General features: G+C 61.9%; 83 protein-coding genes, 1 tRNA gene and 1 pseudogene. 53 read left to right on the top strand and 32 right to left on the bottom strand.

What is annotated here, in order from left to right:
- A partial coding sequence (locus VJX68_RS11465) for an SDR family NAD(P)-dependent oxidoreductase (protein WP_324095828.1) occupies positions 1-326 on the bottom strand: 326 nt, incomplete at its 3' end.
- A 388-nt stretch (positions 327-714) separates the two neighbouring features.
- Between VJX68_RS11465 and VJX68_RS11460 the strand changes: the two genes are divergently transcribed.
- The gene (locus tag VJX68_RS11460; protein WP_324095827.1) at positions 715-1,521 is read left to right on the top strand and encodes an SPL family radical SAM protein; all 807 of its coding nucleotides are present in this window, start codon (positions 715-717) and stop codon (positions 1,519-1,521) included.
- A gap of 82 nt (positions 1,522-1,603) precedes the next feature.
- On the opposite strand, the gene VJX68_RS11455 is transcribed toward VJX68_RS11460, so the two are convergent.
- The 4 genes from VJX68_RS11455 to VJX68_RS11440 form a co-directional block, all read right to left on the bottom strand.
- Positions 1,604-1,689, bottom strand: a tRNA-Leu gene (locus VJX68_RS11455).
- A gap of 72 nt (positions 1,690-1,761) precedes the next feature.
- Positions 1,762-2,145: a preprotein translocase subunit SecG gene (secG, locus tag VJX68_RS11450; protein WP_324095826.1), complete on the bottom strand. Its 384-nt coding sequence runs from the start codon at positions 2,143-2,145 to the stop codon at positions 1,762-1,764.
- Positions 2,146-2,155: 10 nt separating this feature from the next.
- Entirely contained in the window at positions 2,156-2,929 is a 774-nt protein-coding gene (gene tpiA, locus VJX68_RS11445) for a triose-phosphate isomerase (RefSeq protein ID WP_324095825.1), read from the bottom strand.
- 1 nt (position 2,930) lies between these two features.
- Positions 2,931-4,106: a phosphoglycerate kinase gene (locus tag VJX68_RS11440; protein WP_324095824.1), complete on the bottom strand. Its 1,176-nt coding sequence runs from the start codon at positions 4,104-4,106 to the stop codon at positions 2,931-2,933.
- 251 nt (positions 4,107-4,357) lie between these two features.
- On the opposite strand from VJX68_RS11440, the gene VJX68_RS11435 reads away from it, so the two are divergent.
- A complete protein-coding gene (locus VJX68_RS11435; protein WP_324095823.1) occupies positions 4,358-7,720 on the top strand; it encodes an adenylate/guanylate cyclase domain-containing protein in 3,363 nt (1,120 codons plus the stop codon).
- 3 nt (positions 7,721-7,723) lie between these two features.
- Here VJX68_RS11435 and gap read toward each other — a convergent pair whose 3' ends face one another.
- The gene (gene gap / locus VJX68_RS11430; RefSeq protein WP_324095822.1) at positions 7,724-8,728 is read right to left on the bottom strand and encodes a type I glyceraldehyde-3-phosphate dehydrogenase; all 1,005 of its coding nucleotides are present in this window, start codon (positions 8,726-8,728) and stop codon (positions 7,724-7,726) included.
- Between the two features lie 291 nt (positions 8,729-9,019).
- Here gap and VJX68_RS11425 point away from each other — a divergent pair, with 291 nt between their 5' ends.
- From VJX68_RS11425 to VJX68_RS11395, 7 genes are all read left to right on the top strand, one after another.
- On the top strand, positions 9,020-9,721 hold the full coding sequence (locus VJX68_RS11425) for a MotA/TolQ/ExbB proton channel family protein (RefSeq protein ID WP_324095821.1): 702 nt from the start codon (positions 9,020-9,022) through the stop codon (positions 9,719-9,721).
- Between the two features lie 9 nt (positions 9,722-9,730).
- Positions 9,731-10,165: a protein TolR gene (tolR, locus tag VJX68_RS11420; RefSeq protein WP_414643480.1), complete on the top strand. Its 435-nt coding sequence runs from the start codon at positions 9,731-9,733 to the stop codon at positions 10,163-10,165.
- A gap of 9 nt (positions 10,166-10,174) precedes the next feature.
- A complete protein-coding gene (locus tag VJX68_RS11415) occupies positions 10,175-11,266 on the top strand; it encodes a TonB family protein (protein ID WP_324095819.1) in 1,092 nt (363 codons plus the stop codon).
- A 118-nt stretch (positions 11,267-11,384) separates the two neighbouring features.
- Entirely contained in the window at positions 11,385-12,668 is a 1,284-nt protein-coding gene (tolB, locus tag VJX68_RS11410; RefSeq protein ID WP_324095818.1) for a Tol-Pal system beta propeller repeat protein TolB, read from the top strand.
- Positions 12,669-12,690: 22 nt separating this feature from the next.
- On the top strand, positions 12,691-13,203 hold the full coding sequence (gene pal, locus VJX68_RS11405) for a peptidoglycan-associated lipoprotein Pal (protein ID WP_324095817.1): 513 nt from the start codon (positions 12,691-12,693) through the stop codon (positions 13,201-13,203).
- Between the two features lie 4 nt (positions 13,204-13,207).
- Complete coding sequence (locus VJX68_RS11400) at positions 13,208-14,065, top strand: tetratricopeptide repeat protein (RefSeq protein WP_324095816.1); 858 nt, start codon at positions 13,208-13,210, stop codon at positions 14,063-14,065.
- Positions 14,066-14,089: 24 nt separating this feature from the next.
- Positions 14,090-15,013: a bifunctional riboflavin kinase/FAD synthetase gene (locus VJX68_RS11395; RefSeq protein WP_324095815.1), complete on the top strand. Its 924-nt coding sequence runs from the start codon at positions 14,090-14,092 to the stop codon at positions 15,011-15,013.
- On the opposite strand, the gene VJX68_RS11390 is transcribed toward VJX68_RS11395, so the two are convergent.
- From VJX68_RS11390 to VJX68_RS11375, 4 genes are all read right to left on the bottom strand, one after another.
- Positions 14,955-15,902, bottom strand: a complete 948-nt coding sequence (locus tag VJX68_RS11390) for an LLM class F420-dependent oxidoreductase (protein ID WP_324095814.1) — start codon at positions 15,900-15,902, stop codon at positions 14,955-14,957. The two genes, VJX68_RS11395 and VJX68_RS11390, sit on opposite strands and share 59 nt — an antisense overlap.
- Entirely contained in the window at positions 15,899-16,759 is an 861-nt protein-coding gene (locus tag VJX68_RS11385) for a class I SAM-dependent methyltransferase (protein WP_324095813.1), read from the bottom strand. The genes VJX68_RS11390 and VJX68_RS11385 overlap by 4 nt, the downstream gene beginning before the upstream one ends.
- A gap of 155 nt (positions 16,760-16,914) precedes the next feature.
- Complete coding sequence (locus tag VJX68_RS11380; protein ID WP_324095812.1) at positions 16,915-18,570, bottom strand: tetratricopeptide repeat protein; 1,656 nt, start codon at positions 18,568-18,570, stop codon at positions 16,915-16,917.
- 62 nt (positions 18,571-18,632) lie between these two features.
- The gene (locus tag VJX68_RS11375) at positions 18,633-19,256 is read right to left on the bottom strand and encodes a methyltransferase family protein (protein ID WP_324095811.1); all 624 of its coding nucleotides are present in this window, start codon (positions 19,254-19,256) and stop codon (positions 18,633-18,635) included.
- 156 nt (positions 19,257-19,412) lie between these two features.
- On the opposite strand from VJX68_RS11375, the gene hemE reads away from it, so the two are divergent.
- The 4 genes from hemE to dinB are packed head-to-tail and all read left to right on the top strand — an operon-like array spanning position 19,413 to position 25,032.
- Entirely contained in the window at positions 19,413-21,380 is a 1,968-nt protein-coding gene (gene hemE, locus VJX68_RS11370; protein WP_324095810.1) for a uroporphyrinogen decarboxylase, read from the top strand.
- Between the two features lie 4 nt (positions 21,381-21,384).
- Positions 21,385-22,308, top strand: coding sequence for a ferrochelatase (gene hemH, locus VJX68_RS11365; RefSeq protein WP_324095809.1), 924 nt, complete (start codon positions 21,385-21,387; stop codon positions 22,306-22,308).
- Positions 22,309-22,336: 28 nt separating this feature from the next.
- The gene (gene hemG, locus VJX68_RS11360; RefSeq protein WP_324095808.1) at positions 22,337-23,788 is read left to right on the top strand and encodes a protoporphyrinogen oxidase; all 1,452 of its coding nucleotides are present in this window, start codon (positions 22,337-22,339) and stop codon (positions 23,786-23,788) included.
- Positions 23,785-25,032: a DNA polymerase IV gene (gene dinB, locus VJX68_RS11355; RefSeq protein ID WP_324095807.1), complete on the top strand. Its 1,248-nt coding sequence runs from the start codon at positions 23,785-23,787 to the stop codon at positions 25,030-25,032. The genes hemG and dinB overlap by 4 nt, the downstream gene beginning before the upstream one ends.
- An 18-nt stretch (positions 25,033-25,050) precedes the next feature.
- On the opposite strand, the gene VJX68_RS11350 is transcribed toward dinB, so the two are convergent.
- Positions 25,051-25,602, bottom strand: a complete 552-nt coding sequence (locus VJX68_RS11350) for a pyridoxamine 5'-phosphate oxidase family protein (RefSeq protein WP_324095806.1) — start codon at positions 25,600-25,602, stop codon at positions 25,051-25,053.
- A 110-nt stretch (positions 25,603-25,712) separates the two neighbouring features.
- Between VJX68_RS11350 and VJX68_RS11345 the strand changes: the two genes are divergently transcribed.
- From VJX68_RS11345 to VJX68_RS11225, 25 genes are all read left to right on the top strand, one after another.
- The gene (locus tag VJX68_RS11345) at positions 25,713-26,141 is read left to right on the top strand and encodes a MarR family winged helix-turn-helix transcriptional regulator (RefSeq protein ID WP_324095805.1); all 429 of its coding nucleotides are present in this window, start codon (positions 25,713-25,715) and stop codon (positions 26,139-26,141) included.
- A 66-nt stretch (positions 26,142-26,207) separates the two neighbouring features.
- Positions 26,208-27,614: a 3-isopropylmalate dehydratase large subunit gene (leuC, locus tag VJX68_RS11340; protein WP_324095804.1), complete on the top strand. Its 1,407-nt coding sequence runs from the start codon at positions 26,208-26,210 to the stop codon at positions 27,612-27,614.
- Positions 27,615-27,747: 133 nt separating this feature from the next.
- Complete coding sequence (gene leuD, locus VJX68_RS11335) at positions 27,748-28,353, top strand: 3-isopropylmalate dehydratase small subunit (protein WP_324095803.1); 606 nt, start codon at positions 27,748-27,750, stop codon at positions 28,351-28,353.
- Between the two features lie 272 nt (positions 28,354-28,625).
- Entirely contained in the window at positions 28,626-29,633 is a 1,008-nt protein-coding gene (locus VJX68_RS11330; protein ID WP_324095802.1) for an RluA family pseudouridine synthase, read from the top strand.
- Entirely contained in the window at positions 29,615-29,956 is a 342-nt protein-coding gene (locus VJX68_RS11325; RefSeq protein WP_324095801.1) for a hypothetical protein, read from the top strand. Before VJX68_RS11330 ends, VJX68_RS11325 begins: the two co-directional genes overlap by 19 nt.
- Positions 29,957-30,344: 388 nt before the next feature.
- The gene (gene rho, locus VJX68_RS11320) at positions 30,345-31,736 is read left to right on the top strand and encodes a transcription termination factor Rho (protein WP_324095800.1); all 1,392 of its coding nucleotides are present in this window, start codon (positions 30,345-30,347) and stop codon (positions 31,734-31,736) included.
- 52 nt (positions 31,737-31,788) lie between these two features.
- Positions 31,789-32,121, top strand: coding sequence for a hypothetical protein (locus VJX68_RS11315; protein ID WP_324095799.1), 333 nt, complete (start codon positions 31,789-31,791; stop codon positions 32,119-32,121).
- A gap of 88 nt (positions 32,122-32,209) precedes the next feature.
- On the top strand, positions 32,210-32,992 hold the full coding sequence (rpsB, locus tag VJX68_RS11310; RefSeq protein WP_324095798.1) for a 30S ribosomal protein S2: 783 nt from the start codon (positions 32,210-32,212) through the stop codon (positions 32,990-32,992).
- Between the two features lie 104 nt (positions 32,993-33,096).
- Positions 33,097-33,717 (top strand): translation elongation factor Ts, encoded by a 621-nt coding sequence (gene tsf, locus VJX68_RS11305; RefSeq protein WP_324095797.1) that lies wholly within the window; start codon positions 33,097-33,099, stop codon positions 33,715-33,717.
- Between the two features lie 62 nt (positions 33,718-33,779).
- Positions 33,780-34,529: a UMP kinase gene (gene pyrH / locus VJX68_RS11300; RefSeq protein WP_324095796.1), complete on the top strand. Its 750-nt coding sequence runs from the start codon at positions 33,780-33,782 to the stop codon at positions 34,527-34,529.
- Between the two features lie 2 nt (positions 34,530-34,531).
- Positions 34,532-35,089 carry a ribosome recycling factor gene (gene frr / locus VJX68_RS11295; protein ID WP_324095795.1) on the top strand — a complete coding sequence of 186 codons (558 nt, stop codon included), beginning with the start codon at positions 34,532-34,534 and terminating at the stop codon, positions 35,087-35,089.
- A 45-nt stretch (positions 35,090-35,134) separates the two neighbouring features.
- Entirely contained in the window at positions 35,135-35,920 is a 786-nt protein-coding gene (locus tag VJX68_RS11290) for an isoprenyl transferase (RefSeq protein ID WP_324095794.1), read from the top strand.
- A complete protein-coding gene (locus VJX68_RS11285; RefSeq protein WP_324095793.1) occupies positions 35,907-36,701 on the top strand; it encodes a phosphatidate cytidylyltransferase in 795 nt (264 codons plus the stop codon). Before VJX68_RS11290 ends, VJX68_RS11285 begins: the two co-directional genes overlap by 14 nt.
- Before the next feature lie 64 nt (positions 36,702-36,765).
- Complete coding sequence (rseP, locus tag VJX68_RS11280) at positions 36,766-38,109, top strand: RIP metalloprotease RseP (RefSeq protein ID WP_324095792.1); 1,344 nt, start codon at positions 36,766-36,768, stop codon at positions 38,107-38,109.
- Positions 38,081-38,902 (top strand): tRNA (adenosine(37)-N6)-threonylcarbamoyltransferase complex dimerization subunit type 1 TsaB, encoded by an 822-nt coding sequence (tsaB, locus tag VJX68_RS11275; protein WP_324095791.1) that lies wholly within the window; start codon positions 38,081-38,083, stop codon positions 38,900-38,902. The genes rseP and tsaB overlap by 29 nt, the downstream gene beginning before the upstream one ends.
- Positions 38,863-39,093, top strand: a complete 231-nt coding sequence (locus VJX68_RS11270; protein WP_324095790.1) for a hypothetical protein — start codon at positions 38,863-38,865, stop codon at positions 39,091-39,093. Before tsaB ends, VJX68_RS11270 begins: the two co-directional genes overlap by 40 nt.
- Before the next feature lie 39 nt (positions 39,094-39,132).
- A complete protein-coding gene (gene ilvN / locus VJX68_RS11265; protein ID WP_324095789.1) occupies positions 39,133-39,663 on the top strand; it encodes an acetolactate synthase small subunit in 531 nt (176 codons plus the stop codon).
- A gap of 33 nt (positions 39,664-39,696) precedes the next feature.
- Positions 39,697-40,713, top strand: a complete 1,017-nt coding sequence (gene ilvC / locus VJX68_RS11260; protein ID WP_324095788.1) for a ketol-acid reductoisomerase — start codon at positions 39,697-39,699, stop codon at positions 40,711-40,713.
- A 6-nt stretch (positions 40,714-40,719) separates the two neighbouring features.
- Positions 40,720-41,418 carry a phosphatidylserine decarboxylase gene (locus VJX68_RS11255; RefSeq protein ID WP_324095787.1) on the top strand — a complete coding sequence of 233 codons (699 nt, stop codon included), beginning with the start codon at positions 40,720-40,722 and terminating at the stop codon, positions 41,416-41,418.
- Positions 41,415-42,332 (top strand): CDP-diacylglycerol--serine O-phosphatidyltransferase, encoded by a 918-nt coding sequence (pssA, locus tag VJX68_RS11250; RefSeq protein ID WP_324095786.1) that lies wholly within the window; start codon positions 41,415-41,417, stop codon positions 42,330-42,332. Before VJX68_RS11255 ends, pssA begins: the two co-directional genes overlap by 4 nt.
- Before the next feature lie 577 nt (positions 42,333-42,909).
- Entirely contained in the window at positions 42,910-44,481 is a 1,572-nt protein-coding gene (locus VJX68_RS11245) for a 2-isopropylmalate synthase (RefSeq protein WP_324095785.1), read from the top strand.
- A gap of 226 nt (positions 44,482-44,707) precedes the next feature.
- On the top strand, positions 44,708-45,823 hold the full coding sequence (gene leuB, locus VJX68_RS11240; RefSeq protein ID WP_324095784.1) for a 3-isopropylmalate dehydrogenase: 1,116 nt from the start codon (positions 44,708-44,710) through the stop codon (positions 45,821-45,823).
- Positions 45,820-46,806, top strand: coding sequence for a hypothetical protein (locus VJX68_RS11235; protein WP_324095783.1), 987 nt, complete (start codon positions 45,820-45,822; stop codon positions 46,804-46,806). Before leuB ends, VJX68_RS11235 begins: the two co-directional genes overlap by 4 nt.
- 12 nt (positions 46,807-46,818) lie before the next feature.
- Positions 46,819-47,550: a tRNA pseudouridine(38-40) synthase TruA gene (truA, locus tag VJX68_RS11230; RefSeq protein WP_324095782.1), complete on the top strand. Its 732-nt coding sequence runs from the start codon at positions 46,819-46,821 to the stop codon at positions 47,548-47,550.
- Positions 47,507-48,028, top strand: a complete 522-nt coding sequence (locus tag VJX68_RS11225) for an HU family DNA-binding protein (RefSeq protein WP_324095781.1) — start codon at positions 47,507-47,509, stop codon at positions 48,026-48,028. The genes truA and VJX68_RS11225 overlap by 44 nt, the downstream gene beginning before the upstream one ends.
- A 66-nt stretch (positions 48,029-48,094) precedes the next feature.
- Here VJX68_RS11225 and VJX68_RS11220 read toward each other — a convergent pair whose 3' ends face one another.
- On the bottom strand, positions 48,095-49,459 hold the full coding sequence (locus tag VJX68_RS11220; RefSeq protein WP_324095780.1) for a replication-associated recombination protein A: 1,365 nt from the start codon (positions 49,457-49,459) through the stop codon (positions 48,095-48,097).
- A 256-nt stretch (positions 49,460-49,715) separates the two neighbouring features.
- Here VJX68_RS11220 and VJX68_RS11215 point away from each other — a divergent pair, with 256 nt between their 5' ends.
- The 4 genes from VJX68_RS11215 (at position 49,716) to VJX68_RS11200 (ending at position 54,365) form a co-directional block, all read left to right on the top strand.
- A complete protein-coding gene (locus VJX68_RS11215) occupies positions 49,716-50,531 on the top strand; it encodes a BadF/BadG/BcrA/BcrD ATPase family protein (RefSeq protein WP_324095779.1) in 816 nt (271 codons plus the stop codon).
- Between the two features lie 71 nt (positions 50,532-50,602).
- Entirely contained in the window at positions 50,603-51,862 is a 1,260-nt protein-coding gene (locus tag VJX68_RS11210) for a CaiB/BaiF CoA transferase family protein (protein ID WP_324095778.1), read from the top strand.
- 15 nt (positions 51,863-51,877) lie between these two features.
- Positions 51,878-53,095: a CaiB/BaiF CoA transferase family protein gene (locus VJX68_RS11205; protein WP_324095777.1), complete on the top strand. Its 1,218-nt coding sequence runs from the start codon at positions 51,878-51,880 to the stop codon at positions 53,093-53,095.
- Between the two features lie 19 nt (positions 53,096-53,114).
- Complete coding sequence (locus tag VJX68_RS11200; protein WP_324095776.1) at positions 53,115-54,365, top strand: ABC transporter permease; 1,251 nt, start codon at positions 53,115-53,117, stop codon at positions 54,363-54,365.
- A 47-nt stretch (positions 54,366-54,412) separates the two neighbouring features.
- Here the strand turns inward: VJX68_RS11200 and VJX68_RS11195 are convergent, their stop codons facing one another.
- From VJX68_RS11195 to VJX68_RS11170, 6 genes are all read right to left on the bottom strand, one after another.
- Positions 54,413-54,700 carry a hypothetical protein gene (locus VJX68_RS11195; protein ID WP_324095775.1) on the bottom strand — a complete coding sequence of 96 codons (288 nt, stop codon included), beginning with the start codon at positions 54,698-54,700 and terminating at the stop codon, positions 54,413-54,415.
- 300 nt (positions 54,701-55,000) lie between these two features.
- On the bottom strand, positions 55,001-55,333 hold the full coding sequence (locus VJX68_RS11190) for an SCP2 sterol-binding domain-containing protein (protein WP_324095774.1): 333 nt from the start codon (positions 55,331-55,333) through the stop codon (positions 55,001-55,003).
- Between the two features lie 123 nt (positions 55,334-55,456).
- Entirely contained in the window at positions 55,457-56,953 is a 1,497-nt protein-coding gene (locus tag VJX68_RS11185; RefSeq protein WP_324095773.1) for a TonB family protein, read from the bottom strand.
- 61 nt (positions 56,954-57,014) lie between these two features.
- Positions 57,015-57,866 (bottom strand): LLM class F420-dependent oxidoreductase, encoded by an 852-nt coding sequence (locus VJX68_RS11180; protein ID WP_324095772.1) that lies wholly within the window; start codon positions 57,864-57,866, stop codon positions 57,015-57,017.
- Between the two features lie 39 nt (positions 57,867-57,905).
- Positions 57,906-59,330: an L-seryl-tRNA(Sec) selenium transferase gene (gene selA, locus VJX68_RS11175; RefSeq protein ID WP_324095771.1), complete on the bottom strand. Its 1,425-nt coding sequence runs from the start codon at positions 59,328-59,330 to the stop codon at positions 57,906-57,908.
- Positions 59,331-59,531: 201 nt separating this feature from the next.
- Positions 59,532-60,836: an MFS transporter gene (locus tag VJX68_RS11170; RefSeq protein WP_324095770.1), complete on the bottom strand. Its 1,305-nt coding sequence runs from the start codon at positions 60,834-60,836 to the stop codon at positions 59,532-59,534.
- Between the two features lie 111 nt (positions 60,837-60,947).
- Between VJX68_RS11170 and VJX68_RS11165 the strand changes: the two genes are divergently transcribed.
- Positions 60,948-62,834 (top strand): glycoside hydrolase family 36 protein, encoded by a 1,887-nt coding sequence (locus tag VJX68_RS11165; protein WP_324095769.1) that lies wholly within the window; start codon positions 60,948-60,950, stop codon positions 62,832-62,834.
- A gap of 16 nt (positions 62,835-62,850) precedes the next feature.
- Here VJX68_RS11165 and galK read toward each other — a convergent pair whose 3' ends face one another.
- Entirely contained in the window at positions 62,851-64,248 is a 1,398-nt protein-coding gene (gene galK / locus VJX68_RS11160) for a galactokinase (protein WP_324095768.1), read from the bottom strand.
- A complete protein-coding gene (locus VJX68_RS11155; protein ID WP_324095767.1) occupies positions 64,245-65,003 on the bottom strand; it encodes a nucleotidyltransferase family protein in 759 nt (252 codons plus the stop codon). Before VJX68_RS11155 ends, galK begins: the two co-directional genes overlap by 4 nt.
- Positions 65,004-65,093: 90 nt before the next feature.
- Between VJX68_RS11155 and ribB the strand changes: the two genes are divergently transcribed.
- From ribB to gyrA, 6 genes are all read left to right on the top strand, one after another.
- A complete protein-coding gene (ribB, locus tag VJX68_RS11150) occupies positions 65,094-66,266 on the top strand; it encodes a 3,4-dihydroxy-2-butanone-4-phosphate synthase (protein WP_324095766.1) in 1,173 nt (390 codons plus the stop codon).
- Positions 66,267-66,347: 81 nt separating this feature from the next.
- Entirely contained in the window at positions 66,348-68,117 is a 1,770-nt protein-coding gene (locus VJX68_RS11145; protein ID WP_324095765.1) for a protein-disulfide reductase DsbD family protein, read from the top strand.
- A 335-nt stretch (positions 68,118-68,452) separates the two neighbouring features.
- Positions 68,453-69,142 carry an iron-containing redox enzyme family protein gene (locus VJX68_RS11140; RefSeq protein WP_324095764.1) on the top strand — a complete coding sequence of 230 codons (690 nt, stop codon included), beginning with the start codon at positions 68,453-68,455 and terminating at the stop codon, positions 69,140-69,142.
- A gap of 295 nt (positions 69,143-69,437) precedes the next feature.
- The gene (gene gyrB, locus VJX68_RS11135) at positions 69,438-71,852 is read left to right on the top strand and encodes a DNA topoisomerase (ATP-hydrolyzing) subunit B (protein ID WP_324095763.1); all 2,415 of its coding nucleotides are present in this window, start codon (positions 69,438-69,440) and stop codon (positions 71,850-71,852) included.
- 76 nt (positions 71,853-71,928) lie between these two features.
- Positions 71,929-72,129 carry a hypothetical protein gene (locus VJX68_RS11130; RefSeq protein WP_324095762.1) on the top strand — a complete coding sequence of 67 codons (201 nt, stop codon included), beginning with the start codon at positions 71,929-71,931 and terminating at the stop codon, positions 72,127-72,129.
- 50 nt (positions 72,130-72,179) lie between these two features.
- The gene (gyrA, locus tag VJX68_RS11125) at positions 72,180-74,723 is read left to right on the top strand and encodes a DNA gyrase subunit A (protein ID WP_324095761.1); all 2,544 of its coding nucleotides are present in this window, start codon (positions 72,180-72,182) and stop codon (positions 74,721-74,723) included.
- Between the two features lie 48 nt (positions 74,724-74,771).
- Here the strand turns inward: gyrA and VJX68_RS11120 are convergent, their stop codons facing one another.
- Entirely contained in the window at positions 74,772-75,380 is a 609-nt protein-coding gene (locus VJX68_RS11120; protein WP_324095760.1) for a glutathione S-transferase family protein, read from the bottom strand.
- Positions 75,377-76,597, bottom strand: coding sequence for a pyridoxal-phosphate-dependent aminotransferase family protein (locus tag VJX68_RS11115; RefSeq protein ID WP_324095759.1), 1,221 nt, complete (start codon positions 76,595-76,597; stop codon positions 75,377-75,379). The genes VJX68_RS11120 and VJX68_RS11115 overlap by 4 nt, the downstream gene beginning before the upstream one ends.
- 133 nt (positions 76,598-76,730) lie before the next feature.
- Here VJX68_RS11115 and VJX68_RS11110 point away from each other — a divergent pair, with 133 nt between their 5' ends.
- The 4 genes from VJX68_RS11110 to VJX68_RS11095 are packed head-to-tail and all read left to right on the top strand — an operon-like array spanning position 76,731 to position 81,317.
- Positions 76,731-78,164: an FAD-linked oxidase C-terminal domain-containing protein gene (locus tag VJX68_RS11110; protein WP_324095758.1), complete on the top strand. Its 1,434-nt coding sequence runs from the start codon at positions 76,731-76,733 to the stop codon at positions 78,162-78,164.
- Positions 78,122-79,438, top strand: coding sequence for an FAD-binding oxidoreductase (locus VJX68_RS11105; RefSeq protein WP_324095757.1), 1,317 nt, complete (start codon positions 78,122-78,124; stop codon positions 79,436-79,438). Before VJX68_RS11110 ends, VJX68_RS11105 begins: the two co-directional genes overlap by 43 nt.
- Positions 79,438-80,715 (top strand): (Fe-S)-binding protein, encoded by a 1,278-nt coding sequence (locus VJX68_RS11100; protein WP_324095756.1) that lies wholly within the window; start codon positions 79,438-79,440, stop codon positions 80,713-80,715. The genes VJX68_RS11105 and VJX68_RS11100 overlap by 1 nt, the downstream gene beginning before the upstream one ends.
- On the top strand, positions 80,712-81,317 hold the full coding sequence (locus VJX68_RS11095) for a 2-hydroxychromene-2-carboxylate isomerase (RefSeq protein WP_324095755.1): 606 nt from the start codon (positions 80,712-80,714) through the stop codon (positions 81,315-81,317). Before VJX68_RS11100 ends, VJX68_RS11095 begins: the two co-directional genes overlap by 4 nt.
- Positions 81,318-81,320: 3 nt before the next feature.
- On the opposite strand, the gene VJX68_RS11090 is transcribed toward VJX68_RS11095, so the two are convergent.
- The 10 genes and pseudogenes from VJX68_RS11090 to VJX68_RS11045 all read right to left on the bottom strand — a co-directional run.
- Positions 81,321-81,929, bottom strand: a complete 609-nt coding sequence (locus tag VJX68_RS11090; protein ID WP_324095754.1) for a glutathione S-transferase family protein — start codon at positions 81,927-81,929, stop codon at positions 81,321-81,323.
- A 29-nt stretch (positions 81,930-81,958) separates the two neighbouring features.
- The gene (locus tag VJX68_RS11085; protein ID WP_324095753.1) at positions 81,959-83,404 is read right to left on the bottom strand and encodes a glutamate synthase subunit beta; all 1,446 of its coding nucleotides are present in this window, start codon (positions 83,402-83,404) and stop codon (positions 81,959-81,961) included.
- A gap of 59 nt (positions 83,405-83,463) precedes the next feature.
- Positions 83,464-88,023, bottom strand: a complete 4,560-nt coding sequence (gene gltB, locus VJX68_RS11080) for a glutamate synthase large subunit (RefSeq protein ID WP_324095752.1) — start codon at positions 88,021-88,023, stop codon at positions 83,464-83,466.
- Positions 88,020-88,583, bottom strand: a complete 564-nt coding sequence (locus VJX68_RS11075) for an Lrp/AsnC family transcriptional regulator (protein ID WP_324095751.1) — start codon at positions 88,581-88,583, stop codon at positions 88,020-88,022. The genes gltB and VJX68_RS11075 overlap by 4 nt, the downstream gene beginning before the upstream one ends.
- Positions 88,584-88,813: 230 nt before the next feature.
- Positions 88,814-89,620 carry an enoyl-CoA hydratase/isomerase family protein gene (locus tag VJX68_RS11070; protein ID WP_324095750.1) on the bottom strand — a complete coding sequence of 269 codons (807 nt, stop codon included), beginning with the start codon at positions 89,618-89,620 and terminating at the stop codon, positions 88,814-88,816.
- A 33-nt stretch (positions 89,621-89,653) separates the two neighbouring features.
- The gene (locus VJX68_RS11065) at positions 89,654-91,087 is read right to left on the bottom strand and encodes an ammonium transporter (protein WP_324095749.1); all 1,434 of its coding nucleotides are present in this window, start codon (positions 91,085-91,087) and stop codon (positions 89,654-89,656) included.
- Positions 91,084-92,097 (bottom strand): serine/threonine protein kinase, encoded by a 1,014-nt coding sequence (locus VJX68_RS11060; protein ID WP_324095748.1) that lies wholly within the window; start codon positions 92,095-92,097, stop codon positions 91,084-91,086. Before VJX68_RS11060 ends, VJX68_RS11065 begins: the two co-directional genes overlap by 4 nt.
- A gap of 86 nt (positions 92,098-92,183) precedes the next feature.
- A complete protein-coding gene (locus VJX68_RS11055; RefSeq protein ID WP_324095747.1) occupies positions 92,184-93,011 on the bottom strand; it encodes a PP2C family protein-serine/threonine phosphatase in 828 nt (275 codons plus the stop codon).
- 122 nt (positions 93,012-93,133) lie between these two features.
- On the bottom strand, positions 93,134-94,804 hold the full coding sequence (locus tag VJX68_RS11050) for an APC family permease (protein ID WP_324095746.1): 1,671 nt from the start codon (positions 94,802-94,804) through the stop codon (positions 93,134-93,136).
- A gap of 273 nt (positions 94,805-95,077) precedes the next feature.
- Positions 95,078-95,301 (bottom strand): annotated as a pseudogene (locus VJX68_RS11045) (SagB family peptide dehydrogenase); the annotation flags it as partial.

Below are 95,301 nucleotides of genomic sequence, written 5' to 3'. Positions count from 1 at the left end.
GCCAGCTTGTCGAAACGGCCCGCGTAGCCGAAGCCCGCGTTGTTGACGAGAAACGCGATCGGCAAATCCGCGACTGCGTCGGCCAGCCGATCCGCGCCGTCGGGCGCCGCTAGATCGGCCGCGACCACGCGCGTGTCCACGTGATGCTTCTCTTTGATTTCCGCGGCCAGCGCATTCAATCGATCTTCGCGCCGCGCCGTCAGCACTATCGACAAGCCCTCGCGCGCGAGCGTACGCGCAAACTCAAGTCCGATTCCCGCCGACGCGCCCGTCACGAGAGCCCACTCGCCGTATTTCTCACGATATTTGCGCCCGTTGTCCGCCATCGCGATTTCCTCCAGCTGCGGCGCGGACCGTCATGTACCTCGCGCCGCGCTCTGCGCCTAGAATCTAGCAGCTTGCGAGGCCTCAATCGCGCCCAGTGAAAAGCGAAAAACCGGAGCACAAGGAAAACAGAAGGCAGAATCCTGGATTCATCGCGATTTCGGGCGGTTATGCGACTTGACTGGATAGCGAAGAAAAAGCGAAAATAGACGCGTCAGATGAATGCCGTCGCCACATTGCCACTTTACTCGACTCCGCCGGAAGACCTCGACGCCACGCGCGGCGTTGAGTTTATCGAGATGCCGGTGCGGCGGATTCTCAATCGATGCGACAGCCCGCGCGTGCCGTTTCGATGGACTATCAACCCGTACCGCGGCTGCGAGTTCGGATGTGTGTACTGCTACGCGCGCTACACACACGACTTCCTCGAGCTGCGCGACCCGATGGATTTCGAGCGCAAGATTTTCGTCAAGCGGATGGCAGCCGAGGTCCTGTCGCGCACGCTTTCGCGCACGTTCGATCGGCACCGACGCTATCGCGATCGGCACCGCGACCGACCCCTACCAGCCGGCCGAGCGCAAGTACGGGCTGACGCGCTCGATGCTCGAAGTTTTCGCGCAGCTCTCGGGGCTGGACCTGTCGATCACGACCAAGTCGAGCCTGATCGTTCGCGACCTCGAGCTTCTGCGAAAGATCAACCGGCGCTCGAAGCTATCGGCAAACTTCTCGCTGATAACCCTCGACCGCAAACTGCAACGAATCCTCGAACCGCGCGCGCCGCGCCCAGGCCTGCGGTTGCGCGCGCTATTCGAGCTGGCGCGCGCGGGAATCCGATGCAACCTGCTGATGATGCCGATGATTCCCGGCCTGACCGACGATCCCGCGGCAATCGAGAACGTGATTCGCGCGGCGCGTCGCGCCAACGCGTCGGGCGTGTGGTGGCGTTCGCTGTTCTTGAAGCCCGCGGCGGCGCGCCGCTTCATTCCATTCGTCAAGGAGCGTTTCCCACACCTGGCCGAGCGCATCGACATGTTCTACGGCCGCGCCGAGTACGTGCCGCAAGCCTACGACGATCGGATGCGCCGGATTTTCGATCGCATCCGCGCCCGCCACGGCTTCCCCGTAGACTACGAACGCCACACAGTGCAGCCTCCGGCCGCACCGCAGCCACCCCGACAGAGCTCACTGTTTTCTTAACACCGGGTGCAGGGGTCACCCCTGCCGAAGGAAGCGTGAAACCCACCGCGGGTTTCACATTCAATAGACTGGATTTATTTTATGGTGCGCGGGGCGGGACTTGAACCCGCACGGTATTGCTACCACCAGCCCCTCAAACTGGCGTGTCTGCCATTCCACCACCCGCGCATATCGTGCGTGCCGGCCGGAGCTTAGGTTGAGGGTCTGAGCGCTCCGGAGCGGCTGCGAACAGTACCGCGATTACTTGGTCGACGACGGCGTCACTGCGCCGGCGGGATTATGACCCGCCGGGGCGGGCGCCGCGGGATTCGCGTTCTTGGGCGCCTGCTTCGAGGCCGGCGGCATCACGCTCGACGCGGGGGCCGAAAACGGCCGATCGAAGATGCTGCCGGTGACGCGCCGCGCCGACGCCAGCGCCAGGAAGATCGAGCTCGCGAAGAAGATTATCGCGAACGCCCATGTCGCCTTGGTCAGCGCGTTCCCTGCGCCGCTCGCGCCGAACACGGTCTGGCTCGAACCGCCGAAAACAGCGCCGACCTCCGCGCCCTTGCCCTGCTGCAGCAGGATGATGATGCACATGGCGACGCAGACGATTACATGTATCGAAACGACTATTGAAACCATTTTGTCTTCTTCAGCGGGTCCGCGCCCTAACGATGCGCGCGAACGAGTCAGCCTTTAAGCTTGCCCCGCCGACCAGAGCCCCGTCAATATCGGGCCTGGACACGAGCGAGTCAACACTCTCGTCGTTGACGCTGCCGCCATAGATAATCCGCACCGCATCCGCGCGTTCGCGCCCGCAGCGTTCGAGGATCGCGCCGCGAATTGCGCCGTGGATAACTTCGGCCTGCTCGGGCGTCGCCGTGCGCCCGGTGCCGATCGCCCACACCGGCTCGTACGCAATCGCCACCGTGGTCACGTGATCGTCGCCGACGCCTTTGAGTCCGCGCTGCAGCTGGCCCAACACGATATCCAGCGCGCGCCCGCCGTCGTGTTCGTCCTGGGTTTCGCCGACGCACAAAATCGGCGTCATTCGATGGTGCAGCGCGGCGAGCACCTTCCGGTTAATCAGTTCGTCGGTCTCATGAAAGATGTGGCGGCGTTCCGAATGTCCAACGATTACGTGCGTCACGCCGTAGGCCTGCAGCATCGGCGCCGACAATTCGCCGGTGAACGCGCCCTTGTCCTCGTAGTGCATGTTTTGCGCGCCCAGCAGGATCGACGAACCCGCAAGCGCCTGCGCCACAGCCGGGATAAGGATGCCGGGCGGCGCTACCAACACGTCGCGATCTTTCGCCAGCGTCGCGGCGTCGCGATCGATCTCGTGCCGGATTCCCTCGACGAGGGCGCGGGCCTCGACCGGGACAAGATGCATCTTCCAGTTTCCGGCGATTAGCTTCTTGCGCATCTCAGCCTTCCAGCGCCTTGACGCCTGGCAGCTCGCGGCCTTCCAGAAATTCCAGCGTGGCGCCACCTCCCGTCGAGATGTGCGTGAACTTGTTGGCCCACGGCGCATGCGCGAGGGCCGCCGCCGTGTCGCCGCCGCCGATTATCGAAATGACCCCGGCCTGGTTGGCCAGCGCCTCGCCTACGAGCATGGTGCCTGCCGCGAACGCCGGGATTTCGAAGAATCCGAGCGGGCCGTTCCAGATGACGGTTTTGGCGCGCGCGATTTCCGCGATAAACGCGGCGGCGGTTTGCGGCCCGATGTCCAGGCCCATCATCTCGGACGGAATTTCAGTGACTATATGAGGCGTCGCGCCGGCTTCAGGAGCGGCTGCGACGATGTGATCGGTTGGCAGGATGATTTTCACTCCCTTGCGCGCGGCCTCGGCGAGCAATTCCTTCGCCAGCTCGAGCTTGTCGTCTTCGACCCGCGAGCGTCCGATCGCGATGCCTTGCGCCTTGAGGAACGTGTACGCCATCGCGCCGCCTATCAGGATGGAATCGACTTTGTTGAGCAGATTTCTGATGAGCCCGATTTTGTCGGAGACTTTCGCGCCGCCCATGATTGCGACCGACGGCCGCTGCGGATTCTCGGTGACCGCGCGCAGCGCGTCGAGCTCACGCATCATCAGGAAGCCCGCGGCGCGCTCCGCGAGAAATCGCGTGACTCCAACCGTCGAGGCGTGCGCGCGATGGGCGGTGCCGAAGCCGTCGTTCACGTAGACCTGCTTGTGGCGCGCGAGCTCATGCGAGAAGTCGCGATCGTTGGCTTCCTCTTCCTTGTGGAAGCGCAGATTTTCGAGCAGCAGCGCTTCGCCGGGCTTGAGCGCGTCGATCATTTTGCCGGTGTGATCGCCGACGCAGTCGGGCGCGAGCTTTACTTTCTGCCCGAGCACGTTGGTCAGATACTCGGCGACGGGCTTGAGGCTGAGTTCAGGGGTGCGCTCCTTGGGACGCCCGAGATGCGAGCAGAGCACGGCCGAGCCGCCGTGCTCGAGGATGTAGCGAATAGTGTCGAGGCTCGCGTCGATTCGCGCCGGGTCCTGGATTTTCCCCTCGGCGATCGGCACGTTGAAATCGCATCGCACGAGCACCTTCTTGTCTTTGAACTCGAGGCGCGTGATCGGTACTACGGACATCGCGGGAGCACTCATTCAGTCTCGCGCTGGTACAAGGGCATTTTGAATTTGCCGCACATCCGGGCGATTAATCTAACAGGATGCGGAAAAACATGCGAAGCGCGCTTGATTGAATGTGAAGCCCACTGCGGGTTTCACACTTCCTTGGGCAGGGGTGACCCCTGCACCTTAGTCCTTTGGCGGCCGTGTAGTGCTCGGCGAGCGCCAAGTGATAGAAGAGGGGCCTGCCCTTGCCTCAGCAGGTCGAAGCGATGCGCTGCTCGAATTGCAAAACTGAAAATCCAGCTGGCAAGAAGTTCTGCGGTGATTGTGGCGCGGCGCTCGCGAATCTTTGTGCGAAATGCGGTGCCGATAATCCAGCGGGCAAACGCTTTTGTGGAGAGTGTGGCGCGGCGTTGGGAACGCCCGCGGTGGCTGCCTCGGCAAAGAAATCGAATGATTCGCCGATTCGAGTAGCTGAGACGCCCGCCCCTGAGAATCTCGAAGGCGAGCGCAAGACGGTCACCGCGCTGTTTGCCGACATCAAGGGCTCCACGGAGCTCGAGCAGGATCTCGACCCCGAAGAAGCCCGCGCAATCGTCGATCCCGCGCTTCGGCTGATGATCGACGCGGTGCGCCGCTACGACGGCTACATCGTGCAATCGACCGGCGACGGCATCTTCGCGCTTTTCGGCGCGCCGGTCGCGCACGAGGACCATCCGCAACGCGCGCTGTATGCCGCGCTGCGCATGCAGGAGGAGCTGAAACGCTACTCCGCGAGATTGCGCGAGGCCGGCAACCTGCCGATCGAAGCGCGCGTCGGTGTTAACACTGGCGAGGTTGTCGTTCGTTCGATCACGACCGGCGAAGGACATACTGAGTACACGCCGATCGGGCATACGGCCAATCTAGCCTCGCGGATGCAGGTGCTTGCGCCGACCGGCTCGATTGCCATCAGCGAGCAGACGCGCGCGCTGGTCGAGGGATACTTCGCGCTCAAACCGCTCGGCCCGACCAAGGTCAAAGGCGTGAGCGAGCCCGTCAACGTTTATGAGATCACGGGCTTGGGGCCTCTGCGCACCCGTTTACAGCGTTCAGCCGGGCGCGGGTTCACCAAATTCGTCGGGCGTGAGCGCGAGATGGCGTCGATGGAAGCCGCGGCCGAGCGCGCCAAATGGGGACACGGACAGATCGTTGCCGCGATGGCGGAGGCGGGCACGGGCAAGTCGCGCCTGTTCTTTGAGTTCAAGGCCAAGAACCAGTCGGGCTGGATGGTGCTCGAAGCGTTTTCGGTCTCGCACGGCAAAGCTTCGGCCTACCTGCCGGTGATCGATCTGCTGCAGAGCTATTTCAGGATCACTGGCGAAGATGACCAGCGCGTACGGCGCGAAAAGGTCGCCGGCAGGCTTTCGATCCTCGACCCTTCGCTTGAGGATGCACGCCCCTACCTGTTCGCGCTGCTTGGAATCGTCGAGGGCGAAGACCCGCTGGCGCAGACGGATGCGCAGATTCGAAAACGCCGCACGTTGGATGCGATAAAACGGATCCTGCTGCGCGAGTCGCTCAATCAGCCGTTGATGGTGATCTTCGAGGATCTGCACTGGATCGACGAGCAGACTCAGGAGTTGCTGAATCTTCTCGCCGACAGTATCGGCACCGCGCGTATCCTGATGCTGGTGAACTACCGGCCGGAGTACTCGCATCAATGGAACAGCAAGACCTACTACACGCAGCTCAGACTTGACCCGCTGGGCAACGAGAGCGCCGACGAGATGCTGAGCTCGCTACTCGGCGACGATGCGGAAGTGCGCCCGCTCAAGCGATTGATCGTCGAGAAGACCGAGGGCAACCCGTTCTTCATGGAAGAGACAGTGCTGGTGCTTTTTGACGAAGGGGCGCTGGTACGCAACGGAACGGTAAAGCTCACCAAGTCACTCAATGACCTCAAGATCCCGCCTACCGTGCAGGCGATTCTCGCCGCACGCGTCGACCGGCTGCCGACGGATGAAAAAGAATTACTGCAGACGCTAGCGGTAACCGGCAAGGAGTTTTCGCTGTCGCTTGTACGAGCGGTCTTCAAGAAGTCCGACGATGAAATCAGCCGGATGCTGAATGATCTGCAGCTTGCCGAGTTCATCTATGAGCAGCCGGCGGTTGGCGACATCGATTACACATTCAAACACGCGCTCACCCAGGAGGTCGCCTACAACTCGGTACTGATCGAGCGGCGGAAAGCTCTTCACGAGCGCGCGGGACAAGCGCTGGAATCGATGTTCGCCGAACAGCTGAACGCTCACTTCGCCGATTTGGCGCATCACTACAGTCGCAGCAGTAACCGACCGAAGGCCGCGGAGTACCTGCGACTGGCCGGGCAACAAGCCGCACAGCGGTCTGCAAATGCTGAGGCGATCAAAAATTTCACGAGCGCCCTGGAAATATTGAAGTCACTGCCCGACGCCCCGCAACGCGCTCGGCAAGAATTGGAATTAGCGGCGATGCTTGGTCCTGCTTTGATCGCCACCAAAGGCAACGCGGCGCCGGAAGTTGGAGCGGTCTACGAGCTGGCGGTCGAGCTGGCTCGGCAAGTGGGAGAAGATGCTCAACTGTTTCCGGTCTTGTTTGGACTGCGATCCTACCATTTTGTCCGTGGGGAGCTGCGGCCTGCATCGGAACTCGCGCAGCAACTCGTGAGCCTGGCCGAAAGCCTGCAAGACTCTGGTTTGCTGGTGGAAGCCCATCTGGCGCGAGGCAATTCGCTTTTTATTTTTGGAGAGTTGCTCCCCGCCCTGGATCACTTCGAGCGGGCTGTCATCATCTACGATCCTCGCAAGCATCACAGTCATGCGTTTCTCTATGGACTGGACCCGGGAGTGTTTTGCCTCGCCCGGATCGCCTGGGGCTTGACGCTTCGCGGCTATCCGGACCGGGGTCTGCAAAAGGCCGACGAGGCAATCGCCTTGGCCCAGCAACAGGCTCACCACTTTAGCTTGGCGGTCGCCTTGAATAACGTGTTCACGGTCCATCACCTTCGCAGAGACTGGCCAGCCATGCTGCGACAAGCGGAGGCGGAGATCGCACTGTGCACCGAGCAAGGATTTGAAGGTATTCTGGCGCAAGCAACTGTGCATCGGGGAATCGCTCTGGTCGCGCAGGGACAGACGCAGGAAGGAATCGCGCTGATTCAGCGTGGGTCGGCCGCCGCCCAAGTTACAGGGGCGCGCCTATTCCGATCGCATTTTCTGACCTACCTGGCGAGGGCATTCTTGACAGCGGGACGATTTGAGGAAGGGCTGACCGCGGTGGCCAAGGGGATCGCGATAGCTGAAGAAACGGGGGAGCGTCTCTACGAAGCCAGGTTGCTCCGGCTGAAGGGTGAGTTGCTTTTGGCGCTGGACTCAGCCAACGCCGCCGCGGCCGAGCAGTCCTTCCGCGAAGCCATCGAAGTTAGCAGGCGGCAGAGCACGAGGCTGTTTGAACTGGAAGCAACGACGAGCCTCGCCCGTCTGCTGGACAAGCAAGGCAAGCGCGATGAGGCGCGCGCGATGCTCGCCGACATCTACAACTGGTTTAGCGAGGGCTTCGACACCGCCGACCTGAAGGACGCGAAGGCGTTGCTCGACGAGCTGAGCTCTTAGCGGCTACAACTTATCTGCGACGAATGCGGCGATGTCAGCGAGGCGCTGCGAGTAGCCCCATTCGTTGTCGTACCACGAAAATACTTTTACCAGCCGCTTGCCGACCACCTTGGTCAGCGGCGCGTCGAAGATCGACGAATGCGGATTGCCGTTGAGATCCACCGAGACCAGCGGCGCCTCGCTGTATTCGAGAATCCCCTTGAGCGGGCCGTCGGCCGCCGCCTTCATCGCGGCATTGACGGCTTTCACCTCGGCGTCCTTCTCAACTGTCGCGGTCAGATCGACGAGCGAGACGTTCGACGTCGGCACTCGAATCGCGATTCCGTCGAGCTTGCCGTTGAGCGCGGGCAGCACGAGGCCGATCGCTTTTGCGGCTCCGGTCGAGGTCGGAATCATCGACATCCCGGCGGCGCGCGCGCGCCTGAGATCCTTGTGCGGGCCGTCCTGCAGCATCTGATCGGAGGTGTAGCTGTGCACCGTGGTCATCAGGCCGTGGACTACCCCGAAACTCTCATGCAGGACTTTGCCGATCGGCGCGAGGCAGTTGGTAGTGCATGACGCGTTGGAAATCACGTCGTGCTTTTTCGAGTGGTACACATGGTGATTGACGCCGAGACATAGCGTGACGTCGGCGCCGTCGGCAGGAGCGCTGATGACGACTTTTTTCGCGCCGGCCGCCAGATGCATCGCGGCTTTGTCACGCGCCGTGAACAGTCCCGTCGATTCGATGACGACCTGCACGCCCAGCTTGCTCCACGGCAACTTGGCGGGGTCACGCTCGGCGAGCACCTGCAGCGGCTTGCCATCGAGGAAGATAGACCCGCCTTCGGCTTTGACCTCGTGGCGGAGCGTGCCGTGGATGGAATCGTACTTGAGCAGATGCGCGAGGGTGGGCGCGTCGGTGATGTCGTTGACGGCGACGACCTCGAGGTCTCTTTTGGTCAGCGCCGCGCGCAGAAACATCCTGCCGATTCGGCCGAATCCGTTAATTCCGACTTTTATCGCCACCGCTCGAATCCTCCCACTACGATTTCACTGAAAAGAGCAAGCGACCCGAACCTTAGATAAGTCCGGGTCCGATGTACAGATTCTACGCCGCGGCGCGTCGCGAATGCAGGGGGAGGGGGGAAATCAGTTGATTGAATGTGAAACCCTCCGTGGGTTTCACGCTTCCCTGCACAGGGGTAACCCCTGCACCTTAGAATTCGTAGTAACAGGGGGGCGTGCTGGTTTTGGCTCGGCTGATACCCTTATAATGGTTCGATTCTTCGGTTGTATGGCGGTTTTATGCTCCATCAGGTGAGCGGTGCAGGCGGGTTGGGGGTGGTGGAACTGGTGCTAGGCACTGGCCCGGTCGTCGCCGCCGTGTTGTGGCTGCTGGTCGCGTTTTCGATCGGTAGCTGGGGGATCATCCTTTACAAGCTGATCCAGATTTCGCGGGCGCGGCGCGAGTCCGAAAAGTTTATCGCGATTTTCTGGGAATCGAAAAATCTCGCCGCGATTCATACCGCGAGCGTCGGCCTGAAGCGCAGCCCTGTCGCGCAGGTGTTCCGCTCCGGCTACCAGGAATTGCTGCAACTAACGCGCGCCAAGCGCCAGGCGGTCGGCTCGGATAGCGGTTTCTCGACCGACCTTGGCGGTATCGCCAACGTGATGCGCGCGATGAAGCGGCAGGAAAACGTCGAGCTGACCAAGCTCGAATCGGGAATCACGTTCCTCGCGACGACCGGCTCGTCGTGCCCGTTTATCGGACTGTTCGGCACGGTGTGGGGAATAATGACGGCGTTCCTCGGGCTGTCCGCGTCGCATACGTCGAGTATCCAGGCGGTCGCGCCGGGAATCGCCGAGGCGCTGATCACAACCGCGGTGGGGCTGGTCGCCGCGATTCCGGCGCAGATGTTCTACAATTACTTTATCGCGCGCGTGCGCGTGCTCGCGACCGAGATGGACAACTTCACCGCCGAATTTTTGAATATCGCCGAGCGTCATTTCCTTTCGTAAGGCATCATCATGGCAATGGATTCAGGACAGGGGCGCGGGCAGATGGTTTCTCAGATCAACGTCACGCCGCTGGTGGACGTAATGCTCGTGCTGCTCGTTATCTTCATGGTGACGGCGCCGATTATTCAGCAGGGTGTCGAGGTCACGCTGCCGGCGGTCAAGGCCGAGGCGCTGCCGGGCAAGGAAGAGCAGTTCGTGGTGTCGATCACTCGCGACCGGCAGATCTATCTCAATGACGCGAAGCTCTCGGCGGACGACCTGGCCGCCAAGCTCAAGGCGATTGCGCAGGAGCGTCCCGACCGCGAGGTGTTCATCCGCGCCGACGACCAGGTGCCGTACGGCGAGGTGATCCGCGCGATGGCGGCGATCAAGGCGGCGGGAATCGAAAACGTCGGGATGGTGACGGAGATGCCGGCGGACGGCACCGGCAGCGGCGCGAAGTGAGCGCCAGTCGTGGCATCGCCGGACCATAACGGTGACGAGCAACCGTCGCGATTTGGATACTTCGCGGCGATTTTCGTCTCCGCGCTCGGGCATGCGGCGATTTTCGCGCTCGTGTTTTTCATCGCGCCGCGATTTTTGCATCCCGCGGAAGCGGCGCCGACCGCATACACGGTAAAGATCGTGAACAATATTCCAGCCGGCGACTTGGGGACGCATCTGCCGCGGATCAATCGGCATCAGGCGGATCAATCGAAGGCTCCACCGAAGCCGGAGGAGGCGAAGGTCAAGATCGAGTCGGCGAAGACGGAAATCTCGCTCAACGACACCGATAAGAACGCACTCAAGATTAATGCGAAGGCGACTGACGCGCCGACCGCGACGCCAACGCCGCCGACGCCCGAGCCGACGGCCGAACCCGCGCCGGCGCTCGAGCCAAATATCGAAGCGACGCAAGAACCGACGATCGCACCAACGCCCGAACCGACTCAGCAGCCGACGAGACATCCCACGCCGAAGCCGACCCCCGACAAGGCGCGCATTCGACCCAAGTCCGGATCGACGATGGCGATGATTGTGGCGACGCCGAGCGTCGAGCAGCGGCTCGCGAAGCTGAAGCGGGATTTGCTCGCGGAGCACGTCAAAGAGCTGGAGAAAAATCCACCCCCCGAAGATGAAGGTGACGACGATACGGAGGCGCCCGACACTACGGCCAAAGGGCCGGCCGGCGGAGGACCGGTCGTCGCGAGTAACGCCAGCGAAGGAAAAGGCTACGGCGTGCGCGCGGGCGAGGGCAGCGTCGGGATTCTTAAGGACCCGGAATTTCTGCTGTACTATAAGACCGTGCAGGAACAGATAAAGAAGGCGTGGACGTTTACCGGCGGCTCGAATGATCTGACGGCGACGGTGAATTTCGCAATCGGGCCCGACGGCGCGCTGACCGCGGTGAAGATTGGTACGAGCTCGAACGACGGCGCATTCGATGATTCGGTGATTCGCGCGATTCGGCGGGCAGCGCCGTTTCCCGCGCCGCCGGAAAAGTTTCGCGATCAGTTTTCCGCCGGGATCAGAGCGGTGTTTCAGCTCGGCGAACTCAAGTCCTGATGGTGGGAATGTTGCAGGAGGTGCGGATGTCTTTTTTCAGTATCTATTTCTCCAGTATTCAAACATGAAGGGGTTACTTCACGGGTGCGCTTTTGTATGCGCGATTGTTTTAGCCGCGATGGGTCAAGCCGCCGCGCAGGGCGCAGGCGCGGGGCCGATTACGATCACGATCGCGGGACCGGGCGGGCAGCTCTCGCCGATCGCGGTGTCGGGGCTGAAAAATCTCGGCGACGACGACGACCATCGCATCGGCAGCGCGTTCGTCGGCACTCTCAGGCGCGACCTCGAGCTCTCGGGCTACTTCAGACTTATCGATCCGCACGCGTATATCGAGGATCCGCAAACGTCGGGCTTCGAGCTGGGGCAGTTCAATTTCGCCGACTGGCGCTCGATCAACGCTGACTTCGTGGTGAAGGGTTCGGTCGGGGCCGGCGGCCCCGGGGTAAAACTGACCGCGTATCTTTACGACGTGGCGCAGCAGCGGCGCATGATGGGCAAGAATTACAGCGGCGACGCGGGCGACGTACCGCGGATGGCGCGGCGATTCGCCGACGCGATCCTCGAAGCGGCGACCGGGCAGAAGGGGCCGTTCGATTCCAGGCTGGCGTTCGTCTCGACGCGCGGCGGACGCTTCAAGGAAATCTATACGCAGTCGATTGACGGGCAGGACCTGTTCAAACTGACCGACAATCCTACGATCAACCTCTTCCCGGGTTTCGACCGGAGCACGCGCTACGTGCTGTACCTCTCGTTCAAGAGCATGGCGCCTGCTCTTTACCTGGCGGACCTGCAGCAGCGGCGCGAGGCGAAGATCGACAGCCCGCACGGCCGCGTGATCGGTGGAACCCTCTCGCCCGACGGCGAGCAAATCGTCGCGTCTATCGAGCGCGACGGCATCACCAATTTGTATCTGCTCACGCGCGATGGCGCCGAGATCCGCCAACTCACCGACACGTCGGGGATCAACGTGAGTCCTGCGATTTCGCCGGACGGCGCTACGATGGCGTTCACGTCGGATCGCTCGGGCACGCCGCAAATCTACGTGATGAGTCTGGCGGGCGGTTCTCCGAGACGCGTCACCTACAGCGGCGACTACAACACGACGCCGGCCTTCTCACCCAAGGGCGACAAGCTGGCGTACCAGAGCCGCAACAACGGGCGCTTCGACATCTGGACGATTCCCGTCGGCGGCGGCGACCCGGTGCAGGTGACCGACGGCAACGGCTCGAACGAGTATCCAAGCTGGTCGCCGGACGGGCGCTATCTCGCGTTCAGTTCGACGCGCGGACACAACTCGCGAATCTATATAATGATGGTCAGTAACCGGAAGATTATTTCCGCTTTGACGGAGGGTAATGGTAATGATTCCTGTCCAGCGTGGTCGGGGTGGTTGGGTGAGTAGTCGTTCGACATTGGCGAAAGCGATGGCGATTGTGAGTGTCGGGTTGATGCTGGCATTGGCGGGGTGCTCGTCAAAGAAGCCCGCGCCGGTCGGCGATACGAATCCCAATGCAAATCAACTTAATGAAAACACTTCCGGCGGGACCAACAGCAGCACACTCGAGGACTGGAAGAAGGGACTCATCCCCGGGCAAGGTCCGCTCAGCGACATTCATTTCGGATACAACGATTACACGATCCAGGATCAGGACGGCTCGGTGCTGAAGTCCAACGCGAGCTGGCTGCAGAAGTATCCGCAGACGAAGGTGCAGGTCGAGGGTCATTGCGATGAGCGCGGATCGGAGGAATACAATATGGCGCTCGGCGCCAAGCGCGCGCAGGCCGCCAAGGATTACCTGGTGACGCTCGGAGTCAGCGGCAGCAGAATCTCGACAATCAGCTACGGCAAGGAGCTTCCACTTTGCACCGAGCACGACGAAAGCTGCTGGCAGCAGAACCGGCGCGATCACTTTGCGGTGAGCGACAATAAGGATTAGACGCGTGCGAAAAACGAACTGGATGATCGGAGTCGTCGCCGTGCTTGCGGCGTTCGCGCTGACGGGATGCGCCGATCAGAACGACATGGAGCAGCTCAATAAAAACGAGTTCACGCTGCGCGGAATGATCGCGAGCGACCGCCAGCAAATCGACTCGTTGAAGGCGCAAGTCGCGCGGCAGAACGATCAGATCGAGGAGCTTCAGCACGGCGCGGGCGCCACGAGCGGCAACGCGTCGGGGGTGAACGATCGAGTCGCGAGCCTCGAAGCCGAAGTGAAGGCGCTCCAGGCAGGCATGGCGGCGACTCCGGGCGCGGTTCCGCCGCCGGGTGCACCGGCGGACAGCGTCGGTCCGGGCACGGCAGTAGCGTCGGCAGAAGCGCCCGCAGGCGTCCCTGCTCCGCCCGCAACGCCGGCTGAGATCGCGCCTACCTGGCCGGCCGAACTCGATCAGGAGATTGCCGACGCCGCGACCTCGGACGAACCGGGCATCAAGATTTATCGCGAAGGTCTCGACGCGATGAAGGCAGCCAAGTATCCGCTCGCGGTCGCCAGGTTCACCAAGCTGCAGCATGCGTACCCGAAATCTCCGCTGAGCGAGCCCGCCGAATACTTCGCGGCCAACGCGTTGTTCGAGACCGGCGGCTACGACCAGGCGATTTTGCAGTTCAACGATCTCGTGATGCGTTTTCCCAAGGGCAAATATGCCAGCGCCGCGCTGCTGCGCGAGGCGCAGGCATTCGTGAAGCTCAACGATCGAATCGACGCGCGCCTGACCCTGCAGAAGCTGGTGGCCGATCACGCCGGAACACCCCAGGCAGAAGCTGCCAACACGATGATGAAAGATCTCGCGAGCGACTAAAGCGGCGCACTCGCGCACGATTGAATGGAAATAATTCGCGACCTCGAAGCGCTCGCGCGCCATCCGTACCCGGTCACCGCGATCGGAAATTTCGACGGTGTCCATCTCGGGCATCGCGCGATCCTGAAGGCGGCGATCGATCGCGCGCGCGCGGCGGGCGGCACCGCGTTCGCGCTCACGTTCGATCCGCTGCCGGCCAAGCTGCTCGTTCCGGCGCGCGCTCCGCGATTGATCCTGACGCCGGACGACAAGCTCGAAATGCTGCGGCTGTCGGGCATCGACGGCGTGATCGTGATCAACTTCACGCTCGACTTGAGCATGCTCCCGCCGCGCGACTTCGTGCGCGACTACCTGCGCGCTAAAATCGGCGTGCGCGAAGTGGTCGTCGGGCACAGTGTCAGCTTCGGCCACAATCGCGCAGGCAACGCTGCTGTGATGGTCGAGCTCGGGCGCGAACTTGGCTTCGATACTGATGTGGTCGGGCCGGTGAAAGTCGACGGCATCGAAGTCAGCTCGACCAAGGTGCGCGAAGCGATCGCCATCGGCGACATGCATCGCGCGGCGCGGCTGTTGGGCCGTTACCACTTTCTGAGCGGTGCCGTCGTGCGCGGACGCGAGCGCGGACGAACGATTGGATTTCCGACCGCGAATCTCGCCTGCGAGACGGAATGCATTCCCGCCGACGGCGTCTACGCCACCCGCGTCATCCTTGACGACGGCGCACATGCGTCGATCACCAACGTCGGCATGCGTCCTACGTTCGCCGAGAGCGCGCGCTCGATCGAGGCGCACATCTTCGACTTCACCCGCGACATCTATGGGATGCGAATCAAGCTCGAACTGATCGAACGAATCCGCCCCGAGCAAAAATTCGCCAACGCCGAAGCGCTCAAGGCGCAGATCGCGCTCGATCTAAGCAAGGCGCGCGAAATCCTAGCCGTGGCATAGCGCTAGCGGATCTTTGCGGCCGGCTCGACCCAATCACGTGCGAGCCGCCCTCGATCCATCCGCCAATCTGCGACTCATCTTCCGGCGGACTCGCAAGTATCACCAGTTCGTTCACGCCCGCCGCGCCATACTTCTTCAAATCATCAGAAGTGATCTTCTTCGTGTACGGACACACGATGAGCTCGACTTCGCGCGCCTCGCGTCCGTTGGCTTTCAGCATCGCGCGCGGCTTGTCCGCCAGCGGTGCGGCGTCATCAGGTCCGACATTGAAGCCGAACCATCCGACCCCGATGTCCGCCGTGCGCTTTAGCGCGGGCACGCTTTCGCCGCCGAAAATTATCGGCAACTTGCCGCCGCGCACCGGCTTCGGAAAACTGTTCGCCGCATCAAAATTCACGAACTCGCCGTGGAAACTCGCCGCGCCATCCGACCACAGCCGCCACATCACTTCGAGGTATTCGCGCGTACGCTGCGCACGCCGCTCAAACGAAATTCCGAGCGCCGCAAATTCCTCCGCCGACCATCCGATTCCCACGCCCAGCGCGAATCGCCCGCCCGAGAGCCGGTCCAGGCTCGCGACTTCCTTGGCCAGCACGACTGGGTTGTGCTCCGGCACCAGGCAGATTCCCGTCGCCAGCCGAATTGTTTTGGTCACGGCGGCGGCAATTGTCAGCGCGATGAATGGATCGAGCCAGTCGGCATCGCCGGGCAAAGGGAACTCGCCGCTCGCGGCGTACGGATACTTCGAGTCCTGGCGATCGAAGAGTACGACGTGCTCTCCCACCCACAGCGTCGAGACTCCGCGGCGCTCGGCCTCCGTGGCCGTCTTCAAAATTGTGCCGGGACGCGCCCCAGTGCCAATTCCCAGCGCGAACAGTCCGACTTTCATTGGCCCGACGCCGAACCGTTTGCGGCCGCGGCGACGGCCGGCGCCTTCACGAACTTGAGCATGAAACGATCAGTCTCGCCGCGATGCTTGAAGACATACCAGGTGCGATCGTCTTCAGGATGGCGCAGCGCGCTCGACGCTCCCGACAGTTTGAAGCCGGCCTTCTCGACGTCCTTTATGAGGAAGTCCTCGTCGATTCGATGCAGCGTCGTGGTCTGCGTATCGCCGGTGCCCGGCTTGGCGCTGTGATCGACGATCCCGTAAATCCCACCGGGCTTGAGCGCCTTGAACACGGCCGCATTTACGTTCTCGCGATTGACCTTGAGTCCGACCATGTCGTGGTAGTTGAGATGGATGATGACGGCGTCAAGCGAATCCGGCGGGACCGGCAGCAGGTCGGGCGCGTCGAAGGGCTTGCTGACTTTAACAACGTTGCTAAGCGCGGGCTCCTTGAGCCGCGCGTCCCAGGCATCCTCGATTTTTTTGAACTTCTCGGGGAACGGGCCGTTCTGCGAGTAAACCTTGCCGCTCGGTCCGACGATTCGCGCATACAGCTCGGTCATGTAGCCGCCGCCTGCGAAAGCATCGGCGATTTTCATGCCGGGCTTGATTCCGTAGAACGCCATGATCTGATCTGGACGGCGTCCGGCGTCGAGCGCCTTGTCGGCCGCGGGCCGATCGGGCGCGTTGATCGCGTCGGTAACTTCCTTGGGAATCTGCGACGCAGGAACGGGCGCGGTTTCAGCGACGCTCGCCGCAACGGGCGTTATCTGTGCGCGCGCCGGCAATGAGCTCCATGCGAATCCGGCGAATGCGATCATGGTTGAGAAGATTCCGACCCGCGCTCTGATACTCATTTCGATTCTCCGAGTGACGGTGGATTTGTTGTTCCGACGATTCGCTACAAACCGACAGCTAACACACCGATCGCGAACCGGGCAACGCGATTTCTCGCACGGCTGGGCTTCAGGGGTCACCCCTCCCGAAGGAAGCGTGAAACCCGCCGCGGGTTTCACTTTAAAGAAAGTGTTTTGCTCTCGGAGGCCGCGGACGCCGGCAGCGTCACATCGGCGTGCGCCCACGCTTTCTTGAATCGGGCATCGATGCTCGCCGCTTCGTCCGATGCGTTACGAGCGCGAAGACATATCGCGAGTCCGTTGAGCGACCATCCATTTTCAGGATACTGCTTCAGGTCGTCGCGAAAGACCTGCTCCGCATCCGCCGTCCTGCCATTCGCAAGCAGTTCCATCCCCAACGTTTCACGCACGGGAAAGTACCAGGGCGGCGGCTCCTCGTAATTGAGTGCGTCCTGAAGAGCGACGGCATCCTTGAGATGCTTGATCGCGTCGTCATGATGCCCTTGTGCTGAATCGATCTCGCCGCCGAGTGTCGCCGAGGCCATCGCGAGCAGGCGGTCTGCCGAATTGAATCCGACCATCCGCTCGGGCGGCGTCGCCGCAACAATCGTATCGAGTTTCTTTTTCTCATTCAGCGCGTCTGCAAAACGATTCTTCGCGGCGTACGCGAGACCGCGCGCGTAATGCCAAACGCCGGTCGTGAACGATAGATCCTTCGGCGGCGCAGGCTCTTTCAGAAGAGCGTCCCATTTGCTGAAGCGCACCTCGGTGAAATATCGCGTCGGCGTCATGCCCTCCGCCATAGGCATTTGCCGGACCATCTCGAGCGGCACCGCGTCGTCGAGTTCCCGCGACGCTTTGAACGCGCCGCGGCTGTTGCCCTCCATCATGTACGACGCCCAGAGGAACTGAATGTTGTGAGACACGTACATGATCGGATAGAGGCCCTTGGGATTGCGCTCGCGCAGGTAAATCTTGTCGGCCTTCATAGCGGCAAGATTCGCGGTCGCGGACGCGTCGTAGTCCCCGACGCGAAAGTAGATGTGCGACGGCATATGCACGATATGGCCGGCCGCTGGCGCGAGCTTTGGAAGCCGCTGAGCACTTGGCAACGCGCGGCCCGGGTTGGGCGACGCTTCGACCGCGTGGATGTAATAGTGATTGGCGCCGATGTGGTCTGGATGCTTCGCCATCACGCCTTCGAGCGCCGAGACAATCTCGTCGGTGCCGGCAACGGGTTTGCCGTCGGGCGTCCAGAGTGCCCACGGATGCAAATCCATCATGGATTCGGCGAACAGCGCCCCGGCGTCGGGGTCGTCGGGATTTTGGCGCGCGACCTCGCGCATCGCATTCGCATACGCAAGCTGAAGCGCGTCATTCATCTTGCCGTCGGGCGCATAGCGCTTGGCGAGCGCGTCGATATATTCACGCTCGGCGGGAGTCGCGTTAGCTTCGAGCGACTTCGCCTTCATGATCGCCGCGCAAGCCATTTTGCCGCGATCCGTGTCCTCGGGCAGATTGATATTCGGGCCAAGCGAAAGAGCGATTCCCCAGTAAGCCATCGCCATGTCGGGATCGTATTGCGCCGCCTGTTTGAAGGAATCCGCCGCCTCGTCGTGATTGAACGCGTAAACGAACGTCAGTCCCTGGTCGAAGAATTGTTGCGCGAGCGTCGAATTCGTTTTCGTAGTGACGGGATGATGCAGACTGCCGAGACCGTCGAAGATGGGTTCGTGCGCCGAATCAATTGACGCCTGCAGGTCGCTTGTGTCGGCGCAAGCGAGATTGGCCAGCGCAATGCAGGTCAGCACGGTCGCAGCAGCGAAAACAAATACGTCGATTCATCACGCCTTCAATCGTAAAGAAGCGAGACTCACCAAATCAATGGCAGCAATCGGCTCTTCACCTTGCCTTGATACTCTTTATATCCCGCAAGGTTCTTCGCGAGGAATCTTTCTTCGTCGAGGAGTCGCCACACGATCACCAGCGTCATCGGAACGATCGCGAACAATCCCCACCACGAGCCGAGCGCGAGCGGCACGCCCACTAGCATGACCAGAGCGCCGATATACATCGGATGACGTACGATTGCGTAAGGTCCGGTCGCTATGACTTTCTGCTCGGTGCCGACTTCGATGGTTCCGGCGGCAAAGGTGTTTTCCTTGAACACGAGAAACACGAAGTAGAGTCCGAGCGCGACCAGGATGTCGCCGAGCGCGCTCACATACAGGGGCACCGTGGACCACGCAAAACGATGGTCGAGCGCGGAGACAACAAACATCGCGACGAATGCCGCCGCGGCGAGCGATTGTATGACGTTCTGGCTCCTCTGCTGCTCGGCACCCGGCCCCGCATTGGTGCGACGCTCCAGAAGCTTCGGATCGTTTTTCATCAGGTAGATCGTGATCGCCAGCACCGACGCGGAAAGCACCGTCAGAAAAATCCACCCCTGCCAGTAGTCGAAAGTCCACGCCGGCAGGAAGATTATCGCTGCCATGATGATGAGAAGCTGAAGGAGTCCAGCAAACGCTCTTATGTTTACCGCGCTCATTGCTTACCCATTTTGATCCGGAGAGGCTGATTGGACAACCGTGAGGAGTGGACGGGGTGGCGTGCACGCGGCAAGATTGACGATGCGGTGCGGCCGCTCGCGATGAATTCAGAAACCGAATCGAGTTCCTCAGATATTACACCAAGCTTCGGCGGGTTGCGCGTTGTCGCGTTCGAGAGCCGGATGGCGGCCGAGGTCGCGACGATGATCAGGCGGCGCGGCGGCGTGGCGATTATCGCGCCCGCAATGCGCGAGGTGCCGCTCGAGAACAATCACGCGGCGCTGGACTTCGCGGAGCGCCTGCTCGGCGGCGAATTCGAGGTGGTCGTCTTCATGACGGGCGTCGGCACGCGCGCGCTGTTCGCCGCGATGGAAACACGGCATCAACGGCCGGCTCTGGTCACGGCGCTGGCTGCGATCACAACCGTGGCGCGCGGGCCAAAACCGATCCGCGCGATGCGCGATCTAGGGATCGAACCGTCAATCGTCGTGCCGGAACCGAATACGTGGCGTGAACTGCTGAGCGCGCTCGCGGCGAAGGTCGAGCTCAAGGGCAAGCGCGTCGCAGTGCAGGAATATGGAGTCTCCAATCACGAGCTGACTGCGGGACTCGAAGCGCGCGGTGCGCGTGTTACGATTGTGCCGGTCTACAGATGGACGCTGCCGGCCGACCGCAGGCCGCTGCGCGCGGCCTTGAACGCGATTGCGGCGGGCGCGGCGGACGTCGCGATTTTCACGAGCTCGAACCAGGTCACCAATGTCATTCAGCTCGCGGAGGCCGAGGGCATCGGCGACTCCGTCAAGCGCGGATTCGCGCGGATGGCGGTCGGCTCGATCGGGCCGGTCTGCTCCGAGCAGATTCGCGCGTACGGGCTCGGCGTGGACTTCGAGCCCGAGCATTCAAAGCTCGGCCACTTGATTAAAGAGGCGGCAGCGCTAGCGACTTTGATTCTTATTGCCAAGCGCGCGGATGCGGGTCGGATTGAAGCGGTCGAATCGCCGAGTCCCAGGCGCGCTGCGAGTTCCAACGCCCCGCGATCTCTGCTCACCGATCATCCGATGATGAAAGCGTGCCGGCGCGAGGCGACGCCCTACACTCCGGTTTGGCTGATGCGCCAGGCGGGACGCTACATGCCGGAGTATCGGCGCGTTCGCGAGCAGCATGAATTTCTCGAGATGTGCAAGCGGCCCGAGCTTTCTGCCGAGGTTACCGTCACGGCGGTCGAGCGGCTCAAGGTCGATGCGGCAATCATCTTCGCCGACATCCTGTTGCCGCTTATACCGATGGAAGTCGGGCTGCATTTCGAAAAAGGCGACGGGCCTGTGATCGATCGCCCCGTTCGCACCGAGGCCGACCTCGAGCGTATTCCCGCCGTCGATGTGGCGGCGCTCGGCTTTGTCGGCGACGCGATCAAGCTGGTGCATCGTGCGCTCGCCGCGACGACTCCGCTGATCGGATTTGCCGGCGCGCCGTTCACGCTCGCGTCGTACCTGATCGAAGGCGGCTCGTCGCGCCAATACCAGGCGACCAAAACTTTCATGTACACGCAGCCCGAGACGTGGCATCGCCTGATGGAGCTGCTTGCGCGCGTCACGGCGGATTATCTGAAAATGCAAATCGCGGCAGGCGCCGACATCGTGCAGATTTTCGACAGTTGGGTCGGCAGCCTCGGCCCCGATGACTACCGCCGCTTCGTGCTGCCGCACACAGCGTCGGTGATCGCGGCGATTCCGGCCGACGTGCCCGTAATCCATTTCGGGACCGTGACGGGCAACCTGCTCGAGCTGATGCGCGAGGCGGGCGGCGACGTTATCGGCCTCGATTGGCGCGTCAATCTCGCGGAGGCGTGGGCGCGGCTCAATTACAGTGTCGCGGTGCAGGGCAATCTCGATCCGATCGCGCTATTCGCCGACATTCCCGAAATCCGCGCGCGCGCGCGCGCGATTCTCGATCAGGCGGACGGACGTCCGGGCCACATTTTCAATCTCGGCCACGGAATACTTCCGGAGACGCCGGCCGAACATGTGATCGCGCTGGTCGATGCGGTTCACGAGATGAGCGCACGTTGACGCTATGGCCGCGAAGGCAAAGTGCGACGCGATCCTGATGATCGGATTCGGCGGACCGACGCGCGCCGACGAGGTGCGGCCGTTTCTTGACAACGTTTTGCGAGGACGGCCGATTCCCCGCGAGCGCTACCAGGAAGTCGTGCATCATTACGATCTGCTCGGCGGCCGCTCGCCGTACAACGATCTGACGATGCGGCAGGCGGCGGCGCTGCGTGCGGAATTGGAAAAGAAAGGCACGCGCATGCAAGTCGCGGTCGGGATGCGCAACTGGCAGCCGTACGTTGCCGACTCGATGCGCAGGCTCGCCAACGGTGGAGCGCGCCGCGTGCTCGGGTTCATCATGGCGGCGCATCGCAGCGAGGCGAGCTTCGGGCGCTACCAGGCAACAGTCAACGACGCGCTCGCCGCGTTGGGCGAAGCGGCGCCCGAGGTCGTGTATCCCGAGACGTGGCATGACCATCCGCTGTTCACCACGGCGGTCGCCTCGCGCGCGCGCGAGGCGTACTCGAGGCTGGAGTTCCCGGAGCGATCGCGCGCGCGGCTGATATTCACAGCGCACAGTATTCCGCTCGCAATGGCGCAGGCGGGGCCGTACGTCGAGCAGCTTACGGAGTCGGCGAGGATTGTCGCAGCGGAACTGGGGATCGATACCTGGCAGTTCGCATATCAGAGCCGCAGTGGGAGTCCGCGCGACGCGTGGCTCGAACCCGACATCAAGGAAACGCTGCGGAACCTCGACGCGAAGACGGCCCTCGTCGTGCCAATTGGTTTTTTGTGCGACCACGTCGAGGTGCTGTACGATCTCGATATCGAGGCGGCGCAAGTCGCGCGCGACGCGGGAATCAGGATGGAACGCGCTCCAACTGTCGGAGACCATCCGCTGTTTATCGAGATGATGGCGTCGATCGTCGCGGCATACGCGCGCTGATCGATCAGACGAAATCTGATCGACGCATTTGGGAGAACCTCAAACGGGCACCGACCCACAAATCAAGCGGGTTGCGGTAATTGGCGCTGGAATCACCGGACTCGCGGCGGCGTACCGGCTTCGCGAACTGGCGGCGGCGCGGGAGTTCCCGCTCGAAGTGGAATTGCTCGAGCGCGGCGCGCGATGCGGCGGAGCACTCGAAACGATTCGGCGCGACGGATTTGTAATCGAGACCGGCGCGGATTCCTTTCTGTCGGAAAAGCCCGCGGCCGCCGAGCTGGCGCGGCGACTCGGCCTCGGCGCAGAACTGATTCCGACGCGCGAGACTTACCGCAAGACGTTCGTGGTGCGCGCGGGGCGACTGGTCGAGATACCCGCGGGATTTTCGTTGCTTGCGCCGGCGCATCTCGGGCCGGTTCTTCGAAGCCCGCTTTTTTCGCCGCTCGGAAAATTGCGGATTGCGATGGAACCGTTCATCGCGGCGCGCACCGGCGGCGACGACGAGAGTTTGGATTCATTCGTGACTCGGCGACTCGGACGCGAGGTGCTCGATCGCGTTGCGCAGGCGCTTGCGGGCGGAATCTACACTGCCGACCCGAAACGGCTCAGCATGGCGGCGACGATGCCGCGCTTTGTCGAGATGGAACGACGCTATGGCAGCCTCGTCAAAGGAATGCGTGCGGCGGAGAACGCGCGCGCGGCAAAGACTTCGGACGTCAGCGGCGCGCGCTGGAGTCTCTTCCAGAGCTTCAGGAACGGGATGGCGACGCTGCCCGAGACGCTCGCGGCGCGGCTGGGCACCTCGATTCGCAAGGGCGCGCAAGTTATTACGATGGCGAGAAACGGCGACGCGTGGCGGCTCGCGACGGCAGGCGGCGACTCGATCGATGCCGACGCGGTGATCTGCTCAGCGCCGGCCTACGCAGCCTCGCGAATTGTGGCGACGTTGGCACCGGTGGCGGCGAAGATGCTGGGCGAGATCGGTTATGCGTCGGCAGCGACCGTCAACATGACGTTTCGCGAGAGCGACTTCGACGGGCCGCCGCGAGCGTTCGGCTTCGTGGTGCCGGCAATCGAGCGGCGCCGTATAATCGCGGGCAGCTTTTCCAGCTTCAAGTTCGAAGGACGCGCACCCGCCGGCGCAATCCTGGCGCGCGCGTTCGTCGGCGGCGAGATGAGCCGCGAAATGATGAGTCTCAGCGACGATGATATGATCGCCGCGGTGCGCGACGAGTTCCGAGCACTGCTCGGAGTGAGCGTGGCGCCGGGTTTCACCGAAGTCAGGCGATGGCCCGACTCAATGCCGCAGTATGAGGTAGGGCATCTGGCGCGGGTCGCGGAGATCGAGCGCGGGGTGGCGGAAATACCAGCATTTGCGATCGCGGGCGCAGCGTATCGAGGCGTTGGGATTCCGGACTGCGTGCGCAGCGGCGAAGATGCGGCCGATGCGATCTTCGCGAAACTCTCGACGACGAAATGAGCATCGAGGCTTTCGCCGGTAGCGCGGCACACTGGCCGCGCGTGATCGCGCACGCCGATATGGACGCGTTCTACGCGTCGGTCGAAGTCCTCGACAATCCTGCCTTGCGCGGCTTGCCGGTGATAGTGGGCGGGCGCAGTGCGCGCGGCGTCGTCACGTCGGCGTCCTACGAGGCGCGCAAGTTCGGCGTGCGGTCCGCGATGCCGACCGGGCAGGCGCGCAAGCTGTGCCCGCAGGCGATCTTCGTGCCGGGCAGAATGGATCGCTACGTGGAGATCTCGCGAGCCGTGATGCGCGTGTTCGAGAGCTTCAGTCCGGTGGTCGAGCCACTCTCGCTCGATGAAGCATTTATCGATCTGACCGGCACTGAGCGTCTGCTCGGGCCGCCGCTCGACGCGGCGCGCGATCTGAAACGCCGGGTGCTCGACGAAACCGGGCTGGTCGCGTCGGTGGGAGTGGCGCCGACCAAGATGGCGGCGAAGATTTTGAGCGACATGTCGAAGCCTGACGGGTTGCTCTCGGTAACACCGGAAAAACTGCGCGAATTTCTGACGCCGCTACCGGTCGAGAGGCTGTGGGGCGTCGGACGCGTGACACTCGCTCGGATGCATGAGTGCGGTATCAAGACGGTCGGCGATCTCGCGCGGCGCGAACCGGCCGAGCTGAAAAGCATGTTTGGCACTATGGGGCCGCATCTGCATGAACTGGCGTCGGGCAACGACACGCGGCCGGTGATCGCCGACTGGCAGCGCAAGTCGTACGGCGAGGAAAATACGTTCGCGCACGACCTGGCGCTCGACTCGAATGAATTGCGGCGCGTGCTGATCGCGCATGGCGACGCGATCGCGCGGCGGCTGCGCGCGGACGGGGTTCGTGCGCGAACGATCACGCTCAAGCTGAAACTTGCGCGTCCGCTCGGCGGCGGGCGCTATCCACTGATCACGCGCAGTTTTTCAACCGACGGCACGACCAATGACGGACCGGAAATCTCGCGAGTCGCGACGCAGTTGCTGTCGAAGGTCGGCGGTAAGGAGAAAATTCGCCTTGCGGGAGTGCAGGTGCATCAGCTCGAGCGCTCGGATAATTCGCAGCTCGGGCTGTTCGAGTCGGCACCGGCGGAAGATCGCAAGCGGGACCGGTTGAATCGCGCGCTCGATTCGGTGGCGAAGAAATTCGGCGACGAGGCCGTTACGCGCGGACTGGCCCGGGCGGAGCGCGCCTCACCGACGCGGCGAATCAAGTGAGGCGGGCGACCGCCGAGACTACGATTTGGTTTCCCGCATGCCCGTGGGGAGGCCGTCGACGCTGCGCAAGTTGTGCTTCTGCCAGTACTCCTCCTTTCCAAGCTCGCCTTTCTTCGTCCAGTATTTTTCCAGCGTATCCCGCGGGGTCATCTCGCGCATCCTGGGAACCGCGTAGCCACACGAGGTCATCGCGGATTCGACGCGAATCTCCATTACCTGGCGGATACCGGGAAGCTTCGGGAAGTTGGCGATGAGTTCCGGCCAGCGGGCGTGATCAGGGCGGATCGCGACGCCGCGGCCGTAGATGCGAGCGATCTCGGCGTTACTGTCGAAGGAACAGAACATTATCGTGATGCGGCCGTCGCGAAGCAGGTGGGCCGCGGTTTCGTTGCCGCTGCCGGTCAGGTCCAGGTAAGCGACCCGCTTTTCATCGAGCACGCGGAAGGTGTCCATCCCCTTCGGCGACAGGTTGATCCGACCTTCGGGCGCCGCGGTGGCGACGAAGAAGACCTTCTGCGCGCGGATGAACTGCGTCAGTTCGCTAGTGATCTGGTCGAAGAATTTGGACATCGCTCTTATTCTTCCTGCTTGCAAAGATTGATTAACTATAGTTAATATCTTGCCTGATGCAAGCAGTTGGGAGGCAACGAAACGACCCGATCTTCCGCGCGATCGAGGCGATGACTGCGCTGGCGGAGATTTTCGAGCGGCGGCGCGAGGCGCTGGCACGCGACGCCGGCATCACGATCGAGCAGTGGCGGGTGCTCGAGGAAATCTCGACCGAGCGTTTTATTCCGTCGATGTTCGCGCGCAGCCGCGACAGCTCGGCCGCCGCGGTCTCGAAAATATTGCGGCAACTGCTCGACAGCGGGCTGGTCTCGGCTGCGATTGGGCGCGACGACCGCAGGAACCGGAGTTACAAGCTGACTGCGAGGGGGACGCGCACGCTGGCGGGGCTGCGCGCGTCGCGGCAGGCGGCGATCGAGGCGATCTGGACTGGATTTTCGCGCGACGAGCTGGCCTCGTTCAGCACGTTCGCGAGCAAGCTGTCGGATCGGATCGAGCGATATTCGCGCGGCAAGAACGGGCGAAAGGCTGCCGCGGTTTGATGAAGCGAAGTTTCGCAATAAGAATAAAATCGTTACGCCGCCGATGCGGCGGGAGTTGCTAGCGCTATGGCCGCAAAGACACTGTTCGAGAAAATCTGGGAAGAGCACGTCGTCCGCGAAAAGCATAACGAGCCTTCCCTCCTCTACATCGACCTGCACCTCGTGCATGAAGTGACGTCGCCGCAGGCGTTCGAGGGACTGCGCCGTTCGGGGCGCAGAGTTCGCGCGCCGCATCGCACGTACGCCACGCAGGATCACAACGTGCCGACGACCGATCGCAGCAAGCCGATCACCGACGCCGATTCGAAACTCCAGATCGAGACGCTGCGGCGCAACTGCGCGGAGTTTGGGCTGAGGCTGTTCGATATCGGCTCGCCCGAGCAGGGGATCGTGCACGTAATCGGGCCGGAGCTGGGGCTCACGCAGCCGGGGATGACGATCGTTTGCGGCGACAGCCATACCGCGACGCACGGCGCGTTCGGGGCGCTGGCATTCGGAATCGGCACCAGCGAAGTTGAGCACGTGCTGGCGACGCAATGCCTGTGGGAAGAGCGGCCGCAGACGTTTGAGATTCGCGTCGATGGAAAACTCGGCACCGGAGTCGGCGCAAAAGATTTGATCCTCGGGATCATCGGCAGGATCAAGACCAACGGCGCGACCGGGCACGTGATCGAGTACCGCGGCGCTGCGGTCGAGGCGCTGTCGATGGAAGAGCGGATGACGGTTTGCAACATGTCGATTGAAGGCGGTGCGCGCGCAGGGATGGTCGCGGCGGACAAGACGACCGTCGATTACCTGCGCGGGCGCCGGTATATCCCCGGCGGCAAGGAGTTCGACGAGCTGGCGGCGCGATGGTTGCAGTTCCGCAGCGACGACGGCGCGAAGTTCGATCGCAGCGTGGTGTTCGACGCGGCCACGTTCGCGCCGCAGGTGACGTGGGGCACGAATCCCGGGATGGTCACCGACGTTCGCGGCAGCGTGCCGAATCCCGCGGAGATTAGCGACAAGGAGCAGCGCGAGACAGTCGAGCGGGCGCTCACCTACATGGCGCTGCGGCCGGGAACGAAAATCGAGGACATCAAGATCGATCGCGTGTTCATCGGATCGTGCACGAACTCGCGGCTGAGCGATCTCAAGACTGCCGCCAGCGTCGTCAAGGGACGCAAAGTTGCGCCGACGGTGAATGCGATGGTGGTGCCGGGCTCGCAGGAAGTCAAAGCGGAAGCTGAGAGTCTCGGCCTGGATAGAATTTTCAAGGACGCCGGCTTCGAGTGGCGCGAATCGGGATGCAGCATGTGCCTGGCGATGAATCCCGACGTGCTGCAACCGGGCGAGCGATGCGCCAGCACGTCGAATCGCAACTTCGAGGGGCGGCAAGGGAAGGGCGGGCGCACGCACCTGGTGAGCCCCGCGATGGCGGCGGCGGCGGCGATTGCAGGGCATTTCGTCGATGTGCGCGAATGGGCGCGGTAGGGAAATATACTTTATTGAATGTAAACCCCGCTTGGGTTTCACGCTTCCCTGGGCAGGGGTGACCCCTGCACCCAGTATCAGGATGCGGGACTTCGTCCCTATTTGGAGTTTTGTAAGGTAGGAGAGATAGCGCATGCAGAAGTTCAAGAATTTTACCGGCATGGTGGCGCCGCTCGATCGCGCAAATGTCGATACCGATCAGATTATTCCGAAGCAGTTTCTGAAGGCGGTCGTGCGGACCGGCCTCAAGGCCGGGCTGTTTATCGATTGGCGGCGCAATCCCGACGGCAGCGAGAACAAGGATTTCGTGCTGAACAAGCCGCGCTACCAGGGCGCGTCGATTTTGGTCGCGCGCAATAATTTCGGATGCGGCAGTTCGCGCGAGCATGCGGTGTGGGCGCTCGATGACGCGGGTTTCCGGGCGGCGATTGCGCCGGAGTTCGCCGATATCTTTCACAACAACTGCCTGAAGAACGGTTTTCTTCCGGTGACGCTGAAGGCCGACGAGGTCGAGCAGATTTTTCGCGCGGCCGCCGACTACGAGGCGTATCGGCTCACGATCGATCTCGAAAAGCAGACGGTGTCCGACGATTTCGGCTGGACGGCGAATTTCGAGATCGAACCGCATCAGAAGAAATGCCTGCTCGAGGGTCTCGACGACATCGCGCTGACGCTCGCGCACGAGGATCGAATCGTCGCGTACGAGAAAGCGCATCCACTACCCCATCGCTTCGAGTAGAGGCGTCGCATGAAAGCAATCGCTTCAATGACAATCGTCGCGTTGTTCTCGATGGCTCTCGCCGGATGTTGGTTTTATTCGAGGCCCGACGCGACGGCGGCAGGCTGTCAGAAGACCACCTACGGCGTCGCGGTCGCCACAACCAGTACCGAAAGTTGCGCTCCTGCTCCAGAAGCCACCGCTACGCCAGCGTCGAGGGCACCATCGCTGCCGCCACCCCTACCCTCGCCCGCATTGATGTGATCTCAGCGTCGATGCGGTAAATCCGGTTCGTGATTCTTCCAACGACAATCACCGCGAGCGCCGCGCACGACAGCATGCGGCTCGACGTATTCGTGTCGACGTGCCTGGCGCCGGAGTGCTCGCGCTCGCAGGTGGCGCGGATGATCAAGGCGGGACTGGTGACAGTCAACGGCGTGGTCGCGCGCGCGTCGAGCGGAGTGCGAACGGGGGATCGCGTAGATGTCGCAGCGATTCCCGTTGGCGCGCCGTACGATCCTTCGAGTTACAAGGAAGGCGACGCGCCGGAGATCTCGGTAATTTTCGCTGATGACGAAATAATCGTCGTGAACAAGCCAGCGGGAATGACGGTGCATCCCGCACCCGGGCATCCCGCCGGCACCCTCGTGGACGCTCTGCTGGCGCGATTTCCGGAGCTGGCCGCGATGGCTGAGCCCGACGGCGTGCTCCGCCCCGGCATCGTGCATCGCCTCGACAAAGACACCTCGGGCGTGATGGTGGTGGCGCGCACCCCATTTTCGCGCACCGCGCTTTCCCGGCAGTTCAAGGATCGCAGCGTCACGAAAATCTACCTCGCGATCGTCAAAGGCATCGTCGCGCGCGACCGCCTGACGATCGAGCGTCCGGTCGGACGGCATCCGGTCGAGCGCAAGCGGATGTCGGTGGCATCGCACACGCCGCGCGACGCAGTCAGCCATATCGCCGTGCTCGCGCGGTTCGGTCCCGCAAATCCGGACGAAGCAGGAACCTCGCTGGTGCGCGTGAAACCCGACACCGGCAGGATGCATCAGATTCGCGTGCATCTCGCCTCGATCGGTCATCCATGCCTGGGCGATCCTCTATACGGCGGCAAGGCGGGCGGCGGCGGATTTTTCAATCGACAAGCACTGCATGCGCTGGCACTTTCGATTGCGCATCCGCGATCCGGCGAGCGGCTCGAGTTCATAGCGCCGTTGCCGAGCGATTTTGTAGAGTTTCTCGCGCAGAAATTGTTTGCGGCGGATGCGCGCGAATTGCGGCGATGGATCGAGTTGAGATGAAGGAGAGGTTTTTTACGGCTACGTTCACAAGGCCGGCATTGCTTGTCATCCTGAACAAAGCGAGCATCGCGAGCGCAGTGAAGGATCTCGGACAGCTTCGCGCCAGCGAAGCCGGTACCGGTATTGAAATCGCGAAGCGGTCCTTTGTTGATGTCGTCGCGCAAGCCTCCGAATTCTCAGTGGATGCGGCGACGCAAAACCGGAACTGGCGGCACTTACGCGCCGCTGTCCGAGGTCCATCCATCCGCCTGCGTTGCTCGCTTCGTCTGGATGACACAAGAAAATTAGTGCGCGGGTGTTGCGAGCGATGCGTGCAAACCTAACCCCCTAACCCCTTCCCCAAGTGGAAGGGGAACCGGACGCGGGGAGACAGCACGACGCGTCGAGTGCAACTTGAGCACAGTTCATCGAAGCCCCCGTTGACATCGCGGCATTGCGCGGGTAGCGTTTTATTTGAGCTTCCGCACTGAGGACGCTGAAACGGGCTGGGCGGCAAGAAGAATCCCGTTTCCCCTGCGGTCCGTAATTCCGAACTTGAACTCAAGGCGTTAGTTGTTCCGAATCCCGGCCGCTTGAACATTCAAGAATCTACGATGGCATCTCCCGCGTGGGAGCCCAATCGAACAAACGTTCATAACCTGCGATGCGCGCGCTCAGACGGCGGCGATTTGCAGCAGTAAGACTATGGAGTCCAGGTTGCGGGGAAGGCATATGGGCAAGGGCAGACACGTTGCGAAGAGCGAGGAGGGTCGCTTCGACGACCCGCGTTCATCCAACGGAACACCGCGGCAGGTAAATCTCGACAGCAATCCGAATCTTCCGCCGCCGGCGCCGGTGATTAGCGAAGAAGGGGTGCTCAACCTCAAGTCGCTCAAGCGGGCGAAGATTACCGAGCTGGCGCAGATGGCGCGCGACTTCAATGTCGACGGCGCCACCAACATGCGCAAGCAGGAGATGATCTTCGCCGTCCTGCAGGCACAAGCCGCCAAGAACGGCTCGATCCTCGGCGAGGGTGTGCTGGAAATCCTGCCCGACGGTTTCGGCTTCCTGCGCGCGCCCGACTACAACTACCTGCCCGGTCCCGACGACATCTACATTTCGCCGAGCCAGATTCGCAAGTTCAACCTGCGCACCGGCGACGTGGTTTCCGGCCTGATTCGCCCGCCGAAAGAAGGCGAGCGCTACTTCGCTCTGCTCAAGGTCGAGTCGATCAACTACGAGGACCCCGAAAAGGCGCGCGACAAGATCCTGTTCGACAACCTGACGCCGCTCTACCCCGAGGAGCGCATCAAGCTCGAATACAATCACGAGGATTTGACCACGCGCATCATCGATTTGGTCGCGCCGATCGGAAAAGGCCAGCGCGGACTGATCGTCGCGGCGCCGTTCACCGGCAAGACCATGATGCTGCAGGCGATCGCCAAGGCAATCGCGCACAACCATCCCGAGATCGTGCTGATCGTGCTGCTGGTCGACGAGCGGCCCGAGGAAGTCACCGACATGCTGCGCTCGGTGCAGGGCGAGGTCGTCAGCTCGACCTTCGACGAGCCGGCCACCCGTCACGTGCAGGTGGCCGAGATGGTGATCGAAAAAGCGCGGCGGCTGGTCGAGCACGGGCGCGACGTCGTGATCCTGCTCGACTCGATCACGCGGCTGGCGCGCGCGTACAACACCGTGGTGCCGCCGTCGGGCAAGATCCTGTCGGGCGGCGTCGATTCCAATGCGCTGCACAAGCCCAAGAAATTTTTCGGCGCCGCGCGCAACACCGAAGACGGCGGCAGTTTGACGATTATTGCCACGGCGCTGGTCGATACCGGCAGCCGGATGGACGAGGTTATTTTCGAAGAGTTTAAGGGCACCGGCAATCAGCAAATTGCGCTCGACCGGCGCCTGCTGGAGAAGCGCATCTTCCCGACCATCGACATCCAGCGCTCCTCGACGCGCAAGGAAGAGCTGCTGCTGCCGCGCGCCACGCTCAATCGCGTGTGGATTCTGCGCAAGCTCCTGAGCCAGCTCAACGCCGTCGAAGCTATGGAATTCCTGATCGACAAGATGGACAAGACCAAGACCAACGAGGAATTCCTCGAGTCGATGAACGCCTAGGAGGCCGGTGCCTCGATGACTTTCTACCGGCAAGAGGCGTATAACTTGCCGGGTGAGCCAGGGGAAAAGCCGCCACTTCGCGGCGCTCGCGTTCGTGGGATGGTATCTGATGATGCCGCCCGACTCGACCAAGATTCCCCATGAAGTTGATTCCGAGGTTCCTCTTGCCCGCTGGATTACTGTCGCCAGCTTCGACACCGAGGAACATTGCGAGAAGCCGCTCGCAGACCTTCAGAACAACTTCCAGGACCCGATCGAGCTTGACAAAACGGGCAAGCTCGCGCGCCTCAACAAGCATGATGCGGCCTTGGGAAAAGCGCGCGCGATCAACGCCGCGTGCGTCGCGAGTGACGATTTCCGCCTGAAAGCGGCAAAAAGTAAGTGACCCGCCTGCCGCTTTCTTAGCGCGGCGCGGCCTGATAATACTTCGAGATTGCCCCGCGCACGGGGCCGAGAGGCAAGGACAAAATTCTATGACTGAAATCAGCATGAAGCAGCTTCTGGAGGCCGGCGTTCATTTCGGCCATCAGACCAGCCGCTGGAACCCGAAGATGAAGCAGTACATCTTCGGCGCCCGCAACGGTATTTACATTATCGATCTTCAGCAGACCGTGAAGATGTTTCGCGCGACCTTCGACTTCGCGCGCGATCTGGCGGCGGCGGGCGGCACGATGCTGTTCGTCGGCACCAAGAAGCAGGCCCAGGACATCGTCAAGGAAGAAGCCGAGCGATGCGGGATGTTCTACGTCAACAACCGCTGGCTGGGCGGAATGCTGACCAACTTCCAGACTATTCGCGCCTCGATCGACCGGCTCCGGAAGCTCGAAGAGACGATGGCCGATCCGGAAATGATCAAAGCGCTCACGAAGAAAGAGATGAGCGACAACGCGCGCGAGCATGAAAAGTTGATGGCCACGCTGGCCGGGATCAAGAATATGCGCAAGCTCCCGGACGCGCTGTGGGTGATCGATACCAAGAAAGAAGACATCGCGGTCGCGGAAGCGAACCGCCTCGGTATCCCGGTTGCGGCAGTGGTCGATACCAACTGCGACCCCGACCTGATCGCGTACCGAATCCCGGGCAACGACGACGCGATCCGCGCGATCAAGCTGTTCACGGCGGCCGTCGCCGACGCGATTATCGAGGGCAAGCAGATCGCCGAGGAGCGCGCCAAGGGGCAGCAGGATGCTCGCTCCGACGCGGGCGCGGCGGCAGACGCGGGTCCGTCGGCGCCCGATTCGCCAAGCGCGGTCTAGTCGACAGATTCAATCTTTCGGTCCGCAAACAGAGCGGGATAGTTCTGGACGTTGCTTGCACTAGAGCGACCGGCCAAGAATACTAGCTCAACTCAGGAATTGTCATGAAACTAACTGCGAAGCTCGTTCAGGAACTGCGCGAGAAGACCGGCGCCGGCATAATGGATTGCAAGCGGGCGCTAGCGGAGACGGACGGCGATCTCGAGAAGGCCATCGTATGGCTGCGCGAGAAGGGAATCGCGGCAGCGGCGGGCCGCGCGGGCCGGGTTGCATCGGAAGGTTCGGTCGGATCGTATATTCATGCAGGCGGCAAGATCGGCGTGTTGATCGAAGTCAACTGCGAGACAGATTTCTGCGCCAAGTCGGAAGCGTTCCAGGCGCTGGTGAAAGAACTCGCGCTGCAGGTGGCGGCTTTGAATCCTCGCGTCGTGCGGCGCGAGGAGCTGTCACCCCCCGTTATCGAGCAGGAGCGGCAGATCTACGCTTCGCAGGCCGAGGGCAAGCCGGCGGCGGTCGTGACGAAGATCGTGGACGGCAAGATCGAGAAATTTTACAAGGAAGCCTGCCTGCTCGAGCAGGCTTACGCGCGCGATCCGAACAAGACTGTCAACGATCTGATTGGCGAGGCCGCCATCCAGATGCGCGAGAAGATCGACGTGCGCCGCTTCACCCGCTACCAGCTGGGCGAGGCGCTGGACGGCAAGGAAACCACTGCGGCCGCCTGACGCGGGCGCATTTTGCGGACAGAACGGGGCTTCAACGGGGGCATCGACGGGAGCTTCGAGAGATGGCTGACGTTCAAAGGGCGACTGACGGCAAGCCGCGCTTCAGCCGTATTCTGCTTAAATTGTCCGGTGAGGCGCTCGCGCCCGCGCAAGGCTCGGGACTCGATCTCGACGCGCTCGCAGAGATTGCGCTCGAAATCAAGGAAGTGGCCGCGCTCGGCGTGCAGCTCGCGATGGTAATCGGGGCCGGCAATTACATCCGCGGCAGCGACTACGAAGCGCGCGGGATGGATCGTTCGACCGCCGACCAGATGGGAATGCTGGCGACTGTTATCAACGCGCTCGCGCTGCAAAACGCGCTCGAGCATGGCGGCGTCGTCACGCGCGTGCTTTCCGCCATCGAAATGCAGGCGTTGTGCGAGCCCTACATCCGCCGCCGCGCCGTGCGCCATCTGGAAAAGGGCCGCGTCGTCATCTTCGCGGCCGGCACCGGCAATCCCTACTTTACCACCGATACGGCCGCGAGCCTGCGCGCGATGGAAATCGGCGCCGAGGTAATCCTCAAAGCGAGCCACACGGTGGACGGGGTTTACGATCGCGACCCGATGCGCGAGCCGGGCGCCAAGCGCTTCGATCGGCTCACATACATCGAGGTGCTGCAAAAAAATCTGAAAGTGATGGACTCGACAGCCATCTCGATGTGCATGGATAATCGCCTGCCGATCATCGTGTTCAATTTGCGCAAAGCGGGTAATATAAGAAGGGCCGTGATGGGCGAGCAAATCGGAACCCGGGTGGAGAGCGCACCGTGAGCATGCTTACGGAAACAATCGAGGACGCGCGCAAGGAAATGGACAAGACCGTCGAGGCCTTTCGCCACGAACTCGCCCGCGTCCGCACCGGACGCGCATCCACGGCGCTGGTCGAAAATCTGCAAGTGAATTACTACGGCTCGAAAACGCCGCTGCGGCAACTCGCCGGGCTGTCGGCGCCGGAGCCGCGTCTGATCGTGATTACGCCGTACGACAAGGGCGCGATGCACGACATTGAAAAGGCGATCCAGACTTCCGATCTCGGCCTGACGCCGATGAACGACGGCAAGATCATCCGCATTCCGATTCCCGAGCTGACCGAGGAGCGCCGCAAGGACCTGGTCAAGCACGTGCGCAAGATCGGCGAGGAATTCCGCGTCGGCATCCGCAACCATCGCCGCGACGCCAACGACATGCTCAAGGAACTGCACAAGGAAAAGCAGGCCACCGAGGACGAGATGCGCGCGGGCGAGGCCAAGGTGCAGACCTACACCACCGAGTTCATCGAAAAAATCGACAAAGTGCTCGCCGCCAAAGAAGCGGAAATCATGGAGGTCTGAGTTCGCCCGCCGACGGTGCGATCTTAGTTGAAGCCTGAACCCCAAGTGGCCATCTCACTACCACTAAACGATTTCCCGAACCTGTCTTTGGACCCATCGCGGATGCCGCGTCACGTCGCGATCGTGATGGACGGCAACGGCCGCTGGGCGAGCCGGCGCGGGCTCTCGCGCCACGAGGGCCATCGCCGCGGCAAGGATTCAGTCCGCGCGGTGGTCGATGCGGCGCGCGAACTCGGCATCCCGTACCTCACGCTGTACGCATTTTCGAGCGAAAACTGGGGCCGGCCTACGACCGAGGTCAGCTTCCTGATGGGTCTTTTCCATCGCTACCTCATCACCGAGACCAAGCGCCTGATGAAACGCGACATCCGCGTGGTGGCTCTGGGAGACACCGGGCGGCTGCCGCCGCGGGTGCGTGACGCCCTGGCCGAGACCGTCGCCGCGACACGAGAGAATCGCGGGATGACCGTGGCGCTTGCGCTCTCGTACGGCGGTCGCCAGGACATCGTCAACGCGGCGCGCTCGATCGCGCGCGCGGTCGCCGACGGCGCGATTTCGCCCGAACAAATCGACGAGCACCTGGTGGCGCGCGAACTGACTACCGCAGGACTTCCTGATCCCGACCTGCTGATTCGAACCTCGGGAGAACTGCGTGTCTCCAATTTTTTTCTTTTCCAACTTGCCTACACCGAACTCTATTTCACTGACACGCTGTGGCCGGATTTCCGCGAGCGCGAGTTCTTAAGCGCGATTGCCGCCTACCAGCTTCGCGAGCGCCGCTTCGGCACAGTCAACAACGGTTCCGACACCCGCCTGCGTGCTCAGAGCTAGGCTTCTGACCGCGGCGGTCCTGCTGCCCGCGGTGGGAGCGCTGGTGCTGTTCGCGCCGGCCTGGTTCTTCACGATCTTCAACGCGGTCGCCGGCATCTGGGGACTCTATGAAGTCGCCGCGATGACCGGCGCTCTGCACTGGGTCGCAGTTCCGCTGTTCGCAGTGGTCGGCGGCGTCCCATTGTTCGGGCTTCTTTACGGCGGCGACTTGGGATTGGTTGGATGGCTGGTGCCGGTGCTCGTGATCCTCATGATGCTCGGGCTGGCGGTGCGAATCGAACTCGCGGGCGGCGGCGAAAGGTTCAGAGGCCCGCGGCTGGTCTTCATGGGCGCGGCCTACGTGGGATTTCTATTCCCGTTCTTCGCGCTGCTCCGCAACGCCCCCGGCGGCATCGAAATGCTCCTGCTGGTCATCCTACTGGTAGTAGTGAGCGACAGCGGCGCGTACTTCGTCGGCAGGTATCTGGGCCGGACGAAACTCGCGCCGAGCCTCAGTCCCCACAAAACAATTGAGGGTGCGGTGGGCGGCTTGATCGCGACGATAGTCGGCGGGTGGTTGCTGTTTAAGATGAAAGGCGGGACGTGGGATACGAGCAGAATTCTGCTATTTGCGGCTATGATTTCCATCCTCGCGCAGCTTGGTGATCTGGCCGGCTCAGCCTTGAAGCGCGGCGCCGGAATCAAGGACTCGGGCTGGATTTTTCCGGGCCATGGCGGTCTGCTCGATCGCACTTGTTCACTGGTCTTCGCGGTGTTTTTCACCTACTATTGGTTTCGATGATGCGGCTTTGGGAGCCGCATTTTCACGCTCGGAAACCTCCTCATCGGACTTGCGAGCAGGCCAAATGATACATTCGATTCTATCCGCAGCACTGGTCTTCGCCGTGTTGGTGGTCGTGCACGAGGCAGGACATTTTGCGATGGCGAAGAAAGTCGGGGTTCGCGTGCTGCGATTCTCGATCGGCTACCCGCCAAAATTATTTGGATTCCGGCGTGGCGAAACTGACTACTCGATCGGCGCGACTCCATTCGGCGGCTACGTCCGAATGCTCGGCGATGAAGTCGGCGAGAAGCCCACGCCGGAAGAAATCGCATTGTATCTTCACGAAGTCGGGCTCGACCTGATCGGCGCGGCGCGCGAGCACGGCGCGGCCCCTACCGGCGCCGGATTCGACGACAATTTGCACGCGCTGGCCGAGCGTCTGAGCGAGTCGGCCGCCGGCGTTGCCCACTCAGTCATCGGGCGCGAACTCAAGCCCGACGAGGCGCTGCTGCTCAATGAGGCGCGCGGTCAGGCTAAAGTTGGCGATATAATCAAATCGCTGTCGGAACATCCTCCCACTTTGCTCGTCGAGGCGTACTGCAAGCGCGCGTTCCCGACCCAGTCGCTCGGCAAGCGCGTTCTGATCGTGCTGGCGGGACCAATGGCGAACATTGTATTCGCGCCTCTGCTGCTCACGTTCGTTTTCATGTACGGCGTGCCGCAGTTGCTGCCGGTTGTTGGCAAGACGACGAAAGATCTCCCGGCGGCGAAGGCAGGACTTCAAGCCGGCGATCGGATTCTCGCGGTTAACGGCCAGCCGATGGAAACTTGGGCCGATTTCTCGAAGACCGTAAAGGCGGGCGACGGCTCTCCGATCACGCTGGAAATCGATCGGCCGCACGGCGCGCGCAGCACGATTGTGATCAAGCCGACCCGGCTCGAGCAAAAGACTCTCTACGGCACCAACGCCACCACTTGGGTAATCGGAGTGCAGCCGAGCGGCGACGAGGTTACCAAGCGGTACGGTCCGATCGGCGCGGTAAAAGAGGCAGGCGAAACCTCGGTCGAGATGACGGTGCAGATGGTGGTCGGAATCGCCAGTATCTTCACCGGCAGCACGCCCGTCAAAGACGCGCTCGGCGGACCAATCATGATAGCGCAGATGGCCGGGCAGGAGGCGCATCGTGGCCTCGCGAACCTTGCGATGTTTACCGTGATGCTGAGCCTCGAGCTCGGCGTCATAAATCTGTTGCCGGTGCCGCTGCTCGACGGCGGCCACCTGCTGTTCTTCGTCTTCGAGGGCGTAAAAGGCAAGCCGCTCGAACTTCGTTACCGCGAGGCGATGCTCCAGGTCGGCCTGTTTTTGCTTGTAGCGCTGATGGCTTTCGTAATCTTCAATGACATCTCGCGAATTGTGCAGGGTTAATCGGCTGCTCGAGCAGACAGCCGCAACAAGCCCGGTCCTGGGACTCGACACTTCCACATCAATCGCAAGCCTTGCCGTGATTGCACACGGCAAGGTCGCCGCGTCGCTCGAGCGGCCGGTCACGTCGCACGGCGCCGCATTGCCGGGCGCGATCGACGAACTTCTACGCGCGGGGGGACTCGCGATTGGCGGTGTCGGCGCGATCGCAGTCGGCACCGGGCCCGGCTCGTTCACCGGACTGCGCATCGGGCTGAGCTACGCCAAGGGAATCGCGATGGCGTCGGGATGCGCGCTGGTCGGTGTGCCCGGTTTCGACGCGATGGCGTTAGCTGCGCTCGAGCGCAACAATATTGAAACAGGCAGGCTGGTCTGCGTGGTTGTGGATGCTCGAAAAGGCGAAGTTTACGCGGCCCTTTACCGGGTCGTGGCCGATGGGCTAGAAAAACTGTCAGAGGAATTGGTAATCGCGCTGGAACACTTGGCGTCGCGCATCACTGAGGACGTCATGTTCGTCGGTGACGATAGAGCGAAGGATGCGGCGGCCCTCGTGGAATCGCGGGGCCATAGGGTGGCGGTTTTCGGAACAGGGATGCTCGATTTGCGCGGAGTCTGCGTCGCGGCGCTGGGCGGGGCGCGGTTTGCCCGTGGTGAAACGGATCATGCGGCTTCGCTGGAGCCGCTATATATCAGGACGCCGGAGGCTACGTTCAAGCCCACTTCGAAAAATCCGGCGGGCATAGGCACGGAGGGCGTATGGAGCATCGAGAGGAAGAACTCATTCGGCAGCATCTGACCCATGACGAGGAGCTGAGGGCCCTCTACACAGAGCATCAAGCGCTCAAACAAAAACTCGAAGTCTTTAGAAGTAAGCATTACCTGACCAACGAAGAGGAAGTCGAAGAAAAACGGATCCAGAAGCTTAAGCTCGCCTCGAAAGATCGCATGATGGCGATTCTCGGCCGCTATCAACAAGAGGCTCGCTGACGCCACCGGTTCCGGCCATGAGCGCGCGCACGCTACCGCATGACAAGTCATACGATATCGGTTCTGGTTGAAAACGAATTCGGCGTGCTCGCACGCGTGGCCGGACTGTTTTCGGGCCGCGGCTTTAACATCGAGTCCCTGACCGTGAACGAGGATCCGCTCGATCCGACGGTCTCGCGGATCGTGCTGGTCACCACCGGCGACGATCAGATCGTCGAGCAAATCAACAAGCAGCTCAACAAGCTCGTCTCGGTGATCAAAATCACCGACTTCAAGGACGTCGAGACGATCGATCGCGAGATGGTGATCGTAAAGGTCTCGGTCGACGAGCGCACGCGCTCCGAGCTCGACTCGATCGTCGCGGCGTTTCGCGCGCACGTGATCGATATCGGCCCGCGCGCAATCACTGTCGAGCTGACCGGTGACTCGGAAAAGATCAAAGCGTTCATCGCGATCGTGCGTCCGCTCGGAATCAAGGAAGTGGTGCGTTCGGGTAAAGTCGCGATGGCGCGCTCGGTCCAGCTCAATCACGACAATCATCAGAGCCGCCGGGCGCGCGAAGCTGAATAGTCCGATAGCAGGAAAATTCGGGAGAACATTCAAATGAAGGTTTACTACGACCGCGACGCGGACCTGTCCGCGCTCAAAGGTAAGAAGATCGCGGTCATTGGCTTTGGAAGCCAGGGACACGCGCACGCACTCAACCTGCGCGACAGCGGCGTGGACGTATGCGTCGGGCTGAGCGCTAAGTCTCCGTCGCGCGAGAAGGCCGCCAAGCAAGGCCTCCCCGTGTTCGACACGGCGGAGGCTGCCAAGCGCGCCGACGTGATCATGATGCTGGTGCCCGACGAAATGGGCGCAGAAATTTACGAAGCCGAAATTGCGCCGCATCTCACCAAGGGCAAGTATCTGGCCTTCGGTCACGGCTTCAACATCCATTTCAAATTCATCAAGCCGCCGGCCGACGTTAACGTCTTCATGATCGCGCCGAAAGGACCCGGTCATCTCGTGCGCTCCGAGTACACCAAGGGCCGCGGCGTGCCGTGCCTGCTCGCGGTGCAGCAGGATCCGTCGGGCGACACCGCGAAGGTCGGGCTCGCGTACGGCAGCGCGATCGGCGGTGGCCGCGCTGCGATCATCGAAACCTCGTTCAGAGAGGAAACCGAAACCGACCTCTTCGGCGAGCAATCTGTTCTATGCGGCGGACTTACGGAGCTGATTCGCGCCGGCTATGAGACGTTGGTCGAAGCCGGTTACGCGCCCGAGATGGCGTACTTCGAGACCCTGCACGAGGTGAAGCTGATCGTGGATCTGATCTACGAGGGTGGAATCTCTAACATGCGCTACTCGATCAGCAACACCGCCGAGTACGGCGACATGACGCGCGGCACGAAGGTTATAGGCAAGCAGTCGCGCGAGGCGATGAAGCAGATCCTTGCGGATATACAGTCGGGCAAGTTCGCCAATGAATGGATCGGCGACTACAAGGCCGGGCTGCCGCGTTTCCGCGAACTGCGCAAGGAAGCCGAGAAGCATCCTGTCGAGGAAGTCGGGCGCAAGCTGCGCGCGTTCATGCCGTGGCTCGCGAGCGATCGGCTGGTAGACAAGTCGAAGAACTAGATTCACGTGGCGGGCGAAACCGACAGCGGGCGCCCGGCACCGGGCGCGATACTCGCGCGCGTCGCGGGCGCGATCGGAATAGCGACCGAAGGCGCGGCGCTGTCGCTCGGTTTGGCGATATTCGGAATCATTCTGATTGCGCTCGGCCTGAAATCAGTCGGCGCGATCCTGGTAATACTCGCAATCCCGATTGCGCTTTTCTTTCGCGATCCCGAACGCTACCCGGATCGTACCGAAAACGTCGTAATCTCGGGCGCTGATGGCAAAGTCACCGACATTTCCGACGCATCTTTTCCCGGCTCAACGGGGCGGCTGTACCATCGCGTGTCGGTGTTCATGTCTCCGCTCAACGTCCACGTGAACCGCGCCCCGGTCGGCGGCGAGGTGACGATGGTCGAGCATACCGCGGGCGAGTTCCGTGCAGCGTTTCGCGACGACGCCAGCGAGCACAATGAGCGCAACCTGATAGCGATGACCGACGCGGCGGGCCGCATGTTCGGGATGCTACAGGTTGCTGGATATCTCGCCCGGCGGATAGTTTGCCGGCTTCGCGCGCGTGATAGAATACAAGCAGGTCAGCGGATCGGCCTGATTATGTTCGGAAGCCGCGTCGATCATTTTTTTCCGTCCGAGTACCGGGTCACGGTGTCGCTCGGGCAACGCGTTCGCGCTGGCGAATCCATCATCGGAGCAATCGAACAATGAGCCGCAATTCCCGCCGTTCGCGCGAAGAACGCCTGCGGATGGAGCTCTACTCCGGTCAGGGGCGCGAACCCGGCTTGAAAGCCGACGGCCCGCTGCGTCGCGGCGTCTTCTTAGTGCCCGCGACGATCACTTCGATCGGCCTGCTGTCGGGCTTCTACTCGATGGTCTCGGCGGTGAGCGGACACTTCGAGGTGGCCGCCGTGATGATCGTGATCGCGTTCGTGTGCGACGGACTCGACGGGCGCATTGCTCGCGCGTCGCGCACCTCGAGCCAGTTCGGTGTCGAGTACGACAGCCTGTCCGACGTGGTCGCTTTCGGCGTCGCACCCGCGATGCTGGCGTATTCGTGGGCGCTGAAACCGATCGGTTCGCTCGGAATCGGCGTCAGCGGATTGTTCGTGCTGTGCTCGGCGCTCCGCCTGGCGCGCTTCAACGTGCAGACCGCCACGGCGGACAAGAGCCGCTTCGTCGGCCTGCCCGTGCCTGGCGCAGCCGTGATGATCTCCGGACTCTCGCTCGCCTACAGTTACTTCGAACTCGACTCGCCGCGCATGCTGTGTACTCTCATGGTGCCGATCACGCTCGCACTCGGCGGCCTGATGATCTCGCGAGTGCCCTACCCCAGCTTCAAAACGATCAAGCTCGAAAAGCGCGCGCAGGTCGAACTGGTAGTGACGATGATGGTGTTTGCCGCGATGCTGTTCGCGATGCCGCAGCTTACAGCCTTCCTGTCCTCGACTGCGTACGTGCTGTCGGGTCCCGCACTGATGATTCGCGGCGAACGGCTGAGCGCCAAAGTCTCGGTGCTGAGACCGGTCGCGGCCAAATCCCACGACGCCAACGGCGCCGCGCCTCAGGCCGACACCTCTCGAACCACTCGCAGCCTCCGCGACCATCAACCGGTGCAACGCTAGAGGCATCGGGTAATGGGTCAGTTTGAAATTCGTGGACGATTGGGAAGCTGAACGCGAGAAATCAAAATGACGCTCCGCCATGCCGCTGTGCTTCTAGCGGTAGTTCTTAAGTGGCCTCTCGGACCAGCGCTGATAACATTGCCATCTTTGTTGATTGTGGGCGGAGCCCTGCTCTACGCATGGGCTTACAAAAATCATCCAGCACTAGCCTAAGTTCTTTCCCTAATGGGATTTTTCTCCGTCATCGTTTTTCTTTTGCTTCTTGGCTGGGTGTCGCGATGAGATTTCAAACTGTCCAACTAGCGCCATCGACGCTGCTTGACTGACGTCTCCGCTGCCGCTTAGAATCCGTACAGTATGTTTTGCAACCTGTTACCGGAGCTGCTTCTGAGCCTGGCCCTTACAGGGGTCCACGCCAGGCGCGCGTCCGGACAGGTTTAACGGCCTGATTAAACTGAGACACACGCCCCGGGCAGTGGGCCGATCGAAGCCGCCCGGGGCGTTTTCTTTTTCACTATCCGCTCATGGCGAAACGATCGGCACCTGATCCCGCGGCGACGATGCGGGAGGAATGACGATGGCACACGCGAACACGGCTTCGCACGGCGACAACGACTACGTCCGAATCTTCGACACGACGCTGCGCGACGGCGAGCAGTCGCCCGGCTGCACGATGAACGTCGAGGAGAAGATCGCTCTCGCTCGGCAACTGGAGCGGCTCAATGTCGATATCATCGAGGCCGGGTTCGCGGTTTCCTCGCCCGGCGATTTCGAATCCGTCAGCCGCGTCGCGCAGGCAGTCACCGAACCCGTCGTCCTGAGTCTCTCGCGCACGCAAGAAGGAGACGTGGACTCGGCGCTGCGCGCAGTGGACAAGGCCGCGCATCCGGGGATTCACATTTTCATCGCAACCTCGGAAATCCATCTCAAGTACAAACTCAACATGAATCGCGAGGACGTGCTCGACGCCGCGACATGGGCGGTCACGCGCGCGAAAAAGCATCTCGACTACATCGAGTTCTCCTGCGAGGACGCGTCGCGCTCCGACTGGGACTACATGGTCGACGTTTGCAGCGAGGTGATTCGCGCGGGCGCCACCGTGATCAATCTGCCCGACACCACTGGTCACGCGATTCCCGAGGAATTCGGCCGGATGTTCGCATACATGCGCGAAAAAGTTCCGGGCGCCGACAAGGTCATCTGGAGTGCGCACTGTCATAACGATCTCGGCCTGGCGGTCGCGAATTCGCTGGCGGCGGTGCGCAACGGCGCGCGTCAGATCGAATGCACTATCAACGGAATCGGCGAGCGCGCCGGCAACTGCTCGATGGAAGAAGTCGTGATGGCGATGAAGACGCGCCACGACCTGATGGGCGTCGGTTCGCGTATCAACACGAAGCAGATCTATCCGGCGTCGCGTCTGCTCTCGCAGGTCATCGGCCAGTCCGTGCCGGCCAACAAGCCAATCGTCGGCGACAACGCGTTCGCGCACGAGGCCGGAATCCATCAGGACGGCGTGCTGAAGTACAAGCTCACCTACGAGATCATGAAGCCCGAAGATATCGGCATCCCGTCGAACAAGCTGGTGCTGGGCAAGCATTCGGGGCGCCACGCGTTTACCAACCGGCTCAAAGAACTTGGCGTGGATATCGACGACGTGGACGTGAACAAGGCGTTCGCCGAATTCAAGGCGCTCTGCGACAAAAAGAAAATCGTGTACGACGACGACATATTGGCGCTCGTCACCGAGAGCGCGCGCCGGACGATCGATCACTTCGAGCTGGTCGATTTGAAGGTCGGCTCATCGAGCAAGAGCACGCCGCATGCCGAAGTCACGATGCGCGTCGAGGGAAAAGAGAGATCGGCCGAGGGCGAAGGCGACGGGATGGTTGACGCGTGCTACAAGGCGATTTACAAAATCGCCGCGATCAATCCAGCGCTCGAGCGTTACGCGGTAAAGGCGATCACCGGCGGCACCGACGCGCTCGGCGAAGTGAGCTGCATGATTCGTGAAAACGGCGTGACCGTCGCCGGCCAGGGCGCGCATAGCGATATCGTCATGGCCAGTGCGCTCGCGCTGGTAAACGCGCTCAACCGGCTAAAGGCGCGCAAGCATGCTCCCCTCAAGCCCACCACCGACGTTCCGTGAACCGCGATGGGGCTTGCCGCAACATCATACTTGGGCTAGTGCTTTGAGGGCTTGAGTTTGAACTTGAATTCGCTCTTCATCCTGCGCGACGTGCGACTTGTGGCGAGGTTCGCTACCGCGCCGTCGCGTCCATCTGCGCTCCTAATTTTCGAGGCTAGACACTGACGGGTCGAGACTGTCCGACGCTCCTCCCGATCATTCACGTCCAGGCGTTCAGCGCTTTCGCATGGCCTATAAAATTCTAGTTCTCAAAGGTGACGGCATCGGCCCCGAGGTCGTCGGCGAGGCCCTGCAGGTTCTCAAAATCATCGGACGCCGATCCGCCGTCGATCTCGAGTTCAAGGAGGGCATGATTGGCGGTCACGCGCTCGACACTGCCGGCACTCCGCTGCCCGACGAAGTGCTCAAGCACGCGCAGGATAGCGACGCGATACTGCTGGGCGCCGTCGGCGGACCAAAATGGGACAAGCCCAACGCGGAGAAGCGTCCCGAGCAGGCGCTGCTTGGACTTAGAAAGGCTTTGGGACTGTTCGCGAACGTCCGCCCTGTCAAAACCGTAAGAGAGCTGATGGCGGCGTCTCCGCTTAAGCCCGAAGTGATCGCTGGAGTCGACGTGGTTATCATTCGCGAGTTGACCGGTGGCATCTACTACGGCAAGCCGAGCGAAAAGCGCACGGCGAAGGACGGACGTGAGGCGGTCGATACCTGCTTCTACACCGAAGCCGAGATTACGCGCGTGCTCAAGTTTGGTTTCGAGCTGGCTCGCGAGCGCCGCAAGAAACTGACCTCGGTGGACAAGGCCAACGTGCTTGCGACCTCCCGCTTGTGGCGCGAGATCGCTACCGAGTTGAGCGCGCAATTCAAGGACGTCGCCTTCGAGAATCAGCTGGTCGATTCGATGGCGATGCATCTGATACGCCGCCCCAAGGACTTCGACGTGGTGGTCACCGAGAACATGTTCGGCGACATCCTGACCGACGAGGCCTCGGTACTCGCCGGCTCGATGGGTCTGCTGCCGTCAGCGTCGCTCGGCGAGGAACTCAACAGCGCCGGGTTCCGAGTCGGGCTGTACGAGCCGATTCATGGCAGCGCGCCGGAGATCGCCGGCCGCGACGAGGCCAATCCGCTCGCCGCGATCCTGTCGGCGGCGATGCTGCTCGAGCATTCGCTCGGGATGCGTTCCGAAGCCGAGCTGATTTCCCAGGCCGTCGATTCCGTCGTGCGCGACGGCTATCGCACTCGCGATCTTCACGGCGGCACCGGCACGCAGATCGTCGGATGCAAGGCGATGGGCCGGCTGGTGCGCGAAAAAATCGAGAGCAGCGAAAGCGAAGGCGAATGAGTAATACCCGCGAGCCGAGAGTGGCGGTTGTCGGCGCCACCGGCGCGGTCGGCAACCAGCTTATCGAACTGATTACCGCGCGTGGGTTCCAGCTCAGCGAACTGAAACTTTTCACCACCGAAGCCGGTGCAATGCAGACGGTCGACGCCGGCGGCGAGGAGCGCCTGGTCGACGCGCTCGAAAGTCCAGCCGATCTTCGCGACTTCGACATCGCATTCCTCGCGATCCCCGCGCCGCGCGCTGCCGAAATTATTGCCGCGCAACCTGGACCGATTCTGATCGATCTGAGCGCGGCGAATCGGCCAGCATCCGACGTTCCGATGGTCGCGCCCGGACTCACTTCGCGCGAGGCGATCGCGAAATTGCGCAACGCGAAGGTCTTCGCAATTCCTCATCCCGCCGCCCACGTGCTTGCCACCTGTCTCAAAGCTCTTGGCGGCCGCGGAGGATTCGTCGCCGCGACCGCGATGCTCGGCGCGAGCGCCGGCGGCATGGAAATGCTGACCGCCACGGTCGATCAGACCACCGATCTTCTGAGTGCGCGCCTCGAGCTCGACGACGATGAAGTCCAGCGCGGCTTCAACGCGTTTATGCGCGAGCATGAGCGCTCGGTCGCGAGCGCAATCGCCGCGCAAGTCGAGAAACTGCTGGACAAGGCGCCCCCGCTTTCCGTGCAGGTCGCCGCAATTCCCGTCCTTCACGGTTCCGCGTTGACGGTCGATATTCGGCGGCCGCGCGAAATCAGGGGCAACGGCGAGGACGCGGTCGAGCTGCTGCGCGCCGCGCCCGGCATTCTGATCGCCGAAGAAGGCGAACCGCTCGGCGTGATCGATGCTGTGGGCCAGGAGGCTATCGTCGTCAGCGTCGAGACGCGCGCCGACTCGCTGTCGCTATGGTGCGTGTTCGACAACACGCGCCTGGCGGCTCTGGGAGCGCTCTGGATCGCGGAGACGCTGGCGCTCAGCTCGCCAACTCTCGCGTGATCCGGCCGCGCGATGGTTCTCAAGCTCACGCTCGAGTACGACGGCACCAACTATTCCGGATGGCAGCTTCAGCCGCGCCACGATTCGATACAGGGAAGAATCGAGGCTGCGCTCGAACGAATTTTTGCTGCGCCCGTGCGCGTGTACGGCTCGGGGCGCACTGACGCCGGGGTGCACGCGCGGGGACAGGTCGCCTCGATTTCAATTCCGCGCCCGTTCGAACCGTCTGAATTGCAGCGCGCGCTCAACTCGATTCTGCCCGCCGACATCGTAGTGCTCGACATCTCGCCGGCGCCCGACAACTTCGACCCGCGGCGCACGGCCCGCTCGCGCGTGTACGAATATCGCGTGTTGAATCGCAAAGTCGCGTCCGCTTTCGAGTATCGCTACAGCTGGCTGGTTCGCGACCAGCTCGATCTCGCTGCGATGAACAAAGCCGCGCGCATCTTTGTCGGCGAGCACGATTTCGCCGCGTTCCGTTCTCTCGGCGCTGAAGTGATGACCACGATACGCCGCGTGATTTCAAGCGAGTGGACGCGCGACGCCGATGTCCTGCTATATCGCGTCGAGGCGAACAGTTTCCTGCGGCACATGGTGCGCGCGATGGTCGCAGCGATGGTTGACGTGGGACGCGGCAAGCTCACACCTGATCAAGTCGCGACCATTCTCGCCGGACTCGATCGTCATGCGGCACCGGCCAATGCGCCGCCCGGCGGTCTTTACCTCGTCGAAGTCCGCTACTGACGGCGCGATCGCGCAGCTTGCCGCGATCCTTTCGCGCGAAACCCTTGGGGCTCAATGCGAAGGCGACGGGGCTGTGCAAAACCCATCACGATCCCTAGAAAAAATCGCGATTTTTGTGCCTCCCGCCCTTGAAATTCCCGCGCTACTCGTTCACCCTCACCTGAAGCCCGCAACCCGGGACGCAAGGAGGAGGATGATGACTCAGTCGCAGGTAGCAGCCTACATGGCTGAAAAGCTCGGACTCACCAAAAAGCAGGGGAAGACCGTGCTCGAGGAACTCAACGCACTGGTCGTCCGCGAGCTCAAGAAGGAAGGATCACTGCGGCTGGCCGGCCTCGGTATCTTCCGCAAGCGCAAGACCAAGGCGCGCATGGGCCGCAATCCGGCCACCGGTCAGGAGATCAAGATTCCGGCGCGTACCCGGCTTCGCTTCACCGCCGCCAAAGCGCTGAAGGATTCGGTTCTCGGCACGAAATAGTCGGCCCGTTTTTTGTGGACCGCGGGAACGGACTCGGTCCGGTTCTCGCGGTTCACTTTTTTCCGGTCAGTCTTTTCCACCGGGCTTGCGCCGTGACGAGGGATTGCGCGCCTCGCGTGCGCGGGCGAGGAACTCGCGAATCCTGATTTCGTAGCCGCGCTCGGACGGCTCGTAATAGATCTTTTCGCCGAGTTCGTCCGGCAGGTACTTCTGCGCAGTCAGCGCGCCCTCGAAGTCGTGCGGGTAGCGGTAGTCCTTGCCGTAGCCGAGTCCTTTCATCATCGGCGTGGGTGCGTTGCGCAAATGGAGCGGCACCGGAAGTGCGCCAAGAGTTTTCGCATCTTCGGCCGCCGCGCGCATTGCGAGATACGAAGCATTGGACTTAGGCGCACTGGCCAGGTAGGTCACGCCCTGCGCGAGAGGGATCACACCCTCCGGCATCCCGACGAAGTCCACCGCCTCCTTCACCGCAATCGCCACTTGCAGTGCGCGCGGATCGGCGTTCCCCACATCTTCCGACGCGAATATCACCATCCGGCGCGCGATGAACAGCGGCTCCTCACCCGCCTCGACCATCCGCATCATCCAGTAAACTGCGGCGTCGGGATCGCTGCCGCGCATGCTCTTGATGAACGCCGAGATGACGTTGTAGTGCTCCTCGCCGGCGCGGTCGTAGAGGAGCGCCTTCTGCTGCGCCGACTCGCGAATGTGTTCGGGCGTGATTAGCGTCGCGCCCACGTTTTGCGCGAACTCCGCCGCAATCTCGAGCGTGCCGAGTGCGCGTCGCGCGTCGCCCGCGGCGAATCGAACTATCTCGTCCATCGCGCCGATGGCCAGCTTGAGTCCGGTGTTGCCGAGCCCGCGGTTCTTGTCCGCGAGCGCGCGATGCACCAGCGTTGCGATGTTCTCGTCTGAAAGCGGATGCAGCACGAGCAGGCGCATCCGCGAGAGCAGCGCCGAGATTACCTCGAACGACGGATTCTCCGTGGTCGCGCCGATCAGCGTGATCAGCCCGCTCTCGACGTGGGGCAGGAACGCGTCCTGCTGTGCGCGGTTCCATCGATGGATCTCGTCAATGAAGACGACCGTGGGTTTGCCGGCGTCGAGATCGCGGCGCGCCGCCTCGACCGCGTCGCGCAAATCGGCGACGCCCGAGGTCACCGCCGCGAGCTTGCGGAACACCGCGCCAGATTGCTCGGCCAGCACGAGCGCAAGCGTCGTCTTGCCCGTGCCCGGCGGGCCCCAGAGGATCATCGAATGCAGGACGTGCGCCGCGACCATCTGGCTGAGGAATTTCCCCGGACCCAGCAGGTGCTCCTGGCCGACAATTTCGTCAAGCGTGCGCGGACGCATCCGATCCGCCAGCGGCTGGCTGAGCGGAGTGCGCGGTGGAAAGAGACTCTGCGATGAATCGGCCTTGCGCCGTGCCATTTTTGAAACGTAGCACAGTGGCCGTCTTCGGCTAATGGATCCTGGCCTCTCCCTGTCCGAGAGAGCTTTGCACAACCTTGGCGGAAGGACAGAGCAGAATCTTGAATCGCGCGCGAAAAAAGTCGCGGCGGGGTTAAGCAAATGTCTCTTGTTCGAGGACAAGTCATTTTGGCACTCGGCCGGTCGACGTGTCGTTGCGCAGGTGGCAGTGGCTGATCTAGCTTCATGACGGGCTGGACAGGAGCCGGCACCACCTATGATCGTTGGCATCGATATCGGCGGTTCGACCACCGACGCCGTCATCCTCGAAAATGGCGGCCTGCACGTCGTCACGATCGAGGCTAACGACCCGGTCGCCGCGGCCGCGGGCGCGCTCGGCAAACTCGTCGCCGACTTCGGTATCAAGCTCGAAGACGTCGAATGCGTGGCTGCCACCGGCGCAGGATCGCGCGTGCTGACGAAATCGCTGCTCGGCAGGCCGGTCATCAAGGTCAACGAGTTCACGGCAATCGGAATCGGCGGCACGTCGCTGGCCGGCCTGGAGAGCGCGCTCGTTGTCTCGCTCGGCACCGGCACCGCAATCGTTTCCGTCACGCGCGACAAAATCGCGCATTTCAGCGGCACGGGAGTGGGCGGCGGCACGCTGCTCGGACTCGCCAAGCACATGCTCGGTGTCTCGACGATCGAGCGTCTCGAAAAACTCGCGAGCAAGGGCGACCTCCGCCGCATCGATCTCAGCGTTCGCGACATAGCAGGCGGCGCGATCGGCGACCTGCCGCCGGGCACCACGGCGGCAAACTTCGGCAAGATAAGCGCCGACGCGACGCCCGAGGACAAGGCGCTCGCGATCATGAACATGATCACCGAATCGATCGGCGTGCTCGCGCTCGCCAGTGCGCGCGCCTGTGGCCAGGAAAATATCGTGCTGACCGGGAAGCTGTCGCGCCTGTTCCGATTCATGCAGGAGATGAAGCGGCTCAGTTTTCCGTTTGGCCGGCGCTTCGTCATACCCGAGCACGCCGATTTCGCAACCGCCATCGGCGCCGCGCGCCACGCCCGCCAGCAGAAGTAGCACTCCTCGCGCCGTTACATCTTTGCCGCGGTAGGATATAAAGTTCCGAGTTCCGCGAGGTTTATTCACCGATGCCATCAGAGTTGCTCAAGGGATTTCGGCTGCTCGATTTGACCGACGAGAAGGGCGCGTTGTGCGGCAAGATGTTCGCCGATCTCGGCGCCGAGGTTATCAAGGTCGAACCGCCCGGCGGATGCTCGACGCGACGCATCCCGCCTTATCTCGAAGACAAAGCCGATGCCGAGCACTGCCTCTATTCGATCGCGTATCACTCCGGCAAAAAATCCGTGACCGCCAACCTCGCCAATGCCGACGGTCGCGCACTCGTCGCAGACCTCGCGACGCAATCCGATTTTCTCGTCGAGTCGCATCCGCTCGGCTATCTCGATTCGATCGGACTCGGCTACGACGCGCTCACGAAGAAAAATCCGCGCCTCATCTATGCGTCGATCACGCCGTTCGGCGACACCGGTCCCGGCAAGGATTACAACTGGGCCGACATTATCACGTGGGCGGCCGGCGGCGTGATGTACCTGATGGGCGAGGAGGGAAAGCCGCCGCTGCAGATGAGTCTGCCGCAGGCCGGACTGCACGCAGGCGGCGAGGCCAGCGTCGCGATGATGCTCGCGCACTACCCGCGCCAGATCGACGGGCTCGGCCAGCGTATCGTCGTCAACATGCAGGCCTGCATCGTGTGGACGCTGATGAACGAGCAGGCGATGCCGTTCCTGCACGGCAGCCATCTCTCGCGCACCGGGATTTTCGTTGGCTCGGCGGATGCGCGCCGCAAGATGGTGTACGAATGCAAGGACGGTCACATCTCAATTCTCATCGCCGGCGGCGTGACGTTCGGCAATTCGACAAAGGCGCTGATCGAGTGGATGCACGAGAACGGATTCGGCTCCGAGTGGATGCGCACCAAGGATTGGATTTCGTGGGTGCCCGGCGTCTTCATGAAAATGACTGAGCAGGACTACAAGGAGATCGAGGATCTCGAAGCCACGATCCAGCGCTTTCTGCTTACGATGACGAAGCACGAGATTTACGCGCAGGGGCTCAAGCGCCGCATCTTTCTCGCGCCAGTCGCGACGGCGGCGGACATAGCAGCCGACGAACAGCTCAAGGCGCGCGACTTCTGGATGTCGGTGCCGCACGACACGATCGGCCGCACGCTCACGTTTCCCGGGCCGTTCGCGAAAATGTCGGCGACGCCCATCGGATCGACCACGCGCGCACCGCGCGTCGGCGAGCATAGCGACGAGATCTATCGCGGCCTGCTCGGCCTCGCGTCTGAGCGAATTGCCAAACTCCGCGCCGCGGGTTCGATTTAGCCAGGAGAATTCGAGATGAGCCGTTTCGCATTGGAAGGAGTTCACATACTCGACTTCGCCTGGGTTGGCGTCGGTCCGATCACGACCAAGTATTTCGCCGACAACGGCGCTGACGTGATTCGGGTCGAGTCCGCCGCGCGCCCCGACGTGCTGCGCATCGGTCCGCCGTGGAAGGACGCGATGCCCGGCATCAACCGCAGCCAGTTCTTCGCCAGCTACAACACCTCGAAGAAATCGATCGCGCTCGACTTGGGCAAACCCAAGGCGCGCGAGCTCGCGAAACGGCTGGTGCCGTGGGCTGACATCGTCGTCGAGAGTTTCACGCCCAAGGCGATGCGCAAGTGGGGGCTCGGCTACGACAATTTGCGCGAACTGCGTCCCGACCTGATCATGCTCTCGACCTGCATGCAGGGACAGACCGGGCCGAACGCGCTCTACCCCGGCTTCGGCCAGTTGATGGCCGCGCTGTCGGGCTTCTACTACATCTCGGGCTACGGCCCCGGCTCATGCACGCCGCCTTACGGCGCCTATACCGATTTCATCGCGCCGCGCTTTTCCGCGTTCACGCTGCTCGCCGCGCTCGACTACCGCCGCCGCAGCGGCAAGGGCCAGTACATCGACATGGCGCAGTATGAAGCCGCGATGCAGAATCTCGCGCCCGCGTTGATCGACTACCACGCGACCGGACGCGTGCTCGGCCCGCAAGGCAACGCGTCCGCGCGTTACGCACCGCACGGCGCCTACCGATGCGCCGACGAGGACGGCAACGAGCGATGGATCGCAATCGCCGTCGCGAGCGACGAGCAGTGGCGCGCGATGCTTGCGGCGCTCGCATCCGAATCCACCGACCCGCGGTTTGCGACTGCGGCCGCGCGCATCGAGAACGCCGCGGCAATCGATCAGTTCGTCGGCTCGCTCACGCGCGCGCACAATGCGCACGATCTCACCGCGAAGTTGCAGGCCGCCGGCGTCGCCGCCTACCCGGTCGAGAACTGCGTCGATATTCATCAGGACGACAACCTCGAGGTGTTCGGTTTCTGGCATTGGCTCGAGCACAAGGAAATGGGTCCGTCGCCGTACGAGGGACTCGAGCATCGCATGAGCCGCACGCCAGGCACGCTTCGCTCGGCCGCGCCGATTCTCGGTCAGGACAACGACGAAGTATTTCGCGAGATGCTCTCGCTCAGCGCCGACGAAATCGAGCAGCTAAAGAAAGAGAACGTGATATTCTGAGTTCGTCTCGCTTGTTATCGTGCGATACGAACTCAAAATTGCGCTCCGCTATCTGCGCGCGCGCCGCAAAGACGCCTTCATCTCGATCACGACGATCTTTACCGCCGTCGGCGTGATGATCGGCGTCGCCGCGCTCACTGTGACGCTCTCGGTGATGGGCGGGTTCGAGCAGAGCCTCAAAGACCGCGTGCTGAGCCTCAGCCCGCAGGTCCAGATACTCAATTCGCAAGGATCGATCGATAACTACGCCGACATCGAGAAGAAGGTCGCGGGCGTACGCGGCGTCAACGGCTCCGACGCCTATATCATCGGGCAGGCAATGCTCAGTTCGGGGCGTGGAATCGGCGGTGTCGTCGTGCGCGGGGTCGAGCCGAACAATCCCGTCGTGCGCGATCAATGGGGCCGCTACATGATGGCCGGCAGTCTCGACGATCTTTCGCGCAGCTACACGATCGCCGCAAACGCCGCGGGGCCGGCGGTTACAACAGGCGGCCTCGCCATCGGAGTCAGCCTCGCGAAAAAACTCAAGGCCAAGCCGGGCGACGCGGTGCGCATGGTTGCGCCGGTGATCTCGCCGGATGGATCGCTCTCGACCAAGAGCGGGCAATTCGCAATCGGCGCGATCTTCGACTCCGGCATGAACTTCATCGATACCAACATGGTCTTCATGGACCTCGCGCACGCCCAGGATTTCTTCGGCCGCACCGCCAAAGTGGACGGCGTCGATATCCATCTCACCAATCTCGACGAGACCGACGCGGTCACCGACGCGGTGACCAAGCTGTTCCCGAATCCATACCGCGTCCGCAACTGGATCGAGTTCAACGAGTCCGCCGCCGCCGGCTTCGAACTCCTCAAGCGCGTGTATGCGCTCGTGCTCGTGATGCTCATCGGCGTCGCCGCGTTCAACCTCGTCGCGACGTTAATCATGGTGGTGATGGAAAAGCGCAAGGACATCGCCGTGCTGATCGCGATGGGTGCGACGCGGCGCGACGTGCGCCTCATTTTCGTGCTGAAAGGACTTATCGTCGGCGCCGCGGGAACCGCCGCCGGACTAATCCTCGGCGCCGCCGGATGCTTTGCGCTGGCGCGTTACCAGTTCATTCACATCCCGCGCGAAATTTACGGCATCTCGACGCTGCCGATCGCCGTCGCGCCGTCGAACTTCGCCGCCGTCGCGCTGGCCTCGATGCTTCTGTGCCTGCTCGCGACCGTATATCCGGCCCGGCAAGCATCGCGCGAGATGCCCGTCGAAGTCTTCCGCTCCTAGCTCCTGAACCGCCCCACCCCACATCCGCGGACAGTGAAAAAAACTGACTACTGATTATTTGGTGTGCGATTTGTATTCGTTGGGGGCTTGCTGGCGAGCTTCGGCTTTCGAACGACCAAAGTCTCATGACCGCGAACCTTGATCGTGCGCGCGGGGTCTGACGAAAAGTTCTGGCTAGGTCCGTCAGAATTTCGTGGCCGCGACGAGGTGCGCTTGCGCCGCCAGTTGCTGAGCTCCTTCGACAGTTTTGAGGCCAGCGAATCGTTGTCCTGGCCGTCCTCGGTCGATTCTCCGCTTTCCTTGTTGAGGTCGCCCTCGAACTCCGCGGAACTCATTTGCGTTCTCTCTTCCTGTGACGTGGATTTGTCCTCCTTTGCTTAGGACTGTTTAAGAAACAGAATTTTAGTTCTCGAAATTGATGTACTGACAGTAATCGGCGCCCGCGTTCGCGGCAGCCTGGAATCGTTAAATCAGTGGATAAGATTGTGTCTCGACTGCGTACCGAATCTGAATTTTATCGGCGCGTTTCGGCTTGGGATGATTTTTGTGTGGGATTCTTTCAGGCGGATTTTCCGCCGGCCGGGTTTGTTTCGCCCCGGCCGGCGTTCAATTCATTGCTGTCTTCGATTGATTGCTTAGGCAAACAGACTCTGCATCCGCAGCGCGAGACCCATGTCGCCCGCGATTCGCAGTTTGCCGCTCATGAACGCGACCTGCCCGTTCAGCTTTCCGGTCGTCATGTCCACGTAGTCCTGTGCTGTCATCGAGATCGTGATGCTCGGCGAAGCGGCTGGTCCTTCCTTGACCGTGCACGTTTCGTTGTTGACGATTACGTGCCACTTGCCGCCGTTATCGCCCGAGAGGTCGAACTGGTACGTCGCAGTCAGACCCTTGGCCGCGTCTTTGTTGAAGCGACTGGGCATCGCCGCGAAGATTTCTTTTGGTGTCGTAGGTGCTGCATCAGCCATGGAAAATTGAGTCCTCCTGGTGGGAGCGCCCGGTGCGCGCTCTTTCCGCCATATAAGCGTTCGGCTCGAACCGTGTCAATAGTAACACGCCCCGCGGGATTAGTCACTCCACCGCCTAGCTAATCAGAATCCGAACATGTTTCCCGGCACGACCCTGATGATGTTTCCCCGCACATGCACCGGCGACGCGTTCTCGGTAATCGTCACCGCCTGCTGCTTTTGCGCATCGGTTTTGACCGTGCCGTCAAGGTAAGCGTCGTGGCCAATCACCTTTACCGTCACACCGGTCAGCCCCGCGGCATAAAGCTGTGACGCGATCGCAGCTTGCCGCGCCGCCCAATCGGCGGTGTCCGTCTGCAGCGAATCGATCACGTTGCCGACTCCGGGCACCTGGCGCACGATTTTTTCGGTGTACAACTTGGCGTCGTTGTCGAACACCTTGCCGAAAATCGTCACCGTGCTGCCGCTGGTGTAGCAGTTGACGCGCCGTGTCTTCGGATTCGACGACAGCGCCTGCAGGACTCGCTGCTGCAAGGTAAGAGTCGGCGGCTTGGGCGGTCGCGGCGCGTGATGCTTGCGCGGCGGAGGCGCTGGAGCGACGGCCTCCACGGGGGGAGTCTCAACTGACGCCGGCGTCGGCGCTGCCGCTTCGGACGCGGCCGGCGACGGCGGCGCGCTGGCAAATTCCGGCGCCTCGGTCGGGCTCAGTCCCGCCAGCTTGCTGCTGAGTTGCGACTCGAGCGCATCCTTCGTAGTCGAATCGTTGGTGAAGATCATTGGGTAATCGATCTCGACCTCGCTGCCGCTGAACGGCGGGAAATTCCACGCGGACACGTCCTTGACCACTTCCGCGTCGAACGCCGGATTCGGATTGGTCGAGGTCCGTACCGACGCCGCGTCCACGCTGCCGTTGGGCAGCACCCTGACTCGCACCATCATCGCGTCGCGCAGCGTGCTGTCGCCGGCCAACGCATGCGTATAGCTGTCGAGCAACCCGACCTTGTGATCTTCGAACAATTTGCGCGCGGTGTCCTGGTTGCGCTCGGGCGCCGCCGCCGATTCCCCCGTCACCTGCACTCCCATCGCACTCGCCAACGCCACCATCGGCTCGGTCGGCGTCGGTGCGATCGACGCGACCGCCGCCGGCGACGTGCTCGCCACCGGCGCCTCCGCGCCCTTGCTGCTGAGGTGAAGCGCGAGCCACGCGCCGCCAGCCAGCGCAACAATAGCCGCAATCAGGTACGCGGCGACGCCGAACATTCCGCGGCCTTTTTCTTCGCCGTCGTCGTCCGCCATCTTGCCCGTGATTCGCATCGACGGCGACGAATCGCGCCGTACGGTCGCAGTACGCGGCGGCGTCACCGGCCTCGACGGCGGCGGCGTGTATTGCTCCGCTGGCGATTCCACGCCGAGCCGTGCGCCGCAGAAATTGCAGATCAGCTCGCCCGGCTGCGCCTTGCCGCCGCATACCGGACACTCGATCTGCGCGCCCTCGTCCGCTGACGCGCGTCCAGCGCTTTCCGCAAAGGCGGGACCCGCCTGCACGAGCGCAGAGCCGTCAGCGTCGCAAAACGTTTCCGAGTCGGGGTAGGTTTTTTCGCAGCGCGGGCACCTTTTCATGTTGGTAAGAAATCCTCTGGTGCAGGTTTCGATGATATCGGCGCGAATTGCGACACGCCAATCAATTCCTCGCGATCACTTCGGCGCCGAACTTTTCCATCGCCGCGAGGTGCTCGCGCGTGGTCGCCGCCGGCCCGAAAATTATTCGCGACACGCCCATCTCGGCGAACTTCTCGACGTCTCCAGGCTTCAACTGCTCGCGCAGCCTGCTCACCGTAATTTCCAGCGGCACCGTCCGCTCCGCCGCCCGCTCATGCTCTCGCAGGCGCTTGATCGTCGCCGCGATCTCGTCGTTACCCTCCGCGATTCCGTACCACCCGTCGCCGAGTTTCGCCGCCCGCTTGAGCGACGGCTCGGTGTTACCGCCGAACACGATCGGCGGGTGCGGTTTCTGCGCGGGCTTGGGCATGAACTTAAATCCTTCGACGCTAATCGTCTTGCCGTGATACTCCGGCGACTCCTTGGTCCACAGCTCTTTCATCAGCGCGAGATATTCGCGCGTGCGGAGCGCGCGGTCCTTGAAGTTCATCCCTACTCCTTCGAACTCCTCTTCGAGCCACCCGATCCCGACACCGAAAATAAACCGCCCGCCCGACAGCACGTCCAGGCTCGCGACGGCCTTGGCAGTCGTAAACGCGTTGCGAATCGGCAGCACGAAAACTCCCGTCGCCAGGCGAATCTTCGTCGTGACGCCCGCGACATACGCCAGCGCCAGCAGCGGATCATGCAGCGGCGTCTCCGGCGGCGCGCCCATCCTTCCACTAGATGAATACGGATAGGGGGAGCGGTACGTTACCGGCAAAATAATATGCTCCGGGATCCAAAGCGATTCGAAACCGCTCTCCTCGGCTTTGCGCGCGACCGCCGCGATACTGTTGGGTGACGTCTGATATAAGAATGTTCCGAATTTCATTGCGTTCTACGCTCCTGCGCGCGACGTTTAACAATACTGCTAGTCAGTTTCCAGCCTTACCGCGAAGACCGCCGGATCCTCGATCGTGCGCAAATCGAGATGGAAAGAATCGTTGGCCACCCGCCCGATAATTCGCGCGCGCCGAAACATCGCCGCGATCGCGTTGGCCGATTTCTCCGGATGGGTCACGCGCAGCGCGACCGACTTCAGTTGCTCGACCGGCATCGCGCCCGAGCCGACCTGCGAAGCCGCATCGACAATCTCGACGATGTAGCCGCCGCTGAGCCGCTCCGCGACAATCTCCCGTGCACGCGGCGCGATTGCGTTAATTTCACTCACACTACGTCCCAGGATTCGAAGCGTCGGCAGCTCCGAGCCCAGGTCGCGCGAGCGAAGATACAGCCGCAGCGTCGCCGCGAGCGCCGCAAGCGTCATCTTGTCGCATCGGAGCGCACGCTTCACTGGATTGCGCTTGATTCGATCGATCGCCGTGCGCCGCCCCACGATCACGCCGGCCTGCGGACCGCCGAGCAGTTTATCCCCTGAGAACGTGACGACCGCGGCGCCCGCCGCGATTCGCTCGCGCACGATCGGCTCGCGCGGAATCCCGAACTCCGTGAGATCGATCAGCGCGCCCGCGCCGAGGTCCTCCATCACGTCGATTCCGCGCACGCGCCCGATTTCGACCAGGTCTTCCAGCGTCACTTCGCTGGTGAAGCCGACCACGCGGTAGTTCGACGGATGCACTTTCAGCAGGAGTGCGGTGTCAGGGCCGACGGCATCCGCGTAGTCTCCCGGATGGGTCCGATTGGTCGTCCCGACCTCCCGCAGAATCGCGCCGCTTTTCGCCATCACGTCGGGCAATCGAAAAGATCCGCCAATCTCGATCATCTCGCCGCGCGACACGATCACTTCACGCCTCTCGGCCAGCGAGTTGAGCGCAAGCACAACAGCGGCGGCATTGTTGTTGACGACGGTCGCCGCCTCGGCGCCAGTCAGCGCGCAAATCTCATCCTCGACGATCGTGTCGCGGTCGCCGCGCCCGCCGGTCTCAAGATCGTATTCCAGGTTGACGGCAGAACGCGCCGCCATCTCGACTGCCTCGATCGCCGATTCCGCCAAAATCGCGCGCCCAAGATTCGTATGCAGCACAACCCCGGTAGCGTTGATGACCGGCCGAAGCGCCGGCTCATCGGCAGCAACGGCCCGCGCGACGGCGTGCACAACAGCATCGATCATCGCGTCGCGATCGCGCGGATGCGTGTCGCGCCCCGAAAGAATCGCAGCGCGCAATTCCGCCTGCGCCCGCTGCACCACGACTTTGAGATAGCTCCGGCTGAATCCCGCAAGCGCCGGATTCGCCTCCGCAGCCTTGATGCACTCATCGATCGGCGCAAGTGCGCGAATCAGCTCCGCGCGCTTATCGTCCTCTGCCTCAGAACGTTTTCTCGAATGCTTTGCCATGGCGAGATGATTATCAAAGACAGCGCTGCCCCGGCGCAACCTGATGCGCCGCACATTTCGGAATCACGGAGACTCTCGTCCCTCACCGGCCGCTGAAGGTCTCGCGTCGGCCTCTCTCGACAACGGGCGAGGCAAGGAAGTATCCGGGATTCTTCGCTTCGCTCTGAATGACACAGAGGCGGAACGACGCTTCACATTCAATTACGTGGCCTGCTCTATCTCCGCCTGCGCCCGCGCGATCAACTTCAGCTTCGTCAACAAAATAAATCCACACAGCAGTGAGAACGCCGCGCAGAACATCACCGCCGCACGCGGACTGAAATGCTCCCCGATGAAGCCGACCGCCAGGCTGCCAAGCGGCGCTGTGCCAATGAATGACAACGTGTAGATACTCATCACGCGCCCGCGGAGATCGTCGCTGACGAACATCTGCAGGAGGGTGTTGGTCGTCACCATGTGATTCATCAGGCCGACGCCGATGAACATCTGGGCGAGCAGCGAGAGCCACATCCAACTCGACACGCCGAAGCACGCGGTCGCTATCGCCATGCAAAATATTCCGAACACCAGATTCTGCCGGAGCGCTTTGGGAGCCGTCGAGCGGATATTCATCACGATTGCGCTCGCGACCGCCCCCAGCCCCTGGGCCGCCATCAGGAAGCCGTAACCGTGCGCCCCGACGTGCAGCAGGTCGCGCGCGAACACGGGAATCAGCACGGAGTACTGCATTCCGATTCCCATGTTGATCGCGACCAGCACCATCAGCCAAAGGGTCGGGCGATGACGCCAGACGTAGGCCAGCCCGAGCCGCACTTGCCGCATCATCGTGGCGCCGAATTCGCGTCGCTCGCGTCGCGGCAGTTCCATCTGGAACAGGCTCCAGATAACGGCGAGATAGCTGACACCGTTGAGCATGAAGCAGCCGGCGACTCCAATTGCCGCGATCGAAAGGCCCGCGATCGCCGGCCCGATCATGCGCGCGCCGTTGAAGATCATCGAGTTCATCGCGATCGCATTCGGCAGGTCTTCACGCCCGACCATCTCGACCACGAACGCCTGCCGTCCTGGCATGTCGAACGAGCTCACGAGTCCGTTGAGAGCAGCGAGCGCGATCACGTATTCCACGCGTACCGCGCCGACCCACGTCAATCCTCCGAGCACGAACGCGCTTAGCATCAATAGTGTTTGCGCGCCGATTATCAAGCGTCGCCGATCGACGTGATCGACCACCACGCCGGCGAACAACGCGACCAGCACGATCGGCATGTAACTCGCGAAGGCCACTACGCCCAGCATCAGCGATGAGTTGGTGAGCTTCAGCACCAGCCACGCCTGTGCGACCGACTGCATCCAGGTGCCGATCAGCGAGATTAGCTGACCGACGAAGAAGAGCCTGAAATTCCGATGCCGCAGCGCGCGGAACGCCGTCAGCCGTCCGCTCCAGCTATCCTGCGCGGGAACGTCCCCGCCCGCCTCGTCAGCCTCAGCGGCTTCTATCTCCGGCACCGTATCGATGACTTTTCGCTCCGCGACCAGGTGAACTCCCCCACTTTGCCAGAGCCGATTTAATCAATCGAGTGCCTTGCCGCGATGCCGTCTCTTTGCAACCCTTCACCCGTGACTGAGACTCTCCTATCGCGGATCGAGCTCCGCTACATCGACGCCGCCGGCCAACCGCGCGCGCTCGCTCTCGATGCGCCCACTGCCGGGCGCGAATCGAGCGCGGTCCGCGACGGCGTCGCCATCTCAGCGCGTCTCGAACACGCGCTCGGCGGCACGATCGTCCGCGCCGCCGTCGCCAATCGCGGCGACGACGCGGTTCGACTGACATCCGCACTCTTCGAGGTCGCGACCGGCTTCGCGCCGACCGCACCCGCGCGATTCTTCAAGCACGGCTACCAGTCATGGAGCGCGTCGGGCGGCCACGACGTATCCGCGTCGCAAACTCATCCGCGCGACACCGCCCACTTCATCACGCGCGTCAATCATCAGAGCGAAACCACTCGTCCGCCTGAATTTCCGGAGGCGCAGACCTCCGAGCTATTCACAATCGTGGAAAGCAATAATGTCGCGGAGCTGATCCTGGCTGGATTCATTGGAGCCGCCACTTCGCTCTCGACACTCACCATCGCCCGCCCTGAAAAAATACTCGCGCGCGCTATCCTCGACGATGTAACACTCGCGCCGGGCGTGCATCGTGAAGTCGATCCCCTGTTCATCGCCGCCGCCGATGAGTCACCTGCGCGGATGGCCGCGCGATGGGCCGACGCAACCGGCCGATGGATGAACGCGCGGGTGAGCGCGCCGTTTCAGCGCGGATGGTGCTCCTGGTACCACTACTTTCACGCGATCACCGAGGATGCGCTGCGCGCCAACATCAAGTCGCTCGAGGCGATGCGCTCCGAGTTTCCACTCGACGTGATTCAGCTCGACGACGGCTTTCAGTCAGCGCTCGGTGATTGGGACACGACCAACGTCAAATTTCCGCGCGGCCTCAAAAAAATCGCAGCAGAAATTCGCGCCGCAGGATTTCAAGCGGGCATCTGGACGGCGCCGTTTCTCGCCGCGCGCGACTCGCGCCTGATGATCGATCATCAAGACTGGTTCATCATGCACGCCGAGACCGGCGAGCCGGTTCGCGCCGGCCACAACCCGAACTGGACCGCGAGCGATGACAAGTTCGCGTACGCGCTCGACCCCAGCAACCCCGCGTTTCGCGCGCACCTGCGAAATCTATTCGCGAAACTCACCCGCGACTTCGGCTACTCGTATTTGAAACTCGATTTTCTTTACGCCGCCGCAGCGCCCGGCCGGCGTCACGACCCGAGTCTCACGCGCGGCGAAACCTTGCGCCTCGGCCTCGAGGCGATTCGCGCCGGCGCCGGCGACGACGCGTTCATCCTCGGATGCGGCTGCCCGCTTGGCCAGGCGATCGGCGTCGTGGACGGGATGCGCATCGGTCCCGACGTGTCTCCGTTCTGGGGCTCGACCGCTTCCGGAGCCGGCGACCCGTCCACGGTCTACGCGCTCGATGCGATCATCGCGCGCAGCTTCATGCATCGGCGTTTGTGGCTGAACGACCCCGACTGCCTGATGCTGCGGGCACGCAAAACCCGCCTCACCGCCGACGAACGCGCCGCGCTGGCCGCAACGATAGTCGCCAGCGGCGGGATGCTGCTGATTTCCGATGATATGAGCCTGCTCGACGCCGAGGCCGGAAAACTATTTCGCGCGGTCGCGCAAATTGCCGAGGAGATCGATTCCAACGCGGCGCGCGAACCGGTCCTCGCGCTCGATCTGATGACTACCGGCGACATCCGCGGCTTGATCACTGAGAACGCCGACGGCGGAGGCGCGATTGCGATGCTCCTGAACCGCGGCGACTCTCGCGCAAGCATGCAAACCTCCGACTTGAAGCTGGGCGCCGGCGCAATTGCGGCGCTCGATCTCGCCGTCGAAGAGAAAACTCAAGTCTTCGATACGATCGATCTACCGCCGCACTAGGCGCGCATCCTGCGCATCAAGCGTTAGCGCGTAAATCGATAACGCTCGCGCCCGCGCCCGCGTGCAACACGGCTCGCCAATTTTCCGGCGCCGCGCCCGGGTACAGCTTCGCGTAGTAGCCCCGATCAATCGATTCAATCACCGCGTCCGCGTCCGCTACGTCGCACAGCGCGACGATCGAGCCGCCGAAGCCCGCACCCGTCAGCCGTGCGCCGAGGGCGCCGCCGCGCCGCGCGTATTCCACGATTCCGTCGAGTCGCTGCGTGCTGCATTCGAAGTCATTTGCGAGACTCTGATGCGACGCGTTCATGAGCTTTCCCATTTCATCGAGGCGCCCCGCCTCGAGCACCTCCGCCGCGTGAATCACCCGCTCGGTCTCGCTCAGGACGTGCCGCGCACGTTTCAGGATTTCCAGCGGACGCTTCGTATCCAGCGCGATTCGATTCGATCCCTCGCCAAGCAACTCCGCATCGAGTTCCGACTGCGAGACTCCCAAGAGGTTTGCCGCCTCTTTCAGAGCTGCGTCGAGCCGCGCGGGTGCTGCCGCCGCAAGTTTCTCGACGAGGTCCGCTGCGTTCCACCCCGGCTGCGCGCGAACCACGTCGCCAAGGATCGTAACGCCGTCGAGCTTGAGCGCGCGCCCGAGAATCCGCGCCGCCAACGTGCACTCGACGACGCGCCGATTGTATTCCGCGCGCACCGTTCCCGACTTGTCCGCGATTTCCCGGCTGTCTGCCACCACGAGAACCGCGTTCGCCGGCATCTTCACCGCGCGCACGCGCAGCGGGTCGAACTCGATGAACAGTGCGTGATCGCGACGGCCAAGAATCGACGCCGCCTGATCCATTCCACCCGCGCGCGTGCCGACGTACCATTCGCTGCGCGCAACCATCGTCGCCGTTTCGAGCGGCTCGAGTTCAAGTTCGTTGAGCGCCATAAACGCCATCGCGGTCGAGACGGTGAGCGCGGCAGACGACGACAGCCCGGCCGCCGGCGGCACGCGACCATCGACGACCATCGACGCGCCGCGCCAGTTGCTGCGCGCGGAGAAGCGATCGATCACACCCTGGATTGCGGCCTTCACGTAGTTCGCCCAATCGCCGGTTTGGTATGGCGGGATCCGCCGTTCGATTGCGAAACGGCGGGACGACCACGCGGGGTCGGCGTTCGCCACCTCGATTTCGCCTGCCGCGTTGGCGGCGGCGGCGACGATTGTGGATCGATCGATCGCGACCGGCAGCACGGGCAGGCCGCTGTAGTCCGTGTGCTCGCCGATCAAATTGACGCGTCCCGGCGCGCGGGCCGCAAAGATTTGCGCGGCACCACTGGCGCGATCGTCCCCGGCGCGGACTCGGGCGGCGAGCCGTTTGGCGCGCGCAAGCTCGTCGGCGTCCCATCCGTCGGGCGGACTCATCGCTGCTTCCTCTTTGGCTTGAACCACGCGCGCGCCGCTTCGAGCTCTGACCGCGTGCCGACGTCGCTCCAGAACCCGCGCATGTCAACCGCGCGCACGACGCGGCCGTCGGCAATCATTTGCGCGATAGCGCCCGGGATTTCGAGTTCGCCGCGCGCGGACGGCGTAAGCCGCGCGAGATAGTCGAAAATTGTTTGGCCGGTAGCGAAAAGTCCCACGTTGTTCCATTCGGTCTTCGCGGTTCCCGGCGCTGGTTTTTCGTCGAGCCGTTCGACCATCATGTGCGCGTCCACGTAAACGGCTGCGCCGCGAAACGGATCCCTGACGCGATTCACCGCAAGCATCAAATCGTACTCGTCGATCCGCGCGTGATGGATGAAGCGCGGATAGTTCGCGCGATCCATCAGAATATCGCCCCATCCGAAGATAAAGCGCGGATGGCCGGCAAGATGCGCCCTGGCCGCGAGCATCGCGCCGCCGGTTCCGTTCAGTTCCGGCTGTCTGACGGTGGTGATTTCGATTCCCGAATTTTCGGCCTGATAGGTTTTCGCCCATCTTTCGATTTGCTCGGACAGGTAGCCCGTCACGACGATGAAATGCGTGAGCCCGGCGCCGGTGCCCGCGAGCACGTCGGCGATGTGCGAAATCAGCGGCGCGCCGGCGATGTCGAGCATTGGTTTCGGCGTGTCCGCCGTCAGGTCGCCCAGGCGTTTGCCGCGCCCCGCCGCCAGCAGGACCGCCGTCGTAATTTCCACCGCCACGCCGCCCAAGATAGCATCCCGCGGGCGTTCAAGTGTGCTTGGCTGGCGGTATATAGTTGAGTAAGAGTTTAGCGAGAGCCGCAAATGTTTGGTGAGATAAACCCCCGCAAGAAAGCGCGCGCGCCGTTCATTTCGATCGAGGAAGCGCTCGAGGAAACGCGCCGCGGCCACATGATCATCCTGATGGATGACGAGCAGCGCGAGAACGAGGGCGACCTGTGCATGGCGGCCGAGAAGGCCACCCCCGAAGCCGTCAACTTCATGGCCAGGTTCGGGCGCGGGCTGATTTGCCTGCCGATGTCGGCGGAGCGAATCGATCGGCTCGGACTCAGCATGATGATTGGCGACAACCAGGCGCCGCTCGGCACCGCGTTCACCACGGCGATCACCGCGCGGCGTGCGTCGGGCTCGGGAATCTCGGCGCAGGATCGCTCGACCACGATTCTACAGGCGGTGCGCGAGGACGCCAGCGGCGCCGAGTTCATCACGCCCGGCTACGTCTATCCGCTGCGCGCACGTGACGGCGGCGTGCTGGTGCGCACCGGGCAGACCGAAGGCGCGGTCGATCTCGCGCGGCTGGCGGGACTCAAGCCGGCGGGCGTCATCTGCGAGATTCTGAAGGAAGACGGCACGATGGCGCGGCGCGACGACCTGGTCGAGTTCGCGAAGGTGCACGGGCTGAAGATAGTCACGGTCGCGGACATCATCGAGTACCGGCTGCGCAACGAGACGATGGTGCAGCGGATCGCGGAGGCGAAGCTGCCGACCGCGTTCGGCGAGTTCAGTGCGCTCGTCTATCGCAACCTGGTCGATTACACCGAGCACCTGGTGCTGGTGATGGGCAAGGTCGATCCAAAAAAGCCGATCCTCGTGCGGGCGCATCGCGAATACCTGCCCGGCGATGTGTTCGGCTACTCGGTGCGCAACACGCGCAACCTGCTGCGCTCCGCGATGGAACGAATTTCAGCGGCGGGCGAAGGCGTGCTGTTGTATCTCAAGCGCGAGTCGAACGCGCTGGCGTCGGATTTCGACAGCGGTCGGCCGGCGCGCCGCGCTACCACGCGGGCCAACACGCCGGAGGCGGATTTCCGCGATTACGGAATCGGCGCGCAGATTCTGCGCGACGTTGGTGTGCGCAAAATGATTATCATGTCGGACGCGACGCCGCGGCTGGCGAATCTGCCGGGTTATGGATTGGAGATCGTCGGCTCGGTTCCGCTTTCGACCAACGGCAAGCACAGCGCCGCCGCCAAATAGATGTACACTGCTCAGGAACCGCGGCACTGCTCGCGTGGTTCTTTTTCCAGGAAAATGCTGACAGGAACTTTCCGAGCGCTTTTGCACAGCACGCTACTGGCGGGAGTTTTTCTCGCCGTGTCTTTGATCGCGGCGCCGCCAGCGCATGCAATCAAGGCGGATGAACTCGTAAAAATCACCTCCGCCACGATCGATCCTCCGCTAAGGGCCGGTGGGTCGAGCACGCTCAAAGTCGATGCGACTGTGATTCCGGAATGGCATATCAACTCGGACAAGCCGCTCAGCGAAGATTACATCCCAACCAAGCTCGAGATCAGCGGCCCGATCAGCGTGAAGCCGGGCGCAATAAAGTATCCGGCGGCGGAAACGATGACGCTCGACGTCGCGGCGGGCGGCGGCAAGATCTCGGTGTTCGGCGGCGATATCAAGTTTGAAGTGCCGCTCAAGGCGGCTGCCGACTTCGCACCGAAGCCGGGCGAGGCGCTCACGGTTACGATCGACTACCAGGGCTGCAACAACAACGAATGCCTGCGGCCGGCCTCCGTCAGCACGACGGTCGCGTTGGCTGCTCCAGGAGCGGCAGCGGGTGCGCTCGAAGGTATCGCTGCTGGCGGCGCGACGCGCAGCGGCCTGGGCGGTGGCGCAGATGATTCCGGCGGCGCGATCGCGCGCATCTTCGCTAATCATGGATGGTTCCTCGGCTTTTTCGCGGTATTTCTCGGCGGACTCGCGCTGAATCTGACGCCTTGCGTCTATCCGCTAATCGGTGTGACGATCGCGTACTTCGGCAACCAGGGCGGCGGCCATCGCCGCGTGATGTACCTGGCGATCGTTTTCGTGCTCGGAATCGCGCTGATGTTCTCGTCGGTCGGAGTGGTGGTCGCGATGTCTGGTGGTTTGTTCGGCGCCGCGATGCAGAATCCGTTCGTTCTCGTCGCGCTGTCGATGGTGCTGCTGACGCTCGCCGCGTCGAGCTTCGGATTATTCGTCCTGCAGCCGCCTCAGTGGATGCTGCAGCGTGCGGGCGCTGCGCACCCCGGATACGCAGGCGCGTTGCTGATGGGCCTGGGGATGGGCGTGGTGGCGGCGCCATGCATCGGGCCGATCGTGCTGGGCTTGCTGCTGATGGTCGAGCGGAGCGGCAGCGCACTTTTCGGGTTCGCGCTGTTCTTCACGCTGGCGCTGGGCCTTGGTGTTCCGTACATCGGACTCGCGATGGCGGCCGGGCATATCCGCCGCCTGCCGCGGTCGGGCGAATGGCTGGCGTGGATCGAGCACCTTTTCGGGTTCGTACTGGTTGGACTCGCGCTCTACTTCCTCGATCCGGTAGTACCGAACAACCTGATGACGCGAATCCTGCCGTACTACGCGGCCGGCGTCGGAATTTATCTCGGCTTCATTTCGCGCGAAGGCCGAAGCTGGCGTCCATTCCTGGTGCTGAGATCGGCTTTGGGAGTGGTCGCGTTGGCGGCGCTCGCATTCATGGTCTATCCGCGACAGGCGCCGGAGAAACTTCGCTTCGAGCCGTTCAACTCCGAGCTGCTCGCGTCGGCGACCGAAGCGCGCAAGCCCGTGCTGATCGATTTCAGCGCCGACTGGTGCATCCCATGCCGCGAAATGGAGCATTCGACCTTCGTCGATCCGTCCGTGGTCAGCGAGGCCAAGCGCTTCGTGCGGATGAAGGCGAATCTGACCGCGCAGGACAAGAAGACTGAAGAGCTGACGACCAAATACGAGATCCAGGGCGTGCCGACGACGATGCTGATCGATTCCGCCGGCAGGGTGGCGCAGCGCAAAGTCGGGTACATCGGCCCGCAGGAGATGCTCGCGGAACTAAGGCACGTGGATTAAGACGCGGGGCTTCTCGCCCCGCACCCTCGGCAGGGGTGACCCCTGCACCCGGTAATTCAGAAAAAGGAAAGATGCGGGCTGACGACTGTTAGGAAGTTCTGGCCGCGAGGACGCGAAGCGAGCTCGTGCCCACAGTCGCGGACAGACCCCGACGTTTCTTCACTAAAATAGTTCGAAAAGGGACGAAGTCCCGTATCTTCTTTCTTCTTTTCATTGGGTGCAGGGGTCACCCCTGCCGCAGGCGCGGGGCGCGCAGGCCCGCATACGATTCTTGCGACGCGCTTCGCTTCACATTGGGTGCGCGCTCTCGTACATTCGCGGTATGAGGTTTAGCCATGGCTGCGAATGACGGTTTCGTGCGCGAGATTTTCGCGATGGTTAAAGAGCGCCGCTCTTTCGGCCGTCATCCGTTTTGGCATCGAATCGCCGACGGAAAAGTCTCGCAAACTGGGCTGTGTATATTCGCAACCCAGTTCTTTCTGCAGGTGCGTGAATTCCCTCGCGCGCTGAGCGCGCTGCATTCGCGATGCTTCAACGCGGAGGAGCGCGTGAAGCTCGCGGAGAGCCTGTATGAAGAGGAGACCGGCAAGATTTCCGGCAGCGCGCCGCATCCTGAATTGTTCATCCGCCTCGGACTCGGGCTCGGGCTTAGCCGCGACGACATGATTCACGGCAAGGCGCTGCCCTCGACGGCGGCGCTGATCGATTGGTTCGAACTCTCGACCAAGGATCGCTCGTTCGCCGAAGGGATCGGCGCAATCAATCTTGCGGCGGAGGGCCAGGTGCCGGGCAACTTCGCGCCGTTCGCGCGCGCACTCGAAAAGCATTACGGACTTTCGCGCGAGCAGGTCGCGTTTTTCGACGTGCATGAAATCGCCGATCGCGATCACAGCGACGTCGGCGACAACATTCTAAGTCACGCGCCGATGAGCGAAGTGGAACGCGCGAAAGTATGGGCCGCGGTCGAGCGCTCGCTCGACATGTGGTGGCAATTCTTCGACGGAATCCAGCGCGCCTGCGAGTAGGATTTTCGGCTGATTTGGACCTCTTTTTCAGGCTGATCTGCGCGCATCTCATTTCGCAAAATGACGTTCTGTTACCGACACAGCATCCTTTTGCAAAAACGCCGACAAATCTGAGCGAAGACAACCCGGAAAACGCCCACTGAATGGTTACTTTTCTATCCACAGTCTCGCTCATCAAATACTGTTTGATTACTTGATCGCGCCATTACTTTTTCCTTTACTTTAATGCCTTAGACAAATACAATTGTGACAGGCGGTGGGGATGGGAAAGGTAGTTCATCGCTCGTCCTTTTCTATGGCAAATAAACAATCGTCTGACGGCTACGGCGCCGAGTCCATCAAGGTTCTCGAAGGACTCGAAGCAGTTCGCAAACGCCCCGGGATGTACATCGGCGACACCGCCGAGCGGGGATTGCATCATCTCGTCACCGAGATCGTGGACAACTCGGTTGATGAGGCGCTGGCCGGTCACTGCACCGAAATCAACGTCGTAATCTTGAGCGACGATCGGATTTCGGTCGAAGACAACGGCCGCGGAATCCCGGTCGATATGCATCCGACGGAAAAGCGCTCGGCGCTGGAAGTCGTGCATACGGTGCTCCACGCCGGCGGCAAGTTCGAAAAGAGCGCGTACAAAGTCTCGGGGGGATTGCATGGCGTGGGCGCATCGGTCGTCAACGCGCTCAGCGACGAGTTCGAAGTCGAAGTTCACAAGAACGGCAAAATTTATTTTCAGCGCTACGAGCGCGGCATTCCGAAAACCAAAGTCGAAGAGCGCGGCAAGACCAACAGCAAAGGCACCAAGACCACCTTCACGCCCGACTCGAAGATATTTCCCGAGATAAAGTTCAAGTACGAAATTATCGCGCGCTACCTGCGCGAGATGGCGTACCTCAACGCAGGCCTGCGAATCAGGCTGCGCGACGAACGAATCAACAAGGCCGAAGAGTTTCACTACGAGGGCGGAATCGCGGAGTACGTCGCGACGCTGAGCAAGAGCAACGAAGCGCTTCACGACGTGATTTTCTTCAAGGGCGTGCGCGAGGGGGTCGACGTCGAGGTCGCGCTGCAATGGACCGACGCGATCCACGAGGTGATTTTCACCTACGCCAACAACATTCACACCGCCGAGGGCGGGACGCATCTGTCGGGGCTGAAGGGTGCGCTGACGCGGACGATCAACAATTACGCGATCAAGAACAGCCTCTTCAAAAACAAAGACATGCGGCTGGAAGGTGACGACACCCGCGAAGGTCTCGCCGCGATCGTCAGCATCAAGATCGCTGAGCCGCAGTTCGAAGGCCAGACCAAGACCAAGCTCGGCAACTCCGAAGTCGAAGGAATCGTATCGGGGCTCGTGAACGAGAAGCTCGGCGAGTTCCTTGAAAAGACACCGCCGGTCGCGAAGAAGATAGTCGCGCGGGCGGTCGAAGCTGCCACCGCGCGCGAGGCCGCGCGCAAAGCCAAGGAGCTCGTGCGGCGCAAGGGCGCGCTCGATTCGGGCTCGCTGCCGGGCAAGCTCGCGGACTGCCAGGAGCGCGACCCGGCGCTCAGCGAGTTGTACCTGGTCGAGGGTGCATCGGCAGGCGGTACCGCGAAAGAGGGCCGCGATCGCAAGACGCAGGCGATTCTGCCGCTGCGCGGAAAAATTCTGAACGTCGAGCGCGCGCGCATCGATAAGATGCTGTCGTCGCAGGAGCTGCGCATCCTGATCACGGCGCTCGGGATGGGAATCGGCAACGACAAGGACCTCAGCAAGCTGCGCTATCACACGATCGTGATCATGACCGACGCGGACGTCGACGGCTCGCACATCCGCACGCTGCTGCTGACGTTCTTTTTCCGCCAGTTCATCGAGATTATCGAGAATGGCCATCTCTATGTCGCGCAGCCGCCCCTGTTCCGCGCCAAGAAGGGCAAGACCGAGCGCTATCTCAAGGACGAAACGGCACTCGAAGATTACCTGACCGACCTCGGCGCCGAGGCGGTGACATTTGAAGCGGGCAAGGGCAAGGACGCGCGCGAATTCAAGGGCGCCGCGTTGAAGACCGTTGTGCGCAAGGCATTGTTCTTTGAAAAAATGTTCGAGGCGCTCGAGCGCCGCTCGAAGGAACGCTCGATCATCGCGACGCTCGCCAAGCTGGCGGCCGACAAAACGATCGGCGACGAGAATTTTGAATCCGAGAAAGCCGCCAAGCAGATGGCCGAGGCGATTCGCAAGGATTCGAAGAACGACAACCTCGTGTACAAGCTCGAGGCCGACGGCGAAGCGCATTGGCGCGCTGTCTTCAGCCATTCGAAAAACGGCGCGACGCCGCCGACGGTGGTCGACCTGACGCTGTTGCATAGCGGAGAGCTGCGCGAGATTCGCCGGTTGGGCCCGGAGCTCGACGCGATCAAGGCGCCGTTCAAGCTGAGAATTGGCGAAGGCGAATCGACGGTCGATACGCTCAAGGCAGTAGCGGAGGCTGTGCTCGCCGCCGGGCAAAAGGGCGTCGACATCCAGCGCTACAAGGGGTTGGGCGAGATGAATCCGGGGCAGCTCTGGGAGACCACGATGAACCCGGAGACGCGAGCGATGTTGCGGGTGCAGATTTCGTCGCGCGAGGAAGCCGAAGAAATCTTCGGCACGCTGATGGGCGACGTGGTCGAGCCGCGGCGACAGTTCATCGAAGAGAACGCGCTCAATGTCCGCAACCTCGACATCTGACGAGCCGCAAGTTTGATGCGCGAGCGTGACGCGTCGCATGTCATCGAGGGAATCTTTGCACGAAGAAATTCGCATAATGGCGACGAATTGCGCCGTGTGCGAGCGTGACGCGCGTGACGCAGAACAAACCCTTGGCGTGTTGCTCGCGCTCGACGGTATAGCGCACCCCGAAGATTCGTTCGCGTACGACCTGTTGCCGCATCGGCGCGAACTTCATCGCGAAACATTGCTGCGTAAAATTCAGGAATGGGCGGCGCTTGAACAGCAATGCGGCTAGCTGAATTTCTAATGCTCGAGCGTACGGAACTCCCGGGAGCACCAGGTTAAATGGCTGAAACCAACGGCAACGAACCGCATCGCAACGAACCCGCGCTGCTGAATATCGAAGACGACATGCGTCAGTCCTACCTGGACTACGCGATGTCGGTGAATATCGGACGCGCGCTGCCGCAGATTCGAGACGGCCTCAAGCCCGTGCATCGCCGCATCCTGTACGCAATGTTCCGCACGGGCCTGCTCTCGAATCGGCGCTATACGAAGTGCGCCGCCGTCGTCGGCGAAGTCCTCGCGCGATACCATCCGCATGGCGACATGGCGGTCTACGATTCGCTCGTACGCATGGCACAGCCGTTCAGCCTGCGTTACCTGCTCATCGACGGCCAGGGAAATTTCGGATCCGTCGACGGCGATCCGCCCGCTGCGTATCGATACACCGAGTGTAAGTTGACACGGCTCGCCGAGCGGATGCTCGCCGACATCGACAAGGACACCGTCGACTTCATCCCGAACTTCGACGGCTCACACATGGAGCCCGACATCCTGCCCGCGCAATTTCCGAACTTGCTCGTCAACGGCTCGGACGGCATCGCGGTTGGGATGGCAACCAACATCCCGCCGCACAATCTCGGCGAGGTCTGCGACGCGCTGCAGGCGTTGATCAACAACCCGAACATCACGCACGAGGAAATTCTCGACATCATTCCGGGACCCGATTTTCCGACGGGCGGGCAACTGCTCGGCCGTCAGGCGATTCGCCAGGCATACCTCACCGGCCGCGGCACTCTCACGATGCGCGCTCTGGCTGCCATCGAGACCGACAAGCGCAGCTCGCGCGCCTCGATCATCATTCGCGAAATTCCCTACCAGGTGAACAAGGCGCGCATGATCGAGCGGATGGCCGAGCTGGTCAACGACAAGCGCATCGAAGGCATCAGCGACATCCGCGACGAATCCGATCGCGACGGCATGCGCGTCGTCATCGAGCTCAAGCGCGACGCCGAGCCCCGTATCGTGCTCAACCAGCTCTACAAGCTGACCCAGATGCAGCAGGGCTACGGCATCATCCTGCTCGGCATCCACGAGGGCCGCCCCAAAGAGATGACGCTGCTGCAGATGCTCGTCGCGTTCCTCGAGCATCGCAAAATTGTACTAACGCGCCGCACGCGCTTCGAGTTGAAGGAAGCCGAGGCGCGGCTCCATATCCTCGACGGCCTGTTGATCGCTCTCAAAAATCTAGACGCGGTGATCAATCTGATCCGCAAGTCGAAGGATGCCGAAGTCGCGCGCACCGGCCTGATGAAGCAATTCGGCCTCTCGCAGTTGCAGGCGCAGGCGATCCTCGATCTCACGTTGCGCCGCCTCACTTCGCTCGAGCGCGAAAAGATCGAGAATGAGCACAAGGAGACCGTCGCTCTGATCGCGCGCTATAAGAAAATTCTCGCGAACGAAAAGGAATTGTTGAAGCTGATCGCAGGCGAGCTCGACGAAATCAAAAAAGAATTCGCGGATCCACGCCGCACGCAGATCATCGAGGCGGAAGGCGAGTTCTCGGTCGAGGATCTCATCGTCGAGGAGGACGTCCTAGTCACCGTTACGCACGGCGGCTACATCAAGCGCACCCCGCTCTCGCTCTATCGCACGCAAAAGCGCGGCGGCCGCGGCAAGATTGGCGCGACCACCACCGAAGAAGATTTCGTCGAACATCTCGAGCGCGTCTCGACCCACGACCGCCTGATGTTCTTCACCAGCGCCGGCAAGGTTTACGAGCTCAAGGCCTACGAGCTGCCCGAGGGCGGCCGCGCCGCCAAGGGACGCTCGATCGCCAACCTGCTGAGCCTCGCCAACGACGAAACGCTGTCCGCATTTATTCCCGTGCCGCGCGAGACCGCCGGCAAGTTCGTCTTTTTCTCCACTCGTCGCGGCCGCGTGAAAAAGACCGCGCTCGACGAATATGAAAACATCCGCTCGACCGGAATCATCGCGATCAATCTCGAAGACGGCGACACGCTGGTCGACGTGCGAATCACCGACGGCAATCAGCAGATCGTGCTCTCGACGCGCGAGGGTCAGGCGATTCGTTTCAAAGAAGAAGAAGCACGCCCGATGGGCCGCGCGACCGGCGGCGTTGTCGGCATGGAGCTCGAGTCGCAACCGGTCAAGGAGGGCAAGACCGTCACGTTGGTCGAGGACGAAGTCGTCTCGATGTCCACGGTGCGCGACGACGAAACCCTCCTCACGGTCTCAGAGCTCGGTTACGGCAAGCGTACTCCCGCTTCGGACTACCGCCTGACTCATCGCGGCGGCAAGGGCGTTATCACCATGAACGTGACCGAGAAGACCGGCAAGGTGATCAGCGTCCGGCAGGTCGGCATCGACGACCAGGTGATGCTGATAACCGACGGCGGCAAGGTGATTCGATTGGCCGTCAAGGGAGTCCGCATCACCGGCCGCAACGCGCAGGGCGTTCACATGGTGCGGCTCGAGGGCGACGAACGCGTCCGCGCGGTGGCAGGGATGGCGGAGCGCGACGAGGACGACGCCAACGGCAACGGATCCAACGGAAGCGGCGATGCGGAGGATTCGGACGAGTAGCTAATCGACTGACTATTGCATAATAGTCAATTCGCAAATGGTCACTGATTATGCCTTCGCGCTCGGCCGTGAAGACACCTTGCTATACCATCGCGCCAGGTTCGCCTGTGCCGGATGAATCCGGATATCAACTGTGCGCGCGAAGTCGATCATACACAGCGTCGTGATGTCCGCGATTGAGTACCGGTCGCCTGCGATGAATTCTCGATTCTCAAGCTCCGCGTCGAGCCATGGGATGCGCTCGATCGCGGCACGCTTTTGAATTTCGCCGAACTCCGGTATCCGGCGTCCGCGTGCCTTCGCGATCTCGCTCAGATGCGACCATACGTGCCCGACCGGAGCAAAGATTTCGAGCTCGATTCTGCGATTCCACATCTCGACGGCCGCCCGCTCGCGCGCGCCGATGCCGAACAGCGGTGGCGCCGGCTGGACTTCCTCGAAGTAACGGCAAATCGCGACGCTCTCCGAAAGACAACTGCCGTCGTCCAGCTCGAGAATCGGCAACGAGCCGAGCGGGTTCTTTTTGTAGAACTCCAGCGTGCGATTCTCGTTGCGCATGATATCGACTTGCACCAGCTCGAGGCTGATCCCCTTCTCCGCGAGGAAGATCCTCACTCGCCGCGGGCTCGGCGCAAGCCTGAAGTCGTACATCCTCATGATGCTTCGGCGGGCGGCTCGCCTGCCCCTGTTCCCTCCGCACTGTAGGCATACTCGGCGGCGGTTAGCGCCCTGCCCCGCGCAATCTCGAATCCCATCGAGCCGAGGATTTCTTCGAGCGCGTTCAGCGCCAGCATCACATTTTCGCGCCGCGAACCTTCGCCCATCAGACCAACGCGCCAGATCTTACCTTTGAGCGGTCCGAGCCCGGCCGCGATTTCGATATTGAACAGCCGCAGCAATTCCGCTCGCACTTTCACGTCGTCGATTCCCGCCGGCACCGCGATCGTCGTTAGCTGTGGCAACCTGTATCCTTCCTGCGCGGCGAGCTGAAGGCCCATCGCGCGCACCCCGGCCTGGAACGCGGCGGCGTTGATACGATGCCGCCGCCATCGCGCGTCCAATCCCTCCTCGACAACGATCCGCAGCGCCTCGTATAGCGCATAGTTCATCGTGATCGGAGCCGTGTGATGGTACAGCCGGTCCGGCCCCCAGTACTGTTCGATCAAGGCGACATCGAAGTACCATGAGCGGCACTTGGTTTTGCGCTTGCGCACCGACTCCATCGCGCGCTCGCTGAACGTCACCGGCGACAGCCCCGGCGGCGCGCCGATTCCCTTCTGCGTGCAGCTGTAGCACGCGTCGATTCCCCACTTGTCGATCTCGACCGGCACGCATGCAAGCGACGTCACCGCGTCGATCGCCATCATCGCGCCGTGTCGATGTGCGAGCTCGGCGATTTCCTCGATCGGCTGATGTATCCCGGTCGACGTCTCGGCGTGAACCACTGCGACCAGTTTCGGATTTTTCGCCGCTTTCAGCGCCGCCGAGACCTTCGCCGGCTCGACGATCGTTCCCCAATCCGCTTCGACCTTATGAACCTTTGCGCCTTGCCGCGACGCGACTTCCGCCAGTCGCGTGCCGAAAGCGCCGTTGACGCCGGCCACGACCTCGTCGCCGTCCTCGATCAGATTCGTCATCACGGCTTCCATCCCCGCCGAACCTGTCCCCGAGACGGGAAACGTGATCTCGTTTTTGGTGCGAAACACGATGCGCAGCAGCCGCTTGATATTCTCCATCACCTTCAGGAAGTCCGGATCGAGATGCCCGACGACCGGCGACGCCATCGCTTTCATCACGCGCGGATTTACGTTGGACGGCCCCGGACCGAGCAGAATCCGCGCCGCAGGCCTCAGTTCTGGAAATGAATCCGCCACCTGTGTTTCTCCTTCCAATAGATCGACGGGATTGCTGAAATCGAACCTTGCTATTATGACCCGCAAGGATCAACCGCAAAAGCACTGGTCGTGGTAGACTGCTCCGGAGATCCAACGAGCCTCCGCAATACTAATGAGTGCAATTGATCGCAAACTTCTCGACGAGCTTCGCGAAATTCTAGGCGACAGCGGGATCGTCTCGCGCGCCACCGAGCTGAAGGTCTACGAGTGCGACGGATGGACCGTCGAAAAAAGCGTGCCCGACGTGCTGCTGCTACCGCGCTCGACCTCGCAGTTGAGCGCGATTCTCGCCGCCCTCCATCGCCATGGTATTGCCTTCGTTCCGCGCGGTGCGGGCACGGGGCTTTCCGGCGGATGCCTCCCGCTGAACGCGCCCGCGATGATCTGCACGTCGAAGATGAACCATATCGTGGAAATCGATCTCGACAACCGGCGCGCCGTGGCCGAGAGCGGCGTGGTCAACCTGCACGTCACCAACGCCGTCAAGTCGAAAGGTTATTTCTACGCGCCCGATCCATCGTCGCAGGTGGCATGCACTATAGGCGGCAACATCGCCGAAAATTCTGGCGGTCCGCATACCTTGAAATACGGAGTGACCACCAATCACGTGCTCTCGCTCGAACTCGTGCTGCCCGACGGCGAGGTCGTCGAGCTCGGCGGGCCCACCGAAGAGCGGTGCGGTTACGATTTAGTCGGCGCAGTCGTCGGCGCGGAGGGCACCACGGGAATCGTCACGCGCGCAACGCTCAGACTGATGCGCGAGCCCGAAAATCATCGCACGCTCCTCGCCACCTTTCCCGACGTCGACACTGCGACGCGCGCTGTGTCGATGATCATCGCGTCGGGAATTGTGCCGGCCGCCCTCGAAATGATGGACCAGCTCATCATTCGCGCCGTCGAGGAGGCGTTCCATGTAGGCCTCCCGCTCGACGCAGGCGCGGTGCTCATCATTGAGCTCGAGGGTCTCGAAGCTGGGCTGACAACTTACGCCGATGAAGTTACAAAGACTGTGCGCGCGGCCGGCGCGTCTAGCATCCGGCTCGCGCGCGATGAAGCGGAACGCGCGCTGTTGTGGAAAGCGCGCAAACGCGCTTTCGGAGCCGTCGGCCGCCTCTCGCCCAACTACGCGACTCAGGACGGCGTAGTCCCGCGAACCTGCCTGCCGCGAATTCTGCGCGTGATCGCCGACGTCAGCCGCCGATACGACTTGCGCATCGGCAATGTATTCCACGCCGGCGACGGAAATTTGCATCCAATCGTTCTCTACGACGAGCGCAATCCCGATCAAGTTCGCCGCGCGATCGACGCTGGTCGCGACATCCTCAGAGCCTGCCTCGAGATGGGCGGCAGCCTCACCGGCGAGCATGGAATCGGCGTCGAGAAAATCAGCGAAATGCCGCTGATGTTCTCGACCGACGATCTTCGCGTCATGACCGAGTTGCGCCACGTGTTCGATCCAATGGAGCGATCGAATCCCGGCAAAGTGATCCCGCGGCCCGGCGCTTGCGTCGAGGTTGCAACGCCACGCCGCCAGGTGCCGATCTAACGGTTGTCTTGGCTTTGACTGCATCTTCAAATCTTTCGAACCGCCTCGACTCAATCGTCGGCGCCGGCCAGGTTCGCGCGCCTACATCTAGTGAGGCGCGCGCTGCAGATACGATCGTTGAGGCTGCTTCAGTCGACGAAATTTGCGAGATCGTCCGTATGTGCGAAGCAGATCGTATTGCGCTGGCTCCTGTTGGCGGGGCTCGCTCGCTCGCGGCAATTCGGCGCTCGCCCGTCGCACTCGGCATCTCGATGACGCGACTCGCGCGAGTTGTCGCCTATGAACCCGACGACATGACAGTTGTCGCGGAATCTGGAATCACAATCGGCGAACTGAATACCGCGATGTCGCCTGCCCGCCAACGACTTCCCGTCGATCCATGCGGTCCCGCGATAACACCACTCGGTTCGTTGGTCGGCGCCGCGCACACCGGACCGATGCGCCTGTCAGAGGGCACCTCGCGCGACCTGCTGATCGGAGTTCGCTTCGTCGGCCACGGCGGCAACCTTATTCACGGCGGCGGCCGCGTCGTCAAAAACGTGGCCGGCTATGATTTGATGAAACTGATGGGCGGTTCATTCGGAACGCTCGGAATCATAACTGAAGTGACGTTCAAAGTGCGCCCCATTCCGCCTGAGTACTGTCTCGCTATCGTTCCTTTCGCGCGGGCAGCCGATGCGTTCGCCGCCGCTTACATACTCAATGATGCGCTGCCACTGAGTAATCTCGATATACTCAGTCCGGCCCTCTCAACGCGCTTTAATTCTACAAGTCAATTTCTACTTCTAGCGGGTTTCTCTGGAAGTCCTCTCGAGATCGGCTACCAGGCCGAGCGAATTCGCGATCTGCTCATCGCGCGAGGTGAAATTCTCGACGGCGACGCCGCTCGCTCGAGTTACGAACTGCTGCGCGATACCGATTTTTATTCGGCACCTCTGTCAGCACAAATCGCAGTTCCACCCGCACATTTGCCTCAAGTGCTGGCGACCTGCGGCGTGGAATTTCGCGCCCATGCCGGCTCCGGAGTCGCGCAGATCGTTGCCGCCGAAGAAGCCCCGGCCGATGCCGCGGCCAAAACCGTCGCCCGATGGCGTGAAGTTGCGCACTCCGAGCGCGGCACTCTTCGACTCATCGCCGCCGCGCCTCCAATTCGCGATTCGCTGGAATTCTTCGACACTCCCAACGACGGCGCGCTCGCGCTCATGCGCCGGCTAAAGGCGGCTTTCGATCCGGCCGGGATCTTCAATCCTGGATGCTTCGTCGGAGGAATCTGATGGCCGAGGCAGACGTCACATCATCGAATCCGGTTCGCGACATCTGCGATTACGACCTGCTGTTCGACTGCGTTCATTGCGGGCTCTGCGCCGAGGCATGCCCGACCTACGTTGTAACGCGGTCCGAGATGGACTCGCCGCGCGGCCGAATCTATTTGATGAAGTCCATCGCTGAAGGCCGCATAGACCTCGACGCCGACGCGGCGCGCCATCTCGACTTGTGCCTCGGATGTCGCGGTTGCGAAACCGCCTGCCCGTCCGGCGTTCATTACGGCCGTCTGATTGAAGGCGCGCGTTCGTTCGTTGAGCGACATCATCGTCGCGACGTCGTCGATCGCTTCAAGCGGCGCGCAGTCGGTGCGATTTTCCCGTACCCAAATCGTCTCCGCGCATTGCTAACGCCTCTGAAGGTCGCCGATCGTCTCGGCCTGAGGCCGGCTCTGAGAGCCATCACGCCACGCGTGATCCGCGATTGGCTCGATCTTCTCCCGCCACTCGAGCACGACTCGCGCCCGCTCGCCGGCGAAGCAACCATAGCTCCGCGCAAGGACGCACCAACGGTCGTCGTGCATCACGGATGTGTCGCGCAAGTGCTTGCGAATTCGGAAACCCTGAACAGCGAGCGTCTGCTGGGCGCCGCCGGCTATCGCGTTGTCCAGCTCGAACCGACCACATGCTGCGGGGCGCTCGATCTGCACTCCGGTAACGCTTCGCGAGCGCGCGATTTTGCCCGCGCGAACGTTCGTGCGCTGAAGAACTCCGGCGCCGACGCAATCGTATCGGCCGCGTCAGGATGCTCGGTAGCAATCGCCGAATACGGCGGCCTGCTCGAAGACGAACCGGAATTCGCCGAACAAGCGCGCGCGATTTCCTCCAAAGTTCGTGACCTGAGCTCTCTGCTGCTCGACGCGCCTGCAAGTTCGAAACGCGAATTCCAATGCCGCGTCACTTATCACGACGCTTGTCACCTCGCACACGGACTCGGGGTGCGCGAAGCGCCGCGCAAATTGCTCGCATCGATTCCCGGCGTCACACTCATCGAGATGACCGAATCCGACCTCTGCTGCGGCTCAGCCGGTTCCTACAATTTGACCGAACCCGCAATGGCGCGCGAGCTGGCGCGCCGCAAAGCCGACAATATTGTCGCGATCGGCGCCGACTGTGTAGTGCTCGCAAATCCCGGATGCGAGTTTCAAATTGCCGCAGAGCTCCGTCGTCGCAATTCGAAAATCAAAGTCGTGCACCTGGCAAACTTTCTCGCGATGGCGTCCCAGTGAACAATAACCTTCACGACATCAAGCTCTACTTCGCATACACGAGTCCGTACTCGTACCTCGCGATGCAACCTGCCTACGACCTCGAGCTGTCTCACAGCGTGCATGTGCGCTTCATCCCGTACGGAGTGAACATCCGAAAGGTCTACGGACCGCTTGATCGCGAGGACGCCGACCGCCGCAAGGTTCGGTATCTGTACATCGACGCGCGCCGAATCGCGAAGGAGCGCGCGCTCGTCATCTATCCGCCGAAAAAGATTTTCAGCGCGCGACTGGCGTTCTATGGCGGCCTCTACGCAGCGAAGAATCAACAGTTCCGGCCGTACTCGGATCGCGTCTTCGATCGATTCTGGAAACAGGAACTCAACGTGGAAAGCCGTGACGCGATTTCAGCGATCATTGCTGAAGTCGGTCTCGAGCCCGCCGAATTTCTCCGCTATGTGGACACCGGCGCGCGCGCCGACCTGGATGCATGCTTCGCCGAAGCCGATCTCGACAGGGTCTTCGGCGTACCGACCTTTATAGTTGATGGCGAACCGTTCTGGGGCGAGGATCGAATCGAATGGGTGATTCGCAAGCTCGACGCGATGGGTCTTCGCCGCTGAAATTCAGCCCTGCGTGATGGGAATGTGCCGCGGCTGCGATTTCACCCGCTCGAGCCACGCGCGAACCGCCGGATAGCCCGCCAGATCGAAACCGCCTTCAGTGGCGACATGCGTATAGGCATAGAGCGCGATATCGGCAACCGAGTAGCGCTCGCCGACGAACCATTCGCGCGACTTCAGATGCCCTTCCATCACGCGGAGCGCGTCGTATCCGCGCGGGCGCATCAGCGTATCAAGAATAGGGCGGCGAGGGTCCTGCACATCGGGGTGAATCACCAGGTAGCGAACGCTCGCGATGTACGGTTCGTGGCTGTACTGCTCGAAAAAGAGCCACTGAAGAACCTGGGCGCGTTGGAAACTATCCGCCGGCAGGAACGGCGTGCCCACAGCAAAGTACGAGATGATCGCATTGGACTCGAACAGCAACTTGCCGTCGTCTAGTTCGACGGCGGGGATTCGACCGTTCGGAAATTTTCGGAGAAATTCCGGCGTGCGCGTCTCGCCCTTGATGATGTTGAGCTCGATCCGCTCGAACGGAACCGCAAGTTGCGTCAGCAGCAGGCGAACCTTGTAGCCGTTGCCCGACGGCAGATAATCGTACAGGCGAATCATCGTCGCCTCCTCTCAGATTTATATGGAAATCAGAGTTCGGGACTCGAGGGCAGGAATGTCTCACCCATCAGATACGCATCGACAGCGCGCGCGGCTTCGCGTCCCTCCCATATCGCCCACACCACCAGCGATTGTCCGCGACGTGTGTCCCCGGCGGCGAACACTCCCGGCACGCTCGACATGTAGTTCTCGCATTGCACGTTGCTGCGCGGGTCGAGCTTCAAACCGAGCTCCGCGATTATGCCGTCGGGCTCTGGGCCGAGAAATCCGAGCGCGAGCAGCACGAGGTCGCACTCGATCTCGAAGTCGGTACCGGGAATCTGCTCCATCACCATGCGCCCGTTGTCGCGCTTCCAGTTGAGCCGCACGCCGTGGAGCTTTTTCACCGCGCCGTTTTCGCCGGAGAATTTGCTCGTGCTCACGCTCCAATCGCGCTGTACGCCCTCTTCGTGCGAGCTCGAGGTGCGCATGATCATCGGCCAATCAGGCCACGGCATTTCGGCAGTGCGCTTTTCCGGCGGCATCGGGAGCAGCTCGAACTGATGCACGACGATCGCACCCTGCCGATTCGAAGTCCCGAGGCAATCGGACCCCGTATCGCCGCCGCCGAGAATTACCACCCGCTTTCCGTTCGCCGTAATCTCAGCGGCAGGATCGAGCGCGTCGCCGAAGTTGCGCTTGTTCTGCTGCGGCAGGAAGTCCATCGCGAAATGGATTCCCTTGAGCTCGCGTCCCGGGATCGGCAGGTCGCGCGGCTTGGTCGCGCCCATCGTGAGCACGATTGCGTCGTACTTCGAGCGCATCTCGTCGGCGTGGACGTCCAAGCCGACGCGGCAGTTGGTGACAATCTCGAGCCCCTCGGTCTTCATCTGCTCGACGCGGCGGTTGACGATCCATTTCTCCAGCTTGAAGTCCGGGATGCCGTAAGTGAGCAATCCGCCCACGCGATCCGATCGTTCGTAGAGCGTTACCGAATGGCCGGCGCGCGTGAGTTGCTGGGCGCACGCCAGCCCAGACGGCCCCGAGCCGACGACCGCGACGCGCTTGCCCGATTTGCGCGCAGGCGGAAGCGGCGCGATCCATTTTTCCGCCCAGGCGTGATCGATGATGTTCTTCTCGATCAGTTTGATCGTGACGGGATCGTTGTTGATGTTGAGGACGCAGGCTTCTTCGCACGGCGCGGGGCAAATTCGGCCAGTGAACTCCGGAAAGTTGTTGGTGGCGTGCAGCCGGTCGCTCGCTTCGCGCCACCTGCCGCGGTAAATGAGATCGTTCCAGTCGGGGATGATGTTGCCGAGTGGGCAACCCTTGTGGCAGAAGGGAATTCCGCAATCCATGCAGCGAGCGCCCTGCGCGCGCAGCTTGTCTTCGGGCATCTTGAGATCGAACTCGCGCCAGTCCTTCAGGCGCTCGCCGACCGGACGCCGCGAAGGAGTCTCGCGTTTGATCTCCATGAAGCCCGTGATCTTGCCCATCGAAGCCGTGCTCTCCCGATTCAGGTCAGTTCTGATTAGTCAGTCGATTACTCACTCGGCTAAACTGCGGCGAGCCGCGCGAGATCGGAATCCATGTTGAGATGCTGCCGTTCGAGCACCATCCGATACTCAGTCGGCAATACCTTTACAAACTTCCTGGCGTATTCGTCCCACTGGTCGAGGATTCGCCGCGCAACCGCGCTCTGCGTGTATTGCTGATGCCGCACGATTAGCGCGTGCAACTGCTTTAGTTCGTCCTGGTTGCCAATTGGGCCCAACTCGACCATTCCGGTGTTGCAGCGTGAGGCGAACGAGCCGTCTTCGTCGAGCACGTACGCGACGCCGCCACTCATACCGGCCGCGAAGTTTCGCCCGGTCTTGCCGAGGACCACGACCAGCCCGCGCGTCATGTACTCGCATCCGTGGTCGCCGACGCCCTCGACGACCGCGTGCGCGCCGCTGTTGCGCACCGCGAATCGCTCGCCGGCTACGCCACGGAAGAACGCTTCACCGCCGGTAGCGCCGTATAGCGCGACGTTGCCAATGACGATGTTATCTTCGGCCTTGAAGGTCGCTTCCTTTGGCGGACGCACCGAGACGAATCCGCCCGACAGCCCCTTGGCGCAGTAGTCGTTCGCGTCGCCTTCAAGATGGAGTGCGACTCCGGGCGCGAGCCACGCGCCGAAACTCTGACCGGCCGAGCCTTTCAGATGAATCTGAATCGTGTAGGGCGGCAGTCCCTCTGCGCCGAAACGCCGCGACACCTCCGCCGACAGCATCGTGCTGACGGTACGGTTCACATTGCGGATGGGAAGATGAATTTCGACGGGTTTGCGATGTTCGAGCGCATCCTTCGCGAGCGCGATGATCTGATTGTCGAGCGCCTTGTCGAGGCCATGATCCTGCAGCTCGACGCAATGCAGCGGTTCGTCTGGCCCGACATCGGGACGGCGAAGAATATTAGCCAGATCGACGTTGCGCGCCTTCCAATGCGCGATCGCTTCGTTGGCGTCCAGGCATTCGACGTGGCCAATCATTTCGGCGACGGTGCGGAAGCCCAACTGCGCCATGTATTCGCGCAGTTCGTCCGCGATGAACATCATGAAGTTCACGACGTGCTCGGGCTTACCCGCGAACTTCGCGCGCAGCACCGGATCCTGCGTCGCGATGCCGACCGGGCACGTATTGAGGTGGCAAACACGCATCATGATGCATCCCGAGGCGACCAGCGCGGCGCTCGCGAAACCGAATTCCTCGGCGCCGAGGAGCGCAGCAATCGCGACATCGCGGCCGGTCTTGAGCTGGCCGTCGGTCTCGACGTTGATGCGGCCGCGCAGACCGTTCATCACCAGGGTTTGCTGCGTCTCGGCGAGTCCAAGCTCCCACGGAATTCCCGCGTGCTTGATCGATTGCAGCGGAGACGCGCCGGTGCCGCCGTCGTAGCCACTGATCAGCACGACGTCGGCCTTGGCCTTTGCGACTCCGGCCGCGATGGTGCCGACGCCGACCTCTGCGACCAGCTTGACGCTGATACGCGCGCGATTGTTGGAATTTTTGAGATCGTGAATCAACTGCGCGAGATCTTCAATCGAATAAATGTCGTGATGCGGCGGCGGAGAGATCAACCCCACGCCGGGCGTCGAGTAGCGAATCTTCGCGATGAAGTCGTCAACCTTGTGACCGGGAAGCTGGCCGCCTTCGCCCGGCTTGGCTCCCTGAGCCATCTTGATCTGCAGTTCGTCGGCGTTAACCAGGTAGTGACTGGTGACGCCGAAGCGCGCTGATGCTACCTGCTTGATCGCGCTGCGGCGGAAATCGCCGTTGGCATCGCGCACGAAACGCGCTGGATCCTCGCCGCCCTCGCCGGTATTGCTCTTGCCGCCGATGCGGTTCATGGCGATCGCGAGGTTTTCGTGCGCCTCTTTGCCGATCGAGCCGAACGACATCGCGCCCGTTTTGAAGCGCTTGACGATCTCAGTGGCCGGCTCGACTTCCTCGAGCGGCACCGGCGCCCGGCTGGAATTGAACTTCAGCAGCGAGCGCAGTGTGGCAAGCGAACGACTCTGTTCGTCAACCGCCTTTGTGTATTCCTTGAACAGACGGAAACTTCCCGAGCGCACGGAATGCTGCAGGCGCGCGATCGTGTTCGGGTTGTACATGTGGAACTCGCCGGCGCGGCGCCACTGGTACTGGCCGCCGACATCGAGATCACCGTCGAGGTTCGCGGCGACCTTGAAGGCGTAGGTATGACGCTCTGCCGTCTCGCGCGCGATCGCGTCGAGACCGATGCCGGCCACGCGCGACGGCGTCCAGGTAAAGTACTTGTCGATCACATCCTGCGCTAATCCGATCGCCTCGAAGATCTGAGCGCCGCGATAACTCTGCGTCGTCGAGATGCCCATCTTTGACGCGACTTTCGTGATGCTCTTGCCGACGGCCTTGACGAAGTTGTGAACCGCAGTGTCTTCGTCGATGTCGCGCAGTTGGCCGTTGCGAATCATCCCGGCCATCGTCGCGTATGCGAGATACGGATTTACGGCGCCGGCGCCGTAGCCGACCAGCAGGCAGAAATGCATCGCCTCGCGCGGTTCGCCAGACTCAACGACGAGGCCGGCGCGGGTCCGCGTCCCTTCGCGAATCAGATGATGATGCGCGGCTCCGGTCGCGAGCAGAGCCGGGATGGCAGCGTAATCGGCGTTCACTCCTCGATCCGAAAGCACGACTATCGTGTAGCCGGATTCGATCGCGTCGGAAGCGCCTTTGCAAAGCGCGTCGAGCGCGGCGCGAAGCCCCACTTCACCATCATTAACCCGGTACAGCGTCGATAGCGTGATTGTTCGCAGGCCGTCGACGTCGAGCCGTTTGATCCTTTCGAGTTCTTCGTTGGTGAGAATCGGCTGCTTGAGTTGAAGCTGGCGGCAATGCCTCGGCGATTCCTCGAACAGATTGTCCTCGGCGCCAATCGTCGTTTCGGTCGAGGTCACCAACTCCTCACGAATCGGATCGATCGGCGGATTCGTCACCTGCGCGAACAACTGCTTGAAGTAGTTGTAAAGCGGCTGCGACTTGTTCGAGAGCACCGCGAGCGGAGTGTCGGTGCCCATCGAGCCGACCGGCTCCTGCCCGTTGGTCGCCATCGGCGCGAGGATCATTTTGAGATCCTCGATCGTGTAGCCGAACGATTGCTGTTGCTTGAGCAACTCGCCGGCTTCAAAGCCGTCAACCGCAGGCGCGCCGCTTGCCTCGGGAAGCGACTCGAGTGCGACGAGGCTGCTGTCGAGCCACTTGCGATACGGCTGTCGCGCCGCTATCGACTCCTTGATCTCTTCGTCCTGCACAATTCGGCCGAGCGCGGTGTCGATGAGAAACATTCTTCCCGGTTGCAGCCGCCCTTTGTGCGCGACGTTTTCCGGCGCAATATCGAGGACGCCGGTCTCGGACGCCATCACGACCAGCCCGTCCTTGGTCACCGTATAGCGCGACGGACGCAGGCCGTTGCGATCGAGCACCGCGCCGATCCTGATTCCGTCGGTAAAGGCAATCGACGCGGGCCCGTCCCACGGCTCCATCATGCATGAATAGAAGTTGTAGAACGCGCGCTTGCTGTCGCTCATCTGCCGGTCGTTCTGCCACGCTTCCGGAATCATCATCATCACGGCGTGCGGGATCGAGCGTCCGGTGCGAATCAACAGCTCGAGACAATTGTCGAAGGTCGCGGAGTCGCTGCCGTTGGGTTCAACGATCGGCAGCAGCTTCTTGATGTCATCGCCGAACAGCGGCGACGAGAAAAGTTTCTCGCGCGCGTGCATCCAGTTGATATTGCCGCGCAGCGTATTGATCTCGCCGTTGTGCGACATGAAGCGGTACGGATGCGCGCGGTCCCAGCTCGGGAACGTGTTGGTCGAGAAGCGCTGATGAACCATCGCGAGCGCGGTCTTGAGCGCGTCGTGATGCAAATCGGGGAAGAACTGCGGCAGTTGCGTCGAGATCAACTGACCCTTGTAAACGACGGTCAGCGCCGAGAGGCTGCAAAAATAAAATAATTCCGGATCGAACAGGCCGAGTTTTTCCGCCTCGCTCGTAGCGCGTTTGCGGATTACGTACAGCTTGCGCTCGAGCGCCTCGGCGTCGGACAGGTCGGCGCCGCGCGCGATGAAGACCTGGCGGATTGCGGGCATCCCGCGCCGCGCGATATCGCCGCACGCGGACTCGACTACCGGGACGTCGCGCCATCCGAGCAGCCGCTGCCCTTCCTCGTTGACGATTCTCTCGAACGCGTCCTCGCATTCCTTGCGCTTGACCGCGTCGAGCGGCAAAAAGACCTGGCCGACGCCATATTCTCCGGGCGCGGGAAGTTGGAAGCCGAGCCGAGCCGCTTCGCTCGCGAAAAACTCGTGCGGAATCTGCAGCAGGATTCCGGCGCCGTCGCCCGTACGCGGATCGCATCCGCACGCGCCACGATGCGTCAGGTTGTCGAGTACCTGCAGTGCCTTGCCGACAATGTCATGCGAGCGCTCGCCCTTGATGTTCACGACGAAGCCGACGCCGCACGCGTCGTGCTCATGCGCGGGATCGTAAAGCCCCTGCTTTTTTGGAATGCTTCGGTAGTTATGCATCATGACACCCGCCTTGGATCCGGGGGCGCGGATTTCGCGGAGGCGTGCCGATGCCGCCTGCCGTTCGCCGGCTCGTTCGCGTCGCCGTTGGAGTGCGGCGAAATCAAACCGCGCTCGGTATGTGTCGACAGCACCACCATCGTCTCCGTCCGCGCCACTCCCTCGATCGAGCGGATCGCGCTGATGAGCCGCTCGAGCGACGAAGTGTTTTCGGTTTTGACTTTCAGCATCAGCGTGTGCTGACCGGTGACGTGATGGCATTCGAGCACGTCGTCGAGCAGGGCCACGGATTCCTCGAACAGCGAAATTGTTTTCGGGTGCACGATCGACACGCCGATGAACGCGGTGACGTCCTTGCCGAGGCGCGTCGCATCGACGGTGGCGTGATAGCCGATGATGACCCCACCGTCTTCGAGTTTTTTTACGCGCTCGTTGACTGAAGGCGCCGACAGCCCGACTTGCTCACCGAGTTTGACGAGCGGAATCCTGCCGTGTTCCTGCAACAGTCCGATAATCTGCAGGTCAATAGCATCAAGTTCGGGGGAATCTCCGCCGAATTTCATAAGGTTATCCTCGTCGAGTGACGATGAACATAGAAGGAAAACAAAATTGTGTCAAGTGTTTGTAAGGATTTTACTCAATAGAACAAGAGTTTGTCAGGTCGATTTGACTTCATCCGACGAAATATAGGCCGAAACGGATGATCGCCACTGACCTATAACTCGGTTGAGCGACACAGGCGCGATTGCTCAGGCGACGCGCCGTTTGTGCCGAAGCCGATTTTTCGCACGCGCTACTCGCCTTTGAAGTTCGCGGCGCGCTTTTCGACGAATGATCTTGCGCCCTCGAGGTGATCCTTCGACGTGAGCATCAGGTGCTGGCCGTGGCGCTGGTAGTCGAAAAAGTACGGCAGATTGAGATTCAGACCGACCCGCAAAGCTTCCTTCGCCAAACGCTGCGCAAGCGGGGCTTGCGCCGCGATTTTTTTCGCGAATGCGGCGGTCGCCTCGCCGAGCTGCGCGTGCGGCACGACTTTGTTCACCATCCCGATTCGCTCGGCCTCGGCGGCGTCGATGATGTCGCCGCTCAAGATGAGTTCGTACGCGCGCGCGAGTCCGACCAGCCGCGGCAGCACGAGCAATCCGCCCGCCTCGGGAATCAATCCGCGACGAATGAAGACTTCGCCAAAGCGCGCTTGGTCGGAGCAGACGCGCATGTCGCACATCAGCGCGATGTCACAACCGTAGCCGACGGCGGCGCCATTGACCGACGCGATAGTCGGCTTCGGGTAGGTGACGAGCAAATCGAGCGCGACGGGACGATGCTCGCGCCATTCCTCGACCAAAGTGCGCTGCGCAGGTTTGGCATCGCGGAATTCGGGATTGAGAAAAACTTCCTTGACGTCGTCACCCGCGCAGAACGCACGCCCCGCGCCCGTCAGCACGACTACGCGCACGCTGTCGTCCGCCTCGGCGTCGCGCAGCGCATCGAGCATCTCGTCGTAAGTCTTGATCGTGGCCGCGTTCATTGCGTGCGGGCGATTGATCGTGATGGTCGCGACGGCGTCGCGCTTGTCGTAAAGAATGTCGCTGTAGGGCATGGCAATAGCTCCTTGCGTGATTACAGATATGTACTACGAATGCGGATAGGCATCGCTGCCCATCTCTAGCGCATCCAGCCCCGACCATTCCACTTCCACCAGCACGCGGTTGCCGACCGAGCGCTCGACGATCTTGAAGAACAGCATCGCCAGGCCGAATACCACGACGATGTTCACCGTGACGCCGATCAGCTGCGCAAAAAATTGGCCCACGTCGCCGTAGAGCAAGCCGGTCACCGGCCCTGCGACACCGTTCCAGCCGTCGCCATAGGTGCCGTCGGCAAACAGGCCGAGCGCCAACGCACCCCATATTCCGCACGCGCCATGCACGGCGATCGCGCCGACCGGATCGTCGATTCGAAAACGGCGCTCGAGTTCAAGCACCGCCCAGACGACAAGCAGTCCCGCAATCGTACCGATCAAAACCGCCGCCGCGGGCGTTACGAAGGCGCATGGCGCGGTGATCGCGACCAGCCCGCCCAGCATGCCGTTGCAGGCTATCGCGATGTCGGGCTTGTTGTAGCGATGCCAGAGGAACAGCATTGCCGCGAGCGCGCCGGCCGCCGAGGAGAGCATAGTGTTCACCGCAATGATCGCGATTCGTGGATCCGACGCGGCCAGCGTTGAGCCGCAGTTGAAGCCGAACCATCCGAACGCGAGTATCAACGTTCCGCTGACGGCCATCGGCAGGTTGTGTCCCGGCAGCGCGCCGATTGCGCCGTCGCGCCGAAACTTTCCGATGCGCGGACCAACCATGTAAGCGCCGGCGAGCGCGGTAACTCCGCCCGTCATGTGCACGACCGACGATCCCGCGAAATCAAGATGGCCGTGGCCGAGGCCCAGGTTCGCGCCGAGCTGCGACAGCCATCCTCCCCCCCACACCCAGTTGCCGTACAGCGGATACAGGAACATCGACATGAACAGTCCGTAGATGAAGAACGCTTTGAACTTCCAGCGCTCCGCCATCGCGCCGGTCGGAATGGTGGCGGCGGTGTCCATGAACACCAGCGAGAAAAGAAACATGCCGAGGCTGGCGGGATCGCGGCTGACGTTGAGCAGCGCGAACTTGCTGAACCCGAGGATTCCGTACGAATGCGCGCCGATCGTGATCGAAAGTTCGTGATGGCCGATCGCGCCCATCCCGAGCGAGGGCCAGTGCGCGACGCCGCCCATCATGAAGCCGTAGCCAGTAAGCCAGAAACCGATGATGCCGATCGGGTAGATGATCAGGTTCATCGCCATCGTGTTGACCGCGTTTTTCGAGCGCGTGAACCCCGTCTCCACCATCGCGAATCCGAGCTGCATGAACATCACGAGGAAACCGGCGACCAGCAGCCACGCGAGGTTCAGCGAATTATCCAGCGGCGGCGATGACGCTGCGGTCTGCGCGCGTGCGACGGACGAAAATAGCATCAGCGCGGCGACAGTCGCGGCGGCCAATCCGAGTTGCGATCGTCTCGGCATCATCTCGTCTGCCCTCGATATGACCGGCGCGGCGGAGACTGCGTTGCCGGGTAACGGTTTGCGAGCCAAATCAAAAGCAAAAAGGCCCCGATGAGCGAGGTGAAAAACAACACGTACCCAAGCCTGCGGCGCATATTCTGCATCGCGAGGCTGCGTGGATGGAGGCGTTCCGCGCGGTTCTGGGGTACGACGCGCGACGGGTCGCGCAGGTCTTCGAGCATCTGGCCAGCGCTCGCGTAGCGGTCGCGCGGATTGCGCTCGATCGCGTGCAGCACGATCTCCTCGAGATGCGGATCGAGATCAGGCTTGAACGCGGAGGGCGGCTGCGGATCTTCCGCCGTCTTCGCGCGCATCACGTTGTAGACGTTGGGACCCGAGTACGGCAGGTGGCAGGTCAGCATCTCATAGAGAATCACGCCCAGGGAATAGATGTCTGTGCGGACGTCGCCGCGGCGGCCGCTGACCTGCTCGGGCGCCATGTAGTCAGGCGTGCCGATCGTCGACGACAGCCCGGACCACGTCAGTCGCCGCGCCGATTCGTCGAGCGCGATTCCGAAATCCATGATCTTGGTCTGGCCCTCGGCGGTCACCAGGATGTTTTCCGGCTTCAGGTCGCGATGCACCACGCCTTCGCTGTGCATGTAAACGAGCGTCTCCGCCAACTGCCGCGCGAGATCGAGCGCCTTTTCCAGCGGCAGCCCCGGTTCCCGCATCATCGCGCGCAGCGACTCGCCTTCGACGTACTCCATCGCGATGTACATCCGGCTTTTTTTTCGGGGCGTGAGAACCTTGACGATGCCGGGATGATCGAGGCGACGCCCGACTTCTTCCTCGCGCTGAAAGCGGCCGTAGAAGACCACGTCGCTCTCGAACTGCATGTAAGGGACTTTGATCGCGACGGTCTTGCCGTCAATTTGATCGATGGCTTTGAAGATCGACGCCATCCCGCTGCGCGCGATCACCTCGATCAACTTGTACTGATCGAGGTTTTCACCGACGCTGACCTCGCGCATCTTTTGGACCGTCTCGGGGAAAAGGGTCAGCGGACGTTAACACCCGGCACGTCACCAATGGAAGGGGAGGGCGACGCCGCATTGCTTCATCGCCCGAACAATCCACGTAATCGATCGCGCCATCCGCCCGTGCTCGCCGTATGCCCCGTATGCGACGTCATTCTGAAAACGGCGCAGGTCAGGTTGTCGTGCGTACCGCGCTCATTGGCAGTATCGATCAGGTTGCGGCACGCGGTCTCAGCGTCAACGTCGCGCGTGATTGATTCGAGTTCCTTGGCATCGAGCACGTTGTAGAGTCCGTCGCTGCATAGCACGAGCCGGTCGCGCTCGAACAGCGGCAGCGTGATCCGATCGATAGACGCTATCAACTCACGTCCAAGGCTGCGCAGAAGCATCCCACGCTCAGGATGAGTCTTGGCGCGCGCGGCGGTCATCATCCCCATCCTGACCTTTTCGGCGACCATCGTGTGATCTTTGGTGAGAACTGAGATGTGGCTGTGGCGGATCAAATGCAGCCGGCAATCTCCGATGTGCACCGCCGACAGTATCCCCTTCTCCACCACGACCGCGGTCATCGTGGTGGCCATGCGGGACAGTTCAGGCACCGTGAGCGCCTTGTCGTGTATCTCGATATTTGCCCGCGTGATCGCGCGATAGAGCCGCTTGGCTGCACCCCACTCCGGCGGGCTTTCGCGGTAGGCTTCGAGCGTTATGTCGATCGCCATGCGGCTTGCGATCTCGCCGCCTTCGTAGCCGCCGACGCCGTCGGCAACTGCGAACGCTACGCTGTCGGGATTCTCGATGAAATGCCCGCACGAATCTTCATTGTCAGGACGCGTCGTACCCACGTCGGACAGCAGCGCCAGCTCGAAAGCCTGCTCCACGGCGGGGGGAGCGGAGGACGGCGAATCCATTTGCAGTGCGTTACCCAGACTAACTTGGCCTTGAAGTGAAAGTTGTTTCAATGGCCAAGGGGCGAGCCACGATCGCTCGCAGCTCGCCCCACGGATTTATTCGCCAAGCCAGCTTGTAGGGATCAGGCCGGCTTGGTTACGAGAATTGTCTCTTTGCCCTTCTTCCTGGAGTTACGTACGAAGTAAATTCCTCCGTAGATTCCCCAAATCGCCGATATCGCGACGGCCATCAGCGGTTCCTTCACGCTGCCGAGCCCCTCCAGTGGCCCGATGATGTAGAACGCGAGGCAGGCAAAATTCGCGACCGCGCCGAATATCGGCACCACCATGTGCTTGAATCCATGGAACTCGTGACGCTCCGAGTAGGCGACGATACATACTATGTTGGTCAGACCGTAGAGCAGGAAGGTTCCGAAGTTCGACGTGAGTGTGACCAGCAGCAACCCATTCGGCAGCGACGAGAGTGACGCGTTCGAGCTCATCCCCATAGAGTACCAGATGTTGTGCGGCAGCGTCGCAATCGTCTTGTCATCAGGCGCCGAACCGCCGGCGAAGTAGAACAACGCGGCGTATGCACCCAGTACTGCCGAGATGGTCGCGAGCACCCAGATCGCGCGATGCGGCGTCAGGTTCTTGCCGTGCAGCAGGCCGAAGTGCTCGGGCACTTCCTCGTCGCGTCCCATCGCGTAAGTCACGCGCGCGCCGGTGTTGATGCACGAAAGAGTGGTGCCGATCAGCGCCAGGAATACCGTCAGCGCTTCCATCAACATGAACGCGGTACCGTGCCCGCCGAGCAGCGCGTTACCGATGATCACCATCATGTCGCCGAGCGGCGCCGCCGATCCTTTGGCCTCGGCAAGACTGTAGGCGCTGTTCAGGAAATAGTTGGCGGCGAAGTATTCGATCAGGTAGCAGAACAATCCCTGGATCGTCAGCGACAGCAGAACGCCGCGCGGGATGTCCTTTTTGGGGTTTATTGCTTCCTCGCCAAGTGCGGTCACCGACTCGAAACCGACCAGCAGCAGAATCGCGACCGTCGCCTGCAACATTACCCAGTCAAACCTGTGCGGCAGGATGACCGAGAGCGCGCTGGCGTGCGACGGGTGATCGCCGGCTATCGCGTAGGGTCCCAGTACCGCGGCGACTGTGTTGCCATTCGCATCGAGCCCCAGGCCCGACGAACCTGCGGGATGCGCAGCACGGTACGCGATCGCAAGCGCCGAGAAAAACAGCAGCGCGACGATCTGGATTCCGTTGATGGCAATATTGACCATCGTGGAACCGTTCACGCCCTGGAACGCGATCCAGGCCACGGCGTACGCGAAGATTATCGCGATCAGCGCCATGAAAACCGGGCCGGGAATTCCCGCGTTCATCGAGCCCGGCGCGATCGTTCCGACAATGTACCCGATCATGATTCCCATCGTGGCGACCATGACACCGGGATACATCCAATAATAAAGATGCGAGGACCATCCGATTACGAACTTCGCCACGCGCGAAAATCTGTACGCGTGGGTTTTGCTCAGGAAGGCCTGCTCGGCGAACAGGTACGAACTGCCGGCGCCCGGGTAGAGTTTGGCGAGCTCCGAGTACGACAAAGCGGTGGCGTACGCCAGCATCAGCGCGACGAAAATTCCGGCCCACATCGCCATCCCCGACGGAAACGCGTAACCCGCCTGTTGGACGAACGTAATCCACAGGAATGCTCCCGGGGCGATGAGCGCCATCGCATTGACCGTGACTCCGGTCAAGCCGAGGGTCGGCACCATCTTTTTCTGTTCTTCAGCCATTCTTGCCTCCTTCGATTCACGGCGGAGGTGGTTGTCCGCCGCGCGCACGCGTTGCTCCCGTTACGGGCGGGAGTATGGAGGCACAAAGCATGAAAAGTGCCATTTCAAAGTCGAATAAATTTAATGAAAAATGCAATGCACCTGCCTAACAGACAGGCAGCCGCTCATCAGCGAGTCACCAGCGTCAGTGTTCGGTTCCTTCCGGACCGATATTCAGCGGCCAAGCGATTCGAATTGCCAATTCGCCGGTCCAAACACCAGGTCGAGCAATTTTTACGATTTCTTTTGCGACCGCGGAACTCCGAGCGCTATCATCAGCAGAGGACTCTTTCCGGCGGCATGCGGCTTGAAGAATTTCGTCGTGTCGTCGTCGTAAAAAGTCAGTCCCGTCGCGCCGCGACCCAGCGAGTACGCGGCAAGATACGCGCGGCCGCCAAGAATCCCGGCTTCAAGATGCGCGTCGCCATAGCCGCGATTCCCCAACGCGCCCAGCGCGC

The organism is Binatus sp. (SeqCode) (genome assembly GCF_035272065.1).
Lineage (GTDB): Bacteria > Desulfobacterota > Binatia > Binatales > Binataceae > Binatus.
The sequence above is the reverse complement of the archived record's forward strand: the minus strand, read 5'-3'. Positions and strand labels throughout refer to the sequence as shown.

What these genes read in the sequence shown, in the direction of transcription:
- secG (WP_324095826.1), bottom strand. Translation starts at nt 2,145, where the DNA reads ATGGTTTCAATAGTCGTTTCGATACATGTAATCGTCTGCGTCGCCATG.
- tpiA (WP_324095825.1), bottom strand. Translation starts at nt 2,929, where the DNA reads ATGCGCAAGAAGCTAATCGCCGGAAACTGGAAGATGCATCTTGTCCCG.
- VJX68_RS11440 (WP_324095824.1), bottom strand. Translation starts at nt 4,106, where the DNA reads ATGTCCGTAGTACCGATCACGCGCCTCGAGTTCAAAGACAAGAAGGTG.
- VJX68_RS11435 (WP_324095823.1), top strand. Translation starts at nt 4,358, where the DNA reads ATGCGCTGCTCGAATTGCAAAACTGAAAATCCAGCTGGCAAGAAGTTC.
- tolR (WP_414643480.1), top strand. Translation starts at nt 9,731, where the DNA reads ATGGCAATGGATTCAGGACAGGGGCGCGGGCAGATGGTTTCTCAGATC.
- tolB (WP_324095818.1), top strand. Translation starts at nt 11,385, where the DNA reads ATGGGTCAAGCCGCCGCGCAGGGCGCAGGCGCGGGGCCGATTACGATC.
- pal (WP_324095817.1), top strand. Translation starts at nt 12,691, where the DNA reads ATGGCGATTGTGAGTGTCGGGTTGATGCTGGCATTGGCGGGGTGCTCG.
- VJX68_RS11395 (WP_324095815.1), top strand. Translation starts at nt 14,090, where the DNA reads ATGGAAATAATTCGCGACCTCGAAGCGCTCGCGCGCCATCCGTACCCG.
- VJX68_RS11390 (WP_324095814.1), bottom strand. Translation starts at nt 15,902, where the DNA reads ATGAAAGTCGGACTGTTCGCGCTGGGAATTGGCACTGGGGCGCGTCCC.
- VJX68_RS11385 (WP_324095813.1), bottom strand. Translation starts at nt 16,759, where the DNA reads ATGAGTATCAGAGCGCGGGTCGGAATCTTCTCAACCATGATCGCATTC.
- VJX68_RS11375 (WP_324095811.1), bottom strand. Translation starts at nt 19,256, where the DNA reads ATGGCAGCGATAATCTTCCTGCCGGCGTGGACTTTCGACTACTGGCAG.
- hemE (WP_324095810.1), top strand. Translation starts at nt 19,413, where the DNA reads ATGAATTCAGAAACCGAATCGAGTTCCTCAGATATTACACCAAGCTTC.
- hemH (WP_324095809.1), top strand. Translation starts at nt 21,385, where the DNA reads ATGGCCGCGAAGGCAAAGTGCGACGCGATCCTGATGATCGGATTCGGC.
- dinB (WP_324095807.1), top strand. Translation starts at nt 23,785, where the DNA reads ATGAGCATCGAGGCTTTCGCCGGTAGCGCGGCACACTGGCCGCGCGTG.
- VJX68_RS11350 (WP_324095806.1), bottom strand. Translation starts at nt 25,602, where the DNA reads ATGTCCAAATTCTTCGACCAGATCACTAGCGAACTGACGCAGTTCATC.
- VJX68_RS11345 (WP_324095805.1), top strand. Translation starts at nt 25,713, where the DNA reads ATGACTGCGCTGGCGGAGATTTTCGAGCGGCGGCGCGAGGCGCTGGCA.
- leuC (WP_324095804.1), top strand. Translation starts at nt 26,208, where the DNA reads ATGGCCGCAAAGACACTGTTCGAGAAAATCTGGGAAGAGCACGTCGTC.
- leuD (WP_324095803.1), top strand. Translation starts at nt 27,748, where the DNA reads ATGCAGAAGTTCAAGAATTTTACCGGCATGGTGGCGCCGCTCGATCGC.
- VJX68_RS11325 (WP_324095801.1), top strand. Translation starts at nt 29,615, where the DNA reads ATGGATCGAGTTGAGATGAAGGAGAGGTTTTTTACGGCTACGTTCACA.
- rho (WP_324095800.1), top strand. Translation starts at nt 30,345, where the DNA reads ATGGGCAAGGGCAGACACGTTGCGAAGAGCGAGGAGGGTCGCTTCGAC.
- rpsB (WP_324095798.1), top strand. Translation starts at nt 32,210, where the DNA reads ATGACTGAAATCAGCATGAAGCAGCTTCTGGAGGCCGGCGTTCATTTC.
- tsf (WP_324095797.1), top strand. Translation starts at nt 33,097, where the DNA reads ATGAAACTAACTGCGAAGCTCGTTCAGGAACTGCGCGAGAAGACCGGC.
- pyrH (WP_324095796.1), top strand. Translation starts at nt 33,780, where the DNA reads ATGGCTGACGTTCAAAGGGCGACTGACGGCAAGCCGCGCTTCAGCCGT.
- frr (WP_324095795.1), top strand. Translation starts at nt 34,532, where the DNA reads ATGCTTACGGAAACAATCGAGGACGCGCGCAAGGAAATGGACAAGACC.
- rseP (WP_324095792.1), top strand. Translation starts at nt 36,766, where the DNA reads ATGATACATTCGATTCTATCCGCAGCACTGGTCTTCGCCGTGTTGGTG.
- tsaB (WP_324095791.1), top strand. Translation starts at nt 38,081, where the DNA reads ATGACATCTCGCGAATTGTGCAGGGTTAATCGGCTGCTCGAGCAGACA.
- VJX68_RS11270 (WP_324095790.1), top strand. Translation starts at nt 38,863, where the DNA reads ATGGAGCATCGAGAGGAAGAACTCATTCGGCAGCATCTGACCCATGAC.
- ilvN (WP_324095789.1), top strand. Translation starts at nt 39,133, where the DNA reads ATGACAAGTCATACGATATCGGTTCTGGTTGAAAACGAATTCGGCGTG.
- ilvC (WP_324095788.1), top strand. Translation starts at nt 39,697, where the DNA reads ATGAAGGTTTACTACGACCGCGACGCGGACCTGTCCGCGCTCAAAGGT.
- pssA (WP_324095786.1), top strand. Translation starts at nt 41,415, where the DNA reads ATGAGCCGCAATTCCCGCCGTTCGCGCGAAGAACGCCTGCGGATGGAG.
- VJX68_RS11245 (WP_324095785.1), top strand. Translation starts at nt 42,910, where the DNA reads ATGGCACACGCGAACACGGCTTCGCACGGCGACAACGACTACGTCCGA.
- leuB (WP_324095784.1), top strand. Translation starts at nt 44,708, where the DNA reads ATGGCCTATAAAATTCTAGTTCTCAAAGGTGACGGCATCGGCCCCGAG.
- VJX68_RS11235 (WP_324095783.1), top strand. Translation starts at nt 45,820, where the DNA reads ATGAGTAATACCCGCGAGCCGAGAGTGGCGGTTGTCGGCGCCACCGGC.
- truA (WP_324095782.1), top strand. Translation starts at nt 46,819, where the DNA reads ATGGTTCTCAAGCTCACGCTCGAGTACGACGGCACCAACTATTCCGGA.
- VJX68_RS11225 (WP_324095781.1), top strand. Translation starts at nt 47,507, where the DNA reads ATGCGCCGCCCGGCGGTCTTTACCTCGTCGAAGTCCGCTACTGACGGC.
- VJX68_RS11220 (WP_324095780.1), bottom strand. Translation starts at nt 49,459, where the DNA reads ATGGCACGGCGCAAGGCCGATTCATCGCAGAGTCTCTTTCCACCGCGC.
- VJX68_RS11215 (WP_324095779.1), top strand. Translation starts at nt 49,716, where the DNA reads ATGATCGTTGGCATCGATATCGGCGGTTCGACCACCGACGCCGTCATC.
- VJX68_RS11210 (WP_324095778.1), top strand. Translation starts at nt 50,603, where the DNA reads ATGCCATCAGAGTTGCTCAAGGGATTTCGGCTGCTCGATTTGACCGAC.
- VJX68_RS11205 (WP_324095777.1), top strand. Translation starts at nt 51,878, where the DNA reads ATGAGCCGTTTCGCATTGGAAGGAGTTCACATACTCGACTTCGCCTGG.
- VJX68_RS11195 (WP_324095775.1), bottom strand. Translation starts at nt 54,700, where the DNA reads ATGAGTTCCGCGGAGTTCGAGGGCGACCTCAACAAGGAAAGCGGAGAA.
- VJX68_RS11190 (WP_324095774.1), bottom strand. Translation starts at nt 55,333, where the DNA reads ATGGCTGATGCAGCACCTACGACACCAAAAGAAATCTTCGCGGCGATG.
- VJX68_RS11185 (WP_324095773.1), bottom strand. Translation starts at nt 56,953, where the DNA reads ATGAAAAGGTGCCCGCGCTGCGAAAAAACCTACCCCGACTCGGAAACG.
- VJX68_RS11180 (WP_324095772.1), bottom strand. Translation starts at nt 57,866, where the DNA reads ATGAAATTCGGAACATTCTTATATCAGACGTCACCCAACAGTATCGCG.
- selA (WP_324095771.1), bottom strand. Translation starts at nt 59,330, where the DNA reads ATGGCAAAGCATTCGAGAAAACGTTCTGAGGCAGAGGACGATAAGCGC.
- galK (WP_324095768.1), bottom strand. Translation starts at nt 64,248, where the DNA reads ATGAGTCCGCCCGACGGATGGGACGCCGACGAGCTTGCGCGCGCCAAA.
- ribB (WP_324095766.1), top strand. Translation starts at nt 65,094, where the DNA reads ATGTTTGGTGAGATAAACCCCCGCAAGAAAGCGCGCGCGCCGTTCATT.
- VJX68_RS11140 (WP_324095764.1), top strand. Translation starts at nt 68,453, where the DNA reads ATGGCTGCGAATGACGGTTTCGTGCGCGAGATTTTCGCGATGGTTAAA.
- gyrB (WP_324095763.1), top strand. Translation starts at nt 69,438, where the DNA reads ATGGCAAATAAACAATCGTCTGACGGCTACGGCGCCGAGTCCATCAAG.
- VJX68_RS11130 (WP_324095762.1), top strand. Translation starts at nt 71,929, where the DNA reads ATGGCGACGAATTGCGCCGTGTGCGAGCGTGACGCGCGTGACGCAGAA.
- gyrA (WP_324095761.1), top strand. Translation starts at nt 72,180, where the DNA reads ATGGCTGAAACCAACGGCAACGAACCGCATCGCAACGAACCCGCGCTG.
- VJX68_RS11120 (WP_324095760.1), bottom strand. Translation starts at nt 75,380, where the DNA reads ATGAGGATGTACGACTTCAGGCTTGCGCCGAGCCCGCGGCGAGTGAGG.
- VJX68_RS11110 (WP_324095758.1), top strand. Translation starts at nt 76,731, where the DNA reads ATGAGTGCAATTGATCGCAAACTTCTCGACGAGCTTCGCGAAATTCTA.
- VJX68_RS11100 (WP_324095756.1), top strand. Translation starts at nt 79,438, where the DNA reads ATGGCCGAGGCAGACGTCACATCATCGAATCCGGTTCGCGACATCTGC.
- VJX68_RS11090 (WP_324095754.1), bottom strand. Translation starts at nt 81,929, where the DNA reads ATGATTCGCCTGTACGATTATCTGCCGTCGGGCAACGGCTACAAGGTT.
- VJX68_RS11085 (WP_324095753.1), bottom strand. Translation starts at nt 83,404, where the DNA reads ATGGGCAAGATCACGGGCTTCATGGAGATCAAACGCGAGACTCCTTCG.
- gltB (WP_324095752.1), bottom strand. Translation starts at nt 88,023, where the DNA reads ATGATGCATAACTACCGAAGCATTCCAAAAAAGCAGGGGCTTTACGAT.
- VJX68_RS11075 (WP_324095751.1), bottom strand. Translation starts at nt 88,583, where the DNA reads ATGAAATTCGGCGGAGATTCCCCCGAACTTGATGCTATTGACCTGCAG.
- VJX68_RS11070 (WP_324095750.1), bottom strand. Translation starts at nt 89,620, where the DNA reads ATGCCCTACAGCGACATTCTTTACGACAAGCGCGACGCCGTCGCGACC.
- VJX68_RS11065 (WP_324095749.1), bottom strand. Translation starts at nt 91,087, where the DNA reads ATGATGCCGAGACGATCGCAACTCGGATTGGCCGCCGCGACTGTCGCC.
- VJX68_RS11060 (WP_324095748.1), bottom strand. Translation starts at nt 92,097, where the DNA reads ATGCGCGAGGTCAGCGTCGGTGAAAACCTCGATCAGTACAAGTTGATC.
- VJX68_RS11055 (WP_324095747.1), bottom strand. Translation starts at nt 93,011, where the DNA reads ATGGATTCGCCGTCCTCCGCTCCCCCCGCCGTGGAGCAGGCTTTCGAG.
- VJX68_RS11050 (WP_324095746.1), bottom strand. Translation starts at nt 94,804, where the DNA reads ATGGCTGAAGAACAGAAAAAGATGGTGCCGACCCTCGGCTTGACCGGA.